The sequence below is a fragment of the Borreliella japonica genome, assembly GCF_900099615.1.
Classification (GTDB): domain Bacteria; phylum Spirochaetota; class Spirochaetia; order Borreliales; family Borreliaceae; genus Borreliella; species Borreliella japonica.
This window is the reverse complement of sequence record NZ_FMTE01000002.1, coordinates 116,401-231,743: the sequence shown is the minus strand read 5'-3', so window position 1 is coordinate 231,743 and position 115,343 is coordinate 116,401. Positions and strand designations below refer to the sequence as shown.

Annotated in this window: 106 protein-coding genes, 3 tRNA genes, 1 other RNA gene and 1 pseudogene (2 of these 111 only partly in view); 78 read left to right on the top strand and 33 right to left on the bottom strand. The window is 28.7% G+C overall.

What is annotated here, in order from left to right; translation table 11 throughout:
* Both BLO14_RS01075 and BLO14_RS01070 read right to left on the bottom strand, forming a co-directional pair.
* A protein-coding gene (locus BLO14_RS01075; protein ID WP_091971891.1) for an exodeoxyribonuclease V subunit gamma crosses the window boundary here: on the bottom strand, positions 1–190 show its 5' portion. The gene continues 3,050 nt to the left of window position 1, outside the view; the window shows 190 of its 3,240 coding nt (coding positions 1–190); its start codon is at positions 188–190; the stop codon falls past the left edge of the window.
* A gap of 5 nt (positions 191–195) precedes the next feature.
* On the bottom strand, positions 196–1,641 hold the full coding sequence (locus BLO14_RS01070) for a nicotinate phosphoribosyltransferase (RefSeq protein ID WP_091971889.1): 1,446 nt from the start codon (positions 1,639–1,641) through the stop codon (positions 196–198).
* Between the two features lie 131 nt (positions 1,642–1,772).
* Between BLO14_RS01070 and zwf the strand changes: the two genes are divergently transcribed.
* The 3 genes from zwf (at position 1,773) to BLO14_RS01055 (ending at position 6,292) form a co-directional block, all read left to right on the top strand.
* A complete protein-coding gene (gene zwf, locus BLO14_RS01065) occupies positions 1,773–3,209 on the top strand; it encodes a glucose-6-phosphate dehydrogenase (protein WP_091971887.1) in 1,437 nt (478 codons plus the stop codon).
* Positions 3,210–3,500: 291 nt separating this feature from the next.
* Positions 3,501–4,844, top strand: coding sequence for a Na+/H+ antiporter NhaC family protein (locus BLO14_RS01060; protein ID WP_091971885.1), 1,344 nt, complete (start codon positions 3,501–3,503; stop codon positions 4,842–4,844).
* Positions 4,845–4,942: 98 nt separating this feature from the next.
* Complete coding sequence (locus BLO14_RS01055; RefSeq protein WP_091971884.1) at positions 4,943–6,292, top strand: Na+/H+ antiporter NhaC family protein; 1,350 nt, start codon at positions 4,943–4,945, stop codon at positions 6,290–6,292.
* Here BLO14_RS01055 and BLO14_RS01050 read toward each other — a convergent pair.
* From BLO14_RS01050 to ylqF, 5 genes are all read right to left on the bottom strand, one after another.
* Positions 6,264–7,310 carry an ABC transporter substrate-binding protein gene (locus BLO14_RS01050; protein ID WP_091971882.1) on the bottom strand — a complete coding sequence of 349 codons (1,047 nt, stop codon included), beginning with the start codon at positions 7,308–7,310 and terminating at the stop codon, positions 6,264–6,266. The genes BLO14_RS01055 and BLO14_RS01050 overlap by 29 nt on opposite strands.
* Before the next feature lie 19 nt (positions 7,311–7,329).
* On the bottom strand, positions 7,330–8,121 hold the full coding sequence (locus BLO14_RS01045; RefSeq protein ID WP_091971880.1) for an ABC transporter permease: 792 nt from the start codon (positions 8,119–8,121) through the stop codon (positions 7,330–7,332).
* Between the two features lie 3 nt (positions 8,122–8,124).
* Positions 8,125–8,928, bottom strand: a complete 804-nt coding sequence (locus tag BLO14_RS01040; RefSeq protein WP_091972284.1) for an ABC transporter permease — start codon at positions 8,926–8,928, stop codon at positions 8,125–8,127.
* A 5-nt stretch (positions 8,929–8,933) separates the two neighbouring features.
* Positions 8,934–9,977: an ABC transporter ATP-binding protein gene (locus BLO14_RS01035; protein WP_091971878.1), complete on the bottom strand. Its 1,044-nt coding sequence runs from the start codon at positions 9,975–9,977 to the stop codon at positions 8,934–8,936.
* 79 nt (positions 9,978–10,056) lie between these two features.
* Complete coding sequence (gene ylqF / locus BLO14_RS01030; RefSeq protein ID WP_091971876.1) at positions 10,057–10,896, bottom strand: ribosome biogenesis GTPase YlqF; 840 nt, start codon at positions 10,894–10,896, stop codon at positions 10,057–10,059.
* Between the two features lie 169 nt (positions 10,897–11,065).
* On the opposite strand from ylqF, the gene BLO14_RS01025 reads away from it, so the two are divergent.
* Positions 11,066–11,770 (top strand): N-acetylmannosamine-6-phosphate 2-epimerase, encoded by a 705-nt coding sequence (locus tag BLO14_RS01025; protein WP_091971874.1) that lies wholly within the window; start codon positions 11,066–11,068, stop codon positions 11,768–11,770.
* Positions 11,771–11,814: 44 nt separating this feature from the next.
* Positions 11,815–13,359: a maltose/glucose-specific PTS transporter subunit IIC gene (locus tag BLO14_RS01020; protein WP_091971872.1), complete on the top strand. Its 1,545-nt coding sequence runs from the start codon at positions 11,815–11,817 to the stop codon at positions 13,357–13,359.
* 30 nt (positions 13,360–13,389) lie between these two features.
* Here BLO14_RS01020 and BLO14_RS01015 read toward each other — a convergent pair whose 3' ends face one another.
* The 3 genes from BLO14_RS01015 to BLO14_RS01005 all read right to left on the bottom strand — a co-directional run bounded on the left by BLO14_RS01015 (position 13,390) and on the right by BLO14_RS01005 (position 16,716).
* Complete coding sequence (locus tag BLO14_RS01015; protein WP_091971870.1) at positions 13,390–14,370, bottom strand: alpha/beta hydrolase; 981 nt, start codon at positions 14,368–14,370, stop codon at positions 13,390–13,392.
* Positions 14,367–14,894 carry an oxidative stress transcriptional regulator BosR gene (gene bosR / locus BLO14_RS01010; RefSeq protein WP_091971868.1) on the bottom strand — a complete coding sequence of 176 codons (528 nt, stop codon included), beginning with the start codon at positions 14,892–14,894 and terminating at the stop codon, positions 14,367–14,369. Before bosR ends, BLO14_RS01015 begins: the two co-directional genes overlap by 4 nt.
* Before the next feature lie 136 nt (positions 14,895–15,030).
* A complete protein-coding gene (locus BLO14_RS01005) occupies positions 15,031–16,716 on the bottom strand; it encodes a histidine kinase (RefSeq protein WP_091971866.1) in 1,686 nt (561 codons plus the stop codon).
* Positions 16,717–16,906: 190 nt separating this feature from the next.
* On the opposite strand from BLO14_RS01005, the gene groL reads away from it, so the two are divergent.
* From groL to BLO14_RS00975, 6 genes are all read left to right on the top strand, one after another.
* Entirely contained in the window at positions 16,907–18,544 is a 1,638-nt protein-coding gene (gene groL, locus BLO14_RS01000; protein ID WP_091971864.1) for a chaperonin GroEL, read from the top strand.
* Between the two features lie 66 nt (positions 18,545–18,610).
* Entirely contained in the window at positions 18,611–18,907 is a 297-nt protein-coding gene (locus tag BLO14_RS00995; protein WP_091971862.1) for a hypothetical protein, read from the top strand.
* Complete coding sequence (gene yajC, locus BLO14_RS00990; RefSeq protein WP_091971860.1) at positions 18,900–19,235, top strand: preprotein translocase subunit YajC; 336 nt, start codon at positions 18,900–18,902, stop codon at positions 19,233–19,235. The genes BLO14_RS00995 and yajC overlap by 8 nt, the downstream gene beginning before the upstream one ends.
* A 65-nt stretch (positions 19,236–19,300) precedes the next feature.
* Positions 19,301–21,061, top strand: coding sequence for a protein translocase subunit SecD (gene secD / locus BLO14_RS00985; protein WP_091971858.1), 1,761 nt, complete (start codon positions 19,301–19,303; stop codon positions 21,059–21,061).
* The gene (secF, locus tag BLO14_RS00980) at positions 21,045–21,944 is read left to right on the top strand and encodes a protein translocase subunit SecF (RefSeq protein WP_091971856.1); all 900 of its coding nucleotides are present in this window, start codon (positions 21,045–21,047) and stop codon (positions 21,942–21,944) included. Before secD ends, secF begins: the two co-directional genes overlap by 17 nt.
* A 27-nt stretch (positions 21,945–21,971) precedes the next feature.
* Positions 21,972–23,114, top strand: a complete 1,143-nt coding sequence (locus BLO14_RS00975; RefSeq protein WP_091971854.1) for a hypothetical protein — start codon at positions 21,972–21,974, stop codon at positions 23,112–23,114.
* On the opposite strand, the gene BLO14_RS00970 is transcribed toward BLO14_RS00975, so the two are convergent.
* Positions 23,111–23,941, bottom strand: coding sequence for a DnaJ domain-containing protein (locus BLO14_RS00970; protein ID WP_091971852.1), 831 nt, complete (start codon positions 23,939–23,941; stop codon positions 23,111–23,113). The two genes, BLO14_RS00975 and BLO14_RS00970, sit on opposite strands and share 4 nt — an antisense overlap.
* A gap of 107 nt (positions 23,942–24,048) precedes the next feature.
* Here BLO14_RS00970 and psgB point away from each other — a divergent pair, with 107 nt between their 5' ends.
* The gene (gene psgB / locus BLO14_RS00965) at positions 24,049–25,182 is read left to right on the top strand and encodes a HemN-related non-iron pseudo-SAM protein PsgB (protein WP_091971850.1); all 1,134 of its coding nucleotides are present in this window, start codon (positions 24,049–24,051) and stop codon (positions 25,180–25,182) included.
* On the opposite strand, the gene rpiA is transcribed toward psgB, so the two are convergent.
* Positions 25,169–25,855: a ribose 5-phosphate isomerase A gene (gene rpiA / locus BLO14_RS00960; RefSeq protein ID WP_091972282.1), complete on the bottom strand. Its 687-nt coding sequence runs from the start codon at positions 25,853–25,855 to the stop codon at positions 25,169–25,171. The two genes, psgB and rpiA, sit on opposite strands and share 14 nt — an antisense overlap.
* Before the next feature lie 146 nt (positions 25,856–26,001).
* Here rpiA and gpmA point away from each other — a divergent pair, with 146 nt between their 5' ends.
* Positions 26,002–26,748 (top strand): 2,3-diphosphoglycerate-dependent phosphoglycerate mutase, encoded by a 747-nt coding sequence (gene gpmA, locus BLO14_RS00955; RefSeq protein WP_091971848.1) that lies wholly within the window; start codon positions 26,002–26,004, stop codon positions 26,746–26,748.
* Between the two features lie 58 nt (positions 26,749–26,806).
* Here the strand turns inward: gpmA and lysS are convergent, their stop codons facing one another.
* Positions 26,807–28,384, bottom strand: coding sequence for a lysine--tRNA ligase (gene lysS / locus BLO14_RS00950; protein ID WP_091971846.1), 1,578 nt, complete (start codon positions 28,382–28,384; stop codon positions 26,807–26,809).
* A 71-nt stretch (positions 28,385–28,455) separates the two neighbouring features.
* Positions 28,456–29,328, bottom strand: a complete 873-nt coding sequence (gene era, locus BLO14_RS00945) for a GTPase Era (RefSeq protein WP_091971844.1) — start codon at positions 29,326–29,328, stop codon at positions 28,456–28,458.
* A 104-nt stretch (positions 29,329–29,432) separates the two neighbouring features.
* Between era and BLO14_RS00940 the strand changes: the two genes are divergently transcribed.
* Genes BLO14_RS00940 through BLO14_RS00930 form a run of 3 tightly spaced genes read left to right on the top strand, consistent with a single transcriptional unit; the run spans position 29,433 to position 30,678 of the window.
* Entirely contained in the window at positions 29,433–29,789 is a 357-nt protein-coding gene (locus tag BLO14_RS00940) for a hypothetical protein (RefSeq protein WP_091971842.1), read from the top strand.
* Positions 29,790–29,798: 9 nt separating this feature from the next.
* Positions 29,799–30,209 (top strand): hypothetical protein, encoded by a 411-nt coding sequence (locus tag BLO14_RS00935; protein ID WP_091971840.1) that lies wholly within the window; start codon positions 29,799–29,801, stop codon positions 30,207–30,209.
* 19 nt (positions 30,210–30,228) lie between these two features.
* Positions 30,229–30,678, top strand: a complete 450-nt coding sequence (locus tag BLO14_RS00930; RefSeq protein WP_091971838.1) for a DUF192 domain-containing protein — start codon at positions 30,229–30,231, stop codon at positions 30,676–30,678.
* Between the two features lie 11 nt (positions 30,679–30,689).
* Here BLO14_RS00930 and BLO14_RS00925 read toward each other — a convergent pair whose 3' ends face one another.
* Complete coding sequence (locus tag BLO14_RS00925) at positions 30,690–31,361, bottom strand: hypothetical protein (RefSeq protein WP_091971836.1); 672 nt, start codon at positions 31,359–31,361, stop codon at positions 30,690–30,692.
* 57 nt (positions 31,362–31,418) lie between these two features.
* On the opposite strand from BLO14_RS00925, the gene BLO14_RS00920 reads away from it, so the two are divergent.
* The 8 genes from BLO14_RS00920 to BLO14_RS00885 all read left to right on the top strand — a co-directional run bounded on the left by BLO14_RS00920 (position 31,419) and on the right by BLO14_RS00885 (position 40,054).
* Complete coding sequence (locus BLO14_RS00920; RefSeq protein ID WP_091971834.1) at positions 31,419–32,378, top strand: glycosyltransferase family protein; 960 nt, start codon at positions 31,419–31,421, stop codon at positions 32,376–32,378.
* Positions 32,371–33,369: an N-acetylmuramoyl-L-alanine amidase gene (locus tag BLO14_RS00915; protein ID WP_091972280.1), complete on the top strand. Its 999-nt coding sequence runs from the start codon at positions 32,371–32,373 to the stop codon at positions 33,367–33,369. Before BLO14_RS00920 ends, BLO14_RS00915 begins: the two co-directional genes overlap by 8 nt.
* Positions 33,359–33,910 carry a flagellar filament outsheath protein gene (locus tag BLO14_RS00910; RefSeq protein ID WP_091971833.1) on the top strand — a complete coding sequence of 184 codons (552 nt, stop codon included), beginning with the start codon at positions 33,359–33,361 and terminating at the stop codon, positions 33,908–33,910. Before BLO14_RS00915 ends, BLO14_RS00910 begins: the two co-directional genes overlap by 11 nt.
* A 78-nt stretch (positions 33,911–33,988) precedes the next feature.
* Entirely contained in the window at positions 33,989–35,014 is a 1,026-nt protein-coding gene (gene flaA, locus BLO14_RS00905) for a flagellar filament outer layer protein FlaA (RefSeq protein WP_091971831.1), read from the top strand.
* A 72-nt stretch (positions 35,015–35,086) separates the two neighbouring features.
* Positions 35,087–37,681: a chemotaxis protein CheA gene (locus BLO14_RS00900; protein WP_091971829.1), complete on the top strand. Its 2,595-nt coding sequence runs from the start codon at positions 35,087–35,089 to the stop codon at positions 37,679–37,681.
* Between the two features lie 7 nt (positions 37,682–37,688).
* Positions 37,689–39,077, top strand: coding sequence for a CheR family methyltransferase (locus BLO14_RS00895; RefSeq protein WP_091971827.1), 1,389 nt, complete (start codon positions 37,689–37,691; stop codon positions 39,075–39,077).
* Positions 39,078–39,088: 11 nt separating this feature from the next.
* The gene (locus BLO14_RS00890; RefSeq protein ID WP_002557258.1) at positions 39,089–39,574 is read left to right on the top strand and encodes a chemotaxis protein CheX; all 486 of its coding nucleotides are present in this window, start codon (positions 39,089–39,091) and stop codon (positions 39,572–39,574) included.
* 39 nt (positions 39,575–39,613) lie between these two features.
* On the top strand, positions 39,614–40,054 hold the full coding sequence (locus tag BLO14_RS00885; protein ID WP_002557259.1) for a response regulator: 441 nt from the start codon (positions 39,614–39,616) through the stop codon (positions 40,052–40,054).
* 39 nt (positions 40,055–40,093) lie between these two features.
* Here BLO14_RS00885 and BLO14_RS00880 read toward each other — a convergent pair whose 3' ends face one another.
* From BLO14_RS00880 to BLO14_RS00865, 4 genes are read right to left on the bottom strand one after another with little or no spacing between them, the layout of a single operon-like run.
* Positions 40,094–40,609: a hypothetical protein gene (locus BLO14_RS00880; RefSeq protein ID WP_091971825.1), complete on the bottom strand. Its 516-nt coding sequence runs from the start codon at positions 40,607–40,609 to the stop codon at positions 40,094–40,096.
* On the bottom strand, positions 40,606–41,652 hold the full coding sequence (locus BLO14_RS00875) for a hypothetical protein (protein ID WP_091971823.1): 1,047 nt from the start codon (positions 41,650–41,652) through the stop codon (positions 40,606–40,608). The genes BLO14_RS00880 and BLO14_RS00875 overlap by 4 nt, the downstream gene beginning before the upstream one ends.
* Positions 41,646–42,509 carry a hypothetical protein gene (locus BLO14_RS00870; RefSeq protein WP_091971821.1) on the bottom strand — a complete coding sequence of 288 codons (864 nt, stop codon included), beginning with the start codon at positions 42,507–42,509 and terminating at the stop codon, positions 41,646–41,648. The genes BLO14_RS00875 and BLO14_RS00870 overlap by 7 nt, the downstream gene beginning before the upstream one ends.
* Positions 42,506–43,168 (bottom strand): HAD family hydrolase, encoded by a 663-nt coding sequence (locus BLO14_RS00865; protein ID WP_091971819.1) that lies wholly within the window; start codon positions 43,166–43,168, stop codon positions 42,506–42,508. Before BLO14_RS00865 ends, BLO14_RS00870 begins: the two co-directional genes overlap by 4 nt.
* Before the next feature lie 243 nt (positions 43,169–43,411).
* Between BLO14_RS00865 and BLO14_RS00860 the strand changes: the two genes are divergently transcribed.
* From BLO14_RS00860 to BLO14_RS00840, 5 genes are all read left to right on the top strand, one after another.
* Positions 43,412–45,022: an ABC transporter ATP-binding protein gene (locus BLO14_RS00860; RefSeq protein WP_091971817.1), complete on the top strand. Its 1,611-nt coding sequence runs from the start codon at positions 43,412–43,414 to the stop codon at positions 45,020–45,022.
* Positions 45,023–46,174, top strand: coding sequence for an ABC transporter permease (locus BLO14_RS00855; protein WP_091971814.1), 1,152 nt, complete (start codon positions 45,023–45,025; stop codon positions 46,172–46,174). It abuts the gene before it with no gap.
* The gene (locus BLO14_RS00850; protein ID WP_091971812.1) at positions 46,146–47,072 is read left to right on the top strand and encodes an ABC transporter permease; all 927 of its coding nucleotides are present in this window, start codon (positions 46,146–46,148) and stop codon (positions 47,070–47,072) included. Before BLO14_RS00855 ends, BLO14_RS00850 begins: the two co-directional genes overlap by 29 nt.
* A gap of 155 nt (positions 47,073–47,227) precedes the next feature.
* A complete protein-coding gene (locus BLO14_RS00845) occupies positions 47,228–49,483 on the top strand; it encodes a methyl-accepting chemotaxis protein (protein ID WP_091971810.1) in 2,256 nt (751 codons plus the stop codon).
* A 31-nt stretch (positions 49,484–49,514) separates the two neighbouring features.
* Complete coding sequence (locus BLO14_RS00840; RefSeq protein ID WP_091971808.1) at positions 49,515–51,416, top strand: methyl-accepting chemotaxis protein; 1,902 nt, start codon at positions 49,515–49,517, stop codon at positions 51,414–51,416.
* Positions 51,417–51,458: 42 nt separating this feature from the next.
* Here BLO14_RS00840 and mnmA read toward each other — a convergent pair whose 3' ends face one another.
* A complete protein-coding gene (mnmA, locus tag BLO14_RS00835) occupies positions 51,459–52,526 on the bottom strand; it encodes a tRNA 2-thiouridine(34) synthase MnmA (RefSeq protein WP_091971806.1) in 1,068 nt (355 codons plus the stop codon).
* Between the two features lie 91 nt (positions 52,527–52,617).
* Here mnmA and BLO14_RS00830 point away from each other — a divergent pair, with 91 nt between their 5' ends.
* From BLO14_RS00830 to mvk, 6 genes are read left to right on the top strand one after another with little or no spacing between them, the layout of a single operon-like run.
* Positions 52,618–53,841 carry a hydroxymethylglutaryl-CoA synthase gene (locus BLO14_RS00830; RefSeq protein WP_091971804.1) on the top strand — a complete coding sequence of 408 codons (1,224 nt, stop codon included), beginning with the start codon at positions 52,618–52,620 and terminating at the stop codon, positions 53,839–53,841.
* Positions 53,825–54,889 (top strand): type 2 isopentenyl-diphosphate Delta-isomerase, encoded by a 1,065-nt coding sequence (gene fni / locus BLO14_RS00825; protein ID WP_091971802.1) that lies wholly within the window; start codon positions 53,825–53,827, stop codon positions 54,887–54,889. Before BLO14_RS00830 ends, fni begins: the two co-directional genes overlap by 17 nt.
* Complete coding sequence (locus tag BLO14_RS00820; protein ID WP_236736385.1) at positions 54,879–56,153, top strand: hydroxymethylglutaryl-CoA reductase, degradative; 1,275 nt, start codon at positions 54,879–54,881, stop codon at positions 56,151–56,153. Before fni ends, BLO14_RS00820 begins: the two co-directional genes overlap by 11 nt.
* Positions 56,131–57,069: a diphosphomevalonate decarboxylase gene (gene mvaD / locus BLO14_RS00815; RefSeq protein WP_091971800.1), complete on the top strand. Its 939-nt coding sequence runs from the start codon at positions 56,131–56,133 to the stop codon at positions 57,067–57,069. Before BLO14_RS00820 ends, mvaD begins: the two co-directional genes overlap by 23 nt.
* Entirely contained in the window at positions 57,060–58,013 is a 954-nt protein-coding gene (locus tag BLO14_RS00810) for a GHMP family kinase ATP-binding protein (protein WP_091971798.1), read from the top strand. Before mvaD ends, BLO14_RS00810 begins: the two co-directional genes overlap by 10 nt.
* A complete protein-coding gene (gene mvk, locus BLO14_RS00805; protein WP_091971796.1) occupies positions 58,007–58,900 on the top strand; it encodes a mevalonate kinase in 894 nt (297 codons plus the stop codon). Before BLO14_RS00810 ends, mvk begins: the two co-directional genes overlap by 7 nt.
* 8 nt (positions 58,901–58,908) lie before the next feature.
* Here the strand turns inward: mvk and BLO14_RS00800 are convergent.
* Positions 58,909–58,982 (bottom strand) — tRNA-Val (locus BLO14_RS00800).
* Between the two features lie 41 nt (positions 58,983–59,023).
* On the bottom strand, positions 59,024–59,491 hold the full coding sequence (locus tag BLO14_RS00795; protein ID WP_091971794.1) for a BB0689 family surface lipoprotein: 468 nt from the start codon (positions 59,489–59,491) through the stop codon (positions 59,024–59,026).
* Positions 59,492–59,581: 90 nt separating this feature from the next.
* Between BLO14_RS00795 and BLO14_RS00790 the strand changes: the two genes are divergently transcribed.
* From BLO14_RS00790 to rnc, 14 genes are all read left to right on the top strand, one after another.
* Entirely contained in the window at positions 59,582–60,112 is a 531-nt protein-coding gene (locus BLO14_RS00790) for a Dps family protein (protein ID WP_091971792.1), read from the top strand.
* A 78-nt stretch (positions 60,113–60,190) separates the two neighbouring features.
* Positions 60,191–62,200: an elongation factor G gene (fusA, locus tag BLO14_RS00785; RefSeq protein ID WP_091971790.1), complete on the top strand. Its 2,010-nt coding sequence runs from the start codon at positions 60,191–60,193 to the stop codon at positions 62,198–62,200.
* A gap of 274 nt (positions 62,201–62,474) precedes the next feature.
* A complete protein-coding gene (gene badR / locus BLO14_RS00780; protein ID WP_091971788.1) occupies positions 62,475–63,683 on the top strand; it encodes a host adaptation transcriptional regulator BadR in 1,209 nt (402 codons plus the stop codon).
* Between the two features lie 62 nt (positions 63,684–63,745).
* Positions 63,746–65,080, top strand: a complete 1,335-nt coding sequence (gene ffh / locus BLO14_RS00775) for a signal recognition particle protein (protein ID WP_091971786.1) — start codon at positions 63,746–63,748, stop codon at positions 65,078–65,080.
* Positions 65,081–65,092: 12 nt separating this feature from the next.
* On the top strand, positions 65,093–65,353 hold the full coding sequence (gene rpsP / locus BLO14_RS00770; protein WP_091971784.1) for a 30S ribosomal protein S16: 261 nt from the start codon (positions 65,093–65,095) through the stop codon (positions 65,351–65,353).
* Positions 65,354–65,602, top strand: a complete 249-nt coding sequence (locus BLO14_RS00765) for a KH domain-containing protein (protein ID WP_004791279.1) — start codon at positions 65,354–65,356, stop codon at positions 65,600–65,602.
* A 3-nt stretch (positions 65,603–65,605) separates the two neighbouring features.
* Complete coding sequence (rimM, locus tag BLO14_RS00760) at positions 65,606–66,106, top strand: ribosome maturation factor RimM (protein ID WP_091971782.1); 501 nt, start codon at positions 65,606–65,608, stop codon at positions 66,104–66,106.
* Positions 66,103–66,822 (top strand): tRNA (guanosine(37)-N1)-methyltransferase TrmD, encoded by a 720-nt coding sequence (gene trmD / locus BLO14_RS00755; RefSeq protein ID WP_091971780.1) that lies wholly within the window; start codon positions 66,103–66,105, stop codon positions 66,820–66,822. The genes rimM and trmD overlap by 4 nt, the downstream gene beginning before the upstream one ends.
* Complete coding sequence (rplS, locus tag BLO14_RS00750; RefSeq protein ID WP_091971778.1) at positions 66,800–67,165, top strand: 50S ribosomal protein L19; 366 nt, start codon at positions 66,800–66,802, stop codon at positions 67,163–67,165. Before trmD ends, rplS begins: the two co-directional genes overlap by 23 nt.
* A 259-nt stretch (positions 67,166–67,424) precedes the next feature.
* Positions 67,425–67,967, top strand: coding sequence for a hypothetical protein (locus BLO14_RS00745; protein WP_091971775.1), 543 nt, complete (start codon positions 67,425–67,427; stop codon positions 67,965–67,967).
* Position 67,968: 1 nt separating this feature from the next.
* Positions 67,969–68,460, top strand: coding sequence for a pantetheine-phosphate adenylyltransferase (gene coaD, locus BLO14_RS00740; RefSeq protein WP_091971773.1), 492 nt, complete (start codon positions 67,969–67,971; stop codon positions 68,458–68,460).
* A gap of 62 nt (positions 68,461–68,522) precedes the next feature.
* On the top strand, positions 68,523–68,705 hold the full coding sequence (gene rpmF, locus BLO14_RS00735) for a 50S ribosomal protein L32 (RefSeq protein WP_002557290.1): 183 nt from the start codon (positions 68,523–68,525) through the stop codon (positions 68,703–68,705).
* A 23-nt stretch (positions 68,706–68,728) separates the two neighbouring features.
* On the top strand, positions 68,729–68,971 hold the full coding sequence (gene acpP, locus BLO14_RS00730) for an acyl carrier protein (protein ID WP_091971771.1): 243 nt from the start codon (positions 68,729–68,731) through the stop codon (positions 68,969–68,971).
* On the top strand, positions 68,971–69,708 hold the full coding sequence (gene rnc, locus BLO14_RS00725) for a ribonuclease III (RefSeq protein WP_091971769.1): 738 nt from the start codon (positions 68,971–68,973) through the stop codon (positions 69,706–69,708). Before acpP ends, rnc begins: the two co-directional genes overlap by 1 nt.
* Here the strand turns inward: rnc and BLO14_RS00720 are convergent.
* Complete coding sequence (locus BLO14_RS00720) at positions 69,679–70,911, bottom strand: CCA tRNA nucleotidyltransferase (RefSeq protein ID WP_091971767.1); 1,233 nt, start codon at positions 70,909–70,911, stop codon at positions 69,679–69,681. The genes rnc and BLO14_RS00720 overlap by 30 nt on opposite strands.
* A gap of 115 nt (positions 70,912–71,026) precedes the next feature.
* On the opposite strand from BLO14_RS00720, the gene BLO14_RS00715 reads away from it, so the two are divergent.
* The 18 genes from BLO14_RS00715 (at position 71,027) to BLO14_RS00630 (ending at position 89,903) form a co-directional block, all read left to right on the top strand.
* Positions 71,027–72,799, top strand: coding sequence for a hypothetical protein (locus BLO14_RS00715; protein WP_091971765.1), 1,773 nt, complete (start codon positions 71,027–71,029; stop codon positions 72,797–72,799).
* A gap of 5 nt (positions 72,800–72,804) precedes the next feature.
* A complete protein-coding gene (locus BLO14_RS00710) occupies positions 72,805–73,128 on the top strand; it encodes a hypothetical protein (RefSeq protein WP_091971763.1) in 324 nt (107 codons plus the stop codon).
* Between the two features lie 88 nt (positions 73,129–73,216).
* A tRNA-Thr gene (locus BLO14_RS00705) sits at positions 73,217–73,290 on the top strand.
* A gap of 5 nt (positions 73,291–73,295) precedes the next feature.
* Positions 73,296–73,377, top strand: a tRNA-Tyr gene (locus BLO14_RS00700).
* A gap of 163 nt (positions 73,378–73,540) precedes the next feature.
* Positions 73,541–74,572: an endolytic transglycosylase MltG gene (mltG, locus tag BLO14_RS00695; protein ID WP_091971761.1), complete on the top strand. Its 1,032-nt coding sequence runs from the start codon at positions 73,541–73,543 to the stop codon at positions 74,570–74,572.
* Positions 74,573–74,575: 3 nt separating this feature from the next.
* A complete protein-coding gene (gene dnaG / locus BLO14_RS00690; protein WP_091971759.1) occupies positions 74,576–76,357 on the top strand; it encodes a DNA primase in 1,782 nt (593 codons plus the stop codon).
* Between the two features lie 3 nt (positions 76,358–76,360).
* Positions 76,361–78,256, top strand: coding sequence for an RNA polymerase sigma factor RpoD (gene rpoD / locus BLO14_RS00685; protein ID WP_091971757.1), 1,896 nt, complete (start codon positions 76,361–76,363; stop codon positions 78,254–78,256).
* 13 nt (positions 78,257–78,269) lie between these two features.
* On the top strand, positions 78,270–79,028 hold the full coding sequence (locus BLO14_RS00680; RefSeq protein WP_091971755.1) for a zinc ribbon domain-containing protein: 759 nt from the start codon (positions 78,270–78,272) through the stop codon (positions 79,026–79,028).
* 26 nt (positions 79,029–79,054) lie between these two features.
* Positions 79,055–79,409, top strand: an RNA gene (gene rnpB, locus BLO14_RS00675) — RNase P RNA component class A.
* 24 nt (positions 79,410–79,433) lie between these two features.
* On the top strand, positions 79,434–80,402 hold the full coding sequence (locus BLO14_RS00670) for a tetratricopeptide repeat protein (RefSeq protein ID WP_091971753.1): 969 nt from the start codon (positions 79,434–79,436) through the stop codon (positions 80,400–80,402).
* Between the two features lie 10 nt (positions 80,403–80,412).
* A complete protein-coding gene (locus tag BLO14_RS00665) occupies positions 80,413–81,462 on the top strand; it encodes a rod shape-determining protein (RefSeq protein WP_091972276.1) in 1,050 nt (349 codons plus the stop codon).
* Positions 81,463–81,465: 3 nt separating this feature from the next.
* The gene (mreC, locus tag BLO14_RS00660; protein WP_091971751.1) at positions 81,466–82,311 is read left to right on the top strand and encodes a rod shape-determining protein MreC; all 846 of its coding nucleotides are present in this window, start codon (positions 81,466–81,468) and stop codon (positions 82,309–82,311) included.
* Complete coding sequence (mreD, locus tag BLO14_RS00655; RefSeq protein ID WP_091971749.1) at positions 82,311–82,793, top strand: rod shape-determining protein MreD; 483 nt, start codon at positions 82,311–82,313, stop codon at positions 82,791–82,793. Before mreC ends, mreD begins: the two co-directional genes overlap by 1 nt.
* The gene (gene mrdA, locus BLO14_RS00650; RefSeq protein WP_091971747.1) at positions 82,793–84,592 is read left to right on the top strand and encodes a penicillin-binding protein 2; all 1,800 of its coding nucleotides are present in this window, start codon (positions 82,793–82,795) and stop codon (positions 84,590–84,592) included. Before mreD ends, mrdA begins: the two co-directional genes overlap by 1 nt.
* Before the next feature lie 4 nt (positions 84,593–84,596).
* Positions 84,597–85,913 carry a rod shape-determining protein RodA gene (gene rodA / locus BLO14_RS00645; RefSeq protein ID WP_091971745.1) on the top strand — a complete coding sequence of 439 codons (1,317 nt, stop codon included), beginning with the start codon at positions 84,597–84,599 and terminating at the stop codon, positions 85,911–85,913.
* Between the two features lie 178 nt (positions 85,914–86,091).
* Entirely contained in the window at positions 86,092–87,837 is a 1,746-nt protein-coding gene (gene thrS, locus BLO14_RS00640; RefSeq protein WP_091971743.1) for a threonine--tRNA ligase, read from the top strand.
* Positions 87,838–87,841: 4 nt separating this feature from the next.
* A complete protein-coding gene (gene pgsA / locus BLO14_RS00635; RefSeq protein ID WP_091971741.1) occupies positions 87,842–88,471 on the top strand; it encodes a CDP-diacylglycerol--glycerol-3-phosphate 3-phosphatidyltransferase in 630 nt (209 codons plus the stop codon).
* Positions 88,458–89,903, top strand: a complete 1,446-nt coding sequence (locus BLO14_RS00630; RefSeq protein WP_236736384.1) for a hypothetical protein — start codon at positions 88,458–88,460, stop codon at positions 89,901–89,903. The genes pgsA and BLO14_RS00630 overlap by 14 nt, the downstream gene beginning before the upstream one ends.
* Here the strand turns inward: BLO14_RS00630 and cyaB are convergent.
* Positions 89,877–90,410, bottom strand: a complete 534-nt coding sequence (gene cyaB / locus BLO14_RS00625) for a class IV adenylate cyclase (protein WP_091971739.1) — start codon at positions 90,408–90,410, stop codon at positions 89,877–89,879. The two genes, BLO14_RS00630 and cyaB, sit on opposite strands and share 27 nt — an antisense overlap.
* Positions 90,411–90,506: 96 nt before the next feature.
* Between cyaB and BLO14_RS00620 the strand changes: the two genes are divergently transcribed.
* From BLO14_RS00620 to BLO14_RS00605, 4 genes are read left to right on the top strand one after another with little or no spacing between them, the layout of a single operon-like run.
* Complete coding sequence (locus BLO14_RS00620) at positions 90,507–91,832, top strand: TrkH family potassium uptake protein (protein WP_091971735.1); 1,326 nt, start codon at positions 90,507–90,509, stop codon at positions 91,830–91,832.
* A gap of 5 nt (positions 91,833–91,837) precedes the next feature.
* A complete protein-coding gene (locus tag BLO14_RS00615; RefSeq protein ID WP_091972272.1) occupies positions 91,838–92,620 on the top strand; it encodes a potassium channel family protein in 783 nt (260 codons plus the stop codon).
* Between the two features lie 9 nt (positions 92,621–92,629).
* Complete coding sequence (locus BLO14_RS00610) at positions 92,630–93,601, top strand: MinD/ParA family protein (RefSeq protein WP_091971733.1); 972 nt, start codon at positions 92,630–92,632, stop codon at positions 93,599–93,601.
* 30 nt (positions 93,602–93,631) lie between these two features.
* Positions 93,632–94,975: an ATP-dependent 6-phosphofructokinase gene (locus BLO14_RS00605; protein ID WP_091971731.1), complete on the top strand. Its 1,344-nt coding sequence runs from the start codon at positions 93,632–93,634 to the stop codon at positions 94,973–94,975.
* Between the two features lie 26 nt (positions 94,976–95,001).
* On the opposite strand, the gene BLO14_RS00600 is transcribed toward BLO14_RS00605, so the two are convergent.
* The 5 genes from BLO14_RS00600 to BLO14_RS00580 form a co-directional block, all read right to left on the bottom strand.
* Positions 95,002–96,333, bottom strand: a complete 1,332-nt coding sequence (locus BLO14_RS00600; RefSeq protein WP_091971729.1) for a CoA-disulfide reductase — start codon at positions 96,331–96,333, stop codon at positions 95,002–95,004.
* Positions 96,334–96,347: 14 nt separating this feature from the next.
* Positions 96,348–97,739 carry a cation:dicarboxylate symporter family transporter gene (locus BLO14_RS00595; RefSeq protein WP_091971727.1) on the bottom strand — a complete coding sequence of 464 codons (1,392 nt, stop codon included), beginning with the start codon at positions 97,737–97,739 and terminating at the stop codon, positions 96,348–96,350.
* A 72-nt stretch (positions 97,740–97,811) separates the two neighbouring features.
* Positions 97,812–99,404: a glucose-6-phosphate isomerase gene (locus BLO14_RS00590; protein WP_091971725.1), complete on the bottom strand. Its 1,593-nt coding sequence runs from the start codon at positions 99,402–99,404 to the stop codon at positions 97,812–97,814.
* A 22-nt stretch (positions 99,405–99,426) separates the two neighbouring features.
* Entirely contained in the window at positions 99,427–99,828 is a 402-nt protein-coding gene (locus tag BLO14_RS00585) for a ParB N-terminal domain-containing protein (RefSeq protein ID WP_091971723.1), read from the bottom strand.
* A 6-nt stretch (positions 99,829–99,834) separates the two neighbouring features.
* Entirely contained in the window at positions 99,835–102,633 is a 2,799-nt protein-coding gene (locus tag BLO14_RS00580) for a penicillin-binding protein 1A (protein ID WP_091971721.1), read from the bottom strand.
* A gap of 295 nt (positions 102,634–102,928) precedes the next feature.
* Between BLO14_RS00580 and plzA the strand changes: the two genes are divergently transcribed.
* Positions 102,929–103,714: a c-di-GMP-binding receptor PlzA gene (gene plzA / locus BLO14_RS00575; RefSeq protein WP_091971719.1), complete on the top strand. Its 786-nt coding sequence runs from the start codon at positions 102,929–102,931 to the stop codon at positions 103,712–103,714.
* A gap of 236 nt (positions 103,715–103,950) precedes the next feature.
* On the opposite strand, the gene BLO14_RS00570 is transcribed toward plzA, so the two are convergent.
* Positions 103,951–104,958: an L-threonylcarbamoyladenylate synthase gene (locus BLO14_RS00570; RefSeq protein WP_091971717.1), complete on the bottom strand. Its 1,008-nt coding sequence runs from the start codon at positions 104,956–104,958 to the stop codon at positions 103,951–103,953.
* A gap of 106 nt (positions 104,959–105,064) precedes the next feature.
* Between BLO14_RS00570 and BLO14_RS00565 the strand changes: the two genes are divergently transcribed.
* The 3 genes and pseudogenes from BLO14_RS00565 to valS all read left to right on the top strand — a co-directional run bounded on the left by BLO14_RS00565 (position 105,065) and on the right by valS (position 109,625).
* Positions 105,065–105,853 carry a septal ring lytic transglycosylase RlpA family protein gene (locus tag BLO14_RS00565; protein ID WP_091972270.1) on the top strand — a complete coding sequence of 263 codons (789 nt, stop codon included), beginning with the start codon at positions 105,065–105,067 and terminating at the stop codon, positions 105,851–105,853.
* 151 nt (positions 105,854–106,004) lie between these two features.
* Positions 106,005–106,993 (top strand): annotated as a pseudogene (locus tag BLO14_RS00560) (tRNA dihydrouridine synthase).
* Positions 106,994–106,997: 4 nt separating this feature from the next.
* On the top strand, positions 106,998–109,625 hold the full coding sequence (gene valS, locus BLO14_RS00555) for a valine--tRNA ligase (protein ID WP_091971715.1): 2,628 nt from the start codon (positions 106,998–107,000) through the stop codon (positions 109,623–109,625).
* Positions 109,626–109,716: 91 nt separating this feature from the next.
* On the opposite strand, the gene BLO14_RS00550 is transcribed toward valS, so the two are convergent.
* From BLO14_RS00550 to groES, 3 genes are all read right to left on the bottom strand, one after another.
* On the bottom strand, positions 109,717–110,313 hold the full coding sequence (locus BLO14_RS00550) for a hypothetical protein (RefSeq protein ID WP_091971713.1): 597 nt from the start codon (positions 110,311–110,313) through the stop codon (positions 109,717–109,719).
* An 84-nt stretch (positions 110,314–110,397) separates the two neighbouring features.
* The gene (gene mnmC2 / locus BLO14_RS00545) at positions 110,398–111,075 is read right to left on the bottom strand and encodes a tRNA (5-methylaminomethyl-2-thiouridine)(34)-methyltransferase MnmC2 (RefSeq protein WP_091971711.1); all 678 of its coding nucleotides are present in this window, start codon (positions 111,073–111,075) and stop codon (positions 110,398–110,400) included.
* 320 nt (positions 111,076–111,395) lie between these two features.
* Positions 111,396–111,668 carry a co-chaperone GroES gene (groES, locus tag BLO14_RS00540; RefSeq protein ID WP_004789371.1) on the bottom strand — a complete coding sequence of 91 codons (273 nt, stop codon included), beginning with the start codon at positions 111,666–111,668 and terminating at the stop codon, positions 111,396–111,398.
* A 143-nt stretch (positions 111,669–111,811) separates the two neighbouring features.
* On the opposite strand from groES, the gene BLO14_RS00535 reads away from it, so the two are divergent.
* The 3 genes from BLO14_RS00535 to BLO14_RS00525 form a co-directional block, all read left to right on the top strand.
* On the top strand, positions 111,812–113,443 hold the full coding sequence (locus BLO14_RS00535; protein WP_091971709.1) for an ABC-F family ATP-binding cassette domain-containing protein: 1,632 nt from the start codon (positions 111,812–111,814) through the stop codon (positions 113,441–113,443).
* Between the two features lie 35 nt (positions 113,444–113,478).
* Positions 113,479–115,158, top strand: a complete 1,680-nt coding sequence (locus tag BLO14_RS00530) for a PQQ-binding-like beta-propeller repeat protein (RefSeq protein ID WP_091971707.1) — start codon at positions 113,479–113,481, stop codon at positions 115,156–115,158.
* 105 nt (positions 115,159–115,263) lie between these two features.
* On the top strand, positions 115,264–115,343 hold the 5' end (the start) of the coding sequence (locus BLO14_RS00525) for a P83/100 family protein (RefSeq protein WP_091971705.1). Its footprint extends 2,005 nt past the window's final position; 80 of the gene's 2,085 nt are visible here — the first part of the coding sequence; the start codon lies at positions 115,264–115,266; its stop codon lies beyond the right edge, outside the window.

Genomic DNA, 115,343 nt, shown 5'->3' with positions numbered 1-115,343 from the left:
CAGCATTCTTTTTAATGTTTAGATTATAAGAAATCCCATTAAGTTTTGCCATAGTTTTTTTAATTTCTTCTATTAAAAGATCGTTTTTTACTATGATGAGTGTTTCTTTTTTAAAGATACTGTCGTTTTGAGTTAATTCTTTAATTTTATTATAAATTTTATTTACTTTGTTAGTTTTATATATATTCACAGATATTAATTGCTTTTATTATCTTCTATGAGCTTGTTTTTCAACTTTCTTAAGTTTTTACTGATACTCACTTTGTATATGTGGGGATTAATTATTCTTCTGTAAGTATGTTCAAGCTTGCTTAAGTCAAGTTTGGCTTTATTTCTAATATTGCTTAAACTAGATTCATAGCCTTTGCTAAGTTTTCCATTTTCTAAGACAGTGTGAATCAAAAATTCAAAATTATCATATTGTTTGATGATTTTGAAAACGTTGTCTTGTATTGGATGAAAAATGGCAAGTTCCTTTCTTGAATCTAGATGATCTTTGATTTGATCTTTTTCTTCTTTTAAAAATATAAAATCAAAAATCATTTGGCCATTTAAATAGATTCTTGCAACTTCTTTTTGGGCGGGTAATGTTGATTTTTCTGTGTTATTTGATATTTTTATTTTTGGCATAAATTTTCCATTTTTTTCTATAGAGATCATTTTATATACTCCTGAAAGGTTTGGATCTCCTTTTGCTGTAACTAAATTTGTTCCAACACCCCAAATATCAATTGGAGCATTTATTGAATTTAAGTACATAATAATATTTTCGTCAAGCTCATTAGACGCAATAATTTTTACGTGATTTAATCCATTTTGGTTTAATTCTTTTCTTGCTGCTTTGCTTAGATATTCAAGATCCCCACTGTCAATTCGTATTGAAAAATTATTTTTTTCGTCTCGTTTTAGTTCCTTAAATATTTTAATGGCATTTTTTAATCCACTTTTAAGTGTGTCATAAGTGTCAATTAGTAAACTTACTTTGCTTGGGTATGTTTTGGCATATTCTCTGAATGCTTGTTCTTCATTTTCAAAACTCATTACCCAGCTATGAGCCATTGTTCCTGTGACTGGTATGTTGTATTTATATCCAGCAAGCATATTGCTTGTAAAGTCTGCTCCTCCTATGTAGGCAGCTTTGCTGGCAGAGAGTGCTCCATTTATTCCTTGCGCTCTTCTTAGTCCAAGTTCTGCTAAAATTTTTGCACCAGATTCTTTTATCCTTGCGGTTTTTGTTGCTATTAAACTCTCAAAGTTTAATATATTTAAAACCAGCCCTTCTATTAATAGTAATTCTATTAGATGTCCTTCAATCACAGCTACCGGTGTGTAGGGAAAAACTAGACGACCTTCTTCTATTGCGCTTATTTTTATGTTTAGTTTGAATTCTTTGAGAAAGTTTAAAAATTTTTCATCCAATATATTCAAGCTTTTTAAATATTTAAGTTCATTTTTATTGAAATGAATATTTTTTAATTCATTAATTAATGTATGCATTCCGGCTAAAACAATATAGCCATTTTTAAACGGTGTTTTTCTAAAAAATACTTCAAACTTTGCTTTAGGATTAATACCTTTTGTAAAATAAGCATTCATCATTGAAATTTCATAAAAATCTGTGAATAGTGATAGATTTTTCATTCTCCTTATTATATACTAGTTTTGTTTATAAAAAAATAATATTTAATTTTAGCCTAATTTTTATTTGTTAATATTCATGAATATATATATTTTGTAATATATAATAAATTGGCCAGATTGGACTAAATTCTATGAAAGAAAAAAGTGTTTCTAATTTTGATATTGTAATTTTTGGGGTTACTGGGAATTTGTCTAGAAAAAAACTTATTCCTTCGCTTTTTAATTTATTTAAAAATAAATGTATTAGCAATTTTAGAGTTATTGGCTTTTCTCGTAAAATTTTTACAGATAAAGAATTTAGATTGTATATTAAAGATTCTTTATGGCAGGAAGAGACTGATTCTTTGATCGAAATTTTTTTAAATTTTTTTATTTATGTATTTGGTGATTTTAATGAAAAGGAGCCTTATCTAAAATTATTTAAATTTTTAGATAAAAGCCGAGAAACAATATATTACCTTTCAACGTCTCCTATATTTTATGGATCAATAATTAATCATTTGAAAAAGTATTTTTTAAGCGAAAGATTGACTTTGTCAAAAATAGTTCTTGAGAAGCCTTTTGGTTCTAGCCTTGAAACGGCAAAAAAATTAAATTGTTTGCTTTATTCTGCTTTTAGAGAAGATCAAATTTATAGAATAGATCACTATTTGGGTAAAGAGACAGTTCAAAATATTTTTACATTTAGATTTGGTAATTCTATTTTTGAAAATATTTGGAATAATCGTTATGTAGATTTTGTTCAGATTACGGTGGCTGAAGAATTGGGTCTTGACGGAAGAGCGGAGTATTACGATTCTGTCGGAGCTTTGAAGGATATGGTTCAAAATCATATTTTACAATTGTTAAGTCTTGTTGCAATGGAATCTCCTATTAAATTTGATTCTGAGTTTATTCATGATGAGAAGGTTAAAGTTATAAAAAGTTTGAGAAAAATTAGCAAAGAGGATATTAAAAATTGTATTATTAAGGGACAATATGTAGGTTCACAAGTTCAAGGAGTTTTTAAAAAGGGCTATAAAGATGAAGCAGAATCATTGGGAAATTCAAATACCGAGACTTATTTAGCTATGAAGGTGTTTATTAATAATTGGCGTTGGTCCGGTGTTCCTTTTTATCTGAGAACTGGCAAAGGTCTTGCTAGGAAATTTTCAGAAATATACATTCAATTTAAAAAACCAAGCTTTACTCTTTTTGACAATAGTTCTGTTGATTTTTCCAATGCTTTAATATTTAGGATTCAGCCAAGAGATGGAATTGAAATTAAATTCAATACCAAGAAACCCGGATATAATTATGAAATCCAGACTGCCAATATGGAATTTTCATATCACGGTACATTTAAAAGATTGTTTGATGAGGCTTATGAGCGTTTGTTGTTAGACGCTTTTTTAGGGGATGGCACTTTATATGCTACAAGTGATGAGATTGAAAGTTCTTGGGAATTTGTTTCAGATGTTGCAAATAAATGGGCAGATATTGAAATTTGTAATTATTTTTATGGGTCTGAGGGTCCAAAAGAGATTGATTCTATTTTAGAAAAAGATCATTTTTGGCGAAAAATTTGATTTTCCAGTTTTTTAAAAAGACAAATGAGATAAAAATTTTTTTATAATTTATTCCTATTTATTTTTAACGCTTACTTTATTGCAATTTAACACCATCGGGTTTTTATTTCTTGTAACTTAGTAGTAAAATTTTTGATAAATTTTATTTTTCTTTTTTAATATTTCAAGAAAATTGGAAATTTTTACTCTTGAGCCTATTGTAAATTTATGTAGCGATTAATAATTTGAGTTATTATTAAAAAAGTATAGTAATCTTTTTTAATAATAGGTGCTTATATTTAAAGGATGTATATGGAAAATACTGAAGTAAGAGTTCAACCAAATTTTTTTGGGCTTGTTCCTTTTTTTGTCTTTATTGTTATTTATTTAGGTACTGGAATTTATTTAGGAGTTCTTGGTGTAGAAATGGCCTTTTATCAATTGTCGGCCAGCGTTGCAATGTTTTTTGCTTCTATTGTTTGTTTTTTAATATTTAAAGGAAAATTTTCCGACAAAATTCATATATTTATTAAAGGGGCCGCTCAGTACGACATTATACTAATGTGTCTTATTTTTATGCTTTCAGGAGCTTTCTCTTCTCTTTGCAGAGAAATGGGTTGTGTTGAAACTGTAGCAAATTTGGGGATTAAATATATTAATCCCAATTGGATTGTTTCTGGTATATTTTTTATAACTTGCTTTCTCTCTTTTTCTGCAGGAACTTCTGTTGGGTCTATTGTTGCAATTGCTCCTATTGCTTTTAATATTGCTGTTAAAAGCAATATTAATCCTAATTTAATAGCAGCATCTGTAATGTGTGGAGCTATGTTTGGAGATAATCTTTCTTTAATATCAGATACAACCATTGTTTCTAGTCGAACTCAAGGTAGTAGTATCTTAGATGTTTTTATTAGTAGCAGTTTTTATGCTTTTCCATCTGCTATACTGACTTTTTTTTCTTTTTTCTTTCTTTCTGGAAATTTGCTTAATACTACAAACTTTTTACATGAAAGTTCAATAGATTTGGTGAAAACCGTGCCTTATTTAATAATTATCTTTTTTTCTTTGGCCGGAATGAATGTTTTTTTAGTCCTTTTTTGGGGCATTTTTTCTATATGTCTTATTAGTGTTTTGTATGGTAATTTATACTTTCTAGATGTAATGAAAAATATTAATAAAGGATTTTTAAATATGGCAGATTTAATTTTTCTCTCAATTTTAACAGGGGGAGTTTCTTTCACGGTGATTCATAATGGAGGCTTTAAATGGTTACTTGTTAAATTGAAATCTTTGATTAAAGGAAAAATTTCAGCTGAATTTTCTATTGGGACTTTCGTTTCAATAGTCGATGTTTTTCTTGCTAATAACACGATTGCCATACTTATTTGCGGCAAAGTAGCAAAAAAAATAGCTTTTGAAAATAACATCAGTTTTCAAAGAAGTGCTTCTATTTTAGATATGTTCTCTTGTATTTTTCAAGGTATTATTCCTTATGGTGCTCAAATGATTATTTTAGTAGGCTTTTCAAATGGACTTGTGTCGCCTATTAGTGTTTTGCCATTTTTAGTTTATTTTGGATTTTTATTGTTTTTTGTTATTTTATCTATTTTAGGAATTGATATCAAAAAGCTTTTTTTATATTTTTTAAAAAAATAAAAATTTTGAAAATTTTAAGATATGCATTGTTAAATTTTTATTAATTTTATTTAGAATAAATTGTTTTTAATTGTATTATAGATTTAGGAGGTTTGAAATTGGAAAGAGAAACTAATATAGTTCCAAATTTTTGGGGACTTGCGCCCTTTTTTCTTTTTATAGGGATTTATATTGGCACTGGACTTGTTCTTTATTTTAATGGTGTAGAAAGGGCATTTTATCAAATGCCTCCCGTATTTGCTATGTTTGTTGCTATTGTTTTGACATTTATTGTTTTTAGAGGATCTTTTTTAGCAAAAATGAATAAATTTATTGAAGGTTGCGCCCAACAAGATGTTATTTTTATATCTTTAATATTTATGTTGTCTGGTGCTTTTTCCGCTGTTTGCAAAGAAATAGGAAGCGTTGATGCTGTAGTGAATATTGGTCTTAAATATGTTCCATTGAATTTGCTAGTATGTGGCATTTTTTTAATTACTCTTTTTTTGTCTTTTTCTACTGGAAGTTTTATGGGAACTGTTGTTGCTGTTGCTCCTATTGCTTTAGAACTTGCAGATAAGGTAAACATTCCTCTTCCATTGGTTGCTGGTGCCATTCTTAGTGCTGGTGCATTTGGGGACAATATGTCTTTAATATCAGATACTCCTATTATTTCAAGTCATACTCAAAAGGTTAATATTGTTGATGTTTTCAAAAACGGAGCTTTTTATACTTTCCCATCAGCAATTTTAGCAAGCATTGTTTTTGCATTTTTAGGTCCTTATTATAGTAAGGCTAATAGTTTTATTATTGAATCTGGTGATATAAATTTTTTTAAAATTATTCCATATATTTTTGTTATGGCCGTTGCAATTTCAGGCTTTAATGTATTTTTAGCCTTGTTTTTAGGTATTGTTGTTGCTGGTATTATTGGGATTTATTACTCAGATATTACTTTTTTATTGCTGGCTAAAAAAATCAATGAAGGATTTTTAGGCTTAGGGGAAATGTTTATTCTTGTTGTTTTTACAGGCGGAATTTCTTATATGGCAATTAAGTATGGAGGGTTTGATTGGTTACTGTTAAAGTTGCAAAAAATGTCAAAGTCTAAGAGGACTTCAGAATTTGTGATTGTGTTTTTAGTTGGCATTTTAACTGTGTTTCTTGCAAATAATGGACTTGCTATTTTAATGAGTGGTTCTGTTGTAAGATCAATAACTAAGGAGAACAATTTAAGTTCAAATCGTATTGCAGCTTTACTTTGTATGTCTTCGTGCTTTTTTTTAAGTATTTTGCCTCATAGTATGCATGTTATAGCTCTTATAGATTTTACAAAAGGAAGGCTTTCTCCTTTTGAGATTTTCCCATTTTTAATTTATCAGGGATTTTTAGTGTTATTGATTGCTTTGTCTATAATTGGACTTGATATAAGATTAGTATTTAAGAAGATAGATTCAAATATATTTTGAGCATTTCCTCTTTTATTTTTTTAGGTATTTTTCTAAAGATTTCAAATTTGGAAAAATCTTTTGGTAGAAATTTTTCTTCTAAATACAATTTCATTTCAGGATTGTTTTTTGCTTCTTCTTCTATTCTTTTTATTACATTTTTATTTGGAGAGTTATATCTGGTTTCTTTGAAATTTTTATAAGATGGTTCATTGTTGTATAGAAAGTTTATAAACTTGTAAGCCAAGTTTTTATTTGGAGCATCAATAGGAATTACAAATGCGTCTATCCATAGATTGGTGTTTTCTGGTGCATAAAAATCCAAGTTTCTATCTTTTAGCATAGCGCTTTGTGCTTCACCACTCCATGTAAGTTGAATAGATGCTTCTTCATTTAGCATTAATGATTTTGCAGGCACATCTGAGAAATATCCGATTAATAGTGGATTTTGGATTTTTAAAAGTTCACCAGCTTCTTTGATTTTGTCTATATCATGTTCATTTATTGAGTATCCAAGCTTTTTTAAAGCGACTCCAATATTGTCTTTAGGAGAATCCAACATTGTAATCTCCTTTTTATATTTTTTATTAAATAGTATGTCAAAACCTTGCATGTCATTTAAATCTATTTTGGTTTTATTGTAAAGTATTCCCATTAATCCCCAGTAAGCTGGTACTGAATAAAGATTGCCAGGATCATGTTCTAGGTTTGTTAGATTTTGAGAAATATTTTTTGTTACGTTTGGCAATTTTGAGTAATCTAATTTTTCAATTTTGCCTTCATCGATTAATTCTTGGATTAAATATTCTGATGGAACTATTATATCGTAGTAGTTTTTTGTGGTGTTAAATTTAGCTATCATTTCTTCATTGTTATGAAAGATTTCATAATTAATTTTTATATTATTTTCCTTTTCAAATTGATCTAATAAGCTCTCGTCAATATATTCTGCCCAATTAAATACGTTTAAAGTTACTATATCTTTTTTAGCGCAAGTAAAAGTTGTAAGGATTGTTATTAATATAAAAATTTTTTTCATAAGTACCCCTTTTTTTGTTTTAAAGCTCAGCATCTGTTGTTAATTTTTTAATTCCTATAAATTTATTAATAATAAACAAAAGGCTTAATATTGTAAAAAACAATATAGCAGAAATAGCATTTATTACGGGTTTAATGCCCCTTTTTGTTAGCGAGTTTATTAGAATAGCTAAATTATTAAATCCTTGTCCAGTAGTGAAAAATGATATCAAAAAATCATCTATTGATAACGTAAAGGCAATAAGAGCTCCAGTTGCTATATTCCCGACGATTTCTGGATAAATTATATTGAAGAATATCTGAATTTCTGAGGCTCCAAGATCCTTGGCGGCATCAATAATATTATTGGGAAGAGAATATAGTTTGGGCAAAATTATTATTACTACGTACGGTGTTGAAAAAATTATATGTGATATTAGCATTGTAGAAAATCCCAATTGCATTTTTATTGCGGAATAAAATGTCATTAAGCTTATTCCCGTTACGATGTCTGGATTAATTATTGTTATTTTATTTGCTGACAATAGTATTGTTTTTAATTTTTTGTTTTCTGATTTGTAGATTGCGTAAGCACCAATAATTCCAATAACAACAGATGTTAAAGATGAGATTGTAGCTATTAAAATGGTATTAAATATTGCTGATTTGATTTGCCTTGAGGAAAAAATTTCTTTATACCATTTTAGACTAAATCCTTGCCATATAAATCCACTATCACCAGAGTTAAAGGAATAAATTATTAAGATTATTATTGGGAGGTAAATAAAGCTGAGTATTAGAAATAAGAAAATGTTTTTAAAAGTCCTAAACATACTTTACTCCCCATTATTTTTTTGCATTAATTTTATTATTATTAAATTAAAAATTAATATTACTAACATTAAAATAAATGAAATCGCAGCTCCAGTATTCCAGTCTTCTACGAAAAGAAATTGTTTGCTTATTAGGTTTCCTATCAAAATTTGTTTAGAGCCTCCTAGCAAATCTGAAATGACAAATACTGTGATTGAAGGAATAAATACCATAATTATTCCTGTTGCCAGGTAAGAGAGTGTTAAGGGTATTTTTATATAAATTAGTGTTTGCCATATTCTTGCTCCAAGATCTTGTGCTGCTTCAATATATTCTGATTTGATTTTTAAAAATCCTGTATATATTGGCAAGATCATGAAAGGCAAAAAATTATATACCATGCCTATTGTAACAGCTTGTTCATTGTAAAGAAGATCTAAATTTCCAATTCCAATTTTTTCAAATAAGTTGTTGATAAGTCCGTTTTTTCCAAGTATTCTCATCCACGCGTAAGTTCTAAGCAATGTATTTATCCACATGGGAAGTATTATCATTATTATTAATTTGTTTTGAGCACTTTTTTTTGATAATGAAATTAGCCAGGCAGCGGGATAGCCTATTAAAATGCAAAAAATTGTTGCTATTGTTGCTAGTTTCAGGCTTCTTGAAAAGATACTAAGATAACTTGGGTTTAAAAGTCTAATAAAATTATGAATTGTAAATTCATGTTTTTCATTTAAAAATCCCAGCAATATGATTATTAGTAAAGGAAGTATGCTAAATGTTAATAAGAATATAGAGTACATAATTAATATCAATTTTTTCACAATCATTATTCCTTATGCATAACATGAATATCATCAGGTTCTAAAAATATGTCAACCTCTTCTCCAACTTTTGTAAGTCTTGTGCTTTGAACTATCCAATTTGTTTTTTGAATTTCTAGAGTCATTTCATAATGAACCCCTTGAAAAATTGCAGATATTATAGTTCCGCTTAGATGTCCTTTTCCTTTTGGGAGTAGTTTTATATCTTCTGGGCGTATTACAAGGTCAACTGATTCTTCAGCTTCAAATCCTTTGTCAAGGCATTCAAATTCATGGCCGAGCAAACTTACAACCAGCTCTTTTTTGTATGTTCCATCAAAAATATTACTTTCTCCAATAAAATCGGCTACGAATTTTGTTTTAGGTTCATTGTAAATTTCTTCAGGTGTTCCTACTTGTAGAATTATTCCCTCATTCATTACAACAATTCTGTCGCTCATTGTCAATGCTTCCTCTTGGTCATGAGTGACGTATATGAATGTGATTCCAAGTTGGCGCTGTATTTTTTTTAATTCTTTTTGCATCTCTTGTCGCATCTTTAAATCAAGAGCAGAAAGTGGTTCATCTAGTAATAAAAGCTTAGGTTCCATTACCATTGCTCTTGCTATTGCAACTCTTTGTTTTTGTCCCCCCGATAGTTCGTTAATATTTCTGTATGCATATTTTGGCATTCCTATTAACGAAAGAGATGTTTTTACTTTTTCTTTTATTATATCTTTTGGTGTTTTTTTCATTCTAAGCCCAAATGAAATATTGTCAAAAACATTCATATGTGGGAAAAGTGCATAATTTTGAAATACAGTATTAATTTCTCTTTCATTCGGACTAATTTTAGATATTTCTTTAGAAAAGAAATAAATTTCTCCATTTTTTTGATTTAAAAAACCACCCAATATTTTTATTAATGTTGTTTTTCCACATCCAGATGGGCCTAATAATGTAATAAACTCATTTTTTTTAATTTTTAAATTTATGTTATCTAAAGTTTTGTTTCCATTGTTATCATAATAATGACTTAAATTTTTAATCTCTAGGATACAATTATCCAACTAATTCCAACCTCCTTATGGCTGTATTTAATACAAATCAAGATTATACTTAATATTATTGTTTATGTAAATGCCTTTTTTAAAAGGCATTATAATTCTTGTCAAGAATTATTTTCCCAAATTTGCCTTCTCTGAATTCTTTAATTAGTATTTTTGATGCTTTCTCAAGGTTGAGTTCATTTTTTTTATGGATTAATTTTCTTGCTTTTGCAAAATTTTGTAGAATATCAAGTGAATTTTTATGATATATTTCGTATTTTTTTAGTAAAATATTTTTATTATTTTGGTCCATTATTTCAAGTAAATATAATGCAAGATCTATATTGTCTACTATTTCATTTTTGATTATATCCAATATTGCAAGTTTTTTTGCAATTGATTGGTCTGCTAGGTTATGCCATAAAATTCCCGGCATATCAAAAAGATTGATTTCTTCAGTTATTTTTACTATTTGTATATTTTTAGTATATCCAGGTTTGTTAGCAACTTTTGCGCTTTTTTTACCAGATAATAGATTTATTATTGAAGATTTTCCAACATTCGGGACCCCAATAATTAAAACCTTTATTTTTTCTTTATAATTTTTTATCTTTTTAACAATGACCAATTTTTTAATACTATCTAATATTTGCTTACGCATTCCTTTTTTGTAAATATTGCTTATTATTACAGTATTGCCAAGATTTTCAAAATATATTTTCCATTTTATAATTTCAGTTACTTGAGCAATATCAGATTTGTGCAAAAGAATTATTTTGGTTTGATTTTTAATAATTTTTTCAGTTAATGGATTTTTACTACTAAATGGAGCTCTAGCATCAAGTATTTCTAGCACAATATTGGTTTTTTTTAAATTATGCTTTATCAGATCTAAGGCTCTTTTCATGTGGCCAGGAAACCAGTTTATTTTATTTATCATGCTTAAATTATAGCTTAGTGTGTATTGAATAATAAATTATTTTTGTTTTTATGTTGTTAATTTGTGTTATATGTTAATTTTCTTTAAAAGAATTGTTTTTTTTAAAGAAAAAATATAATCTGTATTTAAGTTTTTGTATTTGTTTAAAAAAATAAATTTTATAGGAGGTTTGATTATTGTTGCAAAAATTAAAAGAGGGTTAATAGTATCTTGTCAGGCTCTTGAGAGCGAGCCTTTACACAGTAGTTTTATTATGTCTAAGATGGCTTTATCGGCTAAAATAGGTGGAGCTGTTGGAATAAGAGCCAACGGAGTTAATGATATTGCTCAGATTAAGTTGGAAGTTGATTTACCAATAATAGGTATTATTAAAAAAAAATATAATAATTGTGATGTGTTTATTACTCCCACCATGAAAGAGATCGATGAGCTTTGTGATGAAGGAGTAGATGTAATTGCCCTTGATGCCACTTTTAGGAATAGACCTAATGGCGCATTACTTGATGATTTTTTTGAAAATATTAAAAAGAAATATCCAAAACAGTGTTTGATGGCAGATATTTCTTCTTTAGATGAAGCTATTAATGCCGATAAATTGGGATTTGATTTTATTGGAACAACTTTGTATGGCTATACAAAAAGTACTAATGGTATGGATATTGCAGATAATGATTTTAATTTTTTAAAAACCTTGATTAATGCTAATTTGAAAGCTACTTTAATAGTGGAAGGAAAAATAGATACCCCTTTAAAGGCTCAAAAGTGTTTCGAAATGGGAGTTGATTTAGTAGTTGTGGGAGGAGCTATTACAAGACCTGTTGAGATTACTAAAAAATTTGTAGAGAAAATAAATCGGGTTAAAAGAGAATTTTAAACATTATAAGGTTAATTTATTGTTTATTTTAGGAGGTTTTTATTATGTTAAAGGCTTTTGAACGAGCTCAAAAATTTGGACGTTCTTTAATGCTTCCCATTTCTATTTTACCAGCAGCGGGATTGCTTTTGGGGATTGGTGGCTCTCTTTCTAATCCAGAAACTGTTAAGTCGTATGCTTTTTTGGATATTTTTTTCTTGCAATCAGTTTTCAAGATAATGAGTGTATCCGGTTCTATTATTTTTTCGAATTTAGCTCCAATATTTGCTATTGGGGTTGCTGTTGGACTTGCCAAGTCTGATAAAGGTACATCTGGAATTGCAGCATTTATTGGTTATCTTGTTATGAATGCTACTATTGGGGTTTTAATTGATGTATCAGGGAAATCAGAGTCTTTCTCTAGTGGTTCTGTGGGATTGATTCTTGGAATTAAGACTTTAGAAACCGGGGTTTTTGGCGGAATTATAGTTGGTATTCTGACCTATTATCTTCATTCTAGGTTTAACAAAGTAAATTTGCCCAAGGTTCTTGGATTTTTTTCGGGATCTAGATTTGTGCCGATTATTGTTTCTTTTTCTAGTATTTTTCTTGCTGTAATTATGTTTATTTTTTGGCCATTTGTACAAAATGGAATTAATAAGGTAGGAGGTCTGGTAGATTCAACAGGTTATATCGGAACGCTTATTTATGGAATTTTTTTAAGGATGCTTGGCCCTTTTGGTCTTCATCATATGTTTTATTTGCCATTTTGGACAACAGGCCTTGGGGGATCTGTTATTGTTGATGGAAAGTTGATTGAAGGGACTCAGAATATTTTTTTTGCAGAACTTGCTACTCAAGGTACGGATAAATTTTTTATTGGAACTAGTCGTTTTATGAGTGGGCGATTTATTACCATGATGTTTGGTTTGCCTGGAGTTGCGCTTGCGCTATATTACACAGCAAAGCATGACGAGAGGGTAAAAGTTTTTGGTCTTTTGATATCTTCGGCCTTAACATCATTTTTAACAGGCATAACAGAGCCCCTTGAATTTTCTTTTCTTTTTGTAGCTCCCATTCTTTATGTTGTTCATGCTATATTTGATGGATTTGCTTTCATGCTAGCGCACATTTTTCAAATTACAATAGGTCAAACGTTTTCTGGAGGGTTTATTGATTTTATTCTTTTTGGCATTTTGCAGGGAAATTCAAGAACTAATTGGATTTTGGTGCCAGTTATAGGTATTGTTTGGTTTTTTATTTATTACTTTACTTTTGTATTTTTAATAAATAAGTTTGATTTTAAAACCCCTGGTAGAGCACAAGATTTAAATTCTGGAGATTCTTCAAATTTTAAGAGTAGTGAATTTGAAGAAAATTATGCTTCTAAGGTTATTGTTGGACTTGGAGGTGCTTCAAATATTGTTGAGCTTGATTGTTGTGCGACTAGGCTAAGAATTACAGTAAAAGATGCTCTTAAAGTTTCTGAAAAAATTTTAAAAAAAACGGGTTCTAAAGGAATAATTATTAAAGGTAATGGGGTCCAAGTAGTTTATGGATCAGGTGTTAGTGTTCTTAAGAACGAAATAGAAGAATTGCTAAATGATTGATTTTTTTAATAAGTAATAGCCTCAAGGCTATTACTTATTTGTCTTGTTTATGAAGTCAACTGCATACTTCGTGAAGTATGATGTGTTTTGTGCGCTTTTGTAGCTTTGGTTTCCAATAGGTACGTGTGCATGTGAATTTTCAAGAAGGATAATGGGAATATCTTTTTTTTCACCCCCATAATTTTTTATGAATTCGTTTATTTTTATTGGGTCTACTGTATGATCATTAGGTGTGTGGGTTATTATTAAAGGTGTTTTGATTTCATCGAAATTATATGAATTTAATAATTTGACAAGGCCCATCATTGCAATAATTGCGTCTACATGTTGTACTTTTGAAGAGTAGCTTTTGATAGTCATGTGCTCTTTTCTTTTATTTTCTTTTGTTTCGAATTTATTGTAACCGCCCGTTATAAGATACGCAATTTGTCGTCCCCAGGGATAGTAAACAATATTTGTTCTCTTGTCGTAAGGAAATACATTAGGAGAAATCAATGCTACTGAGTTTATTTCATCTGGATAGTTTGCTAAAGCCCAGATGCAGGCAGCACCCCCATTAGAGGTGCCAATTAATATTAATTTGTCACCTATTAGTTTGCCAATTTTAATAGCTTCATCAATGTCTCTTAGCCAATCTTGGGTAGTTATCCCTCGAAATGCATTTTTATTGTCAATTCCGTGTCCTTTTAATCTTGTAAAAAAAAGATTTGCATTGAGTGCTTTTGCAATATTATTTGGAACCGGATAAATTTCATTTTTTGATGCTCCAAATCCATGAATGTATACTACAGAATATTTTGTTTTTTGTGCCTCTTTATACCAAATTACTTCTTTTTTTGTATTTCCTTCTAAACTGAATTGTAATTCTTCTTTTAATAAGTAATTGTCAATTTCTTTAATGTTTTTGGGAATTGCTTTTTTTGAAAATTCATTTTTAAATTTTATCCTTGGACTAACTAGTATTAAGAGTAATAAGAATATAATTATAAAAATGATATTCTTTATATTCATACAGTAATTCCCTTGCTATCTAGGGCATCGTTGTTATTATGAGCATCTTTTTTGTAACAATTATTGCAATGTCCTGAGTAGATTATTTCAATAGATTTTGTTTCCCAGTTTTCTCCAAGCTTGTCTTTCAAAATATCTTTAATGTCGTCAAGTTGGATAGGATGAACTTGATTGCATTTATTGCATTTAAAGTGAGCTATTGTGGAAGCTAAGCTTAGATAAAACTTTGTTTCTTTTTGATCAGTAGTTTTTATGTCTTTTAGTATGTTTCTTTCTTTTAGAATGTTTAATGTATTATATACTGTTGCCTTTGATAGGCTTGGAATTTCTTTTATAAGTTTGTTATAAACTTCTTTTGCTGTAAAGTATTCTTTTGGGTTTGACGCTATGTAGAGTATTATTCTGTTTCTTGAATGAGATGCTTTCATTCCTAATTCTGATGTTAAGTTTTTCAGCAATACAGGATCATTTGTAATGCCAACTTTTTCCAATGCGGAGTGGACGTCTATTATGTTATCATTCATATTATTATACCTTTTTTGTTTAAATTAAAGATTAAATACTTTTTATGTTCTTCTTAGGATAATTTTATACCCAGTTATTAATATTTTACTACTTATTATTTATTTATTTTCATATTTTTTTATATTTCATATTTTTTTATATTTCATATTTTTTTATATTAGTATAAAAAATTAAATTTTTTATTTTTGAATTTAGTTTTATTTTGTTATCAAAATTATTATTTAATGGCAGTATCATTAAATTTAGTGTTTGAGAGTAATTTGTTACGTCTTGGATTTTGACTGTGTTGTAAGAGCCCCCTATGTTTAAAATTAACCATTTTTTAGAATTTATTTTTTCAATTTTATAATTAATTGTATGTATGATTTGTTTTTCAACATTTAAAAAGCTTATAAAAAAATTACTGTTTTTGTCGTTTCCTTTAGATATCAAAAATTCTGTACCGTTAATGTAACCTTTGGGATTGTTTTTAGTTATTATTATTTTTTCATAAGTATCAAGATCGCTGTATTTTGCTGTTATTTTTAAATTAGTGCCTTTTGCAATTTCAAAAATAGGTATTTCAAGGGCTGAATATTCAAGAAGATAATCAGGATTGCATTTTTTTAATGTTTTTTTATCTAGATTGATTTTAGAAGGCCATTGTATTTTAATGGATACAAAGAAGCTAGAGATAGTCTCATCTACAAAAAAATCAATTGTTGATTTTTTTGTAGAGTTAAAAGCTAAATATTGTTTTATTCCTAAAATTTTTTCATTTGAGAAAGAAAATGAGCTTTCAATAGATGCTTCTCTTATTAATTCTTTTTTCGACAAAACTTTGAGATAGGTTCTAGATGTGTTTAGAAATTCTACTTTTTTGTCTTTAAATTTTATTTTATTTAATTTTCCATTTTCGAATTTGATATTGTATTGATCGTGAGATAGTGTGAAATTTCCTTCCATATTGTATTCCAAGTTTTTAGCTGCAATTGATTCTGAATTTTTGACAATTTCTTCTTGGTGTTTGTTTATTAAAAATTCTCTTAAGCTTTTTTCATTGATTTGATAATCTTTAAGCCTTTTATTTTGAAAATTTATTATTGGCTCCTGCTCTTTAAGGGAGTTGAATTTTGGAATTTCTAGTAGTTCGGTAGTAAGTTTTGATCCTTCTAGATTTTGTATCTTGATGCTGTGTAAGTTATTTTCCAAGGCTTTTAAATAAAGTAAAAAATTTTTTAATTCTTGATTATCATAAGTTTCTTTGATTTCATAAAAATAAATAAGAGTTTCTACGTTGCTTTTTGGAGAATCTATTTTTTGGACTTCATATAAATATTGACAGTTATTTTTATAAAAAATTAAGTAAGTTTTTTTATTTTTGCTCTGCCTTATTCCCTCTGTGTAATTGAAATTAAGTTTTCTGTAAAGTTCAGTCACTTTTTTTCTAAACTTTTCTATGTTGTATATATAAAGCATAATAGGTGTATTTTGAAATATGTCTTTGTATCCACTTTTGAATGGATTTTTTAATGCCCAATATAAATCTAAATGTATTTCATCGTGTAGCATATATTCATGAGGGCTTCCGCTGTAAGTTCCAGGCATATATATATCTTTATTGGTTTTAAATCTTTCAAATAGCCATTTATTTAATTCTTCATGTTCTCTTAAAATTTCAAAAAAGTATATTGGAAATGTCCAATGTATTTTGTAAGCTATCCGTTTGTGTTCAATCAAATATTTTATATTTGATATTATTGATAACAGGTTATCTTCTGAAAATTTAGTTATTGAAATTATAATAATGTAAGTTTTTGATTTTTTTAGTTTTCTAAACATAAATTCTTTGTCTTTATGATATAAAGATTAGCCAATATTTACATTATATAATAAAAATTTGTGTTAGTTTCGTATATTTTGTATTTTTTGATATATGAAAGCAATACGCTATAGCGAATGTATTAAGTTTATGTTAATCTTATAGTGTTAAATATAAATTATTTTATGTATAAAAAGGGGTAAAATTTTTATGGCTAAAGACATATATTTTAATGAAGATGCTAGAAAAAGCTTACTTAGTGGCGTTGAAAAATTATCCAATGCTGTAAAAGTAACTCTTGGGCCAAAAGGGAGAAATGTTCTTATTGATAAAAAGTTCGGTTCTCCAACGGTTACAAAGGATGGGGTTAGCGTTGCTCGCGAGATTGAGCTTGAAAATTCGTTTGAAAACATGGGAGCGCAGCTTTTAAAGGAAGTTGCTATTAAAACAAATGATGTTGCCGGCGATGGAACAACAACTGCCACTGTTCTTGCTTATGCTATTGCAAGAGAAGGCCTTAAGAATGTGTCTTCAGGAATTAATCCTATTGGAATAAAAAAAGGAATAGATCATGCTGTAAATTTGGCTGCTGAGAAAATTCGTCAGTCTGCAAAGAAAATTACAACAAAAGAAGAGATTGCGCAAGTAGCTTCAATTTCTGCTAATAATGACAGTTATATAGGCGAAAAAATTGCCGAAGCAATGGATAAAGTTGGAAAAGATGGGGTTATAACAGTTGAAGAGTCAAAAACTTTTGATACTACAATTTCTTATGTTGAGGGCATGCAATTTGACAGAGGATATCTTTCTCCTTATTTTTCCACCAATAAAGAGAATATGAGTGTTAGTTTTGATGATGCTTTCATATTAATATATGAAAAGAAGATTAGTTCTATTAAAGAGCTTTTACCAGTTCTTGAGAAAGTTTTAGGGACAAATAAGCCTTTATTGATTATTGCTGAGGATATTGAAGGGGATGCTCTTGCTGCTCTTGTTTTAAATAGTGTTAGAGGAGCTTTAAAGGTTTGTGCAATTAAATCTCCTGGTTTTGGTGATAGACGAAAGGCCATGCTTGAAGATATTGCAGTGCTTACTGGCGGGGTTTTAATTAGTGAGGAACTAGGTCTTACTCTTGAGACAGTTGAGATTGAACAACTTGGACAAGCTAAAACCATTAAGGTTGATAAAGACAATACTACTATTATTAATACCGGTAATAAAGAGCAAATAAAGGAACGCTCAGAGCTTATTAAAAAACAAATTGAAGATTCAACATCTGAATATGATAAAGAAAAGCTTCAAGAGCGTCTTGCAAAGCTTGTTGGTGGAGTTGCTGTTATTAATGTGGGAGCTGTTACTGAAGTAGAGCTTAAGGAGAAAAAGCATAGAGTTGAAGATGCTCTTTCTGCAACTCGAGCTGCTGTTGAAGAAGGTGTTGTGCCTGGTGGTGGATCAACCCTTATTGAAGTTGCTATGTATTTGGATACAATAGATACAAGCAAATTAAGTTATGAGGAAAAGCAAGGTTTTGAAATTGTAAAAAGAAGTCTTGAAGAACCAATGAGACAGATTATTTCAAATGCTGGTTTTGAAGGATCTATTTATATCCATCAAATTAAAACTGAAAAAAAAGGACTCGGTTTTGATGCTTCCAGTTTTAAGTGGGTAAATATGATTGAGAGTGGAATAATTGATCCTGCTAAGGTTACAAGAAGTGCGCTTCAAAATGCTGCTTCAATTGCTGGACTTTTATTAACAACAGAATGTGCAATCACTGATATTAAAGAAGATAAAAATGCTTCTGGCGGTGGTGGTTATCCTATGGACCCAGGAATGGGAATGATGTAAATTAAGGTTTCACCGGTGAACTTATGTTTTTACCGGTGAAATATTTTATTATTCAAAGGAATTATTTTGAGTGAGGATGAATTTGTTTTTTGTATAGGTTATGATGGTTCAAAAGCAATAGTAGATAGGCAGCTTTTAAGAGAAAACAAAGGTAAAAGCGTTAAGGAGCTTTTTGAACTTGGACTTTATAGAAGTGCCTTTAGTAAAGCTCTTTATAGAAATGACGATTCTCTTATTAATTATTTAATTGAAGAGTATAATAAAATAAGTAATTCTAATTATACCAAAAAAGACGACTTTAAGCTTTTGTTTGGAGTTGTTTATCCCAGCGATATTAATAAGATAAAAGTGACATATATATAGTAAAGGAGGTTTTGTGTTTTTATTGCAAGAATTTAACGGCAGTAGTAGCTTTTTTCGAAGTTTGTTAGTTTTTGTGCCTGTTATTGCTATATTTTGGTTTTTAGTGATATCTCCTCAGCGTAAGGAAGAAAAGAATAAAAAAGAAATGATAAAAAATCTAAAAAAAGGCGATAAGGTATTAACAATAGGTGGAATTTTTGGAGTTGTGAAAAAACTAGGTGATACGGATGTTATTTTAGAATTAAGTCCAAATATCGAAGCAGTATTTGTAAAAAATTCTATTGATAAAGTTGTGTCTGAAAAAAGTGAAGTTAAAAAGGTATTATAATTTAAGGTAAAATTAGAACTGGTAGCTAATAATGATATTTGTTAAAAATTTTAAGGATTTGTATAATGAAAAAAGGATCTAAGCTTGTATTGATATTGTTGGTGACGTTTTTTGCGTGTCTTTTGATATTTCCGACTTTAAAATGGTATTTTTTAATGAGTGTTGAGGATAAAAAAATAAGCTCATATTCACAAGAGGCTTTAAGGGATTATTCAAAGAAAAAAGCTTTGGATGATTTTGTTAAGCTTAAGGAGTTGTATCATAAAGATCCTAATAGTAGTATTCCGCCTAGTCTTTCTTATTTAATTCCAATAGCAAAAAATAATTATAAGTCTTCAATGAGAGTTCCGCCGAATCTTTTTACTGCTAAGTCTTTGCGTGAAGGATTTTTGACTGATTCGGATATGGGAGAAGTAAGTTTAGAAATTTATAGACATTATGAGAACATAAAGAATAGTAAAAGCAGAATAATACATCTTGGACTTGATTTGTCTGGGGGGATGAGCGTTACTATTTCTCTTGATTATTCAAGTATTGAAAAAAAATTAGGTCGTTCTTTGACCTTTGCTGAGAAAGAAGATGCTATTTATCGTATAATGCAAATTCTTAAAGATAGAGTAGATAAGTTTGGTCTTACAGAACCCAAAATTGCAAGAGAGGCTGGGGGAAATAAAATTTTCTTAGATATTCCTGGAGAAAAAGATGAGAGTAGGGTAAATACTCTTTTGAGTGGGAAAGGTAATTTGACTTTTTATGTAGTTGATGACGAATCTACATCTCTTTTGCATAAAAAGATATTAGAAGCGGGCTCTCTTTTTTCTATTTCCGAAATTCAGACAAGTATGAACCTACCAGATAGTAAGCAAATTTTTCCTTGGTATGTTAAAGATTCTTATGGGGTAGATGATGAGTCATCGGTTCGTTATTATGTAGTTGATGCAAGTCCTGAAAATTCATTTGATGGTGCTCACATTAAAGATGCTGGAGTCTCTAATGATCCTAGAACAGGTCGAGATATTGTTGCTTTTAACCTTGATGTTGATGGAAGTGAAAAATTTTTTAAATTTACTCAAAAAAATGTTGGAAAGTCTTTGGCCGTTGTTATGGAAGGTAAAATTAAGTCTGTGGCAGGAATTGGATATGCTATTACTGGTGGCAATGTTTCAATTCAAGGCGATTCTTTTGATAAAAAAGAAGCCTTAGATCTTGCTTTAGTGTTTAAAACCGCAGCTTTTCCAGTTGATATTAAAATAGATGATTTGAGAATAATAGGCCCTACTCTTGGTGCTAGGACTATTGAGCTTGGTATTAAAGCTTCTGTGCTTGCTCTTTGTTTAGTTTTTTTGTTTATGTGCGTTTATTATGGTTTGAGCGGTTTTGTAGCCGGATTTTCACTTGTTATTTATAATGTATTTTTAATTTTAGCAATATTGTCGGCTTTTAATTTTACTTTAACTTTAACGAGTATTGCAGGTCTTATTTTGACAATGGGCATGGCTGTGGACATAAATATAGTTATTTATGAGAGAATTAAAGAAGAAATCAGAGAAGGCAGAAAGTTTGAAAATGCTTTTGAAGATGGTTTTAAAAAAGCATTTTTATCTATTATGGATGCAAATATAACGACATTTATTGCGGTACTTTTTTTAACTCTTCTTGGGACGGGAGTTATTCAAGGTTTTGCATGGTCTCTTTCTGTTGGAATTGTGTCATCTCTTTTTAGTAGTTTGATTTTTTCAAGATTTATTTTGGAATTTATCATGTCTGTTAGAAAAAACAAATTTGTAAGTATATCTTGGAGTTCAAAATATGCAAAAAGTAATTAATTTTTCAAAATATGGAAGCAATGTTTTAATTGTTAGTGTTGTTTTGATTTTGATTGGACTTATTTATACTTTTTTTTATCACGGTGGATACAATTGGGGAATAGATTTTTCTTCTAGAGTTAATATTAATCTTTCAATAGAAAAATCAGATATTAAAGAAAATGAAATTAAAAGGATGTTCTCTCCGATTTATAAAGCTTTAGATGTTAAAAACATTTTCTCACCTAATGAGAATAAAAGCGAATTTTCTATTGTAGTAAAGTCAGATATTATTGATTATGCTTTTAAAACAGAAGTTCAAAAAACAATAATAGATGAACTTAAAAAAACATTTGATGCTAATGTTGAAGTTTTGGATTCTTATTTTATTGATTCAAGTTTTTCTTCTACTTTGAGAATTAAGTCAATATTTTTGGTATTAGGAACATTTACCCTGATTTTGATTTATATAACTTTAAGATTTAAATTAAGTTATGCTATTGCTTCCATACTTTCAACATTTCATGATATATTTTTTATAGTTGCTTTTTTAGGGGCATTTAGAATAGAGATTAATAGTTATATTATTGTGGCAATATTAACCATTATTGGATATTCTTTAAACGACACAATAATTATTTTTGATAGGATCAGAGATAATGTTAAACGATTAACTGATAATACATTTTTAAATATATTGAATATAAGCATTAGTCAAACTTTATCAAGAACTGTTTTGACGTCAGTTACTACATTTGTTGCAGTATTTTCTATTTTTGTGTTTACCGAAGGACCTATAAAGGATTTTTCTTTGGTATTTATGGTAGGAGTAATTGTTGGAACTTATTCTTCTATCTTTATAGCGTCTCCAATACTTTTAAATCTGTATAAAAAGATAAAGTAGATCTTTTGAATAAGATGATATTATGGCATGAAGTTTTTTGATTTTGGTTCATTAGGATTTTATAGATTTTTTGATTTTCAAAAATATCTTAATTTTAGTATTTTTAGGTATAGTTTAATAAATTATTATTCTTATCGAGAGCAGTCAAGCCTTATTAACGATGCTAATTTGCTCAAAGATAAACTTGTGTTTTTAGATAAGCTTTATAAGGATTTTAATCCCAACATCAGTAAATCTTGGGATGCCAATAAAGCTATTTTTTTAGATACTTTGCTTATTATTAAAAATTTGATAAGGAAATATCATCCCAATTCAGAATTTTTAGACATTCAAGAAGATGAATTATTAGAAGATATTTCCTATTTTAATAGATTTTTAGATAAACTTAAATATTTAAATTTTAGAGTAGATCTTAAACAAAAAATTGAAAATTTTGAAAAAAAGAGTAAAGCTCCATTTTCTTGCATAAGAATTGCTACATTTTTTATTCAAGAAGAATTTTTAGTTCGACTTAGTAATTCGTTGGATTTTTTCTCCAATGAGGCTAATAGTAATAATTTAGATGTAATTAATAAAGAAATTAATGATTATTATGAAAAAGTAGAGCAAATTAAAAAAAGCAATAATATTAAAGAAACTCATAAAAAATTTATTATAGATCATACAAAAGATAGAATTGATAAAATAATGAAAGATCATAGTCTTGACATTTCTAAACTGCTTATAAAAATTGCTTTGCTTGAGATTACAATTCAATGTTTTGATAGCTATTATTTGAATTTATTGGAAATTTTACAAATTCTTTTATCTATTAATAATATAATTGAGATCGGTTTAAACGAATTGCCCGATGCTATTTTTAATGAGTGGAATGAGCTTATTTATTTGCGAAGAAAAGATTTTCAAAAATTTGTTTTAATCTCCGATTATGTTTTCCAAAAAAGGATAGTATCTACTATAAATTCTGGAAATTGGAAATTTGCCTTTTTCACTCTTGCTCCCCGACAAGGGGATGTTTTTCAATTTTCAGTGGATATTGTTAAGAATTTTGATAATATTGAAGATGGAATCAAAGAATATGAGTCTAAAATAAATAAATTTAATGAATATAAATCGGGTTGGGAGGCTAATTTGAAAAACTTTGGACATTTATTTTCAGAAACACTTTAACTATATATCTCTTTTAATCTTTCGTAAATAGTTTTTACTTCGTTATTTATTATTTTGGGAATTTTTACCATCAAGGTGACTTTAAGAGCCCCTTTTGAACCGCTTCCAATTACGGGCATTCCTAGTCCTTTTAAGTTTAGGATTTCTCCATTTTTTGCATCCGAAGGAATTTTAAGTTTGATTTTTTTCCCCTCAATTGTTTCAAATAGTTTTTCGCAACCTAGAGCCATTTCCCATGGATAAACTTCTATTGTTGTTTCTAAGGTTTTTCCATTTAATTTAAAATTTTTATAGCTTGATATATTAAATTTGACTATTAAGCTTTCTTTTATTTTAGAAATTGGATTAATAGGACCTTTGTCGTTTATTTTTATTTTAGTTGTTTCTAATGTTCCTTTTGGAATTATTATCTCGATTTTTTTGTTGTTTATAAGTATTATTTTTTTACTTCCCATATAAGCATCATAAAGTGAAATATTTACAGTTATTTCTTTGTCTGCTGGTTTTCTTGAAGATCCACTAAAGATTCTGGAAAAAAAATCTAGATCTTCAAAATTACTAAATCTTGAGCTGTTAAATTCTCTTTCAAAATGGTCTTTGTTGACATTAAAATTGGTGCTACCCAAAGCATCGTAATTTCTTTTTTTATCAGGAGAAGATAAAATTTCATAAGCTTCATTTATTTCTTTAAACTTTTCTTCAGCTATTTTGTTTCCTTTGTTTTTGTCCGGGTGATATTTTATTGCCAATTTTTTGTAAGCTTTTTTAATTTCTTCATTGTTAGCATTTTTTTGTATTCCGAGTATATTATAGTAGTCTTTGGTCATTAAAAAATCTCCTTCAAATCTCCCTTATTTATTATATTTTTTAATAAGTTTTAATATTTGTACTTTATATATGTTATAATTAAATTTAAATTTTGAAAAGACCAATTATGAGAGTAGATCTTTTACCTCTTGTTGAGTTAAGTCTTTATATTAATATTTCATTTTGTTGTAAAGATTTTAGCATTTTTAGTAGAGTTTTAGAGGAATTGAAATATCACTTAACTTTGTTAGGTAATCCAATCATAAAAACACTTTACATTAAGCATGTAGATTTTTGTTTATGTAGGCAGGATAATTTAAAATTTATTTTTACTTCTTTGTCCAAATATATTAATTGGGCTTTATTAGAAGAATTTACTTTGGAAATTATTCCTGGTTATATTGACTTTGAAAAATTAAAACTTTTGGATGAATTTTGTATTACTCGAATTAATCTTAGTGTTCAAAGTTTTTTTTTAAAATTTAGAAAGGTTATGGGGATATCCGAAATTTATTATGAAAAAATGAATATTCTAATTAACAATATTAGAAAGTTTCCTTTTGATTTAAATATTGATATGACTATCAATATGCCTTTTCAAAAAAAATCTGATCTCAAGCGAGACTTGAAAGAATTGCTTTCATATATGCCTGAGCATATTTGTTTTAATGATTTTATATGTGAAGAGGAAGGATTTAGCTTGAGAGATTTTGATAACAACATTGATTCAGAAAAGCTTTGGTTTTGTGCTCTAGAGTGTTTAGAATCTAATGGATACATTAATTATGAAATTACCAATTTTGTGTTAAAGGGTCATGAGAGTAAGCATAATAAGCTAAATTGGGAGTTAAAGCCATATTTAGGATTGGGATTGGGTGCTGTAAGCTTGCTTTTCTGTAATGACAAGAATAATAATGTAAAAGCTTTGATTATAAAAGATATTGGTTTTGTTAAGGCAAATAATCACTTGGCAACGTTTGAATTGCTAGAGGATTTAGAGTTTTTTATTTATCATTTTATTCAAGGACTCGGGACTATTCAAGGTGTTAACTTACGATCTCTTAGGCTTAGATTTGAGTATAATGAAAAACAATTTTTTCAGTTTATTAACTATTGCTCAACTTTAAGTAAAAAGTTTGTTTTTGATAATAATACTATGTTATTAAAAGGGCGTGAAAGGTTTAAGTTGGATTTTTATTTAGTAAAAATTATAAATTATTTTAATGATAACCTTTTTAAGGTGAAGTTTAGGCTTCCTTGATTTGTTTGTTTTGGTAATAAACTATTTTTGTGTTTTTGTGATTGAATATTCCAATCTCAAGTATGCCTGGAAATAGTTTGAAGTATTTTTCTGTTCCTTCGGGATTTTCTACGTTCATTTTTACATCCAAAATATAATTATTGTTATCAGTTACAATGGGGCCTTTTTTTTCGTTACAAATTCTCAAGGTTGCATCTAAATTCATTTCTTCAAGTCTAGTCATAATGAATCCAACAGCATTTTGAGCAACTTCTATGGGAATAGGCATTTTTGTTCCCAATTTTTTTACAATTTTTGTTTCATCTGCTATTATTAGCAATGTTTCTGAGTTGTAAGCTATTACTTTCTCCATTAGATGTGCTCCTCCCATTCCTTTTATCAAGCTTTTTTTTTCTAATAGAATTTCATCAGCGCCATCAATTGCAATGTCTATATTTTTGTTAAGTTTTGAAAAATTTGATTCATAAGGAATTTGTTCTTTTGAGAGTAAATATTTTGTATCGCTACTTGTTGCATATAATTTTAAATTTTTTAAGTTGCCTGATTTTAGCTTTTCACTCAAATGTTTTATTGCATAATAAATAGTTGTACCCGTTCCGATTCCAAGGTTCATATTGCTTTTGATGTAGCGATCAATTGCATATTTTGCTACCAAATTTTTTTGATTTTCCATAATTTTTGTTCCTTGCTTGAATGAATTAAAAGCTTGATGCATTTTAAAGTATATCATTATTTAATTAAGATTGAAATCTTGACTAGATTTTATGCTAATTTATAATTATTAATATTAGTAAATAAAATAATATGCTAGGAGATTTTATGTATAAATTAGTTTTAGTAAGACATGGAGAGAGTGAGTGGAACAGAGAAAATCTTTTTACTGGCTGGACTGATGTTAAACTTTCTGATAAGGGTATTGATGAGGCTGTAGAAGCAGGTTTGCTTCTTAAGCAAGAAGGTTATTCTTTTGATATTGCTTTTAGTTCTTTATTGTCAAGGGCTAATGATACTTTAAATATTATTTTGCGAGAACTAGGGCAATCTTATATTAGTGTAAAAAAAACCTGGAGATTAAATGAGAGGCACTATGGGGCTTTACAAGGTTTAAATAAATCAGAAACAGCTGCAAAATACGGGGAAGATAAAGTTTTAATTTGGAGACGCAGTTATGATGTGCCCCCAATGTCTTTAGAAGAATCTGATGATCGTCATCCGATAAAAGATTCAAGATATAAATATATCCCTAAAAGAGAACTTCCTTCAACAGAGTGTCTTAAAGATACTGTTGCAAGAGTTATTCCTTATTGGACTGATGAGATTGCAAAAGAAGTTCTTGAAGGTAGAAAAGTTATTGTTGCTGCTCATGGCAATTCTTTAAGAGCTCTTGTTAAATATCTTGATAATTTAAGTGAAGAAGATGTTTTAAAGCTTAACATTCCTACAGGTATTCCTTTAGTTTACGAATTAGATAAAGATTTGAATCCTATTAAACATTACTATTTAGGCGATGAAAGTAAGATTAAAAAGGCAATGGAATCTGTTGCCAGTCAAGGAAAGTTAAAGTAATAGTCTATTGTTATTAAAGTGTTGTTAATAAGTCATATAATTATGGCTTATTTTTTTATCATTTTAAGGTTTGAATATATTTACTTACAATCTTTTCAAATCGATCAATACCAATTATTTTGATAAATCCGGCTAATTTGGGCCCTTTTTCTTTGTCGATTAAAATTTTATAAATTTGCTTGAAAAACAAAGCGGGCTCTATATTGTTTTCTCTTGAAATTTTATATATTTCGTTTTGAATGTCTTGCTCCGTAGCAACTTCAAAATTTTTATTTAAAAAATCCAAAAGTTCATTAATTGCTTTTTTGCTATTTTCTTTTAGTATTTCTGCGTTATCAAATTTAGATCTTAATGAAAATTTGAAATCTTCGGGTGCAAAATCTCTAATCCAGTTAATTGCACATTTGATTTTATTGATTAGTTTGTCTTTTTGGTCATCTTGAACGTTTTTTAAATAATTTAGAATTTTATTTATATTATTTTCAAATATTTGACAGATTACGCTTAAATGTCTAAATCCAATTTGATAAGGGATTCTTTTGCTTGGCATGTATGGTTGAGATAGCTCATAAATTCTTTTAAATGATCGTTTTTTTTCTTCTTTTATATCTTCTACTCCATAGTAGATTCTCTCAAACTTGTCGTAATCTTCGTATATTTTAATTACGTCAAGGTCAAATGAGATCGAAAATTCAGTATTTGGCTTTGTAGCGGCAAATAAAAATCTTGTGACCTCAGGTGTGTAAACTTCAAGAACATCTTTGAGTGATATGACATCTCCTGATGAGGAAGATATTTTTCCACCACGTCCTTTTATTGAAATAAAGTCATATTGAAATGTTATAGGGGGACTGCCTTGAAAAATTTTTACAATGTTTTTAGACGTATCAAAACTACCACCACTGCTGTGATGATCTTTTCCCGCAGGTTCAAAGTCGACCTTTTCATATTTCCATCTCATAGGCCAATCTATTCTCCAAGGAAGCTTAATAGCCCATGTGGTCCTTATGTCTAGAGATTCTTGATTTCCACATTCACATGAGTACTCAACAGAGTAATGATTGTCATAATTACTTACAGTTGTTGTATCTTTATTGCATTTTGTACAAAATATGCTGATCGGATACCAATTTTCGTCAAGCTTTGAAGTTCTATATTCGTTTAATGCTTCAGACAGTTCTTTTTTGTGATCAAGTGCAAATTTTATTTGGCTTGCATAAACGCTGTTGGTATATTGTTTACTTTGGTCAATGAATTCAGGATTGATTCCCACTATAGGCAGATATTTTTCAAATTCAATTTCATTAGCTCTTGCGTAACTTGTTTTGTGACTTCTTGTGTCAGGGACTCTTGTTATTGCTTGCCTTAAATAAGTTGTAAGAAGTTCTTGTTCTGGCATATTTTTAGGAACTTTTCGAAATACATCGTAATTATCCCAAGAATAAATAAATCTTACCTTTGATCCCGAGTCTTTCAAGGCTTTTGCCACAAGGTCTACGGAGATAACTTCTCTAAAATTACCAATGTGCACAGTTCCAGATGGTGTAATTCCCGATGCTACTGTGTATAGATTTTTTGGCCCCTTTTCTTTTTTTATTTTTTCTGCGTAAAAATCTGCCCAATGCGCCGTTTTCACATTCTATTCCTGATCTAATTTTAGCATTTTATTTTTCAAGTTTCAAGAATTGAGAAAATTGTAGTTAAATATTAATTTATAAGTTTTTTTATTATTTTATCTTCTTTGTTCCAATTTTTTTTTAGTTTTACTTGGAGAAATAGGTTGCATTTTGTCTCAAAAATTTTTGCAATCGTTTTTCTTGCCCTTTCTCCTATTGATTTTATTTCTTTTCCGCTTTTTCCTACTATTATTCCTTTTTGACTTTCATTGGTTACAAAAATATTTGCTTTAATAAAAAGGCCCTTTTTTTTATTTTCTAAAGTATCAATATCCACATACAAAGAATAGGGAAGTTCTTCTTTTAGGTTTTCAATAGCTTTTTCTCTTATTATTTCACTAATCCTGAAATTTATTTTTTGATCTGTGTAATATTCTTGTGGATAATAAAGTGGACCTTCTGAAAAATTTTCATAAATTTTATTTTTTAATTCTTCGGTGTTGATATTTTTTTCAGCAGATATTTTAATTATATTATTAGCCTCTATTTTTTTTTCTTTTAGAAATTCTGTTATTTCTTTTATTTTTGTATTTTTAAGATCAACTTTATTAAGCAGTACTAAAAATTTAATTTTGGAGTTTTTAATTATTTCTAACATTTTATTTTCTTCTTCTCCAGGTTTGTCTTGAATGTCTATTATATATAGAATAAGTTCAACTTCTCCTATTGAAGAGTGTATGTTTTTCATCATTGCAATATTAATTTTTTTTTTACTTAGATGAAATCCCGGTGTGTCTATGAAAATAATTTGTCCTCTGTCGTCTGTAAAGATTCCTTTTATTTTATTTCTAGTTGTTTGCGGAATAGGGGATATGATTGATATTTTATGTCCGCATATTGAATTTAAAAGGGTAGATTTTCCAGTTGATGGTCTACCAAGTATTGCTGCAAATCCTGATTTCATGTTTTAACATTCCTTAAATATGTAATATTCATACATTTTTTATTATAATTAATTATATAGTATTTGGATACTATATAATTAATTATAATTTGAGGGGTTTTCGTTTGGCAAAGGTAACTTTTGAAGTTTTTTGCGAGCAATGTGGTGAAAAAGTTGGGCTTAATAGGTCTGTTTGTCCCAATTGTGCTGCTAAGCTTGGTGATATTGAATGCCCAAATTGTCGTCATATAGGCCCAGTTTCCGCTTTTGGAGAGGGTTGTCCTAATTGTCATTACAGTCCTTTTCAGGAGCTTAAAGAAAAACCCTTTAAAAGAAAAGAAAGAACAAGAATAGTGAGTGATAGAGTAATTTCTAAAGTTTTTGTAAGACTTTTTCATTTTGGGATTAATGTTAATGTTTTGCTGTATTTATTTTCAAGTTTTTTGTTTATCATTCTTTTCCTTTATATTGTTTATGGCTAAAGGCTTTGTATGAGTATTACAGTTTTTTATTTATTTTCTATTTTCACATCTTTTGTTATGGGTTCTAGCATGGAATCTGTTAAAGACAATATTCTCAAGAGTACTATTTTTTATTATGATGTTGAAGAAGTTGAATTTCCTTATGCCAAGAAACAGACTTTACAATTTATTGCTAAAACCCATTTAAAATATGCTGTTTTTAATTTTGACAAAAATAAAATGTTTTCGTACACTTTTGTTTTTGATAAAAAATTAATATCTCAATATTCAATTTTTATTGAGATAAAGAAAAAATTTGGCGAGGCTACACTGGTAGCGCCTTTGAATTATTTGTGGGATCTTGATGAGTGTATTGTTGTTTTAAATAAAAATATTTTAAGAATGACTTTAAAATCTTATATTGCAAATTATAATAAATGATTTTTAATAAGGTTGATAATTGGAAAAAATTTTAAAACGGTTTTTGTGTTTAGTCTTGTTTATGCCTTTTTTATCTTTTGCTGATCATTTTTATGATAAAGAAATTGTTATAAATAGGGTTAAGTTTTTTGTGAAAATAGCATCTAATGAATTTGATAGGGCAAAAGGTTATATGGGTACTGAAAAAGTTGAATATGGTAATGGAATGCTTTTTATTTTTAAAAAAGAACAAAATTTATCTTTTTGGATGGAAAATACACCTTTGCTGCTTGAAATAGCTTATATTGATTCAAATGGAATCATTAAAGAGATTTATAATTTAGAACCATATTCTAGGGCAAATGTTAATTCTTTTTATAAAGCAAGATATGCTCTTGAACTTCCAAGAGGCTCATTTTCTAAATTTCAAATAAAAATAGGTGATAGGGTGCATTTTTGCTTTGATATTAATTCTTTATCAGTAGAATAATGATTTTAAGATTATTGAGCTTTAATTTCTTGAAGCTCTTCTTCTATTTGATCTTCTCCTGGTTCATTTTTATTAGATTTTTTTGTTGAATTTGTTTTTTCTTGTTTTAATGCGTGCTCATTTGATTCTTTATTTGCATTGTCATTTGCTTTATTATTATCAATGTTTTCGTTGTTGTTTGTTATTATTTTTTTGAAAATAGTTATTGTTGAGGCGATCTCGTCAATTGCATCAAGTAAAAATGCTTCACTTGCAAATTCTTCCGCTTTTACAATATATACTAAAGAGTTGATTCCTCTTTCTGCATTGTGAATAATTTCCCACGATCCTAGTACTCTGTTATTGTAGCTGTCGTTCATAAGAGAGCCAGCTATTTCTTTAATTTTTTGTGTATTTACATCAAATACTTTGACAATTCCAAATATTTCTCTTATTTTTGAATTTTTGTATGAGTTTAGCCTTGATCTAATGATTACTTCTTCTCTTTCGCTATTGTTTATGTTTTTAAATGCTACAAAGTCGTTTTCTGAGTCTATTTTATATTCAATTTTGTTTTTATCTAAAAATTTTTTAATTCTCTTGTCATACTGTATATTCTTATGGTTGCAAGAAATGAGTGTAAAAATGACAATAATCATGCTATGAAGTATTGCATTAATATTTATTATTCTTGGAATTAACATTGTATTATTTGACATATGATTATTATAATTTAATTGTGAGGATTTTAAAAGTAATTTATGCGTCTTCAAAGTAGCGGCTATTCATACACTGTTATTCAATCTAAAAATAATTATTCACAAAAATCTTCTTTTGGAATTTCTTTTGTAATACTAAGCAGAGGAACAAAAATTTTTAGAGAAGATTTGTTTGAGTTTTTATCAAATTTTGACTTTATAAGAGAAATAATTTCAATTGAAAAACAGAGCAATAGAAGTTCTTTACAGTTTATATCGGAAAGTTATGGCAAGTTGAAATTTATTTTACTTTCTGATGATTTGAATTCTGGAGAAAAAGTTAATTTAGCAATGAAAGAATCCAGCTGTGATTTTGTTTTTGTTTTGCAAAGTGATATGTATTTGTTAAATCCTTTTTGGATTCCAAATATATTCGATGAAATAATCAAAAAAAATGTTCTTCTTGTTGGGGGTGAATTTTTCGACAAAGAAGAGGAAATAATCCCTTCAATTTTTCTTCCCAGTATAGATAAACAGCAAAAGTTTAAGGTAATTTTAGTAAATTCTGAAAAAGACTATGAAAAAACTTTGATTACCATGGATTATTGTGGACTTTATTCTAAAGAGAAGTTTTTACAGCTTGGAGGTTTTGATGGAAGAATTCAAAATGAGTATTTTCAAAGAATAGATTTTGGACTAAGAGCTGTTTATTTTGGAGAACATGTTTATATTTATAGAAAGCTGAGAATCCAGTATACTGCATTAAATTCTCCAGAAAATTTAACCAAAAATAAAAGTTTTTTGATTTTTTTGCTTAAAAATTATGTCCCAATTTTTGTTGGAAATGGCGTTGTTTTTTCTTTTTTGAGGTTTTGTAAAATTTGTTTAAAATACAAAATTAATCCTTTTCTCTTTCAAAAAGAGTTTAAGGAAATAAAAAGCGAGATTGCTAAAAATAGCTTAAGATTCAAAGGAGACTTAAAGAGTGCTATTGAGCTTTGGGAAAATGATATTATTGATTGATTTAGTTTTGTTTCCATATTTAAGCTTATATTCTAAGCCCCTTGATTACACTAATGTTCTTGATTTTTTTGATACTAATGTTTTTAAGTTTGATTTTAACATTGAAAATGATGTTTTTACAATTGAAAATGATAAGGGATATTTAAAGTTTAGAGTAGGTTTTGAGTATGCACTGACGTCTTCTGGTTATTATATGTTTGTAGACCCAATTATTGACATTCGTGGGGAAATTTTAATAAGTCAAAAAGTATTAAAGCAAATTGAAAATTATTTCAATTCTCTTACGAATTACAATAAGCCCAGAATTACTTCGATAATCATTGATCCTGGACATGGTGGACATGATGCTGGTGCGGTTGTGACTTTAAAGATAAATGGTTATGATGTTGTTCTTCAAGAAAAAGATTTTGCATTAACCTATTCTATATATTTGTCTAAAATTTTAAGTAATTATTTTGTAAATAAAAATATTTTGTTAACCCGTGTAAATGATGTTTTTTTAACTTTAAAAGAGCGGTCGGAATTTGCAAATGCAATAAAGCCAAATTTTCCAAATAATGTTATATTTTTGTCCATACATGCTAATGATGCTCCAAATAGTGAAGCTAGAGGAGTTGAGTTTTGGTATCTTCCCAAGGATTCAAAAAGAGAGGTTATTAAAGATTTTAAGGGGTATGATATTAAAGGTAATAGATACTTAAGCGAGCTTAATGATATACTAGATATTAAATATAAATATGAATCGAAAAGATTGGCTGAAATTTTATATAAGGTATTTAAAAATGAGTTAAGCGAAACTAATATTAGACCAATCAGGGAAGAGCAATGGTTTGTAATAAAAAATAGCAGTATGCCTGCAGTATTGATTGAAATGGGGTTTTTGTCCAATATTTTAGATGCTAAATTGATTTTGGATTATAATTACATGAGTAAGTTTAATATATTAATACTTAAATCTTTGATGGAATTTATAAGTTTTTATGAAAAATAATATTTCGGATGTATTTTTAAAATGTAATACAGTGATTTATAAATTTTTAAATTCTAAAAAAGAGCATACGGTTAGAGTGCTTTTAGGGGCTTTGTTAGCAAGTTTTTTGTTTTCTATTTATATGGTTTTTTTAAATTATGATAATCTTTTTTCAAAAAAGGTTTTTTATTTCTACTCCAGTAAGGGGTTTGTTGCTAATTTAAAGTATTTAAGAGATGAAAAAAATTTGCAAGACAATTTAGATCTTTTAGTAAAAAATTTCCTTTTAGGAAGTAATGAAGGGTTTTCTTTTGGATTTTTATTAAGTGATGCGAGATTTTTGTATTCTTTTTTACAAAATGGAATTTATTATATAAATCTTTCAAGGGAATTTTATGATTCTTTTAATAACGAGGATTATAATGAATCTTATGAGTCTTTTGATGATAAGATTAGTTTGTTTGCCATGTCTTTAATAAAAACAATACGCTTTAACTATCCCGGTAAGGCAAAAAAGCTTGTTATTCTTGTTGAAGGGTGTATGTTAAAGGAGCAAAGTTAATAAACTTTAATTTTACTAACAATGACAATTAAAAAACGAAAATTTTATAAAAGATGTATATATAAGGAGTTGGTTTACATGAAGAGGAAAGCGAAAAGTATTTTATTTTTTTTATTATCCACTGCTCTTTTTGCTCAAGAGGCTGATGGATTGATAGAAGGCTCAAAAAGGTCAGAGCCTGGAGAATTGGTTTTAGATTTTGCTGAACTTGCAAGAGATCCAAGTTCAACTAAACTTGATCTTACAAATTATGTTGATTATGTATATTCGGGCGCTTCTGGTGTTGTTAAGCCTGAAGATATGGTTGTAGATCTTGGAATAAACAATTGGAGTGTTTTGCTTACTCCTTCTGCTAGGTTGCAGGCTTATGTTAAAAATTCGATTGTTGCGCCTGCTGTTGTTAGGAGCGAATCAAAAAGGTATGCAGGTGATACTATTTTAGGAGTAAGAGTTTTATTTCCAAGCTATTCTCAATCATCTGCTATGATAATGCCGCCATTTAAAATTCCTTTTTATTCAGGGGAAAGTGGCAATCAATTTCTAGGCAAAGGTCTTATTGATAACATTAAAACTATGAAAGAGATCAAAGTGTCAGTTTATAGTTTAGGGTATGAGATAGATCTTGAAGTTTTATTTGAAGATATGAATGGTATGGAGTACGCTTACTCTTTGGGGACTTTAAAGTTTAAAGGATGGGCTGATTTAATTTGGTCAAATCCCAACTATATTCCTGATATATCATCTAGAATAATTAAAGATGATGTTCCAAATTATCCCCTTGCTTCAAGTAAAATGAGATTTAAAGCTTTTAGAGTTTTAAAATCTCATAGTTCAAAAGAGCAAAATTTTATTTTTTATGTTAAAGACTTGAGAGTTCTTTATGACAAGTTGAGTGTTTCATTAGATTCTGATATTGATAGTGAGTCTGTATTTAAAGTTTATGAGACTAGTGGAACTGAATCTCTTCGTAAATTGAAGGCTCATGAAACTTTTAAAAGAGTTTTAAAGCTTCGAGAAAAAATTTCTATGCCTGAAGGTTCTTTCCAAAACTTTATAGAAAAAGTTGAGAGTGAAAAACCTGAAGAATCATCTTTAAAAAAATAGGTTTAAATTAATATATAAAGCTAATCTAAAAGGTTAGCTTTATATATATAAAATGTCTTAATAGGAAATGGTATGGAAATATTAGATTTGGAAAATGAAGAGCTTTTAGGAGTTTTTTTTGAAGAAGCTCAAAATCTTGTAGATATCCTTGAAGAGAATATTATGTCATTAGAGGATGATCCTAATAATTCTGATACTATTGATGAAATATTCAGGGCAGCTCATACTTTAAAAGGAAGTTCTGCTTCTCTTGATATGATGGAATTATCTGATTTTACTCATATTGTTGAAGATGTTTTTGATGCTATTAGAGATGGTAGGATAAATATAAACAATGATCTTGTTGATTTGCTTTTAAATTCATTAGATATTATCAAAGAAATGCTTGCGCTTCGACTTGATGGCAAGGTTTATTTGGATGATATAAGTGATCTTAAAAGCAAATTAAATCAATTCTTAGTAATTGATGATCAAATTTGTATTAAGATATTTGACGAAAATTCAACTAAGAACAATTTTTGTCTTTCAAAATTAGATCTTGAGGAGATAAAAGAAGGGTTAGGAATCGGACAAAAGGTTTTAAGGATCAGCGTTATTTTTAATGCAAATAATGATTCTGAAGTTGAAAATGGTGGATTGAAAATATTTAATATTTTAAAAAATTTAGGTTCCGTGTTACACACAATTCCTAAATATGAGCGAATTATCGAAGATAAATTTTTAACAAGAGTAGATTATTATTTGATATATTCAGATATAGAGGGTGTTAAAAAGAGTTTAGACTCTTCAAATTTAATTGCAAGCTATTTGGTTGATGAATTTAATGTAAAAGAAGAATTAGAAAAGCTTGTAGACAGAAAAATTAAAGATATTGATTTATATACCAATTCTATTTTAAATGATAGTTTTGATTTTGCAGAGAGTGAGATTTCTGATTTATTGCTTGAGATTGGGAATCAAAAGTTATTTAAAGTTAGATTGGATTTTATAAAAGACAATCCTATGGCTACGATTAGTGGGTTTCAAATGCTTCAGGCATTAAAAAGTCTTGGAAAAATTTTCAAGTCTCTCCCAGATTCTAGTGAGTTATTGTCAGATAAGTTTTTCGATTTTGTTACATATTACTTAATATCAGATGTCAGTTCAGACAGTATTGCTAAAAAGATTAATTTATCAGATGTTGTTAGTCATTTTGAAATTGAAAAGATTGATTTAGAATCTTTAAAGAGTATAAGTCTGAAAGAAAATGATGAAATGTCTTTTAAGGTAAATAAAGGTATTAAGAAAAACAATCCAATTAATATTAATTTAATTAGAATAGATAGTAAAAAAATAGACTACATATTAAATCTTGTCAGTGAGGCTGTAATAAGCAAATCATCTTATAATCAAATAAATTCAGAGATGATTACGTTATTTTACAATTTTAATTATTTTTATGATTATCAGGAAAGTTTCCAGAGAAACTTTCTAATTGATTTAAAGATAATTTTTAAAGATGCAGGTTTGACATTAGAAGATGAGATCGAAGCACATATTAATTCTTTTATGAATTTTAAAATGGAAAAGTCCCTTAATGATATGTCTGAATTAAGAAATTCTTTTTTCAGGCTTCTTCAAAATTTTAAAATGACCTCTGGTAGACTGTCCAGAATAATTACAGATTTGCATGAGAGTGTTTTAAAGACTAGAATGTTGCCAATATCTAATATATTTTCAAGGTTTACAAGAGTTGTCAGGGATCTTTCAAAGAAATTGAATAAGATTGTAAATCTTAAAATGGAAGGAGAAGAGACTGAGCTTGATAAGTCTGTTATAGATGACCTTGTAGATCCTTTGATGCATTGTGTTAGAAATTCAATGGATCATGGACTTGAAACAGTTGAAGAGAGAGTTAAAAAGGGAAAGAGCAAAGCGGGTACTATAATTTTACGTGCTAGGAATGAGGGCAATGTAATATCAATTGAGATTGAAGATGATGGAATTGGTATAGATCCAAAGATTATTAAGCGCAAATTAATTGAAAAGGGGATAATAAAGGAAGATGCAATTTATTCTGATTCCGAACTTATTAATTTAATTTTTGCTCCTGGGTTTTCAACGGCAGTTCAAGTGACAGACCTTTCAGGCAGAGGGGTTGGTCTTGATGTTGTTAAAAAAAGTATTGAAAAACTTAATGGAACTATTTTAGTAGAATCAGAAATTGGTCTTGGAACAATTTTTAAAATTAAACTACCATTGACATTAGTGATTATACAAGGCCTTTTGGTAAAGTCAGGGCCTGAGACCTATGTTATTCCTTTGAACAATGTTCTTGAAACTCATAGAATAACCGAGCATGATATAAAATTGCTTGAAAATTATCATGAAGTTTATAATTTAAGAGACGAAATCATCTCTGTTCTCAGACTTGATAAACTTTTTAATATAACAGGAGATGATTCATTGATAGAAAAATTTTTAATAGTTGTTAATACTAACAACATAAAGACCGCAATTGTTGTAGATTCTATTCTTGGTGAGGAAGATTTTGTAGTAAAGCCTATTAAGGATAAATTTTCATCAAGTGCAGGTGTAGTTGGAGCTACTACGCTTGGTAACGGTAAGGTTGTGCTAATAATTGATGTTTTTAAACTTTTTGATTTAAAAAAGGATACTAAGGAGTGAATCTCTTGTGCAGATAAAAGAAATTTATTTTGGGTCCAAAATTTTAGATGATAAAAATTGTAATTCCAAATTGACCAATTTTGATTTTAAGGTTGTTTCTTTTGAGCTTGGATCTGATCATTATTTGGTAGACATTATGCAAGTTAAAGAAATTAGAAAATCTAGTAATTTTACGTATGTTCCAAATGCCAAAAAATATGTAGCTGGACTTGATAATTTGCGAGGTGAAATAATTCCTATTATAGATCTTAGAATAATGTTTAATTTGGAATTTAATAAAAAAGATCTTGAAGATATTATGGTTTTAAAGAATGAAGACCTTCTTATAGGGGTTATTGTTGATAAAATTAATAATGTTTTTTCAATAGATTCTAGTCTTATTCAAGATCCACATCCAGTTTTATCTCAGGATTCTTTAATAAACTATATAAAAGGTGTTGTAGATTATAACGAGAAACTTTATATACTCCTTGATGTTTTTAAAATTTTTAATTATGGTGAAAAAGAAAGGGGACTAAAACCTGATCAAAATTTTGTTGAAAAAGTCGATTTTGTAAGCAATTGTGATGATTTAGATATACTAGAGGATTGTAAAAATAGTTTTTCTAATAATGGTTTTTCAAAAAATGGAAATTCAACTTTAAACGATATTGCAGCTTTTAGTTTGGAGAATATTAAAAAAAATCTTTTGAAATACTCTTTTAATATCTCTTTAGTAAATGATGTGTTTTTAGAAAAAGTTGGAGTAAAATTTAATATGGTTGATATTGATTGCTTGCCTTACGATAGTTTTTTAAATGAATTTTATTCAAAATCATCGGGGAATCTGTGGGGAGCTGATTGTTTGGAAGAATTTCAAAATGAAATTGTTAGGAATCGATTAAATTTTATGGATAATTTGAATTTCGCTTTAAATGTACTGGAAATTGGTTGTGGTAGTGGAAGGGAGACTGTGGCTTTAGCTAATGCTTTGTCTGAATATTATTTAAAACCGTTTAAGTTGACAGCTATTGATAATGATTTGTCAAAAGTGGTTGAAACTTCTAGGTTGATTTTTTCAGATTCAGAAATTGGTATTAGTGAAATTTATCGTAGAAACTCTTTTGAACAAAGTCCTGGGATTTATAAATTTAAGTCAGAAATTCTCAATAATGTTTTGTTTGAGTATTCTGATGCTCTTTTTTCAGATTTGCCTGATAATTTGGGAATGGTTTTTTTAAAAGATGTTTTATGCTTCTTGGATAGTAAAGATCAGATTTTAATTTTAAATATCATTGCTTCTAAAACTATTAAAGGGGCTCTTTTGGTTCTAGGAGATAACGAAGAGCTTAAAAATAATGATGTTTTTATAAAAGAGAAATCCACAAAATATTTTAACTTATACAGGAAAGTCTAAAGGAGAAATTAATGAGAATAGATTATATAGAGCCATTTTTGGACGCTGCTTCTTCGGTTTTAAGAGATATGTTGCTTGTTGAAAATATAGAAATGGGTAAGCCAGGGCTTAAATCAATAAATCAAAAGATAAAGGGTGTTTCTGTAATAGTAGGGCTTGCTGGTTCTGTTGAAGGTAGTATAATTATTGATATGGATATAGAAACAGCTCTTTTTGTTGCTTCTAAGTTAAATTTTGAAGAGTATGATGATTTTGATGATGAGGAAACAAAAGAGATGGTTGCCGCAACTCTCACTGAGGTTGGGAATATTATTGCTGGAAATTTTGTTACTACTTTACATGCCAAAGGTTTTGTATTTGATATAACCCCGCCAGCTTTTATTTATGGAGAAAATATGAAAATAAGCAATAAAGGTTCTGAGGCTTTAATTGTTCCTTTTTCTTTGCCTGATGGTAAAATTATAGAAGTTAATATTGCAATAAGAGAGAGGGTTTGATATGAAAAAAATTCTTTTTATTAGAAAAGAGAGGTTAATATGATCCAAAAGACAACAATTGCTGCAGATTCTTCATCTAAGCCTAGAGGAATAAATTATGATACAGGCATTCCTTTTAATGTTTTAATTGTTGACGACTCTGTTTTTACTGTAAAACAGCTTACACAAATTTTTACATCAGAGGGTTTTAATATTATTGATACGGCAGCTGATGGAGAGGAGGCCGTGATAAAATACAAAAATCATTATCCTAATATTGATATTGTCACTCTTGATATTACCATGCCCAAGATGGATGGAATAACTTGTCTTTCTAATATTATGGAATTTGATAAAAACGCTAGAGTTATAATGATATCTGCTTTAGGTAAAGAGCAGTTAGTTAAAGATTGTTTAATAAAAGGAGCAAAAACATTTATTGTTAAACCTTTAGATAGGGCAAAGGTTCTTCAAAGAGTAATGTCTGTATTTGTTAAATAAATTGTTTATAAAGATAACCCAAGCTTTAATTATATATTTTTATTCTTTTGGAGAAAAAATCATTTCATTGCTTATTTCATCTGAATTGTTTAAAAAATAAGTTATGTTCAGGTTAAATATTTTTATAGGTTCTGTATTATTTTCTATGTAAAGTTCTAGTTTGTAGAATCCTTTTTCTGTGTATATTAGCGAATAGCTTTTAAAAATTCCATTTATATTTTTAATTTTAAATATTTTATATTTTAAAAATTTGTTATTAATAAGCTCGCTTTGAATTAGATATTTATTTGCTTCTTTGTAGTTTGGATTTAATAAACCATAGTCAGTTTTATTAAGTATTATGCTTTTTACAAAATGTTCGGTTAGTTTGTAAATATTTTTTTCTATTTCGCTTGTTGGAAAATCGGTATAGTATTCTTTTCCTAAGATTAAATTGTAAGATGAATATTTTTTTATTTCTTCGGTTGCTCTTTTTTCAATTGTGATGTCCAAAAGTCTAGCATTGAGTGGAAAATTTAATAATATAAATAGTATTTTAGCTATTTGAATTTTCATTTTAATTCCTGATTTTTATTAATTATTTTTTTTACTTTTTCAATTTCCAAAGGTATTTTGCTTTTTCTTTTTGAATTTAGTTTTTCTTTTAGCAAAAGATTGTTAAATGATTTTGCAAGTTCATATACTTTTTCTTCGCTTAAAGTAAAAGGAATTTGAATTTTTCGATATTCTAATGGGTCTTGTAAGATTTTTGTCATTAAAATAATAGGATTTAAAAAACTTGCTTTAAAAAATTTATAAAAGTTCATTAAAAAAATAGTAAATGATGCAAACAATGCAAATAGAAAAATTCCAAGAATAGAATCGCTTTTTCTTTGCAAATATTTATCTATATAAAATTTTGTCTTCTCTATTTCTATTACTTTGTATTCACTAGGACTGTAGTAAACAAATATTTCGTCTGATTTTGAATATATTATGTCCTCTTTTTCCTTGATTATTAAAATGAAGGGATATTTTTCTTTAATATAAGCTTTTTCATTTATTATTGATATATTTTTAATAATATTAAATTCTTGTTTTTCTGGTATTGAATTTACAATTTTAGAGCTTGATATTATTATAAAAAATGTAAATGGTATTAATAAGCTCATTGAAAATGTTCTAGCAAATGCTATTAGTATTAGATTTTTTTCTTTAGAATTGTAATAGATTTCTATTATAAGATCGTTAAATCTAAGAAGTCTTAAAAATCTTAGCTTGAAGAGTGATAGCATTATTGGATTTAATATGGTTTCGTGGGCGACAATTATGTTTTTAAGTTGATATGAACTGTAAAATACTAAAGGGATAAGACAGTGAATTATATCGAAGAATAAATTGTTTCTGACGTAGATTCCTAATCTTTGGGAAAGGTGAGCCTTGGTTATTTTGTATAAAAAAATGAAAATAAAAATTGTGTCAAATAGAAAACCAAGAAATATTAGTGCAAATCGTATTTTATATGGCAAAAAAAGAATTATTGAGAGTTCTTCTATTAAAAGTTCAAATATTGAAAAAATTATTATTGCTTTCAAGAAAATCGAAAATTTTTTTACCATTTATTTCCCTTAGCTATTTCTAATAATTCTTTGATTATTCTTGAATCGTATTCTTTAGAGCCCGATTGTTTTATTGAAAACCAACTTTCATCATACCCAATAAAACCTTTGACCGGATTGTTTTTGTATTTTGGAATTCTTGCTCTGGCTGAAAAAATAGCAATTAGTGTTGAAATTGGAGACATTTTTTGTAAAATCTCATATTTGAAAAAGCTTTCAATTATAAGTTTGGCTGTTTTTTCGTCTAGAAAATCGGTATCATTGCTTATTGATTTTGCAGTTGATTCAATATTTTTAATAGTTAATTCTATTCCTTTTTCAAAGCAGTATTTAATTACCAATACTTTTAAGAGAAGTAATATCTTTATGTAATTTTTTATGATTTCTGATGAATAAAGGGCTTTATTTTCTTTTTGTATTAAATATATCGTGTAAGAGTTTTTTTCTTCAAATAGTTTGTTTATGTAAAAAGTAATGTATCCATTGCTTATAGTATTAAAATTATAAAAGAATTCTTTTCTTAAAGACGAGTTGACTTTAACGAAGTTAAATATCAAATTTAAGTCATTTTTTGTTAATTCTTTGGTAAAAAGAGGCTTTACAATGTTAAAATCAATGGATTCAATACCAGATAAAACGAATGGAGTAATCATTGTATCTGTTTTATCTTTGATGTATTGAATTAGATCTTTTATTTCTGATTCAAAATCATTTTTGATGAATGTAGCAATAGTTTTTTTGTTTTCTTTTAAATAGTTGAGCATTTCAATTTCTTTTTCTATGGCAGATAAACTTTTTATGCTTTCATGATTGAATAAGTAATGATATAGATAAGGAAAATATGATTTTGCATTCATTTGATTATGTCCAATAGTTCAAGCGGCTTGTGGATTATATGTTTTGCTCCATTTTGTTTTAATTCTTGAACACTTCTAAATCCCCAGGAAACTCCTATTGGTATAAATCCAGCGTTTATTGCGGTTAGCATGTCTACATCGCTGTCTCCAATATATGCAATTTCTTCTTTCTGGACATTTAATTCTAGTATCATATCAAGAGCATTTTCAGGATTTGGCTTAGGCGGAAATTTTTTTGAATAACCTCTGATTTCAAAAAAAAATATATTTCCAAAAATATTTTTTACCAAATTTATTAATTCTTCATGATTTTTATTGCTTAAAATTCCAATTGGAATTTTAAGTTTATTCATATTCTCTAAAAGAGTTTTTATGTTTTCGTATGGTTGTGTTTGAGATGAAAGATTTTTGTTATATTCTTTTACGAATTCTTTGTAAAGTTTATCTTGTAAATTGAGATTATTGTATTCAAGAGATAATAGTTTTAGGGTATCTATTATAAATTGTGTAAATCCTCTGCCAACAATAGCATTGAATTTATTTGGTTCGATTTCGTTATATCCCAAGTTTAAAAGAGCAGAATTCATTGAAAACGCAATATCCATGATGCTATTTACTAGGGTTCCATCCATATCAAAAATGCAGGCTTTGATTTTCATATTAGTACTCTCTTTATAGTAGTTTAGTCATTCTCTTATTTTAACATTAATTTGCTCTCTTTATTAAGGTTTTTATATTTTAAGCATTTTTATTTACTAGTAATTAATTTTTATGAATAATTTATTTTGTTTATCAAAGTGAAAAGATGTTATTGAAAATATAAATTTTAAGCTTTATAATATTCCATTAAAATGGAGCATTGTAAGTAATTTGTGTTTGATATTTATTAGGGTTAAAGTTTAATGAAAAAAGATATATTGGTGTTAAAAAATATTACAAAAAAGTACGGCAATTTTATTGCCAATGATGATGTTTCTATTAAATTTAAGGCAGGCGAAGTTCATGCCATTCTTGGAGAAAATGGTGCTGGAAAAACTACTTTGATGAAGATTATTTATGGGATTCATCAAGTAAATAGTGGTCGAATTATTTTAAAAGGTCAAGAAGTAAGCTTTAAGGATTCAAGCGAGGCTATTAGAAATGGAATTGGAATGGTTTTTCAGCATTTTATGTTAATCCCACAGTTTACAGCTGTTCAAAATATTATTTTAGGTTATGAAAATTCAAAATTTGGCTTTGTTGATTACAAACAAGCTAGAAAAAAAATAAATTATCTTTCAGAAAAGTATGGTTTAAAGATAGATTTAGAAAAAAAGGTTGAAGACTTGAGCGTTGGCATGGAACAAAAAATAGAGATATTGAAAGTTCTATATCGAAATGCAGATATTATTATTTTTGATGAACCTACTGCGGTACTTGCTCCAAGTGAAGTTGATGATTTTATGAACATTTTAAAAGCACTAACTCAAGAGGGTCATACTGTAATACTTATTACTCATAAAATAAAAGAAATTAGGTCTATTGCAAAGCAATGTACAATTATGCGCCTTGGGAAAGTTGTGAAAACTGTTAATATTGCTGAGATTGATGACAAAGATCTTACAAAATTAATGATAGGCAAAGAGATTACACTTCGTTCATCTAAAATTCAATTTGAAAATCATTTTAATGTTCTTGAAATAAAGAATTTAAGTGTTAAAGATGGGAGGGGGGTTTTAAAAGTTAAAGATGTTAATCTTAATCTGAGAAATGGTGAAATTCTTGGGATATCAGGTATTGAGGGAAGTGGTCAAGAGGATTTAGTAGATGCAATTTTGGGTTTGAAAAGCATATTTAAGGGCGATGTTTTTAAAAAAAATTCTTCAGGGATCTTGGAATCTTTAAAAGGTTTAACGATTAAGCAAATAATAGATAAAAAAATTGGCAATATTCCTTCAGACAGGCAAAGGCATGGTCTTATTTTAGAATTCAATGTTATGCAGAATATTGGGCTTAAGAGCTTTGATAATCCCGATTATTTGAGATTAAAAAAAAATCATTCAAAGAGTAATCTTGATTTAAAATTTAATTTTTTCAACTTTATTAAAAGACAATTCAATAAAGTTAAAAGACAATTCGTAGGGTTTGATTTTAATATTTTAAAAAAATTGAGCAATCAACTTGTAAATTATTTTGATATTAGACCAAGAGATATTTTTAATAAGGTAAAGCATTTATCTGGAGGTAATCAGCAAAAAGTTATTATTGCTCGTGAGATTAGTTTAGAGCCGGATATTCTTTTAGCTATTCAGCCTACAAGAGGTCTTGATGTTGGAGCTATTGAGAATATTTATAAAAGAATAATAGAGCAAAGAGATGCGGGTAGATCTGTTTTGTTAGTTTCTCTTGAACTTGATGAGCTTGTTAATATTTGTGACAGGATAGCTGTAATGCATGATGGAAAGATAGTGGGTATTTTAGAGGGCAATTTTGATATTGATGTTATTGGTAAAATGATGATAGGTTTAAGCTAAATGATAATTAGTAAAGAAGTATGCAGTAAATTTATATTGAAATTTTTTAATTCTTCAGCATTTATTAGTATTTTTGCTCTATTTGTTGGATTTTTAATTGTTGGTTTAGTAGTGATGGTGTTTGGCTATTCTCCTTTTAGGATGTATTTTATAATACTAGAGATTATATTTTCGTCTCCCAAACATTTAGGTTATATATCAAGTTATGCAGCCCCTTTGATTTTTACAGGCCTTTCTATTGGTATTTCTTTAAAAACAGGCCTTTTTAATATTGGGGCTGAAGGTCAGTTTATATTAGGATCTATTGTTGCTTTAATAGCATCGGTTTTGCTTGATTTGCCTCCAATTTTACATGTAATTACTATTTTTGTTATTACTTTTTTAGCTTCAGGTAGTTTAGGAATTTTAATTGGATATTTAAAAACTAAATTCAATATTAGCGAAGTGATTTCAGGAATAATGTTTAATTGGATATTATTTCATTTGAATAATATAATTTTGGATTTTAGTTTTATTAAAAGAGATAATAGTGATTTTTCAAAGTCCATTAAAGAAAGTGCATTTATTGATTTTTTAGGTTCTTGGAAACTTTCACCAGAAGGTCTTGCTTATAGGTCTTCTCATCCTTTTGTCAATGAGCTTTTAAAAGCACCTTTTCATTTTGGAATAATTTTGGGTATAATTTTTGCCATTTTAATATGGTTTTTGCTTAATAAAACTATTATTGGATTTAAAATAAATGCCATAGGAAGTAATATTGAAGCTTCAAGATGTATGGGTATTAATGTAAAAGCTGTGCTAATCTTTTCAATTTTTCTCTCAGCAGCTGTTGCAGGTCTTGCTGGTGCTATTCAAGTTATGGGTGTTAATAAAGCTATATTTAAGCTTTCTTATATGGAAGGAATTGGTTTTAATGGGATAGCTGTTTCTTTGATGGGAAACAATTCGCCGATTGGCATAATATTTTCTAGTATTCTTTTTTCTATATTGCTTTATGGAAGCAGCAGGGTTCAAAGTTTAATGGGACTTCCATCTTCAATTGTATCTTTAATGATGGGAATAATAGTTCTTGTAATTTCTGCTAGTTATTTTTTAAATAAAATTTTTTTAAAAGGTGTTAAGAGTGTCAAATACAGTAATATTCTTGATTAGTGAAACTTTAATAAATTCTCAAACATTAATTTTAGCTGGTCTTGGGGGTCTTATAAGTGAAAAAAGTGGAATTATTAATATTGGACTTGAAGGAATAATGACAATAGGAGCTTTTTCAGGAGCCACAGTTGCATATTTTACAAATGACCCATTGTTTTCAATTTTTACTGGCGGATTAGCGGGGCTTGCGCTTGCTATTTTGCATGCTGTTTTTACAATTTTTTTAAAATCAGATCAAGTTATAACCGGAATGGCACTTAATTTTTTAGGACCCGCTATTGCTGTTTTTATAAGTACTTTAATTTTTTCTTCTATTTCAACTCCGCCTATAGATATAAAGTTGCCGATACTTTTTGATGGAATTTTAAGCAAAACGTCTCTTATATTTCAAATTTTTGGTAAAAGATACTCTGTATGCATTGCAATGTTAGGTGTGGTTTTATTTCATATTATTTTCAAATACACTAAAATTGGGCTTAGAATTAATGCTAGCGGTGAAAATCCAGAGGTATTAGAGTCTGTTGGAGTTAGTGTTAATAAAATTAGATTTTTTTGTGTTCTTTTGAGTGGGTTTTTAGCGGGGGTTTCGGGTGCTGTTCTTACAACAGTGATTGCATCAAGCTATGTGCAAGGGATTACAGGTGGACAAGGTTTTATTGCTATTGTAATGTTAATTTTTGGAAAATGGACACCTTTGGGGGTTTTAATGGGCAGTTTTTTGTTTTCATTTGTGAAAACTTTGGCAATTATCTTGGCTCAATCGTCTTTTTTATCTTCAATAATGCCTCTTAAAATATTGGTTATTGCCCCATATTTAATTATTATTTTAAGTCTTATCTTTTTTTCAAAAAGAAATTATGCTCCTAAGTTCTTAGGAGTGCCCTATAAAAAGCATTAGCAATTAATAACAGCTTATAATTTATTTTTCATATTGTGAAAATTCTTTTAATTTTCTAAGAGTTTTTAATTTTTTGCTGTAGAATTTTTTTTGATACCCTTTTGGTCTTGAGTTTGTTTAATTAAATAAGTAGATGATTTGTGAGGTAGTTTATTATGCTGTTGAAGCTTAAATACAGGTTTGTTGGATTTTTATTATTGTTTTTGATTTTTATACTTTTGCTTTTTTCCATGATTTTTAATTTTGTTTTATGCGGTTATTTAGAAGATTATTATAAGCAACTTACAAGGGCTCAAGTAAGAAGAGCAGCTTTTTCTACACAATCTCTTTTGGATACTTTGTATGTCATAATCAATGGCGCAGCTTCTAATTTGGCACTTGAAACTATATCAGAATTTGCAATGTCTGAGAATAGAGGGAAAGATTTCTCTGAGTCTGAATTGGTAGATTTAAGAAAAAATTCAAAATTTGTTATTGATTCTGTAAAGGTGAATAAAAAATATCGACAATATTTATACAATTTCATGTCCAGTCTTAAAAATGATACCTTTTTTGAAGAATTAGCGTTTTTTGATTTTGAAGGGAGAATAATTGTTAGCACAAGGCATGAAAATAATATGGATTTTGGGCATTCTGAGGCTAATACTAATTATTTTAAAAAAGCGGTTGAGGATTATAGGCAAAACCACTTAAAATTTGTAGGCTGGTATTCAAATCTTTCTGAAGGAATATCCGCAGAGGTTGCTATTAGGTCTAGGCAAAGCGAAAAAAAGGCTTTTGCAATAATTGTGCCTGTATACTCCCCAGAAGATAAGCTTGTTTGTGGATATTTGGCTGGATATTTGCTTAATGATGTTTTAGCAAATAGTTTTGATAGATTTAGATTTGGTTTTTACAAAAGAGGCAATTTTATTTATGTGGATCCTAATAATATAGCAGTTAATCCTTTTGAAGAATACAATGAAACTAGTAGAGTTAGTTCTAAATTTTTAAATATTCTTAAAGATGTTTTTTCTAAACCACCTGTTTTATCAAATACTCCTACTGAAGTATCGGTTTATACTATTGATAGAATATTATTATCCGATATGGGGGAAGAGTGTTATTATGCACTGTTGCCCATAAGTAGTAAATTGGGAGAGAAAAGCGGAGTACTTATTGCTAGACTTCCTTATAAGGATATTTACGGAGTAATATCTAGTCTAAAATTGAAGTATGTCTTATATTCTGTCTTAGGCATTATTGTATTAGGTATTATTCTTTTGATGAGAATAGATAAGATTATTAGTTTTCGTTTAAACACAATTAGAGTTTTAGTTCAAGATATGGTTAATGGAGATTTAGATAAAGATTATGCTCTTGATGATGAGGATTTTTTTGATGAGCTTGGCATGTTAAGTCTTCAGGTTGTGAAAATGAAAAAGGCTATTTCTTTGGCAATTGCGAGTGTTTTGAGAAATATTAGCTATGTGAATAAGGCAAGTTTAGAAGTTGCCAGCTCAAGTCAAAATTTAAGCTCTAGTGCGTTACAGCAGGCATCTGCTCTTGAAGAAATGTCAGCTAATGTTGAACAAATAGCGTCGGGTGTTAATATGAGCGCGAATAATTCTTATGAAACAGAACAGATAGCCTTAAAGACAAATGAAAGTTCTCAGATAGGTGGCAAGGCTGTTGAAGAATCTGTTATTGCTATGCAAGATATTGTAGAGAAAGTTAGCGTTATTGAAGAAATAGCTAGAAAGACTAATTTACTTGCTTTGAATGCAGCTATTGAAGCTGCAAGAGCAGGTGATGAAGGAAAGGGATTTGCCGTTGTAGCTAGTGAGATTAGAAAGTTAGCTGATCTTAGTAAAATTTCGGCTCTTGAGATTGGAGAGTTAGTTGAAGATAATTCTAAGGTAGCAACTGAAGCAGGAGTGATCTTTAAAGAAATGTTACCCGAAATAGAAGAAACAGCTAATCTTGTTAAGAAGATTTCAGAGGGCAGTTCTAAGCAGAGTGATCAGATTGCTCAATTTAAAATGGCTTTAGACCAGGTTGGAGAAGTTGTTCAGTCTTCAGCTGCAAGTAGTGAGCAACTTTCTAGTATGTCCGATAAAATGCTAGAAAAGTCTAAAGAACTCAGAAAATCTGTATTATTTTTCAAAATTAAAGATTCTAGAATTGAAAATCTCGAAGATGGTGATTATGATTTCAGGCTAATGGATTGTCCTGAAAATTCTCTTAAAGATGAAAATCAAAATTTGAAAAGTAATGGAATTTTAACTTCAAATGGTAGTAGACATAACAATCATTCTTTAACTATTGAGGGTGAGCCTACTAGAGCTATTAATAAGCGAGTTGATCCTAAAAAAGCTATCGATGTTGCTGATAAGGATTTGAATTTTGATGATGATTTTTCAGAGTTTTAGAATTTATTTTTTTTAAAAAGAGGTGGTTAGTATGAAGCTGAAAGCTAGGATGTTGCTACTTGTTCTTATTCTGATAGCATTCTTTATATCAATTTTGTTTTTTGTGTTTGGAATGTTGATTAATAGTAAATTAGTAGATCAGCAGTTTGATCTTATGATAAATCTTATTGGAAACATTAAAAGTTCTTTTAACCTTTATATTTCTTCAATGGAAGAGAAAGTTAGGGTTAGTTCCATGTATTTTAATTCTGCTGAAAAATTTAATGGAGATAGTAAAATTAGATCCAAAAGGTTGGGCTTTATTTCAGATCAATCTGAAATTCTTGTTCAAACTGGTAGTAATATGATGGTTACAAACAAGGAAGGCGAAATAGTTTTTACTACGGCTGTTAAGGATAATAGTGATTTTGGCAAGTCTATTGGTGATAAAGAATATTTTACAAAACTTAAAGAGTCTCAAAGTATTGTTTACAATTCTTATGTCATGTTGGCAGATCCTGGGTCTATTGAGGAGTCTTTAGTTAAAAATATTTCCAAGATAAAAAATAAAAAAGGTCAGATTCCTTATATATTAATAGGTATACCATTAAGGGATTTTGGAACGGGTGATATTTTTGGTTATTTTATGTTCTTTTATTCAATAGATTATATACATAGGTCTTTTAGAGGAATTAATTTTGGAATACTCTCTAGCGGTCGTGCATTAGCTTATGATATCACAGGTAGATTTTTAGTTCATCATACAGTATTTCCAGGTGATCTTATGACTGATATTAGTGTCTCTTATTCCAATATTCTTAAAAAAACATCTGAAGATTTATTGCAAAAAAATAAAGAAATTTCAACCGTTTATTATTATGATCCTGTTAGCAGTAAAAAATATGTGGGAATTAGTCAAAAGGTGCTTTTAAGTTTGTCTAATAGTAGATTTATTCTTTTGATGAGGACTTCAGAGGATGATTTTTATTACATGTCACGAGTTACATCTTTAATCTTGGCCATTAGTTTTGCATTTACATTGTTTATTCTTGCTATTGCAACTCTTTATCTTGTGAAAAAGTTGAGCTCTTCTTTGAATAAGATATTAGAATATTCTGAGCGACTTGCTTCTGGTAATTTTACTGCTGATGTTAATTTTGATAAATGGGATACTGTGGAGTTATATAGCTTATACGAAGGTCTTGAACAATTGAGAACTAATTTTTCTTCAGTTGCGAAAGGGGTCATTGAGAACCTTGATTACCTTTATGAAAATGCGATTCAAATAGCAAATGCAAGTCAGAATTTAAGTTCTGGTGCTGTTGAGCAGGCTTCTACTTTAGAGCAAATGACAGCAAATATTGAGCAAATATCACAAGGTGTTTCTGAGAATACCGAAAATGCATCTACTACTGAAAAAATTGCTGTTAATACCAATGAGAGGACTAAAGAAGGACATAAATCTGTTGTTAAAGCTATTGAGGCAATGACTGTAATTACTGAAAAAATTGGAATTATTGATGAGATAACAAGGCAAACTAATTTGCTCGCTTTAAATGCTTCGATTGAGGCCGCACGAGTGGGGGAAAAAGGCAAGGGGTTTGAAGTGGTAGCTGCTGAGGTTAGAAAGCTTGCGGATCAAAGCAAGGAATCAGCAAGAGAGATTATTGATATTGCAAACAGAAGTTTGACTGTTGCAAGTCGTGCTGGAGAAAATTTTGAGCAAATAGTCCCTGGTATGGAGCAAACGGCTAGACTTGTGAAAAATATTTCTGATGAAAGCTCTAAACAAAGTGTTCAAATAGAGCAATTTAAAAACGCAATAGAACAAGTTAGTCAGTTAGTTCAGACCACAGCTTCAAGTAGTGAAGAACTTTCTGCAATGTCTGAAAAAATGCTAGAGAGTGTAAAAGATTTAAAAGAATCTGTTGATTACTTTAAGATCGAAAAGTAAGGAGAAGGTTTTTTAAATCTTCTCTAGCTTTTTGGCGGACTATTATTCTATGATTTTAAAAATTTTAGCACCTCCTAGACATTCTGTATTTTTATAAAAGATTGCAAATTGCCCTGGGGAGATTCCTTGATCTTTTTTATTTAAAGAAATTTCAATTAAGTTATTTGTGATAAATTTTAATTTGCACGAGTATTTCTTTTCACCATGTCTTATTTTAATTTTTAAATTTTCAAAATCTGAAGGTACACCATTTATCCAATGTATTTCGTGAACTGAAAATTTGCGTTTTGCTTGTTTTAAATAATTCTCGTTATGGGAGATATATATAATATTTTTTTTTAAATCTTTTTCTATGACGAACCACGGTCCGTTGCTAAGCTTAATTCCTCTTCTTTGTCCAACTGTAAAAAACCAATATCCGTTATGAACCCCTATTATTTTTCCCGTTTCTTTTTCAATTATATTGCCTTTTTTCTCGCCAAGGTGATATTTAATAAATTCGTTATATTTAATTTTCCCTAAAAAGCAAATACCTTGACTATCTTTTCTATCTTTGTTGGGCAAATTTATATTTTTAGCTATTTGTCTTACTTCGCTTTTAAGTAATGTTCCTAATGGGAAGTATAGTTTTGAAATTTGTTTTTGAGAGAGGTGAGATAAAAAGTAGCTTTGGTCTTTAATTTTATCTTTTGCCTGTTTTAAAAAAAATCTTTTTTCTTTTATTTGTATTTTAGCGTAATGTCCTGTGACAACCAAATCATATTGTTCGTTGATTTTCTCAAAAAATGCCCCAAACTTTATTCTTTGATTGCAAAAAATATCTGGACTTGGGGTATTTCCATTTTTTAGTTCTTCAATAGTATAGCTTACCACTTTGTTATAATATTCTTTTTGAAAGTTTATTATTTCAAACGGAACATTAAATTTGTTGCATACAGCTTCAACGTAATTTAAATCTTCTTGCCAAGGGCAGTTTCCAATATAAGATAGTTCATCTTCAAGCCAAATTTTTAGATAGTAACATTTTATATTTGCATATCCTTTGTTTATAATTCTATAAAGGGCAACAGAACTATCAACTCCTCCAGATAAAAGTACAGCTATTTTCATAAACTTCCTTTTTAGGTTTCATTATATAAGATTTTGATAATTTTTGCATATTATAATATAATATTAGGTTCATTAGTGCAGTGAGGAGTGTATGAAAATAGGTATTAGTGATATTAGGATTTTTTTACCTTTAAATTATTTAGACTTTTCTGTTCTTTTAAAAAATTCTTTATATCATTCTAATGAAGTTTTTTTTAAAAAAATCAATAGAGCAATAGATGCAACCTTGCAAAAGGGTTTTAGGTTTACAAGTCCTAATGAGGACAGTGTAACTATGGCAAGTTCGGCTGTTAAGCTTATTTTTGACAACAATAACCTTGATTTAAGCAAAATTAGAATGCTTTTGGGAGGAACTGAGACAGGTGTTGATCATTCAAAGTCAATTTCTTCTTATGTTTTTGGAGCTTTAAAGCAGTCGGGTATTTGTCTGAGAAATAATTTTTTAACTTTCCAAGTTCAACATGCGTGCGCTGGTGCTGCTATGTCTTTACATAGTGTAGCAAGTGTTTTAAGTCATTCTAATAATTCTGAATATGGCATAGTTTTTTCTTCAGATATTGCGCATTATAGCAATCTTACTACGGCTGAGATTACCCAAGGAGCTGGTGCAACTGCAATTCTGGTTGAAAAAAATCCAAAGCTACTCTCGATCAATTTATCTGAATTTGGAGTTTATACCGATGATGTTGATGATTTTTTTAGGCCTTTTGGAAGCGTTGAAGCTAAGGTGAGAGGCCAATATTCGGTTGAATGTTACAATAATGCAAATGAAAATGCTTTAAGAGATTTTGCTTTCAAAAAGCAGCTTAACATGAAAGATTTATTTTCTAATTATAGATTTATTTTACATGTTCCTTTTGCTAAGATGCCAATAGATTCAATGCATTATATTTTAAAAAAATATTATAGTGATGACGAATCTGTTAGAAATGCTTATTTAGAATCAATAGATTTTTACGATGGAGTTGAAGCTGCCATGGAAGTGGGGAATTTGTATACGGGTTCAATTTTTCTATCTTTAGCATTTTATTTAAAAAGAGTATTTTCCAAGAAAGATATTTCAGGGGAAAAGATATTGTTTTGTTCTTATGGATCTGGTAATATCATGGTTATTTATGAATTTACTATTGAGAAAGGTGCTTTTGATGTTGTTAAATTATGGGATCTTGATGGACTTTTGAAAAATAGAAATAATGCGAATTTTGAAGAATATAAAGATTTCTTTCAAAATAAAATAATTCCTGGTGAATCTAGAGGATTTTATTTAAAAGAACTAAGAAATGATGGATACCGAGTTTATGGGTATCGAGCCTAATATATTAGAAAATAAAAAAAGGCATATTGAGATTTGTTTGAATGAAAACGATGTTAAAAGCGGATGCAATTTTTTAAAGTTTATTAAGCTAAAGCATAATGCTCTTAGTGATTTTAATTTTTCTGAGATAAGCATAAAAGAAGAAATATTCGGATACAATATTAGCATGCCTGTTTTTATTTCTTCCATGACAGGGGGCAGTAAAGAAGGGAATGATTTTAACAAATCTTTAGTTAAAATTGCAAATTATTTAAAAATTCCCATTGGTTTAGGCTCTTTTAAACTTTTGTTTAAGTATCCTGAGTACATAAAAGACTTTACCCTTAAAAAATATGCCCATAATATTCCTTTGTTTGCCAATGTTGGTGCTGTTCAGATTGTTGAATTTGGTATTTCCAGAGTAGCTGAAATGATCAAGAGATTGGAAGTTGATGCAATTATTGTTCATCTCAATTCAGGTCAGGAATTGATGAATGTTAATGGAGACAGAAATTTTAAAGGAATAAAAGAGTCAATAGCTAAATTGTCTGACTTTCTAAGTGTTCCATTGATTGTAAAAGAGACAGGTTTTGGAATTTCACCAAATGATGTTAAGGAATTATTTAAGCTTGGTGTTTCTTATATTGATCTTGCTGGAAGTGGTGGAACTAATTGGGTTTTAGTAGAAGGCATAAAGGGCAATAATCTAAATATTGCATCTTGTTTTTCTGATTGGGGTATTCCTTCGATTTTTACTTTGCTTAGCATTGATGATTCTCTAAAGGCTAATATTTTTGCATCTGGTGGATATGAGACGGGCATGGATATTGCCAAAGGTATTGCTCTTGGAGCTAAGCTCATAGGTGTTGCGGCAGTTGTTCTTAGGGCTTTTTACGATTCAGGAGAAGATTCTGTATTTAATCTTTTTTCTGATTATGAGCATGTTTTAAAAATGTCTATGTTTTTAAGTGGAAGTAAAAATTTGTCAGAACTTAGAAATAATAAGTATTTTTTAAGTAGCTACTTGCTTGCTGAGCTTGGAGTTTTTAAGCATTTTTATGGAGCTTAGCAAAAATTTTAGACATAAAAGTGTTTTAGAAAAAAGGCAAGAGATAAAAAGTTTTTTAGGATTATCTTTTGAAGATTTTTTTTATAATAATGCTGATGAAGATTTTCTTTTTAATATGATAGAAAATTATATTGGATATTTGTCTTTTCCTATTGGAATTGTAAAAAATTTGAAAATAAATGGCAAATACTATTCATTGCCTATTGCAACAGAAGAATCTTCTGTTGTTGCTGCCTTGAATTTTGCAGCAAAAATTCTTGAAAATGCTAATTTGAAGTATTCTTTAGGTGAAGTGTTGGGAATTTCTCAGATTTATATAAAATCAGAGAAAGATTTAAGTAAAATTTTTATTGATCTTGATGATAAAATCAAAACTTGGATTGAACCTCTTTTGTTTAATATGAATCAAAGAGGAGGTGGATTTAGAAGATTGTCAACTAAGTATATTAAAGAGCTTGGTATTCAAAAATTGAATCTTTATTTAGACACCTGTGATGCTATGGGTGCTAATTTGCTAAACTCAATTGCAGAGCGTATAGCAGAACGTATTTTTTTAGAATTTGGATATGAATGTGTTTTAAAAGTTTTAAGCAATGATATTAGTGAATTTACAGTCAAGGCTTGTTTTGTTTTAGATTATAAACATTTGCTATTAAATAAAGAGAATTCTTTTAATTTAGCTAAAAAAATTGAACTTATTTCTAATATAGGTTTCTATGAAGAGGAGCGAGCTGTTACTAATAATAAAGGTATTATGAATGGGATTACAGGAGTGTGCCTTGCTACTTTTAATGATACAAGAGCGCTTGAGGCTTCTGTGCATAGGTTTGCTTCAAAAAGCGGAAAATATCTTCCCCTTAGTAAATTTTATACTATTGATAATGCTTTGGTTGGAGAAATTGAAATTCCTTTGCAAGTTGGAACTAAAGGCGGGGTTATATCTTTTAGTGAAGCTTCAATTTTAAGTTTTAAAATTATGAATGTAAATAGTAAGAGTGAATTCATTGGCATTCTTGCTTGTGTTGGGCTTGCTAGTAATTTTGCCGCATTAAGGGCTCTTGCATTTGATGGAATTCAAAAAGGTCACATGAGATTGCATGTTAATAAAATACTTTACCTGTTAAAGACAAAATATGATATTTCTGATTTTGAGAAAAACAAATTATTATTAGAAATGGAAAGAATGGATATTTATTCTTTTGATTTTGCTTTTAAAATTTTAAAGAAAATAAGGTTAGAGAATGAAGGTAAAGTGCAAAGTTAATGCAAGCTTGGCTTTAATTAAATATTGGGGCAAGAAGGATGTTTGTTTAAATATTCCAGCAACCTCTAGTCTTGCTGTTAGTGTTGATAAGTTTTATTCAATAAGTGAGCTTGAGCTTTCAGATCGAGATGAAATAATTTTAAATTCAAGGCCAATTATATTGCAAAATAGAGAAAAGGTGTTTTTTGATTATGCAAGAAAAATTCTTAATGAACCAAATGTTAGATTTAGAATTAAAAGTGAAAACAATTTTCCAACAGCAGCAGGCCTTGCAAGTTCGAGTTCAGGTTTTGCTTCAATTGCTGCTTGTATTTTGAAATATTTTAATAAATATTCTTTTAATAGTGCATCTAATCTTGCAAGAGTAGGATCAGCTTCTGCATCAAGGGCTATTTATGGGGGATTTACTATTTTAAAAGAAGGTTCAAAAGAATCTTTTCAATTAAGAGATCAATCTTATTTTAATGATTTGCGCATAATATTTGCCATAATTGATACTAATGAAAAAGAGTTGTCTTCAAGAGCTGCAATGAATATTTGTAAACACCATGAATTTTATTATGATGCTTGGATTGCCTCTAGTAAAAAGATTTTTAAAGATGCTTTATATTTTTTTTTAAAAAAAGACTTTGTACATTTTGGAGCAAATATTGTAAAAAGTTATCAAAATATGTTTGCTTTAATGTTTGCATCTTCTATTTTTTATTTTAAAAGTAGTACAATAGATTTAATTAAATATGCTGCTAATTTGAGAAATGAAGGAATTTTTGTATTTGAGACAATGGATGCAGGCCCCCAAGTGAAGCTTATTTGTTTGGAAAAAAATTTAAATACTATTTTAAAAGGACTTAAGCAAAATTTTACTAGCATTAATTTTATTGTTTCAAAGGTTGGGTGTGATTTAGAATGGATTTAATTAGTTTTTCTGTGCCTGGGAATTTGCTTTTAATGGGGGAATATACTATTTTAGAGGAAAAGGGATTGGGATTGGCAATTGCTATCGACAAGAGAGCATTTTTTTCTTTTAAAAAGAGTGATTCTTGGCGTTTCTTTAGCAAAAAGAAAAAGATAGACGATTTTTCTTTAATAGAAAGTAGAAATGATTTTGTTTTTAAAATGTTTGAGTATTTGAATCAAAATTATTTTTTTAATCTAGAGAGCATCGCATATGATGTGTATATTGATACAAGCAATTTTTTCTTTAATGACGGAACTAAAAAGGGATTTGGCTCAAGCGCTGTTGTTGCTATTGGCATAGTTTGTGGACTTTTTTTAATTTATAATGTTACTAATGTTGTTGATAAAGGTGAAATTTTTAAATATTGTTTGGAAGCTTATAGACACTCTCAAGGAGGAATAGGTAGTGGATATGATATTGCCACTAGTATTTTTGGAGGTGCTATTGAGTTTGAAGGTGGTTTTACTCCTAAATGCAGGCAGCTAGGTGTTGTAGAGTTTGATGATTTTTATTTGATGCAGGGTTTGCAAGCAGTTAAAACTACCGATTCTATTTATGAGTACAATAAACATAGAGATTCTATTTTAGATTTTATATTGAAATGTAATTTGGAGATGAAAAAACTTGTTTCAAGTGTTGGTAGTTCTAAGTCCGCATTAATTTCTAGTTTAAGAAGAGCTAAAGAATTAGGATTGGCAATTGGAGAGGCAATAGGGGTTTCAGCAACTTTGCCTCCAAGTTTTGAACACCTTCGATATCAATGTGATTTGATTAAAGCTTTGGGGGCTGGAAATGAAACTTTTTTAGTTTACAGGCCTAATATTAAAGCTTTTGATTTGTCAAAAATTATTCCGATTGTTTTAGAGCGTGAAAGTATTAAGTTCGAAAGCGATAAATGCTAAGAATAAGGAAACCTGCTAAAATATTATTCTTAGGCGAACATAGCGCTGTTTACGGATTTCCAGTTATTGGAGCCACGGTTCCGATTTATATGGATCTGGTTTACAGAGTGTCTAAAAATTGGAAATATTTAGGAGAGCCCAGTACAAGATTAAATGGCTTAATAAGCTTTATTGTTTCAAATTACAGCAAAGTTAATCCGATTGAGTTTACCATTTTTTCTGAAATTCCTATTGGAGTTGGCCTTGGTTCTTCTGCTAGTCTTAGTTTGTGTTTTGCAGAATATATTACAAGTCATTTTGAATACAGGGATTGTAATAAAATTTTGTTAGCAAATCAAATTGAAAACATTTTTCATGGAAAATCTTCTGGAATGGATATTGGACTGATTGATCTTGGTGGAACTTTTTATTTGGAGAAAAAAGAAGATGTTTTAAATTCAATAAAATTAAAAGATTCTGGTTTTTATTTTTTAATAGGAGCGATAAAAAGAGATTTTACGACTAAAGAAATTGTTGTTGATTTAAAAAAACAGTTATTATCTAATTCCGATTTATTTGTTTTTATTGAAAAACTTGGTCTTGCTGTAAACAATGCTTTTGTTTCTTTTCTGAATAAGGATGTATATTCTTTAGCTAGCGAAATGAATATTGCACACCGATGTTTAAAGCGCTTAGGGTTGTCTAATGATACTCTTAATTGGTTGATAAATAGGGGACTTGAGCTAGGTGCTCTTTCTGGTAAGTTGAGTGGTTCTGGTAAAGGAGGAGCGTTTATTTTTCTTTTTGAAAATCTAGAAAAAGCCAATGCAGTTCAAAAAAAATTAAACAATATACTTGAAAATTCTAAAATAAACTTGGTCTTAGAATTAAAAGTAATTGAAGTTTAGGTTATTTTTGGGCCCAGAGAGATTCGAACTCCCGACATCCTGCTTGTAAGGCAGGCGCTCTGACCAACTGAGCTATGAGCCCTTTTTGCTAATAGATAGTATACAGTATAAGTTTTAATAGTGTCAATTCTTCTCTTTTCTTTTTCCAAAAAGAACCACAAATATATTAACATTGTTAGCTGTTTTCAATCTATAGCCACCTATTTTATTTGTATCTGTATTAACAAGAGCTTCTTTGTGGCTCGGGCTATTAAGCCATGCATTAACTACGCTGTCAAGTTCGACTCCTGATGCTAGTATCTCTCTTGTTAAATTAAAGGTGTTATCATATTTGTGTATTCTTCGCATTGGGGTTGTGCCAAAAAGGGTATGAGTTAGTGTTTTATTTTCGCCTAGTTTGATAGCATATTCTTTTGCAACTTTTTCAAGAGTATCATCTATTTCTAGATGGTTTAGATTTAAATTTTTTCTCAATTCAGCAATTTCTGAATATAGGATTTTCATATCTTCTTTTGTATCTAATGGATGTATTGTATTTAAATTGCATGCTTGAGACAAAAATAGTGCAAAAATCAAAATCAATTTTTTCATCAAAGATCCTTTTTCTTTTTATTTATTATAATATTAAAATCATAATTATATCTCATTATGCATTATAATAATTGTATTAGGGAGATAGTTATGGAAAAGTATTTAATTTATATAAAAAAGGATGATTTAGAAGCAATACAGTTAAAATTACAAGAACTGTTGGCAAGTTTGCATATTTTTTATTCTAATTTAAGAGGTATTCATTGGAATATAAAAGATACTAATTTCTTTGTTATTCACAAAAAAACCCAAGATCTTTATGAATATGTTGAAAAGATTATTGATATTGTTGCAGAACGTTCAAGAATGCTTGGATATGATTCTGAATTTAGATATTCTGAGTTTATGAAAAAATCCTTTATTAAGGAACTTGATATTGAATCAACTTCTAATTTTTTACTTTCAATGCAAAGCATTGTTTGTAGTCTTTCTGAGATTTTGAAAAATATTTTTGAAATGAGAAGATTAATTGATGCTGCTTGTGATTATGGTACTGCTAATATTATAGATGACATCATGAGTGATCTTGAGAAATATTTATGGATGCATAAGGCATTGCTTGAAAATTGTAATTGTTTTTGTCACGATAAGCACAAATGTTGCGAGCGCAATATAAAATAACAATTTTATTAAAAGGGTTGACTTGCGATAATGATTATTTTATCTGTATTAAGGCTTTAAGTTGTTGTTGGGGATTTTATGGGTATTAGAAATATTGGAATTATGGCTCATATTGATGCTGGCAAAACTACTACCACGGAAAGAATTATTTATTATACTGGCAAAAGTCATAAAATGGGAGATGTTGATTCTGGAAACACCGTTACTGATTGGATGCCTCAAGAGCAAGAAAGAGGAATTACTATTAGTTCGGCTGCTATTACTTGCCATTGGAAGGGTTGCCAAATAAACATTATTGACACTCCAGGGCATGTTGATTTTACTGCAGAAGTTGAAAGATCTCTTCGAGTTCTTGATGGGGGCGTTGTTATTTTTAGCGCTGTTGATGGAATTCAAGCTCAAACAGAAACTGTTTGGAAACAAGCAGAAAAATATGAAATTCCACGACTTGCTTATGTTAATAAGATGGATAGAATAGGTGCTGATTTTTTTAAAGTTGTAGGAGATATTGAAAATAAGTTTAAAACTATTCCTTTAGTTTTGCAAATTCCAATTGGAAATGAAAGCAATTTTGAAGGAGTAGTTGATATTCTTTTAAATAAAGAACTTCATTTTGTAATGGAAAAGGGAGTTCCAAAATTAACTTATAGCCAAGTTAGAGAAGAATTTATTGGAAAAGTAGTTCTTTTTAAGAAAAAATTAATAGACATTCTTAGCCAATTTAGTGAAGAAATTACTCAATTATTTCTTGAAGACAAAGAGATTGGTTTAGATATTATTAAGAGCGAGATTAGAAGAGGCACTATTTCTAGATTTATTATTCCTGTTTTAATGGGAACTAGTTTAAAAAATATTGGAATAGAGTCTTTAATTGATTCGATTGTAGATTATTTACCAAGTCCTTTTGAAAAAAATTTTGGTGCTTTCTCTTTAGATACAAATAAAAAAATTTTAGTTGATCCTAATGAAAATAAAAAATTGTCAGCTCTTGTTTTTAAAGTTCAGTATTCAAGTGTAATTGCTTCTCATCTTTATTTTGTTAGGGTTTATTCTGGTGAGATTAATGCTAATAAAAAAATTGTCAATGCTTCAAATGGTAAGCGTGAAAAGTTTACAAAAATTTTTAGAGTTTTTTCAAATAAAAATGAACAAATAGATTTCGTGAAAACAGGTGACATTGGTGCTGTTTTAGGATTAAAGTTTTCCGTTACAGGGGATACTCTTATTGAGAAAGACAATAATATTTTGCTTGAATCTGTTATGTTTCCAGAGCCAGTTGTTTTAATGTCTGTTGAGCCTGAAAGATCATCAGATGAGGTTAGGCTAAAGCAAATTTTTGAAATAATATCTAAAGAAGATCCTACTTTTAGTTATTCTGAGAGCAAAGAAACAGGGCAATTGATTATATCTGGGATGGGCGAATTGCATCTTGAGATTATTTTGACTAGAGTTAAAGATGAATTTAATCTTAATGTTCATACAGGAAAACCTCAAGTAAGCTACAGAGAGAGTGCGGGTAAAATTGTAAAAGAAATTTTTAGGTTTAATAATATCTTTGCTGGCAAAAATATTGATTTTAAAATTGGAATGATCATTAAACCTTTGTCGCGGGGCGAAGGAAATAAAATTGATTTCGAATGTGGTATTGATTCTGCAATTAAATCTGCAATATTGAGGGGAATTACAGCCGCATTTGTAAGTGGAATTTTTGGATATCCTATTATTGATATTAATGTTATCATTTTTTCTATTGTCTGTGAGACTAGTAAGATTAGTGAGAGTGTTTTTGAATCAATTTCAGGATTTGCTTTTCATAATATTTTTCAAAAAACATGCCCTATTAGACTTGAACCAATAATGTTATTGGAAATTAGAACACCTATTGAGCATACAGGAGAAATTATTTCTTCATTAAGTATTATAGAGGGTATTATTCATTCCGTTAGCAATGTTGGAGAGTATGATTTGATAAAATCAGAGGCGGCTTTCGAGAAGCTTTTTGGGTATGCTTCTATTTTAAGAAGTTCTACTAAAGGGAGAGGCAGTTTTACTATGGAATTTTCTTATTTTAAGGAAAAACTAAGTTAAAGTTTTAGTTTTTGGGCAAATAGCTTTTCTTGTGTTTATTATTTTATAAATCTAATTAATTTTTATTAATGAGTTTTTATAAAAATGATTTTATTCATTTTTTTGTTAAGCTGTAAATTTTTAATAGTTTATGAATCTGTTATTATGATGTAAAATATTTTTAACCTTATAAAGGTATGTTTGTCTTTGGGGAGTAGATAGAATATTATATTGGGTTTTTTTGATATGATATTCTATAATATTTTTTTATTTTAAAAAATAAAGGAGGTGTATTATGCAAGGTGAAAATATGGTTTCAATTAGGGGTGGAAATAGAAAAAAAATTCTTCTTAGTTTGAAAAATATGCAATATTCAAGAACAGACTTAGCTCGTAAGTTAACCTTAACAAATGCTGCGGTTACTATTTTGACTAATCAAATGATAAAAGAAAATCTTTTAATCGAAGTTGGCTCTAGAGTATCTGATATTAAAAAACATGGACGAAAAGAAATACTTCTTGATATTAATAAAGATTATGCGTATTCAATGGGAGTTATTATTTCTAGTAATTATTTTCAAATAGGTATTGCTAATCTTAAATGTGAGGTTTTAATAAGCGAGACTCATTCTTTTGAGCCCCCAGTTAGTGCTTATGATATTTTAGAAAAAATAAAAGATCATATGATAGAAATTATTTGGAAGCATAATTTCTCAAGAGATAAGTTTATTGGCTTAGGTTTTAGTATTATAGGTTTAATAAAAGATAAAGAATCAGGCATTGTTAATGACAGTTATGGAGCGTGGATTGAAAAAGATGTTCCTGTTAAGAGAATACTTGAGGAATATTTTTCACTTACAGTTTATCTTGAAAGCTATGTTAAAAATTTATCTCTTGCTGAATTTATGGGTAAAAATATAGATAATATTATGTTTTTTGACTATACGGATACTGCTGAACTTTCTATTTGGTCAGGTGGCAATGTTTATCCCGGTTTTAATAATAAGTCAGGTATGGTTAGCCACATGATAATTGATTATGAAGGAGAGAAAAATTGCCCAACTTGTGGTAATAAAGGTTGTGTTAATATGCTAATATCTAATTTTGCTTTGCAGAGATTAATCTCGAAAGAATTTATGAATGGTGAGATTCCTGAGCTTTATGAAAAGTATGAAGGTAGATTGAAAAAGGTTACAATATATGATATTTTTTCTCTTTATGAAAAATATGATTTTATAAATAAAATTATGGAAGATACGGTTAAATATTTGGCAATAATTATTATTAATATTCAAAGAATGCTCGATTTTAATTATTTGGTGCTCTATGGTCAAAGTTTTAAATTAAAAGCTTTTTTTGATTTGTTAAAAGAAGAGATTAAAAAGCGCAATAAAGAAAATGTAGTATTAAAGCTTAGTTCATTAGATACCGAAATTTCTGTTGTTGGGCCCGCTTCTAGTGTTATTTTTAATAAATTTTATTTGACAGGAGGAGATATTGATTAATATTGCCTTTTTTTGTATCTTATATTTGATAAGATTATTTTTGAGAATAAGGGTTATTTTTAATGCTTGAAAGTTTGGGGTCAAATTTTAAAAATTTTGTAAATTATCTTTCTGGGAAATCTACAATAAATGACAAAAATATTGCAGAGGCTATTGAGATTATCAAAAATTCATTAATTGACGCTGATGTTAACTTAAGAGTTGTAAGACGTTTTTTAAATTCTATAATTGAAGAATCCAAGGGAGTGAAAGTTTTAAGAGGTATTGATCCTAAATCTCAGTTTATTAAAATTGTCAATGATAATCTTGTTAAATTTTTGGGAGGCAAAAGTTGTGAGCTTAGCTTATATCCTGTTAATAAACAATCTTATGTTCTTATGCTTGGACTTCAAGGTTCTGGCAAGACTACAACATGTGTTAAGCTTTCTTTAAGGCTTAAAAAAGAAAATAGAAAAGTGCTTCTTGTAGCTGCCGATACATTTAGAGCAGCGGCTATAGAGCAGTTAAAAATATTGGGCAATCAAATAGATGTTCCGGTATTTTCACTTGAAGGAGAAAAAGATCCTATTAAGATTGTTAAAGCTGCTATGAGGTTTGCCGAGTCTGAGTTTTTTGATTCTGTAATAGTTGACACTAGAGGACGACTTGAGGTTGAATCTTCATTAGTTGAAGAGATAAAAAAAATTAAGGAGATTTTGCATCCAGCAGAAACCATTTTGGTGCTAGACTCTATGATGGGGCAAGTTGCAGCAAATATTGCTAAGGAATTTAATGAGAATGTTGGGCTTACTGGTGCAATATTTTCTAAGTTTGATTCAGATACCAGAGGAGGCGCTGTACTGTCGTTTAAAAGTATTTGTGCAGTTCCTATTAAATTTATTGGGGTTGGAGAAAAAATTGAAGATCTTGATTTCTTTTACCCAGAAAGAATTGCTTCTAGAATTCTTGGCATGGGGGATGTTGTTAGTCTTGTAGAGAAGGTTCAAAGTATTGTTGACAAAGAAGAGATTATTAAACTTGAAGAAAAAATTAATAAAGCTAGTTTTAATTTTGAAGACTATTTAAGCCAATTTAGACGCATGAGACAAATGGGAGGGTTTTCTAATTTTGTAAGTTTTTTACCAGGTGCTTCAAAAACAATGTTGAATATGGGTGATTTGAATGAAGAAAGTTTTAATAGAGAAGAAGCTATTATTCTTTCCATGACTAAAAAAGAAAGAGTAAACCCAGTTATTTTGAACAATCCTTCAAGAAAAAAAAGAATAGCTTTAGGAAGTGGAACGACTATTTTTGATGTTAATAAGCTCATAAAAAAGTTTAGTCAAACATCTTTGATTATGAAAAAAATGAAAAATAAAGATTTTCAAAATAAGATTGCATCCCTTTTGGGAAAATAAGGAGGAATAAATTTGAGCGTTAAGATAAGATTGAAGAGAATGGGGGCTAAGAAAAGACCTTATTATAGGATTGTGGTTATGGATTCTGCTTCTCCTAGAGATGGCAGGGCAATTGAAGAGCTTGGTTATTATCATCCTGTTGAAAAGCAAAATCAAATAAAAATTAAGGAAGATAGAATTAAAGATTGGATAAGCAAGGGAGCAATTTTAAGTGATACAGTGAAAATGCTTTTAAATAAAAACAACTTGAATACTAAAAGTCAGGAGGTTTAGATGAAAGAGTATGGAAATGAGATTGAACTTATAGAGTTTATAGTAAAGTCTCTTGTAGACAAACAAGATGAAGTAAAGCTAAATGTAATTGAAGGGGAAAAATCAACTATTTTAGAATTAAGAGTTTCTCAAAGTGATGTAGGTAAGATAATTGGGAGACGAGGTCGTATTGCACGAGCTATTAGGACTTTGCTTGGAGCTTGTGCTGCTAAAACCAATAGGCGAGTGCAATTGGAAATTTTAGATTGATTTATGTTTATTAAAGGCGTGATATTGTCGTCTTATGGAGTTAATGGATATGCTAAGGTCAAAAGCATATCCAATAATTTTTATGATTTTATTAACCTAAAAAATAATAAAGTTCTTTTGAAAAAAAGCAATGGTTTTGCCATTGAAGTTAAAATTGTAGATGTTAATATAAAGAGCAATTCCTTATTTTTGAAGTTTGAAGGAATTGATACCCCCGAGTCAGTTAAGCCTTTGATTGGTTTTGAATTGTGGGTTGATGATGTGCTTGCATCGAGTTTGAAAGAAGGCGAATATTATTTGGGAAAATTGATTGGCTATGCTATTGTTAATGACAATAGGAAGTTAGGAGAAGTTGTAGCTTTCTTTGAATATTTAAATAGTGTATTTCTTGAGGTTAAAGTGGGTATTAAGTTTTTTTTTATCCCTTTTTTAGGCATTTATATTGGAGATATAGATACTAGTAAGAAAACAATTGAGCTTAAGGTTTTAGATCTTTTAAGATGAAATTTACAGTTATATCCCTTTTCCCAGTAATAATTAAACCATTTTTTGAAAATTCAATAATGAAAAAAGCTATTGACAAAGGAATAGTAAGTTTTGAGCTTATTGATGTTAGAGAGTTTTCAAAAGATAAATATAAAAGATGTGATGATGTGCCTTATGGAGGAGGTGCTGGGATGGTATTAAAGGCTGAACCCATGTCTTTTGCTCTTGAGTATGTAGAAGCTACTAAGAAAACAACAATATTTTTAAGTCCCTCTGGTATAAAGTATACCCAAGAGTTGGCTTATTCCTTGTCAAAAAAAGAAGAAATTGTTATAATTTGTGGAAGATACGAAGGGATTGATCAACGTATTATAGATTTGTATGTTGATTTTGAGATTTCCATTGGAGATTATGTTTTATCTTCAGGAGAGATTGCAGCTCTTGTGTTAATAGATAGTTTATATAGACTGCTAGATGGAGTAATAAATCCTAATTCTTTATTAGAAGAATCATTTGGTGTGAAAAATGGGTTACTTGAATATCCTCATTATACTAGGCCTTATAATTTCATGGGGATAAAGGTTCCAGAAGTTCTTGTTTCAGGGCATCATGAAAATATAAAGAATTGGAGGCTTTTTAAAGCTATAGAAAAAACTAAGAAAAATAGATATGATTTATACCTTAAATATTTAGAGATAATAGGAGAAGATGATGGATTTGATAAGAAAAATTGAAGCTCAGAATAAGAAAAATGAGACTTTTGTCTTTAATGTGGGAGATACTGTAAAGGTTGTTTATAAAATTATTGAAGGTAGTAATGAAAGGTTGCAGAGTTTTGAAGGGATTATTATTGCTTTTCAAAATAAAGGAATTGGCAAAACGTTTTTAGTTAGGAAAATTTCTTCAGGAATAGGCGTTGAAAAAATTTTTCCAGTATACTCTCCTATTATAGAAAAAGTTGAAGTTTTAAGAAAAGGAAAGGTTAGAAGAGCAAAGCTTTATTATATGAGAAATAGAATTGGTAAAGCTGCTATGAAGATAAAGGAGCGTCTTAATACTAAAAAGATTAGACATTAATTTTTAAGTTATTTTAAATATTTTAGTAAATTAGGTCATGAGATGAAGCAAATTAGATTATGATTAAAAATCATTTTTGAATGATTTTTTGTTGTGTGAGTTTTTATTCAGAGATTTAGGATTTTTGATGTTTTAAAAAATAATTTTAGCAAGCTTGGTCATGCATTTGCTGCGATTAAGGACACTAGTTAACTATTCTTACTAATTTTTTATTTTTGTAGGACAAATATTTATTTGTTGTCGTTAAGGAGAGTTGATTTTGAAATATACTCAGAGTAAGTTTAAGGGTAGTAGTAATTTTCAGAAATACAATAAGCGTTTTTATGGTTTTAAAAATAAAAAGTTAAATTCTGAGAGTAAAAGTCAAAATGTTTTCCCGTTAAACAATTCTAATAGTAAATCTACTGTTTTAAATCCAGATAAACAAAATGTTTTTAAAGGTAAATTTAGAAGAAGAAGTATAAAATTTAAAACAAGAATAAATTTTGACATTACTTGTGCTATTTGTGAAAAAAAAATAAATGATCTTGTTTTTAGTATGTCTTTAAAGGTTAAAAATGAAGATAAGCCCGTTCATTTTGATTGTGCTATTAACAAATTAACGGTTGAGAATAATCTTTCAAATAGTGAAAAATTGGTTTATAGAGGTGTTGGTAAATTTTTTATTGTGGATACATCTTCTAGAGGAGAATATTTATATTTCAAAATTATCAAAGAAATTGAATTTGAAAATTTAAAAGAACAACCAATATGGCGTAAAAAAATTCTTAAAGATATCAATAGGGGATTTAGGCTTTGTTGATATGAAGGTGGCAGTTTTTCCTGGATCTTTTGATCCAATTACCTGGGGTCATATTGATTTAATTAAAAGATCTTTGGCCATTTTTGACAAAGTTGTTGTTTTAGTCGCTAAAAATAAATCAAAAAAATATTTATTAACTGATATTGAGAGATTTAGTCTTACAAAAGATGTTATTTTGTCTTTAAATTTTTCAAATGTATTTGTAGATAGGTATAGCGGATTTATTGTTGATTATGCATTAATTAATTCTATTAAATTTATTGTTAGGGGAATTAGAGCTTTTAATGATTTTGATATAGAGTTTGAGAGGTATCTTGTTAATAATAAATTAAATTTTAAAATCGATACTATATTTTTGCCAAGTAGTGCGGAGCATTTATATGTAAGATCGGATTTTGTAAAGGAATTGATGAGAAAAAAGGATGTTGATCTTTCTGATTTTGTTCCAGAATTGGTGTTTAATAGATTGAAATCTAAGTTTATTGACAAATGACTTGGTTAATATATATATTATTAAGATAATTTAATGTAGTTTAAAAGTAGTAGGAGAAAGTAATGGCTGTTCCAAAATTTAAGCCTTCAAAATCTAGGAGTAGAACAAGGCGTAGTATCAATATGAGAAAGAAAATTCCACAATTTCAAGAATGTTCTAATTGTGGCAATCTTGGAGTGAGGCACAGAATTTGTTTAAAATGTGGATATTATAGGAATAACCAATATCTAGAAATAGGTTTGTAGTTTGTAGCAAGGAAGGTGTATTCATGGATAATGATGAAATTTTTAGTAAGGTTCGGTCTATTATATCTGAGCAGCTTGATAAAAAAGAAGATGAAATCACCATAGACTCTAGATTTGTTGAGGATCTTAGTGCCGATAGTCTTGATATTTATGAGCTTTTATATTTACTTGAAGAGGCTTTTGATGATAAGATTCCGGAAAACGAGGCCAATGAATTTGAGACAGTAGGTGATGTTGTTAATTTTATTAAAAAGAGAAAAGGTTGATGAAAAAAAAATCTTCCGATTTTTGTTTTGGTAGCGAAAGAAAAACTCAATTAAGTGAATTTTTGGAAAATTTGAGCATTAATTTTAATGATTTTGATTTATTAAATACAGCATTAAGCCATTCGTCGTATTCTAATGAGTTGGATCAAAAATCTGGTAACAATGAGAGATTAGAATTTTTGGGAGATTCTGTGCTTAATTTGATCATCACAGATCATCTTTATAAAACTTATCCAAATAAAAGTGAAGGAGAACTTAGTAAGGCAAGATCTTATATTGTTAGCGAAGATTCCCTATCTAGTATTGCTAGAGAAATTGATCTTGGTTCTTATATTTTACTTGGCAGAGGGGAGGAGAGTAATGATGGTCGCAACAAAAAAGGCATTCTTGCGGATGCTATTGAAGCCCTTGTAGGAGCTATTTATCTTGATAGTGGGTTTTTAATGGCAACAGAATTTGTGGTTGGACTTTTTGATATGTATATAAGATTGATGTTTAATAGGGGCGATTTTAAAGATTATAAGAGTTTGTTGCAAGAATATGTTCAAAAGAAATATAAAATCTCGCCAAGTTATAAGCTAGACAAGGAAATAGGTCCAGATCACGATAAAGTTTTTTGCGTTGAACTTTATGTTGGAGAAAAGTTTATATCAAATGGAAAGGGCAAGTCTAAAAAAGAAGCCGAAATGAGAGCAGCTGAAGTAGCTTTAAAGGCCATGGAAGATATTAATCTTTAAGGTTTTTATTTTTTTTATAAGATAATTTTTAGTATTAAGTTTGGGATTTTCAATTACATAGCTTAGCAGAATGTTTAAAATTATACCTATATTTTTGTTTTCTATTTGTTTTAAATTTTGAATATCTTTTCCGTTTATTTTCAAATCTTTTAAAGAGAGAGGATTTTTTAGTAATTTTTTTCTTTTTATGTTTTTTGTTATAAATAAATATTTTTTCTTTTTTCCTTTGAGTGCTTTATATATATCAATTATTTCTTTATAATGTTCCCTTGTGCTTTTGCTAAGCAAGTATCTAATATCACTTAATTTTTTGATGTTAAAAATATTGTTATTATCGATTATGCTTCTATAAAATAAAATTAACTTAATTTCTTTGTTTGAGAATTTAAGCAAAGTTAATTTTTCTTTTAATTCTTTTATAGGTTTTTCAATCGTTAATATAGTAATTGCCTTTAGATAAAATTTGTCTTTGTTAAGCAGTGCAGTTTTTTTGATTAATTTTGTTTTTATTTCTAGATTGAAAAAATTTTTAAAAAAATCAACTTTTTTAAGATAATAAATTCCTTTTTGTATATTTGTGCCTTCTAACAATTTGTAAAATTCGTTTTTTATTCTTTCCTTTGAAATCAGTAAAATATTTTCTTTTTTGTATTTCATCGAAATTAAAGTATTTTTTTCAATGTTAAAATTAAGTGTAGATGAGAATCTTGCTGCTCTAAGTATTCTAAGGGCGTCTTCTTCAAGTCTTTTATTGGGATTCCCTATGCATCTTATTATTTTTTTATTAAGATCTTTTTTCCCATCATAGCAATCTATTATGTTAAAACTGAAAATATCCATTGCAATTGCATTGATTGTAAAATCTCTTCTTTTAAGATCTTTAATTAAATTTTTAGTATACTCTACTTGTTTAGGGGCTCTGTTTTTTTCATATTCTTTTTCTATTCTGTATGTGGTGATTTCAAAGATTTTTTTATTAAAGATAATACCAATTGTTCCATGTTTTATTCCTGTTTTGATGTTATTTGGAAATAATTTTATTATTTCTTCAGGAGTTGCATTTGTTGCAAAATCAAAATCGCAAGGCTGTTTATTAAGTAGCAAGTCTCTTAAAGCGCCTCCAACTAAATAAAATTCGTAGTTGTTTTTTTTAAATATTTTACCAATTTTAATTATATTTTGATTATTATTGCCTAGATTCATATAAAATTATATTATAGTGTAAATAATTTTTTTCTAAAATTGATTTACAATTTTAATTTATTTGAAGTATGTTGTAAGTAGTGCTTGTATTTTTAAATGGTTTTATTGGGGTTTTATGAGTGGTAATAACAATAGTGTATACAACGCTATAGGTCAGCTTTCAAAAGAGACCAAAAATAGATTGATGAATGATATAAGAAAAAGCTTAGGTTTGAATTCTTCCGAGTTTGTTTTGCCCAATTGTAGTAATGAGCCTTGTGTTGATTCTCAGCTTGAAAAATTTCTTTCAGGGCGTTTAATGGAAGAGTCATTTCTTATGAAAATGTGGTTAACTATTTTAAATTTTTTTCAGAAGGATAAAAGTAAAGAAGATATTTATAAAGCTTATGTTATAAAAAATCTAGAAAATCAAATTAATGAAATGTGTAAAAATCCAGTAATAGATTTTAAGAGAGAATGTTTGTATGTTGGTTTTGTAGAAATGTTTTTTAGTGTTTGTCGATATTCAATGGAATTGAAAGAATTTTTTAAAAAATTAGAAAAAGGTGGTATTGTTGTTGAACAAACTATTTTAGAAATTATTCAAAATAAAGTTATTCATTCTAAGAAAAATTTAGAAGATTTTTTAGATGAAGGCGAATATGAGCTTTTTTTGAAAAAAGAAAAAACTCAAAACGATTTAGAAGAATCTCTTAAGATTAAAATAAATGAGTATATTAATTCTATTCCGACTAATATTTATAAAACCGTCTCTGATATGTTTGAGTTTTATTATGTTTTTAATAGTTTGGCGTTTTTTCCGTACAAATCTTTTTTTTCATTTTTCAATGTAGATCTTTTGGATAATGTTGAGAATATTAGTATCGTTGACCTTGAGGTTGGATTTGGAATTAGCTTTTCAAGTGTTAGTAAGTATTTGAATTATTTTTTTGATATTTTATATACATTAAAAGATATTGAGATAGATGAGAGCATTGTTAAAAGTATTATATCAAATTATTTTTTAATATCTGATGATATTAATAATTCAGAAATAATTTCAAGAGAAGATCATTTGTCCCGAGTAGAATATGTATTAAAAAACGTTTTATCGATTGTATCTAAGATTGTTGTCTTGTCTAGAACTTTGCCTTATTTAGATGTTTTTAGGGTGTATTGCAAAAACCCGGTAGCGTCTCCCAAAAAATATGTACCCTTTTTTGATGTGAAAAATTTTTATGAGAACATTTTATTTTTAAATGTTATGGGGCAGGCCATTGAAAGGCGCGATAGTTCTTTAAAAGTTCTTGTGACCAAGGAAGTAAAAAACCTTGTTAGAGATCCTGGTGTAATTTTTAATTTAAAAGGTGAGATTTTTAACGAATTAAATCTTGGTAATTATAGTTTTAAAAAGTTATATTTTCTTAATGATTTTTTTAAAAATATATATGATGTTAGAATGATGGAAGTTTTAAGGACTATAAATAATGTTGTATTAATTAATAATCATGACTTGAGAAATATATATGTTGACATTGAAAATAATATTACTGGCTTGAAAAAAGAAATTTATAATATTTACTTTGAGATTGATTATAAAAATGAAGAGTTTGAAAGGTATAAAAGAGAAAGTAAAATCGATGACCCTTATAAGGAAAGGATTTTGAAGTGGTGTTTAAATGAGTCGATTACTATTGATAAAGCTTCAAATAGATTTGTAGATTATTTTATTGAGCTTAAAAAGAGATGTTTGGCTCTTTTAGAAAATCATAATGTTTTTATTCGAAAATCTTTAACAGTTTCTTATAAGTCAATGGCAAATGAAAATAAAAAAATTACATTAGCTGATGTTATTGGCAATCTTTTAGAAATTATCAATCAAGCACTTTTCATAATAAAAAATTTATAAATTTGATGAGAGCTTTTAAAGTAAAAAATCTAAGATATTTTTCAAATTTTATTAGAATCTTGGTTATTGTGTTGTTTTTAAATTCTTTATTGAGTTTATTCGTTTTTTTAGCCGGTTCTTACAATATTTTTGTTTACAATTTTCAGAAATTTTATCTTGATCTTACTATTATTTTAAGCTCTGTTTCTTTTGGGCTTGAATCTACTAGGCTGATATTTTTTTATTTATTGAGAAATAAAAAAATTAATTATTATTTAATTTTAATTTTTAGTTTTATGATTTTTTTTTGTGCTCTTGTTTTTAAAATTTTTCTTTCTGGCAACAAATAGATTGATAAGAAGATAGCATTAATTGTTTGTTATTATTCTATTGACTAATAATTTTTATTTTTATAAACTAACTATTAGTTTGTTATTTGCCGACTTAGCTCAGCTGGCCAGAGCAGCGGTCTTGTAAACCGCAGGTCGTCGGTTCGACTCCGACAGTCGGCTTTTAAGGGGCGGTACCGAAGTGGTTAACCGGGGCAGACTGTAAATCTGTTGGCTTTGCCTACGTGGGTTCGAATCCCACCCTCCCCAATTTAGCAAAAATAAGTGAATGTCTTTTTCTATTTTTTTGATTGCGATCTTTTAAATGTGCTATACCATTTCGTTATGATGCTTGTATTTTTATCTATTTGGTAAAGTTTTTATTGATAACTAGGAGTAATTAGAAATACTTTTGTTTGGCTAGGAGATTCTTGTGCTTATTAAAGTTGGGAAAGTATTTATTTTTTTGTTCTTTTTAGGATCTGTTTTGTCAATTTTTATATATTTTTTAAATCTATCTTCTTTAGCAAATGGCTTAGTGTATGAATTTGATGTTGAGAAAGGTTGGGGAGTTAAAAGAATAGCCAAAGAATTGAAAAAACAAAGATTAATTAAATCCGAATTATTTCTTGTTTTTATTTCGTATATTTTTGGTAGTGACAAACAATTTAAAGAAGGAAGATATTTAATCAATAGTAATCTTTCCACATTTGAAATGTATAAAGAATTTTTAAGGGGATCTTCTAGCGTAAATATTGATGTTACAATACCTGAAGGGTATACTAGCAGAAGAATTGCTTTTAAGCTTAAAGAACTTGCTATCATCGATGATGTTCAAGATTTTATTGGTTTAGTCAACAAAAAATCGTTTATTTATGAGCTTGGGTTTGATTATGACTCTCTTGAAGGATTTTTATTTCCAGATACTTATAAATTTTATAAGGGCATAGAAATAAAGAATGTTGTTCGTATGTTTGTTGTTAATTTTTTGAATAAGCTTAAATCTATAGGTGTTGTTTTTAGCGATTATTCAAGTAAGGAGCTTTACAATAAAGTAATAATAGCATCTATTGTTGAGCGTGAGTATAGGGTTAAAAGTGAAGCCCCAATAATGTCTTCGGTTTTTTATAACAGAATAAAATCTGGCATGGCATTACAATCTTGTGCTACTATTGAATATGTTATTACAGAAGAGTTAGGACGAAGTCATCCTAAAAGGATTTATTTTTCAGATTTAGAGATAGATTCTCCTTACAATACATATGTTAATAAAGGATATCCCCCTACTCCAATTTCAAATGCTGGTATTATTTCGCTGCAAGCAGCTTTTTTCCCCAAAAATACACAATATTTATTTTTTGTGGTAAAAGACCCCAAGTTGGGTACACATAAATTTTCATCAGATTATTCTTCACATCTTTTAGGAGCAAAAGATTATATTAAAAATTTTATTACTAAGGATTAAAGTATGGAGCATCTACAAACTGCAGCTTCAATTAAAGCTAAATTTGATATTGTAGCTATTGTGGAACAGTATATTAAGCTTGTTAAATCGGGCTCTAATTATAAAGGGCTTTGTCCTTTTCATGCTGAGAAAACCCCCTCTTTTTTTGTAAATCCTTTGCAAGGATATTTTTATTGTTTTGGATGTAAAAAGGGTGGAGATGTTATTGGATTTTTAATGGATATGGAAAAAATCAATTACAATGATGCTATTAAGATTTTGTGTGAAAAATCTGGTATTTATTATAATGATTTAAAAATAAGTTCAGAAAGTGAAAAAAAAAATGAAAATAAAGACATAGTTTTAAAAATTTACTCTTTGAATTCTAGATTAATCAATACTATTAAATTTTTTTTGAATAAAAACAAAAAAGCCTTAGATTATGTTTTAAAGAGTAGATCAATATCTAAGGAAGTTGTTGATTTATTTGAACTTGGTTATTTGCCATCTAATGTTAAAGATGGTTTGGAGCTTTATGATTTTTTACTCTCAAAAGGATACTCTTCTGAAATACTGAAAAAAAGTGGTTTATTTTCAAAAACAAATCCCAAAGCTTCCATTTTATCTCAAAGATTAATTTTTCCAATTAAAGATTTTAAAGGAAATGTTGTTGGTTTTGGGGGTCGAGATTTAGATGGAAAAGGTTCTAAGTATATTAATTTAAGTGAGACTGAAGTTTTTAAAAAAAAGGAACTTCTTTATGGATTTTATGAAGGGTTTGATGAGATTAAGTCTACAAAGTCAGTTATATTAGTAGAAGGATATATAGATGTTCTTGCTTTTTTTACATCTGGGATCAAGAGAGCCGTATCTACTCTTGGTACTTCTTTTTCAAAAGAACATCTGGCTTTGATTCAAAGATATGCTGATGAGATAATATTTTCTTTTGATGGCGATGATGCTGGACTTTCTGCAACTTTAAAGGCTTATCAAATTTGTTTGCCATTTAATATCAATGTTGGTGTTGTTAAAATGGATTTTGGTCGTGATCCTGCAGATATTATCAAAGACGAAGGTGTAGGTTCTTTGCAGAAAATTTTAAATAATAGGTGCGATGTTTTTGACTATCTTTTAGATGTTTATTCTAATAAATATGATTTAAATAAAACTGTAGATTTAAATGCTATGATTAATTTATTTTTAGGTTTGATAAATTTATCAAAAGTGGATACTCAGAAAAAAATTTTTTTAGATAAGCTAAGCAATAAATTTGGTATTGGTGTGTCAACTTTATTAAAAGATTATTATAGGATAAAAGAAAGATTTGTAGTTGACAATAATAAAAGAAATTTGTATGCTCATAATGATGATTCTTATGAGAGGTATTTAATAGCAGCTTTGTTGAAAAATTTTAGTTATTTTGGCATAATAAGGCGCAATATTATTGATAGTGATTTAATCGATATCAATGCCAGAAAAATTTTTATTTGCTTTGAGAACTTATTTGAAAATAATGAAGACTTTTCAGTAATGGATTTAAAAAAAAAATTAAAGGATAGCTATAAAGTTAGTGAATTTTTTTTTGAAGAAATTTTAAATTCTGAATTTGAAGTAGATGATGAGACGCTCATTCATACTTTACTTGCAATCAAGAGAAGAAAATTAGATTTTCGTGTTTTACTTTGCAAAAAAAGATGTGATGGGGATTCTTTGGTAAATGCTAGGATTCAAATAAATGAGTTAATGTTTTTAAATATGCAGAGAAAAAATTTAAAAATTTACACGGATAATGTTCCAGGGAGTTAGGTTTTGTCGGATTTGGAAAAGAAATATTCGAAGCTGATAGATGGTATTATTACTCATTTGGGAAATAGAAAATCTCTTAGTTTTAGTGAATTATCAAGTTTACTTCCCGATGACATATTAGAGCCAGAGATTCTTGATTATATTTGCTCAATACTTGATGATAGAGGAATAAGGTTGGTTAATAAAATTTCAGAATTAGATCTGGTCGATCCTGAAGATGGAAATGATGAAGAAGAGGTGGAGATTGAATCTGATAGAAATTTTATGATCTTAGATGATGGTTTTCAAAATGGTGCAGGAGGGGATATTGATATTGATGTTAAGCTTGATGATTGTGACGAAGAAGATATTTCTGTTAAGGATTATTTAGGCTCAGGGTATATTAAAAGCAATGTCTTGAAAGATAATCACTCAGAAGATCCAATAAAGCTTTATTTAAAAGAAATAGGAAAAGAGTTTTTATTAACAGGAAATCAAGAAGTTGAACTTGCAAAGCAAATGGATTCTGGAGAGAGCATAATTGAGAATATTCTTAAGAATGAAGGACTTGTTATAGAAAACTATTATAATCTTGTTAATACCATTTATTCAAGAATGGAAAGGGAAGAGTTTTTTAAAAGAGAAAAAGATAAGGATAAAGAGAGTAACCCAGATTATTATAATAAAAAAAAAAGAATTGCCTCTTTTTACAAAATTCCTTTAAAACCAATTCAAGATCGTTTAATAAGTTATGTAGATAATAAGCATAGGGTGTATGAGCTTGGGGGTGATATTTTTGAAAAGAATTTAAAAAGAGAGAGATTGGCCTTAAAAGAGCTTTTACAAGACATTCCTTTATATCAAGATGAACTAAGGATTTTTTCAGATGATTATATTGACTCTGCTAACAAAATAAAGGATTTGCAAAGACAGCAAAGAATAATTCTAAACAGGTTGAAAATTGAGAAAATAAGAGACTTAAGGGTGCTTGGAAGAGATTTGACTATTGCTGAGAAAAGAATAGAGATAGAAAAATCTCTTAAACTTAAAGAAGATGCTATTAAAGAGCAAATTACAGAGGCTCAACTTGCTCAAAAAGAACTTGAGAGAATTGAAATGTATTATGAATATCCGATGGATAAAATAATAAGCATGTCAGAAGAGATTGCTAAAGGAAAACAAATGATGCAGCATGCTAAAGATCAGTTGATTAAGGCTAATTTAAGGCTTGTTGTAAGCATTGCTAAGAAATATGCAAATAGAGGTCTTCATTTTTTTGATCTTGTTCAAGAAGGTAATATTGGATTAATTAAAGCTGTTGAAAAGTTTGAGTACAAAAGAGGTTTTAAGTTTTCAACTTATGCTACCTGGTGGATTAGACAAGCCATAACAAGATCTATTTCTGATCAAGCTCGCACAATTAGAGTTCCTGTACATATGATTGAACAAATAAATAGGCTTAATAGAGAAACTAGATATTTAATTCAAGTTTTAGGAAAAGATCCCACGGATGAAGAGCTCTCAGACAGACTTGGATGGGAACTTAAAAAGGTTAAAACTGTGAAAAGTGTTTCAAGAGAGCCCGTTTCTCTTGAAACACCAATTGGAGAAGAGGAAGATTCTGTTCTTAGTGATTTTATTGAGGACAAAGCAATAAAAAATCCCGCAAATCACACATCCTTTGTAGTTTTGCAAGATCAAATAAGAGCAATTCTTGGAACTCTTCCTGAAAGAGAGCAAGAAGTTGTAAAAATGAGATTTGGACTTGAAGATGGTTATTCTTTAACTCTTGAAGAGGTTGGGCTTCATTTTAATGTTACAAGAGAAAGAATTAGGCAAATTGAATCTAAGGCATTAAGGCGACTTAAAAATCCCAAAAAAACTCAAAAATTAAAAGATTATCTTGAGGATTTAAATTGAACATGGAGGATTAATGGAGAACAATATTGATACATTAAAAAAACTTGAGGTTATATATAAATCTAAGTTTGAGCTTGAAGAAAGGCGAAAGAGTATTCCCAAGTATTTGGAGATGAAAAAAATTCAAATTGAAGAATTATCGAAAGTTCTTATTGATTTGCAACAGAAGTTTAAAGAATATCAAAAAGAAGATTCTGCTTTAAAGTTAGATATTCAAGATATTAATTCAAGAAAGAGTAAGGCCGAAGAAAAAATTGATAGCATTAAAACTCAAAGAGAATATGAAGCTCTTGAAAAAGAACTTCAGATTATTATTGACGATGAAGTTACAATTAGAAAAAAGATGACACATATTAATGGACTTAAAGCCAAAATAGAAAAGGAAATATTAGATGTTAACGAGAGGCATAGCAAAGAAGAAGAATGTTTTAGATCTGAAAGCAATATTTTAGAGCTGGAGCTTTTAGAAATTAAAGAGAAACTTTTAGAAATAGAGAGTGAAGAGATAAATTGTGCTTCTAAAATGAATGAGGATTTTTTATTTAAATTTCAAAGAATAATAAGAAATAAATCAAACGGAGTTGTGCCTTTGATTAACAATGTTTGCAAAGGTTGTCATATGATACTTCCTGTTGAATTCGCAAATAAAGTAAGACGCGAGCCCAATGATATTAAATTTTGTCCTTATTGCAGTAGAATACTCTATTATCAGGATAAAATTCAAATGAGTGATGAAATAATTCCTGGTAGCTTAGCGGATCTTGTTGAATAAAATTTATTAATTTGATACTTTTTATTTAAGCTGACAGTCAGCCATCGCTTGGTTTTATAATAATTAAAGCTTAAGAGGAAAGTCCGAGCTCCAATAAGAACATAATGCTAGGTAATGCCTAGGGGTTTTAAACCTAAGAAAGTGTCGCAGAAAATTACCGCCAATAAAAGGTAAGGGTGAAAAGGTGAGGTAAGAGCTTACCGCTTATTTAGTAATAAATACAGGCAAGATAAACCTCATTAGGAGCAAGATCAAGTATGTAAGTTTCCTTTGTTCTTGAGGATATGCTTACGGGTAGATCGCATGATTTTTTTAGCGATAAAAAAACAAGAGAGATGATGGCATAGTACAGAACTCGGCTTATGGGTGTCAGCTTAATTTTATAAGTCTAAAAGAGAGTTTTAAATGGAAATAAGATATTTAAGATATATTTTTTATTCATTTATGATTTTCATTTTTATTTTTCTAATCTATTACATTTTATCATATTTTAAATCTTTTCCCAATTCTTATTTAAAAGCAGGGCCAACAGAGGTTGATTTGCTTTTGTTGTGGGATAAAAAAGAATATAAAGAAATAATAGATTATGCTGAAAATGATATTAAAAATCGTAGATTTGATTTTAATTTAAATTTGCTTTTGGGATTTTCATACTTTTATTATTCTTTAATAGTAAATGAAGGGTATTTAAAAGGAGAATTTTTAGATAAATCCATAGAAAGGTTAAGATTTTTAATTTCTATAAATGATGGGGTCTCTATAGGTCCTTTGTATTATGTATTAGGAAAGGCATATTCTCATAAAGGGGAGTTTTATAGTGAACTTGCTGTAAAATTTTTAAAGAAGGCCTTAAGTATTGGTAATTTTGATTTCATGAACATCAAAGAGGATATTTTTGAATATTTGGGGTATTCTTATCAGCTTTTAAGAGATTACAAGTCTAGTTTAAAGTTTTTTGAAAAAGCTTATAATGAAAATAAATCTGATTTAGTGCTTTGGAGTTTAGCTTATGTTAATTATAAGTTGAACGATATAAACAAAAGCATTGAGTATATAGAAAAAATAATAGAAGAAGAAAAAGTAAAATTGTCAAAGGGTGAAAAAACAGATGAAAATTTAATTCAAAAAGTATATTTGCTTTATGGAGACATTCTATTAGATAAGGGTGATTATGACAATGCTTTTAATTACTATAATAAAGTTCTAGAAATTAATAGTTCAAATTCTAGCGTTTATGTTAAAATAGGAGATATATATAGGAGGAAAGATAAAGATTATCCTAAAGCTAGAAAATACTGGAGAGAAGCTCTTAATCTTAATCCTTATTTAGAAGCAGCAAGAGAGAGGCTTGGAATTACTTTGGAAGACTTTTAGGGAGGTTGATTTGAATTTGTTTAAGTCTTTTTTAATAGATATTGGCATTGATCTTGGAACATGTAATACGTTGGTTTATATTAAGGATTATGGTGTGGTTATGAGTGAGCCTTCTGTTGTTGCAATAGATATTGCTAAGGGTAATAAAGTTGTTGCGGTTGGCCGAAATGCTAAAAAAATGCTTTGGAAAACCCCGGAAAATATTAAAGCTGTGCGTCCACTTAGAGATGGAGTTATTGCTGATATTGAGAATACAGAGAAGATGATTAAATATTTTATTAATCAAATTTTTTCTCGTAAAAAATTGTTTTTTAAGCCAAGAATGGTAATAGGTGTTCCAACTTGCATTACAGAGGTTGAAAGAAGAGCTGTAAAAGAGAGTGCAATGAATGCTGGGGCAAGAGAGGTTAAGGTAATAGAAGAATCTCTAGCAGCTGCTATTGGGTCTGACATTCCTATTTTTGAACCTACAGGCCACATGGTATGCGACATTGGAGGCGGAACTACAGAAATATCGGTTATTTCTCTTGGCGGTATGGTTGTAAGTAGAGCGATTAGGACTGGTGGGGATGAGTTTGATGAGAGCATAATAAAATATATGAGAAATTCTCACAATATTATAATTGGTCAACAGACAGCAGAAAAATTGAAAATTAAAATAGGAAATGTATACCCTGATATTCAAAATTTAAGGGTAGAAAAAATAGATATTAAGGGTACAGATGCTGTAACTGGCCTTCCTAGAAAGCAACTTGTTGATTCTATGGAAGTAAGAGAGTCTTTACAAGAGCCTATTAATGTTGTTGTAGATGAAGTTAAGCGCACTCTTGGCGCAACGCCTCCGGAGCTTGCTACAGATATTGTTGAGCGTGGCATCATTTTAACGGGGGGGGGAGCTCTTCTTAAAGGTTTGAATAGGCTTCTTTCAAAAGAGACTGGAGTTCCTGTTTATGTTGCAGACAATCCGCTTCTCTCTGTAGCTGTTGGTGCTGGATTGTTTTATGATTATGCTAATAGAATAGATATTAGTAAGAATATTTATAGTTTTATCAATGAATAATTTATGAATTTTCTTGTCAAATTCAAGAATTTTATCAAAGTGTTTTTAGTATTGATAGTTTCTCTTGTTTTTATGATTTATGATTCAAGCAGTATTCAAAGGAGAAGACCTGATAGTTTTTTGTTTTTTACTCTTAATTCTTATATTCAAAGTAGAATGCACGGGATTTTTAGTTTTATTTCCAATGTTTTTAAAACTGTAAATGAATACAAGAATTATAAGGATAAGATAGAATTTTATAAAAAAAGGATACAACAGCTTGAAATAGTAACTCAGAATATACAGTCGTTAAGGCAAGAGAATGTTCGCCTTAAAGAGCAATTAAATTTTTATTTGTCAAGTTCTAGTGATTTTATTTCGGCAGAGGTTATATATCTAAATTATTCAAATATATCAACATTAATGGCTATTAATAAAGGATTTAATGATGGGATAGAAAAGGATATGATAGCGGTTGCATATCAAGATGGATTTAGTGGCCTTGTAGGCAAAGTTGTAAAGGTTTATTCTAATACCGCTAAAATTTTGCCTTTGACTAATTATGAAAATTTTGTGTCGGCAAGAATTCAAAGTAGTAGGTTTATAGGTCTTATAGAAGGCAATGGTTATGGTAAAAAACTTGAAATGAATTACGTTAATAAACTTGCTGAAAAAGATTTAAAGATAGGCGATTCTATTGTTACTGCTGGGTTTAGTGAATATCCAATTGGCATTTATATTGGAAAGATTACAAATTTTCATATTCTTGATTACAATTCTCTTTTAAAAATAGAAGTAGAGCCGGCGATAGTTTTAGATAAGCTTGAATATGTTTTTCTTATTAAAAACAACAAAGAGATTAGTGAATAATGACAGCATTTTTTACATATTTTATTTCTAGTGCATTTTTAGGTAAAATTTTTCAATACTATTTTGCAACTTATTTTTATTTTTCAATAGATATTTTTTTGATTTTTCTAGTTTTTAATTCTTTAAATTTTATTTTTAATGTGGGGTTATTATCTAGTATTTTATATGGTCTTCTTATGGATTATTTTACAGGATTGCCACTTGGATTTTTTGTTTTTGGGTATACGCTAATATTTTATTTTAACAATAAAATAAAGCTATTAATGCCTAAAAATATGCTCAGCATGACAATATTTTTTATTCTTTCAAAGATTATATTGTGGTTTTTGGCTATTGTATTTTATGATTTTATAGATTTAAAATCTTTTAATTATTCGATTTTTAATCTTGATCTCGTTGTAAATATAATGTTTATTAACTTTTTATATCCAATCCAAAGTTATTTTACTAGAAATTTTTATTCTTTTAAAGAGGATTATTAGTGGGTGTTATAAAAAATTTTAGATACAAGTTTGGCATATTATTTTTAATAATAATTATAGTGCTTTATTTAGCAATTTTATTTCAAATGCAAATTGGTAAGCATTTATTTTATGATAGAGAAGCTAATGTTTTTTTGTCAAGATTGGAAAAAATCAATGCATCAAGGGGTGAAATCTTAGATTCTAATTCCAATATTTTGGCAAATAATTTAACTATGTTTATTTTAAAGATAAGTTTGCAACAGTATTATAATATGCCTGTTGCTACTAGAATTGAGATGATAGATTTTTTGTCAAGTACTCTAGATATTGATAAATCGGTTATTTTGTCTAAGCTTCAAGAGCCTGGTGGGTATCTCAAAGATGTTGAAATAATTGAACTTACTCCAAAAATGTTGTTTAAAATTTCTGAAAAAAAGTTTTATTATCCCGCTCTTTTATGGACCTATTCTTTTAAGCGCAACTATTTAGTTGATGATTCATATTCGCATTCAATCGGTTATGTTGGGCAAATAAATCAAAGAGAACTTAGAACTTTTTATAATGTTAGTGGGTACGATAATACTTCTACGATTGGAAAGTTGGGCATTGAGCAGGTTTATGATAATTATATTAGAGGGCAAGAGGGATTAATTAAATACAAAGTGGATTCTAAAGAGAGAAGAATAGACGACGGTTCTATTATAAGGAATATGGTCCCAGGTAATGATGTTGTACTTAATATTAACAAAGATATTCAAGATCTTGCTAAGAATGCTTTGGGTAAAAGGTATGGTGCTATTGTTGTATTAAAACCATCAACAGGTGCTGTTCTTGCTCTTCATAATTATCCTTATTATTCTATGACAGATGTTTACAATAAATATAATAAGGAAGATTACTCTTTTTTGAATAAAGCGATTCAATCTGTTTATCCGCCAGCTTCTATTTTTAAATTAGTTGTTGCTGCTGCTATTCTTGAGGAGAGAGTTATAGATAAAGATCGTAAAATTTATTGTCCTGGATATTTTAAAGTTGGAAATAGAATTTTTCATTGTTGGAAGCCCGGTGGTCATGGATACGTCAATTTAGAAGAGGCGATTGCACATTCTTCTAATGTTTATTTTTATACACTCGGACTTAAGTATCTTGGGGTTGATAGAATTAAAAAATATGCAAAAGAATTTGGTTTTGGAGAAAAAACGGGAATTGATTTGCCAAATGAAGTGTCTGGTCTTCTTCCTAGTCCTGAGTGGAAAGAAAAAACTTTTAATCAGTCTTGGGTAGGAGGAGATACTGTAAATTTTTCAATAGGTCAAGGGTTTTTGAATGCTACTCCCATGCAGATTGTTAATATGGTTGCTATGATTGCAAACGAAGGTGTTGTGTATAAGCCTAGAATTGTAAATAAAATTTTAAAGGGCGGTACGAATGAAATTCTTCTTGAGAATAAGCCAGAAATATTAAGAAAGACAAATCTTATTAGCAAGAATACATTTAAGCTTCTAAAAAAATATATGAGAAGTGTTGTAACTTATGGTACAGCAAAATATGCAGTTATTACTAAAGCTGTTAAGGTTGGGGGTAAAACAGGTACTGGTCAAACTGGCATAGATGGTTTTGAAAATAGTTCTTTTATAGGGCTTGCTCCTTATAATGGTTCATCTGATGATCAAATTATTGTTTTTAGTTTGGTTGAGGCAAAGAGCAATGTGGATTGGTGGCCTGCAAAATCTACGGATTTAATAATGCAAGGTATTTTCGCAAATCAAAGTTATGAAGATATTCTTAAAGGTTATAAGCCATGGTATATTAGGTAGGTTAATGGCTTTCAGGAAAAATTATGATTATTCAGCTTTGATAAGCTTACTTATAGTTTCTTTTGTTGGTATATTGTTGATTTATTCTAGCGATTATAATATTAATGGGTCTTTAACCAAGAATGAATATATAAAACAAACCTTTTGGGTAATTATTGGATTTTTTCTAATTTTTATGGTAGGTAAATATGATTTAAAATTTATTTATAGCATGGTATATCCTTTGTATTTTTTATTAATATTGGCTTTAATTTTTACGGCATTTTTTGGAATGACCGTAAATGGAGCAAAATCTTGGATTGGTATATGGCAACTTGGAGGACAGCCTTCTGAATTTGGTAAAGTTGTTATTATTTTAACCCTTTCAAAGTTCTATACTGAAAAAAAAGGTTATAATGAATTTTTTATCTTTATTGCTGCATTTTTGTTGATTTTTCCATCGGTAATTCTTATATTGTTGCAGCCTGATTTTGGTACAGCGATAGTATATTTAACCATTTTTATATTTATTTCTTTTTTTGCAGGAATAGATTTACATTATGTTTTAGCGTTTGCGTTGATAGGGTTTTTTTCTTTTGTTTTTGCCATTTTACCAGTTTGGTATGAATATAAAGTGAATATGGGTAATGTATTTTATCTTATTTTATCAAATCCTTTCTATTTTAAAGTAATGATAGGTGTGTTGCTTTTAATACTTTTGATTTCTGTTTTAGGATTTTTTATTGCTAAATATGGTTTGAGTATTAAAATAATTTATTTTTATGTATTTTTTGCAAGTTCTATTTTATTGGTTTCAATAGTGTTTTCAAAAGTTCTTTCAAAGTTAATGAAGACTTATCAGATTAAGCGGTTTTTAGTATTCTTAGATCCGGCTATTGATGCTAAGGGTGCTGGTTGGAATTTAAATCAAGTTAAAATAGCAATTGGTTCTGGTGGTCTTTTGGGTAAAGGATTTTTAAAGGGGCCTTATACTCATGCTAATTATGTGCCATCTCAGAGTACAGATTTTATATTTTCCATTCTTGCTGAAGAATTTGGATTTTTAGGTGTTAGTACGATTTTAATATTATTTTTTTTCCTTTTTTTTAAATTTTTGATAATAATGAATAAAAGTCAAGATAGATATATGGCTTTAGTAATATCTGGAATTTTGGGGCTTTTGTTTTTTCATACTTCTTTTAATGTTGGAATGTCTTTAGGTGTTCTTCCTATTACTGGGATTCCTTTCCCTTTTCTCTCTTACGGAGGTTCTTCTACTATTACATTTTTTTTAGCAATGTCTTTTTATTTCAATATTGAATCAATAGTTGCTATGGATTGATAATTTATTTTTAATTTTTTTGTTTTATTATCTCTATTTTTTTAGAAAATTTTTTTGTATATTTTAATTTAGTAATTATAAATATTTGAGGTGCGTATTTTTTCGTAAAAATGATGAATGTAAATTTTAATTTTTTAATAAAATTTTTAATGAAAATAGAAAGATTAAAGGTACTTTTGTGAGTAAAGATTTAGATAAAGAAGATATTCTTTACAAAAAAAGACATTCAATAGCCCATGTTATGGCGGAAGCTGTGCGCGATTTATTTCCAAATACTAAAATCGCAATAGGTCCCCCTATTAAAGATGGTTTTTATTATGATTTTGAATTTGAAAAGCAAATTACAGAAGATTCTCTTTTAGATATAGAAAATAGGATGAAGGAGATTTTAAAGACTGGGAGTTTTTTTGAAAAAGAGATAATAAGCGTAGAACAGGCTCTTGAAATTTTTAAAGATGAACCTTATAAGATTGATTTGATTAAAAATTTTGATTTACAAAATGAAATTTCTATTTATAAGAGTCATAATTTTATCGATCTTTGTAGGGGACCTCATGTTGAGAGTATGAATAAAATTGATCCAAAAGCATTTAAGCTTACTAGTATTGCTGGGGCTTATTGGCGAGGTAATGAAAAAAATAAAATGCTGACTAGAATTTATGGAACTTTATGGAATAATGAAAAAGAGTTAAAATCTTATCTTAATTTGAGAGAGGAAATAAAAAAAAGAGACCATAGAAAGCTTGGAAAAGAGCTAGATTTATTTTCTATTCATGAGGAGATTGGCCCAGGACTTATTTTTTTTCATCCCAATGGGGCCAAAATAAGAGCTTTAATAGAGGATTTTTGGAGAGAAGAGCACTCTAAAAATGGGTATGATATTCTTTTTACTCCTCATATTGGTAAATCTTGGCTTTGGCAAACTTCTGGGCATTTAGATTTTTATAAGGATAGCATGTTTGAAAAAATAGAAATGGATAAAAGTGATTATTATCTTAAGCCCATGAATTGTCCTTTTCATATTGCAATTTACAATACAGGTAAGTATTCCTATAGAGATTTACCATTTAGATGGGCGGAACTTGGTACTGTATATCGTTATGAAAAGATAGGTGCTTTGCACGGTATGATGAGGGCTAGAGGTTTTACCCAAGATGATGCTCATATTATATGTACTAATTCTCAAGTTGTAGATGAGATTAAAGAAGTTCTTAGATTTGCTATTTATATATGGAATAAATTTGGATTTAGCAATTTAAAGGCATATCTTTCTACAAAGCCTGAAAAGTCTGTTGGGAATGATGCTGACTGGGAAATGTCTTTAAAGGTTCTTGAAGAGACTTTAAGTGATTTTAAAGTTCCTTATGAAATTGATAAAGGGGGAGGCGCTTTTTATGGGCCTAAGATTGATCTTAAGATAGTTGATTCGCTTGAGAGAGAGTGGCAGATGAGTACAATTCAATTTGATTTTAATCTCCCTGAGAGATTTAATATGACTTATACTGCTGAGGATGGCAAAGAAAAAAGACCATTTATGATTCATAGAGCTTTGTTGGGATCTATTGAGAGATTTTTTGGAATTCTTGTAGAGCATTATGGTGGAGCATTTCCTTTATGGTTGTCTCCTGTTCAAGTGGTAATCATTCCTGTTAATAATGTTGTGGGAGATTATGCTATTAAGGTTTTTAATAAATTTAAAAATGAGGGAATTAGAATAAAGCTTGATAATAGTTCTTCAAGAATGAATGCTAAAATTAGGGAATATCAGACTAAAAAAATACCTTATATGTTTATAATTGGCGAGAGAGAAGCAACAGAAGAAAGAATATCTATTAGAACAAGAACAAATGAACAAATAAATGGAATTAAACTTGATGAAGCTCTTAAATTTATTTTATTAAAAATAAGAGATAAGGAGATTTGATAAATTGAATAATTTAATCAAGATTATTACTCCTAATAAAATAACATTAGTCAGGATTATACTTTCCTTTATTATATTAATTTTATTTTTTTTGGAAAATATATTTTTTCCATATTTGTTTTTTGGAATTATTTGGGTTTTAATCATTTTTAATGAATTTACTGACTTTATTGATGGGTATCTTGCAAGAAAGTGCGGTCTTGTTAGCAATGTGGGTAAAATTTTAGATCCTTATGCAGATGTTTTGCAGCATTTAACGTATTTTGTTTTTTTCTTTTACAAAGGCATAACCCCTTATTATTTTTTTGTAATATTTATTTATCGTGAAATTTCTATTGGTTTTGTTAGAAATTTGATTATTCAGTTTAATATAGTTCAACAAGCTAATTTTTTGGGAAAATTAAAATCAATTCTTTATGCTTTTTGTACTTTTGCAAGTCTTTTGTTTTATACTTTAAATCAGCTCAACTTTACAGAATCGACTCAAAATTTTATTAGCTATATTTTAAATTTTGAATTTAAATTTTTATTTATTGTTCAAACAATGTATATTTGTGCTGCTTTTTTTGCAATTTTATCATTTTTAGACTATGTGTTAGTATTCTTGAATGTAAAAAAATATGAAAAAAAATAAGGCATTAATTTTGCTATTTTTATTTACAAAACTTTCTTCCATTCAGGCTCAAGTAAGTCAAATATTAACGGAAATTAGTCCTTTGAGCATTTTAAGCAAAAATGGAAAAGAAAGCGTTTATTTAAAAGTCAGCAAATCTTCTGATTATATTTTAACTTTAGATAAGAGTTCAAATTCCGATTTTGTTTTTAAAATTTATGATATTTCTAATAAAAAGTACATAACTGATAAAGTAAAAAGAAGAGATTTTAAAATAAGATTAGATAAAAATTCTCTTTATGCAATAATATACGTTGGTACTAAAAACGAAAATATAAAGTTTTCGCTTACAGATTTAGATTTTTCAATTTTAAATAGTGATTCCCTGAAAGCTAAAACATCTAAGATTGAAAAAGAAGATTTATTTTTCACCTTAAAAGATTTGCCTGTTTTAAATTTGACCACCAAGCTTAAAAAGTATGTATTAAGAATTTATAAAAGCAATATTTATATTGCTTATCAGTTAGAAAATAGCGATGACATTAAAGTTGCTGAATTTATTGAGGGTGTTGGTTGGTTTAATCTTGATTCATCTGTTAATGGAAATATTATCAATATAGTTAATTTTGATTTTTCAATTAATTCAAAAGGAAATTTATATATTGCTTTTGTTACAAAATCTGGGGTTGATTTTGCTAGTGAGCTTGTAGTTAAAAAATTTAATAGTAGAAAATGGATTGATATTAGTCCTGGATACATAGAAAATTTTGGGTATTTATTAAATATTAGTATTGATTTAAAGGATAGGTTGTATTTGGCCTATTTAAGGGAAATTGGAGGTGAATATAAAATCAATTTAATCTCAAATATGGGCTATGGAAGCATTTGGACCGATGTAATACATTCTTATTTAAGCAAAGGTGATTCTAATGTTAATTCATCAAACATTGGACTAATATCTGAGCCTTTTTTAGGTATTTTTTATAATTATAAGTCAAATAATGAGATTAAATCTGAATTTATTGTAAACAATGAGAATGCTTGGGTGAATGCGAATATTCCTTCTGTTTATATGGCTAATTTTATTAAAGGTTTTTTTGATTCTAATTTTAATCAAATAATTATGAGTTTTGTTTCTGAAAATAGACCTATTGTAAATATTTGTCCTTTTAAAAGCAATAGATGGATTAATATAAGTCCGAATGTTGAAATGGAAGGTTTAAGTATTGATATTGGGCTTTATAAGAATAATTTGTTTTTAGCTTTTGAAGACAATAATAATGTGAGATTAATTTATTTTAAGAATAAAAATTGGTACTTTTTAAATAAGTCGGAGCATTTTAAGAGTAATGTTATTCATCCTCAGATTGGAATTTATGGCAATAAAGGACTTGTAGTATCTACTTTAAGTTCTAGTTCTAATGAATTATTTTTTACCTTGGTTTGCCAATGAAAGTAATTCAAAGTAAGGTCTAGTTTCAAGGTTTTCTTTTAATCCAAATTGATTGATTATACTGTCAATTTCTTTTTTTGCCAAATCTGTATCATTTTGATTGTTGGTTATTTTTTCTATTTCTAAAAAAAATCCAAGATTTTTTATTTCGTTTATCTCTACATTTAAATTATTAGTTTGGTAAATTAAACTTTTTTTTATCTTTTTGTATAGCTTTTTAAATTTAAGCTCCTTCATAAGGATTAAAAAATTGTTAACATTATCTATTTTGAATTCTACTTCTTTATTAATTTCTATAGTATTGCTGTTGTCTAATATTTTTTTTTTAAATGTGACAATTTTTTCTAGAGTATTTAATTTTCTTATTCTTATGATTTTTTTGTGGTTTGAGTAATAAATGTCAGTTTTTATTTCTTCTTTAATAAACTTGAATTTTTCGTTTGCTAGCTTAATAATTCTTTTTAATTCTTTTGGGGGAATAAATGATTTTGATTCTATCTCGAACATATATTAAAAATAATGTAATTATGATAATATTTCAATGTTAAAATATTATGCCATATAAGATGGATTTTTAATAATTTAAACAACTTTTTGTATGATATGTTGAAATTTGAATTTAGCGACAGATTTTTACTTTTTAGTTATTTTGTTTTAATTATGCTTATAGGCTCTCTTTTGTTAATGCTGCCTATTTCTTGGGAAGGTGATGACAAATTAGCATACATTGATGCTCTTTTTACTGCTGTTTCTGCTGTAAGTATTACAGGTCTTTTAACGGTTAAAATAGAAAGTTTTTCTACTTTTGGATTTATTTTAATAATGTTGCTAGTCCAGCTTGGGGGACTAGGATTTATAAGTATTACTACTTTTTATTTGCTTATACCTAAAAAGAAAATGAATTTAACAGATGCAAGAATAATAAAGCAGTATTCTCTTTCAAATATAGAATATAATCCTATTAGAATTTTAAAAAGTATCTTGTTTATAACTTTTTCAATTGAAATGATAGGATTAATATTAATACTTGTTTGTTTTAAACTTAGGGGAGTTAATATTTCATTCTTAGAGGCTTTGTTTACGACAATTTCTGCTTTTTGCAATGCGGGTTTTTCCATGCATTCTGAGAGTATTTATGCATGGCGAGATGTTCCTGAAGCTATAGTTGTGGTTTCTATTTTAATAATTTGTGGTGGACTTGGGTTTATGGTCTATAGAGATGTAAATAATACTATTAAGAACAAAAAAAAACTATCACTTCATGCTAAAATAGTTTTTTCTTTAAGTTTTGTTTTAATTGTAAGTGGTGCAATTTTATTCTTTTTTACAGAGATGCATAAGTTAAAAGATGGTTATTCAATAGGTACTCTAATATTTAATTCAATTTTTTATTCGATTAGTACGAGAACAGCTGGTTTTAATTATCTTGATAATTCTTTGATAAGCGGAAGAACTCAAATAGTTTCTCTGCCATTCATGTTTATTGGTGGAGCACCCGGATCAACTGCAGGGGGAATCAAGATTACAACATTTTTTTTAATTGTATTGGCCGTTTTTAAAAATCAAAACGGCAATGGATATATTATTGGGTCTTACAAAGTTTCAATAGATAGTATAAGATTTGCACTTTTATTTTTTGCAAGAGCTATTTTTATTTTAAGTTTTTCTTTTTTTATGCTTCTTTTTTTTGAGGGAGGGGGATCTGGCAATTGGAAGGTTATTGATTTGGGTTATGAAGTATTTTCTGCTTTTGGAACAGTTGGTCTTTCGGTTGGAGTAACTCAGGATTTGTCATTTTGGGGCAAAGTCATTATAATTTTTACTATGTTTGCAGGAAGAATAGGGCTTTTTTCAATGGCTGTTTTTGTTTCAAAAAAGTCACGTTTTGAAGAATTTACAAGACCAAGGCAGGATATTTTGGTTGGTTGAATCATATGAAAACATTTGTTATTATTGGACTTAGTAATTTAGGAATTCACTTGCTTGAAGATTTAAGCAGGCTTGATTGTCAAATTATTATCATAGATACATCTAAGGAGCTTATTGAAGAATATGATGTGATATCGACAGAAAGCTTTGTTGTTGAACAATTCACTAAAAATGCTTTGAAAAGGATAATTCCTGTAGATACAGATGCTGTTGTGATTGATTTTGATGATGATCTTGGCAAAAGTGCTCTTGTAACTCACTATTGTAATCTTTTGGGTTTAAAGGAAATATGCGTTAAGACAGAAAATAGAGATGACGCTGAAATATTAAAAACTCTTGGTGCAACAAAAATTATATTTCCAAGTAAAGATGCTGCAAGAAGATTAACCCCATTATTGGTGTCTCCTAATCTTTCAACTTATAATATTATTGGCTATGATATTATTGTTGCTGAAACTGTTATTCCTAAAGAATATGTCGGGAAAACTCTTTTTGAGGCTGATCTTAGAAGAGAATGTGGGATTACAGTTATTGCTGTTAGGAATTTAAGTAATTCCAGATATGAATTTGTTGATGGCGATTATTTTTTTTTAAAAGATGATAAAATTGTGATTTGTGGGAAACCAGATAGTATTGAAAATTTTACAAACAATAAAGATTTAATTAAAGATTTAATTTCGGTTTCCAAAGAGGATGAAAATTTAAATAAAGATTCTGAAAAGAAATCCAGATTTGTAGGAATTTTTAATTTTATGAAGATTTTTCAAAAAGATCGTAAGGATAATTAGGATTTAAGAATGACTAAAATTATTCCTGTGGCAAGTGGTAAAGGTGGTGTTGGAAAAACATCTTTTGTTGCAAATGTTGGTTATAAGCTTTCTAGTTTAGGTAAAACTGTAATACTTGTTGACCTTGATCTTGGGGGTTCTAATTTACATACGTGTTTGGGTGTTAAAAATAAGGGTGTGGGCATTGGTTCTTTTATTAATAAGAAGGATAGAAGTTTTTCAGATTTAGTATGCAAAACGTCTTATGATAGACTTTACCTTATTCCAGGCGATGCTCTTTATACAGGTACAGCCAATCTTCCTTTTTCTGTTAAGAAAAAGATTATAGAATCTATTCAAAAAGATCTTATTGCTGATTTTATTTTTTTAGATTTAGGATCTGGAACTTCTTATAATACAATAGATTTTTATTTAGCATCTTATAGTGGTATAATTGTTACAATACCAGAAACACCTTCTATACTTAATGCTTATTCTTTTTTAAAGAATGCTCTTTATCGTCTTTTATATTTGGGTTTTCCTCAAAAAAGTCCTGAGCGCGATTATATTGGTAATTTTTTTAAAGATAAGATTGAAGGGACAAAATTTGGGTTTAAAGATTTGGTTGTTGGGATTGAACTTATTTCTTTGAGTTCTTCTTTGAAAGTTAAGAAGATGATGAATAATTTTTATCCTAGAGTGGTGTTGAATAGAATAGAAACTAGTGAAGAGATTGCTATGTGTGAAAATTTGATTAATGTTGTTAAGAATAATATTAATATACCAATAGAGTTTATAGGTTTTGTGCCTTTTGCAAAAAGTTTTAGAGAGGCTATTAATAATAGAGTGCCATTTGTTGATTTTGATAAGAATTCAAAGTTGAATAAATATTTTGAATTTATAGCTGGCAATTTAATTAAATCTTCTGTTGAAGGGTCGCCTTATATTTATGATGACATATACGATATGATTAAAGATCAAAGTCAATTTATTAGAAAGTAATTGGACTATAATGCTATAAAGGAGTATTTGGTGTATAGAATTAAAAATGAAAATTTAGATTTTAAAATAGATAGTTTGGGAGAATGCAAGCAAAATAATCCTTTGATTGATTTTTATGCTAGCGAGGGTTCTTCGCATTTTGTTGATGAAAAAAATAAAATTAAGTTTAGTGTATATAGAAATGAAGATAAGGGAGATAGGTATGAAGATGTCCTTTTAGAAAAAGCTGGACCTAGGGAAAAAATTTATTTTGTGCCCAGACATGTTAAAGCTGCTATTACTACTTGTGGTGGACTTTGTCCTGGCTTTAACGACGTTATTCGTTCTATTGTGCGAACTTTATGGAAAATTTATGGGGTTAGAAATATTTATGGGGTAAAGTTTGGATATCAAGGGCTTCTTCCTGAGTCAAATTCACCTTTTATTAATCTTAATCCAGATGTTGTCGATGATATTAATAAATTTGGAGGCACTATTCTCGGCTCTTCAAGGGGTGGTATTAAGCCTGTAGAAATAGTTGATACTTTGGAGAGAATGAACATTAATATGATTTTTAATATTGGTGGAGATGGAACTCAAAAGGGGTCTCTTCTTATTGCTGAGGAAATAGAAAAAAGAAATTTAAAAATATCAGTTGTTGGTATTCCTAAAACTGTAGATAATGACTTTATGTTTGTTCAAAAATCTTTTGGATTTGAGACTGCTGTAGAACAAGCGGTTGCAGCTGTTGCTGGCGCTCATTTTGAAGCTAATAGTGCTTATAATGGCATTGGACTTGTTAAAGTTATGGGACGGGATTCTGGCTTTATTGCTGCTCATACTGCGCTTTCTTCTAATGATGTTAATTTTTGTTTAATTCCAGAGCTTGATTTTGATATAGAAGGTCCTAATGGATTTCTTGTTCATCTTGAAAGACGGCTTTTAGAGAAAGAAAGCTTAGAAGAAATTCCTCATGCAGTGATATTGATAGCAGAAGGAGCAGGGCAAAAATATTTTAATCATGTTCCTCGCAAGAAAGACGATTCTGGAAACTTGCTTTATGAGGATATTGGACTTTATATTAAAGATAAAATTACAGAATATTTTAAAGCAAAAAATATACAATTTACTCTTAAATACATAGATCCTAGCTATATTATTAGAAGTTCGCCTGCTAATGCTAGTGATTCGCTTTATTGTGCTAGACTTGGGTCGAATGCTGTGCATGCTGCAATGTCTGGTAAGACAAAAATGTTGATTAGTTTGTGGAGTACGAAATTTGTGCATATACCAATTAAGATGGCAGTAATTGACAGAAATAAGGTTAATCCAAATGGTTCTTTTTGGAGAGATGTTCTTTCAAGCACAGGACAACCGATTAGCATGAAGAACTAAATCAATTTTAATTGATTTAGTTCTTTTTATTTGGCAGCATTACCAGCAATATTTAATATATCCCAGGTTCTTGAGAATGGTGGAGAATATGAGAAGTCCATCATTCCCAATTCTTTTGTTGTAAGTTTTGAATAGATTGCAATTGATAAAGCATGGATTCTTATTGCGGCTCCATCTTTTCCTATTGATTGTGCTCCAAGTATTGTTTTGGTATTCTCCTCATAAATTAATTTAATATAAAGATCTTCTTGACCCGGATAATAATTTGTATGATTTTTATCCTTTACAAAAATCGTTTTATATTTTATTTGAAGCTTTTTTGCATCTTTTTCTGTAAGCCCTGTTCTTGCAGCTTCTAAAGATAGTATCTTGATTGAAGCTGAGCCCAATGTACCTTCAAATGGAACATGATTCCCAGCTAAATTTTCACCGACTATTCTTCCAAGTTTGTTGGCTGTTGTTGCTAGAGGTATGTATTCATTTTTTTTACTTACTATGTTATAAATAGTTGCACAATCTCCTGCAGAAAAAATGTTTTTTATGCTGGTTTCACCATATGCATTTACAATTATTGCTCCATTTGGAGTAGTTTTAAGCTGATTTTCTAAAAATTCAGTAGCAGGTTTTATCCCAGTAGCAAGTATAACAACATCAGCTTGATAAGTATTTTTGTTTGTTACGACTCCTTCTACCTTTTTTTCTCCTATTAAACTTTTTACAAATTCACTTGTATGAAGATTAATCCCCTTTTTTATTAATTCTTCTTCCATTATTTTAATTATTTCTTCGTCAAAGGAATCTGTGAGGATGTGTTTATCTAGTTGAATTAATCTTACATTTTTTCTTTTATTTTTTGCTGCTTCTATCATTTCAATTCCAATATATCCAGCACCAATTATCACTATATTTTTAATCTCTTCTTTATCCATTAATTTTTTTATTTTTTGACCGTCTTCTAAATTTCTTAATGTATAAAAATTTTTTAGATTAATATTATTGATTGCAGGAATAATGGGTTTTGCACCAGTTGCTATCATGAGTTTGTCGTAGGTATTATTAAAAATGCTTCCCGTTTTTTGATTTTTTATTATAATTGTATTGCTTTTTGTATCTACTTTGATGACTTCATGGTTAGTTTTAACAGAGATTCCAGTTTTTTCAAATTCTTCTTGTGTTCTTGAGATCATTGTATTTGGATTGTCAAAAAATCCCCCTATAAAATAAGGCAGGCCACAAGCCCCAAAGGATACAATATTTGTTTTTTCATAGATAGTAATGTCTAGTTTTTTGTTTAAGCGTTTTGCTTTAGCTGCAGCACTAGTTCCTGCTGATGTGCCTCCAATAATTATTATTTTCATGATCGTTTTTCCATTTATTTGTTTATGAACTCTTTTTTGTTGTAGATATCGAGGTTGAATTGTTTAAGTTTTTTAGCAGATATAATACCGGCAAGCATTGAATCGCTTACATTAACTGCTGTTCTTCCCATGTCAATTAAAGGTTCAACAGATATTACAAGTCCAACCAATCCTACTGGAAAGTTCATTGCGGAGAGTACCATTAGTGAAGCTGTTGTTGCGCCTCCGCCAGCGCCAGCAGCTCCAAATGAAGTTATTATTATTAATCCAAGAAGTGTGAGTATAAATGAAGCATCTGTAGGGTTTATTCCTTGAGTTGGCGCTATCATTACTGCGAGCATAGCGGGATGCAGTGCTGCACAACCATTTTGCCCAATTGATGTTCCAAAGGAACTTGATAAATTTGCTATTCCTTCACTTACCCCCAGGTTTTTAGTTTGAATTTCTATATTAATAGGTATGGTTGCAGCACTAGATCTAGATATAAATGCAAATGTTAGTGCTGGGGATATTTTTTTTATAAAAGTAATTGGGTTTAATCTATTTATTGCAATTAATGCCATGTGCATAAGAAATGTAAGTCCTATGGCAATGTAGGAAGCGATTACAAATTCTCCAAGCTTTATTATGCTTTTGATTTCGCTGGTTGCTGTAATTTTTGTCATTAAAGCCAATATAGCAAAAGGCGTTAATTTTAAAATTAAAGTTACTATTCCTAATATTGTGTCTTGAAGCGTTAATATTATTTTTTTAAAAAACTCTATTGATTCTGGCTTTTTGATAGATGTTTTAAGGGCGGCTATTCCTACGATAGCTGAGAATATTACGACTCCAATTGTTGAGCTTTTTCTAAGTCCTGCCAAATCTTCAAATATATTTTGCGGAATAAGTTCTGCGATTTTTTTTGTGATTGTTGTTTGATTTAATATTTCAAGTCCTTTTTGTAATTTTTCGCCTTGTAAAATTTCGCTGGCTTCTGCTTGCAGTCCTTCAGCTGTTAATCCTAACATTAAAGCAGTGAAAATGCCAATTACAGCAGCAATACCTGCTGTAAATACCAGTGTTAATATTACAAGTAGGCTCATTTTTCCAACATCTTTACTGTTAGTTAATTTTATTATTGCAGAGATTATTGATGTTATTATTAAGGGGATTATAACCATTTTAAGAAGTCTTACGTATCCATCACCCAAAATACTTATCCAACTGATAGTTTCATTTGTTATAGATGAATTTGTTCCATAAAAATATTGGATAGTCATTCCAAATATTATTCCTATTCCTAATGATATAAACACTCTTTTTGTAAAAGAAACATTTTTTCTTTTACAAAAATAAATTATGCTTATTAGAATAAGCATAATTATAATATTGATTAATGTATATAATATACTTATATTATCCATTCTTACCTCTTGTATAAGCTTAGTGCATTCTTTTTTAAAATTAAGGTTGTATATTCAAGATTAATTAATTAGCTAATCTTGAATTAATATTTTTTTAGAATAAGATTCTATTGCCTCATCTTCAAAAGTGTCATTTTTTAAAATTTGATTTGCAATAATTTTTCCCAGCTGAACCCCTTCTTGGTCGAATGAGTTTATATTTAATAAAAATCCCTCAAACATTACTTTATTCTCATAATGGGAGAGTATTGATCCTATTGCATAAGGTGTTAATTCTTTTGAGTATATTAGCGCAGAAGGCCTTTCGCCTTTAAAATTTTTATTTTTGTTATTATTTTCTTTGCCTTTTGAAAATGCTATTATTTGGGCTATTAAATTTGCTTTTAATTTATCATTGCTTGAGCTATTATCAGATATTACATCTTCTTTAAGCTGTGTTTCATTAAAACCTATGAAATCCATTGGAACTATATCTGTTCCTTGATGAAGCATTTGAAAGAATGAGTGTTGAACATCCGTTCCAATGCCCCCCCAAATTATTCTTACAGTTTTATAGTTTATTTCTTCGTTAAATCTGTTTACGCTTTTTCCATTGCTTTCCATTTCAAGTTGTTGTAGGTGAAGATAAAAATTTTCCATTGCCTTGGAATAAGCAATGATGCAGTTGCTACTGTAGTTAAGAACATTTCTCTCGTATATGCTAATTAGTGCTGCTAAAAGAGGTGCATTGTCTTTTACATTTTTATTTAATGATTTTTTGTCAGCCTTATTGGCTCCTTTTATAATTTCTTTTACAATTTTTTCTGTAAAGCAAAGAGTAAGTAGTGTAAGCCCAACTGCTGATGTTGGAGAAAATCTTCCACCTATTGAATCATGCATGAAGAAATATTCAAGATATCCTTTTTCTTCTGATGCCAACATGCTATCTTTTAATGTTATAATAGCTATTTGTTTTTTATATTCTTTTATGCCATTTAATTTTAATTTGTTTATTAAAAATTGCATATTAGCTTTGGTTTCTAATGTATTTCCACTTTTTGAGACAATAATAAAAAGCGTTTCATCAACATTAATGCTATTTAACATCTCTTCTGATTCGTCTGGATCAATATTTGAAATAAAATAGCCATTCATTAAGGCTAGATTGTGTTTTTTTGCATAATTTTTTATTGAGTTGTAAAGAGCTTTTGGTCCCAGACTTGATCCACCAATTCCTATTTGAACTACATTTTTAAACTTTTTACCATTTGCACTTTTAATATTTCCAGAATGGACTTGTTTTGCAAAATTATATATTTTTTCAAGTTCTGATTGGAAAAACTCTCTCATATTTTCTTTATTATCTTCTATTACGTCCTTACCAATTTGTCCTCTTGTTAGGTGATGTAGAACTTTTCTATTTTCACTAATATTAATCTTTTCACCATCCAGTAGTTCTTTATATTTTTCTATTAAATTTGCTTCATCGCTTAAATTTTGAAAGATTTTAAGGTGATTTTCATTAATTTGCTTTGAAGCATAATTATAATGCACACTATCCCCTTCTATTGTAATGTCGTATTCTTTTATTCTTTTTCCAGTTAATGCAGTTTTGAGCGCTTCTGGGGCAATTTCTTCAAGAATTTTAAAATTTTCAAGTTCATTAAGATTTTTGTAATTTATCATAAACACACTCCTTTGCTATGGTTTAAATTTTTCTATTTTTTCTTTTCCATATGTTTTTAATTTTTAAGATAATAAATTTAAGAAACCTCATTATTATATTGCTTTCAGAATAAATTTTTAAGTAAGCTTCACCCTCGTTTGCTTCACTTTTTGTAAATGATTTTCTAACATTATTCTCATCAAGTTCAATTTCAAGTAAAGTTTTCTTGTTTTCAATTGAGATTACCTTTACTTCAGCTTCTTTATAGCCGATTTCTTTTAAGGCTTGATATCTTCTAAATCCCGCTATTAAATTTTTATTTTTATCTATTATTATTGGATAAATTAACCCATGTTTTATAATGCTGTTTTTTAGAGTTTCAATGTCACCTACATTTTTTCTAATTCTTTTTTTTATTTTTATTTGATCGATATCTATTAACATATTGTTTTAATCCAATTGTATATCTTCTCCGTTCACATCTTTATTGTTAATTTTTTCATTTTCATTGTTGTTTGACTTTAATTCTTTTGTGCTTTTTGTATTTGTGTTTGTTTCATTAACAATGACTTCGTCTTTAATTTCTTTATCGCTATTTTTAATAATCATTTCTTCGTTATTGTTGTCGTTGTTTATTAGATCTTGTTGCGAATTTTCATTCAAGAGTTCTTGAACCTTGATTTCTATCTCATCATCTTCATTTTTATTATTGTTAATGCTTTCAATATTATTGTTATTAAGACCGTCAATATTAGTATTAGTATTATTGTTTAGACTACCATCATTATTATTGTTTAAGCCTTCAAGCTCATTGTCAAGATATTCAAATTCAGGAGTGTCAAAATTTATTTCATTGTTATCATTAATCTCATCAATTCCATATATGTTAAATTCCATTGTATTTTTAAATTCCATTTTATTTTCATAGTATTTTGATTTTTCAATTGGCTGAGTGCCAGAAATAAATAGTTCATTTATTATTTTTTCCTCAGCAATTTCTTCTGGCAGTAGTCCTGTTTCTGCTTGTACGGGAATGCTAATTATTCCTTCAGGTTTTGCAAAAACTTTTTTAGGTAAGTTTTTGTGATATTCTGCCATGAATTCTCCCCAACTAGGCCCCGCCAATCCTGTTCCTGTTCCGGATGTTCCTAGTGAATATCCTTTTTTGTCAAATCCAACCCAAAATGCTGTTGTTATATAAGGAGAGTATCCTATTGCCCATCCGTCTGCCCAATTTTGGGTTGTTCCCGACTTTCCAGCAATGTCAGATTTAAAATTTTTTAGATTTGTGTATCTTTGATTTGCTAAGGTTCCGTATTGAATTGTTGATTTCATCATATCCGTGATGATATAAGCAGCTTGAGGAGACACTATTTGACTTTGAGGTTCTTTATTTTTTATTTTAGCCAATATGCTTGCTTCTTCATTTGCTATTATTCTTCCAGTTCTGTCTTCGATGTATCTTATTCCATAAGGCTCGATTTCGTTACCACTGTTTCCCAAAATTGCAAAGGCTTTTGCCATTTGCATTGGAGAAACCGATATTACACCAAGTGCTAGTGGATAAACTTTTGGAAATGTTTTTTCTATTTCTTTTGGATCTGTTATTCCTAACAGTTTTGAGGAGTAGCTAATTGCAGAGTCAAAACCTAGCTTGTCTAATATTCTTAATGCCGGAATGTTTAAAGACAAAGCTAATGCTTGGCGTGTTAAAACGTTGCCCCGCCATTTACCACCGTAATTTTCTGGAGCATAAATTTCTCCGTTTTTATTTAAAAATGCTACCGGAGAGTCTGAAAACATTGTGGCGGCTGTTATTTTTTTTAGATCAATTGCGGCTGCAAAATATAATGTTTTAAATGCACTTCCAGGTTGAACTTTTGCTTGTGTGGCGCGATTAAATTCATTGTCTTTGGCATGCCCGCTTCCTCCAACCATGGCTCTTATTGCTCCGTTTGTTGTGTCTATTGCTATCATTGCTCCTTCAGGCTGTGCAATGAGTTTTGGTGTTAATTTATTTTTAATAATATATTCTTTTGTTGCTTTATCTATTTTATCAATTCCAAGAATAGCTCCAAAGCTTGCAATTAGATCAATATTGTCTTCGTAAAATTTTCTTTTTCTTAATTTTTTATATTGCTTTCCATTTATTCTTAAATTTTTAATTCCTAATAAATCTGATATTGCATCTACTACGGGAACAATTTCTGAATTAATAATTATTGTTTCAGATGATCTGTTTAAATTGTGCATGGTTCTTGCTTTATTGATCATGTCGTTTGTAACTTTATCTGCATATTTTTGTGCTTTAAGGTCAAGCGTTGAATATATCGAATATCCATCTTTATATATGTTTGCATCATCTGGTAAATATTTTAGTATTTTTTGTCTTATATATTCAGAGAAATAAGGAGCCTGGTCTTTTTTGCTTGAAATTGCAGATGTATCAGCCATTCTAGTCCAATCATAATTTTGCCAATAGTCATTAAATTCTTTTTCAGCAATTTCGGCTTTTACTATTCCATTAGATACAACTTGGTTTAAAACTGCTCGTTGTATTTTTTTTGAAAATTCTGGATTGTAAAGAGGTGAATAAAGTTTCGCATTTGGAAGTTGGATTATCATCATTACGGATTCTGCTGTATTGATTTTATTTACGCTTTTTCCGAAAAAGAATTTTGATGCGGCAACTATTCCATAGTTGCCGTTTCCAAAATAAACTTTATTAAGATATTTCTCTAGTATTTCGTATTTTGAGAGTTTTTTTTCAAGTTGGATTGCCCACCATATTTCATGCAATTTCCTTAAAATAGATCTTCTTGCTTGATTTGTATAGAGAAGCTTTGCAAGTTGTTGGGTTAATGTGCTGCCACCTGAGAAATATCTACCAAGAATAATATTAAATGCGGCTCTAAATATTCCCATTAAGGAAAAACCTCGATGAGAAAAAAAACCAATATCTTCTCGTATTAAAAGTGTATTAATTAGATTGTCAGGCATTTTTCTCAGAGGCATTAATTCTCTATTCTCATCAGATATAAATTGAGTTATTTGTTTTCCATTGATATCTAAAAGTCTTGAGGGAATTGCTGGGTTTATATATCCAAAATTTTTATCTTTTTGTATGTTTATAGTCTTAGATATTGCTAATGACAGTCCAATAATAGAAAAACTAACTGTGAAACATGTTAAATAAATAAGTAGCTTATGCTTATTTATTTTTTTTGAATTAAGGCTATTTAATTTCATACTTTTTACTAAAGTATACTATAAGTGTATAAGAATTAATAATGCTATGAGTTGATTGTTATAGTGTAAAATTATTGTTATAATTTTACACTATACAAACAGTATTTTTAAGTTTTGTGAATTAAATAGATCTTGTGATGTTTAGGTGATGGTGTGTCTTTAATTTTAAGAGTAGATTTATTAATTGTTGATTAGTTTTGTTTATAATTTTATGGGTTTAAAACTGTTTAAAGCAGCTTTAAACGTTGCTTAGTGTTTTTATTTTTTATATCAAAAAAGGAGTAAGGAGAGGTTTATGCTTTTATCTAGAAAAATAAGAGATTATGGAACTAAATATAGAGGTAAAGAAATTAAAATGAGTACAGAGATAAATAGTTTTTTAAATCTTCGCAATACTATTGAGATGAAGATAGGCGCTTATTCTGTGTTTGGAGTAATTTATTCTATCTCTATGGATTCTCTTAAGCTTATTTTTCAAGAAGATACAGTATTGCCTGCTTTGGCTAAAAATAAAAATTTAGGTTCTATTCAACTTAAGAAAAATTCAGATTATAAGCATGGTGCAGCTTTTTTTCCCTTTTTGTCTGTGAAACTGTTAAGTGCTTCTGCTTATTCTTCTCAAGATAAAGAATACAATTTATTAACATTGGAATTTTTATCTCCTGCGCCAGAAGAGATTGCTATTAAAGTTGGAAAGCTTCTTGATTTAAAACTTGGGCAAAATCAGAGAATTCATGAGAGGATTATTGTTGATAAAGATTCTATTAGAAAGCTAAAGATTGATTCTGATAAAGCTTTTATTAAGTTTAATGGGTCAAAACATAAATGCTTAATAAAAGATTTATCTTATGGGGGTGCTTTAGTAATTTCTTCTTTTGATTGTGGGGATCTAAAGGAAGATGTAACTGATTTGATTTTTAGTTTTGAATTTATGGATAAAGAGATTTTTATTGAGGGTAAATCAAAAAGTTTAAGCGTTATTCAGACACCCAATGGAAAGGTTTTTGCGCTTGGTATTGCTTTTGATGAGGATAAAATACCGCTTGAGTATACTATGTTAATTCATGATTATTTCAATTAATCAAAAGATTAAAAATTTTTATCTTCTTGTATGAAAATTTGCTAGTAATGCTTGCGGGGAGGGGAAGTTTTTTTGAATGTATTTACTGGCTTTCTTGAAGTTAGGAGTAGTAAGTCTGTTGCATTACAGGTTTAGATTTTACTTTTAGATTTAGCATTGTTTTGCTAATGGATGGTTATGTTTATGCTTTTTAAATTTTTTAAATATCGATTAATAATCGAGTATTATTTAAATTTTTAATTAATGAATCTATTTGAACTGGCTTTTTTGATTCTATTGTTTATTGAGTATCCAAGTTCTTCATCTTTTACGAATTCACTAAGTATTTGTTTATAGCTGTTCTCAGAATTGACTAACTCTTTGTAAAGATTTTGTGCATACTCTTCAAGAGTATTAAATACTGTAATATTTTTTTTATCCCACAAAAAATTAAATAGATAGGATTTTAGAGTAGGTTTTGTGATAAGTATTTTTGTATCTTTGTCTAAATATCTTCTTATGTTATCTTGACTTTTGAATAAATAGACAGGAATTTTTGGTTTGTAATGCTCTATTATATTACCGGGTGATTTTTCTAACTCTATTTTTGTTTCTGCGTAATTTACTGTATATCTTCCTTGAAGTTCTTTTTCTATCATTTTTTTTGTTATTGCGCCCGGTCTTAATATTAGTACGTTATCTTTTATGTCAAATCCAATCACAGTTGATTCGATTCCAATATTAAAGTCTTTTTTCCCTTCTGTTTTTATTATTCCTTTTACAAGTCCATTCAATTCTTTTAAGGCCATTTCGAAGTTTGTTGAGCTTGGTCTTTTTGATATATTTGCAGATGGTGCCACTATGGGGACTTTAGATGCTTTGATTAAGTTTAAAGCTATTTTGTTTGCAGGAATTCTTATTGCCACTGTGTCTAAATTTCCACTTACAAATTTGGATATTTTTATTGATTTTTTAAGAACATAGGTTAAAGGGCCCGGACTAAACCGTTTTATTAGCATTAGAGCACTTTTAGGAATATATTCTGACAGTTCTTTTATTTTTTTCACTGTGTCAACGTGTACTATTAAAGGATTTTTAATAGGTCTTTTTTTTACTAAAAAAATCATTTTTACGGCATCTTCATCGTAAGCATTTGCACCAATTCCGTAAACCGTTTCTGTTGGAAATACAACAAGTTCTCCCATTTTGATAAGTTTTGCCGCTTTTTGTATTTGGTTACTGCGGATTATTTCTGTTGACATCATTTTTTAGACTTTTTTTCTCTTTATAATTAAATCAAAAAAAATGCAAATAAGCAATTTGTGAGCCCGATTGTTTATTGAAATATGTTTTTATATTATAATAAATATTATGAGAAATTTAATTGATACCATCGTAAGAGATAATAGAAGCTTTGTTTTTCTCTTTGTATTTTTTTTTATTGCTTCTCATGTAAATTCCGCTACAGTAGGTCTTGCCTCATGGTATGGCGAAGCTTTTCATGGTAAAATTACTGCTAATGGTGAAAAATTTGATATGATGGCTCTTACTGCTGCTCACAAAGAATTGCCTTTTAATACTGCTGTAAGAGTTACAAATCTTTTAAATAATAGATCAGTTGTTGTAAGAATTAATGATAGGGGTCCTTTTAGGAAGGATAGAATAATCGATTTGTCAAAACATGCTGCTGAGAAGCTTGATTTTTTGGGAATAGGAGTTGCTCCTGTAAAAATTGAAGTAATTGAAAGCGTAAATGAAAAAAAATCTTCTGTCTCAAAATCTAGTGACTTTAAAAAAGCATTTAATACTGCTGAGGTTGAAGAAGAAAAGAAAACCAAGAAATCAGATGAGAATGTTTCTATTGAAAATAAATCTTCAAGTTTATTAGCAGATTATTCAATTTCTGATGACAAAGAAACAGATTTTTACATACAAGTCGGATCTTATAGGAAAAAAGATTATGCTGATAGGGCTTATCGAATATTAAAAAAAGCGGGTCTTTTTGTTGTAGTAAATTCCCATGGGCCGTTTTATACTGTTTTTATTCCTACTAATGCTGATGATGTTCAAAAAAATATAGACCTGATTAAATCTGCTGGATATAAAGATACTTTAGTAAGAAAGACCAAGGTTCCAGGAGAAAGTCTTGTTATGGATTGATTTTTTTAAATTATTTTTTTTATCAAGATTGTTTATTGATTTTTTAAAATCTTATGATTATGTCATTTATTACCACTCTTTTTAGAATACAAATTTTTTAAGTAAGGCAAAATAGTTACTTAAAAAATTTGTATTATTATATAGTTATTTTATGAAGTTTTTATTTAATATTCCTCTTCCAATTATGATTTTAGCCCCAATGGAGGACGTTACTGATACTGTTTTTAGAAATTTAATTCATTTAATAGGATCTGAAGAAGGGGAGCCCCATATCTATTTTACCGAATTTATTTCTACAAAGGGAATTTTAAATAGATCAAAACAATCTATGCAGCATGTTTTTTTAAAACCCAATGAACTTGATAGGCCTTTAATTGCTCAAATTTGGGGCAATGTTCCTGAACAATTTTATAAAGCAATAGAAATATTAGGGGGCATGGGGTTTTGGGGGATTGATATTAATATGGGCTGTCCTAAGAGTAAAATAATTAAAAAAGGGGTTTGTTCAGCTTTAATTAATAATAAATCTTTGGCTAAAGAAATAATTATTGCAAGTAAAGAAGCTTGCGCGAGATTTAATTTACCTCTTAGCGTTAAAACTAGACATGGATTTTCATATCCAGAAGTTGATGATTGGTTGGGGTTTTTGTTGAGCTTTGGAATTGATATGTTAACGGTTTATCCAAGACTTGCTGTTAATCAGAGCAAAGGCCCTGTTAATTTTGATATTTTTTATGAACTTGTTAAGTTGCGAAATAATCTTAGTCCTTCTACGCTGATTATTGGTAATGGAGATGTTTTGAGCCTTGAGGATGCTAGATATTATGTTGATAAATATTTAATTGATGGGATTATGTTTGGTCGTGGAATTTTTAAGAATTTAAATTTATTTAAATTATCTTCAAAACACTTTTTGGATAGTAATTTGAATTTTAGGTTAAATATATTAAAATTCCATATAAAGGATTTTCATGCTACTTGGGGACTTGGAAAAGATTTTAATAAACTTAAAAAATATTTTAAGATATATTTTACTGAGAAGGAAAGGCAGAGTAAATATTTCTCAAATCTTATAAATTCGAAAACTTATGAAGATCTTTTTGAAAATTTAAATGTTATGGTATGGTAGGAGATTTTTAAAACGATGAATTTTAGACCTTTTGAAAAATATGATCCTAAGGCATTTGAAGATGAAATTTACAACAAGTGGCTTAAAAATAATGTTTTTTTACCAAATAATTCTTTATTTGAAAAATTTAGTATTGTTGCTCCCCCCCCTAATGTTACTGGTGTGTTACACATGGGGCATGCTCTTAATTTTGTTTTGCAAGATATCTTTGTAAGGTATAAAAGAATGAAAAAGTACAATACTTTGTGGCTTTTCGGGACAGATCATGCAGGAATAGCAACACAGGCTGTTTTTGAAAGACATCTTAAAAATATTGGCAAAAGTAAGAATGACTTTAAAAGAGAAGAGCTTGTTCAAGAAATTTTTAAATTAAAAGATAAGCACAGGGGCATAATTGTCAATCAGATAAAAAAACTTGGGGCGTCTTATGATCACTCAAGAGAAAGGTTTACTCTTGATGAGAGTCTTTGCAAGGCTGTTAATAAGGTTTTTAAGGATTTATATTCTAAAGGGTTGATTTATAGGGGCGAGTATCTTGTTAATCTTGATCCTGGATCTGGAAGTGTTGTTAGTGATGAAGAGATTGAATATAAAGAAGTTGATGGTAAGCTTTATTTTGTTAAGTATTTTATTAATGATTCTTCTTTTATTGAGATTGCAACAACTCGGCCTGAGACTATGTTTGGGGATACTGCTATTGCTGTTAATCCCAATGATGAGAGATATAAGTCTTTAATTGGCAAAGAGGTCACAATCCCTTTGACAAGTAAAAAGATAAAAATTATTGCAGATTTTTATGTTGACAGTTCTTTTGGTACTGGGGCTTTAAAAGTTACTCCTGCACATGATCCTAATGATTTTGAAATTTCAAAAAGGCATAATATTCCTAAGGTCAATATTTTAACTCAAGATGGGAAACTGAATGAAAATGTTCCTTTGCAATATCAAGGATTAAGGATAAAGGATGCAAGATTTAAAATAGAGATAGAATTAATGGAAAAAGGGTTTTTGCAAGGCGTTAAAAAACATAGGCAACAGGTTGGACATTGTTATCGATCGGGTGAGGTTGTTGAACCTTATTTGTCTACTCAGTGGTTTGTGAGAATGAAGCCTTTGGCAGACAAAGCTTTAAAGGCTTTAGAGAATGGTGAATTGAGATTTTACCCCAAAAAGTGGGAAAATACATATAAATATTGGTTATCAAATATTAGAGATTGGTGCATATCAAGACAGCTTGTTTGGGGACATAGAATACCGGCTTGGTACAATATTGATACATCCGAGTTTGTTGTTAGTGATACTGATCCTTCTTTAGATAAAAAAAATAAGGGCAAAAGGTTTGTTCAAGATCAAGATGTTCTTGATACTTGGTTTTCTTCTTGGCTATGGCCTTTTTCTTCGCTTGGATGGCCTAATGTTACTGTTGATTTTAAAAATTATTATCCAACAAATACCTTAATAACAGCTTACGATATAATATTTTTTTGGGTTGCAAGAATGGTGATGGCGGGACTAGAATTTACAGGCCAAGTTCCTTTCAAAGATGTTTATATTACACCTCTTTTGCGCGATAAACAAGGTAAAAAAATGTCAAAGTCCTTGGGCAATGGAATAGATCCTCTTGACATTATTCATGAGTATGGAAGTGATTCTTTGCGGTTTACTTTGTCTTTTTTGTCTGTTCAAGGTCAAGATTTAAATATTGATGCTAAAGATTTTATGCTTGGAGCTAAGTTTGCAAACAAGGTTTTTAATGCTTCCAAATTTATTCTTTTAAATTTAAAAAATAGAGAAATATTAAAGGATTTGAAATTTAATGACATTGACAAATGGTTGTTTACAAGTTTAAATTCAACCATTCTTGGCGTGGAATCTTCTTTTGAAAATTATAAATACAATGAAGCTTCAAAATTCGTTTATGAGTTTTTTTGGAATGATTTTTGTGATTGGTATATTGAGATTAGTAAAATTGATCTGAATAGTGAAAATATTGATATTCAAAATATGGCTATTTCCAAGTTGCTATTTTTTCTTAAAAAAGCATTATTAATTTTACACCCGTTTATTCCTTTTGTTACAGAAAAAATTTATTCTGAATTTTCAGAAAAAGGAGATATTTTAGCCTTAAATGAATATCCGAGTTTTGATATCACCAATAATTTTCAAGAAGAATTTGAAAGTTTTAAAGTATTTAAAACTTTCATTGTAGCCATTAGAACATTTAAGAGTGAATTCAATATATCTTCTAGCATTGAAATTGATGTTGCTTTAAAGTTTGATGCTGACTTTAAATATGAAAGATACTTTAAGGACAATGAGAGCATTGCAAAAAGAATGATTAATTTTAAGAATATATTTTACAATGAAAATTGTGATGGCATGTTGGGTGTAGCTGTAGTTGGTTTTGAAATTTATGCAGACGTTAAGTTATTGATAGATAAAACCAAGGAGTTAATAAGGCTTGAAAAGCAGCTTGAAAAGTATAAGATGCTTAAGATTTCTGTTTCAAAGAAGCTTGAAAATGAAGATTTTTTAATGAATGCTCCTAAGGAAATTATTGAATCCGAGAAATTAAAATTTGTAGAATTTTCTTCTTTAATCAAGAAGATAAATAGTTATATTTTTAATTTAAAAAATCTGTAAAAAATTTAAAAAATTATTATGCAATTGAATTTGTTATGGTTATTTTTTCAGCAAAAGTCATGCTTTTTGTTAAAAATAGCATTTTACGCTCTTAATTGTTATTTAATGTTTGAGGAGATAAGAATTTTGAATCTTGTAGTTTCATGAAGCTATTTATTATTATTGGTACATCTTCTTCTTTGATGTAAATTGATGGAAACGTTTTTCTTTGATCAAAGAGAAACTCAAAATCAAGAATTAAATAAATTTGATTACTTTTGCTAGTTACGCTTAGTTTTAATTCAAAATCATCATCGTCTTGATACTGTTTATTGGGATTTTCTTTAATCATTTTTGTGCCTAATAATACGATTTCGTTTTCTTTAATGCTTTTTGGTCTACCATTAAATAAGCTTAGACTTTTGATTATATTGCTAGTATTTAAAAGATTGAAAAAGCTGAAATTTCTTCTATATCCGTTTTCTTTCAGGATAAGCTTAACTTCTGAATCGTGATCTTTGATGTATGATCCATTATGCTCAATTTCAATAATGCCTTCAAGGCTTGCATTATTTAGAACTTCAGAATATTTTTCTTTTTTTATTAATATATCTTGTATAAAGAACAAATCTTTGATTGTGTCTTTTCCAAAAATATAACTATTGGATATTAAAAAGATTAAGGCTACAATAAATATTTTTCTTGTCATTAAAATTCTCCTTTTTCTCCATTTGACAGTATATCATATTTTGTTAGAATTATTTTTTTAACAGTTTATATCATAAGTAATTTTTTAATTTTTTTGAGCTTTTATCATATGTCTTTTGTTTCCAAATCCTTTTTCTATGTGAATGTGTTTAAAATTAGCAAGTTTTAAGCCATCTTTTACAATCCTTGCAGAGGAAAACGTTGAAAGCTTGCATTCTGAACTGCTTTTCTCAGAAATTAAATTGAATATTTCATTGTTCCACATTTCAGGATTTTTTTTAGGATTAAATCCATCTAAAAACCAGTATTCTACATTTTTTGGAATTTCTTTAATTTTTATTTTAGCGTTTCCAATTAAAATTTTTAAATTAACATTTTCTGTTATTTTCAGTTTTAAATTTTTTTTTGGAATTTTGGGATAATGCTTTAACATCAATTTGAAATAGTCGGTTTCTTTAATGAAGAATTTTGAAATTTGCATTATTGTGTTTTTTTTGAGTGGAAATTTTTCTATGGAATAATAATTAATCTTTGACGTTATGTTATTTTCTTTTATGAATTTTAAAAGACATATAAAGTTTAATCCTGTTCCAAATCCCAATTCTGCTATTAAAAGATTTTCTTTTGTTTTTAATTCTAAATCTAGATTGCAGCCTTTAATAAAGGTATAAAAACTCTCTTCGATCCCATACCTTGGATTGTAATAAATGTCATCGAATTTGCTTGAATATATGGTGCTTTCTTTAAAAATTGTTTTTTTCATTTAAGTTCATTTTTTCAAGCTTACAAAACCCTGTAAGCTTGAAATTTTTAATTTGATTGATCAGAATAATAAGTTTTTATGACAAACTTGTAATTTTCATTGAAGACTGCAAGTTTTAATAAAAAAATTTTTATTTCTAAATATTTAGAAATTTTAGTAGTTCCTTCTTTAAAAGAACAAAACCTTCTATCATTTCTGCTTTCTCTTTTAAGGCATGATCACTTTTTTTATTCATACTAAAACCAGAACCTTATTTTTTTTAATAGTCTTTATAAAATATTTCTCGTAAAGACTAAAGCTAAGTTTAGCTACTTAGCTTTTTACTCTTCTATTATTGCAACTATTTCTTTTGCTTTTAGTATTAAATGTTCTTTATTCTCGATTTTCACAGCAGCTCCTGCATACTTTTCATAAAGTACAGTGTCGCCAACTTTTACAGTGATCTCTTCTTTGTTAGAACCAATGGCTATGACTGTCCCAATATTTGTTTTTTCTTTTGCATTTTCTGGTATGTAAAGTCCCGAGATTGTTTTACTCTCAGCTTCTTTAATTTTTATTAAAACTCTATCAGCTAAAGGCTTAATATTTTTCATTTCAAACATCTCCTTATGTTAATAATATTAAATATACGAAAAAATTGAGAGTTGAGTCAATATATTTATATAGTGCTTGAAAATTAAATTAATTTTCAAGATAATTTTCTTATTAGAATATCAATTTTAGGCAGGGTAATGGTTTGATAACTGTAAATAATTTGGAAGTTGCATTTGGGGGGAGAGTTTTATTCAAAGATGTAAACATTAAATTTTCTCCTGGAAATTGTTATGGAATAATTGGTGCTAATGGGGCAGGAAAAAGTACTTTTTTGAAAGTGCTAGGAGGAATGATTGAATCTACTAAGGGTGAAATATTTATTCCTAAAAATCAAAGAGTAGCGGCTCTTGAGCAAGATCAATTTGCTTATGATGCATGTAAGGTTATCGATACTGTTATTATGGGGCACAAAAGACTTTATTCTGTTCAAAAAGAAAAAGATGAAATTTATAATAAACTTGATTTTAGTGATGAAGATGGGATTAGAGTCGGGGAGCTTGAAGCAGAATTTTCAGAGCTTGGAGGATACGAGGCCGAATCCGATGCAGCAGTTCTTCTTAAGGGTCTTGGAATAGATGAGTCAATTCATAATAATTTAATGTGTGATATTGAAGGGGCTTTAAAGGTCAGAGTTCTTTTAGCGCAAGCGCTTTTTGGTGAGCCCGATATATTACTTCTTGATGAGCCTACTAACAACCTTGATTTACAATCTATTAAATGGCTAGAAGAGTTTTTAATTAACTTTGAAAATACAGTCATTGTTGTATCTCACGATAGACATTTTTTAAATCAAGTTTGTACCCATATTGTTGACATTGATTATGGGAAGATTCAATTGTATCTTGGAAATTATGATTTTTGGTATGAAACAAGCCAGATTTTAAACAAGCAGCTAAAAGATGCTAAAAAGCGATCTGAAGATAAAATTGCTGAACTTAAGACATTCATTCAAAGATTTTCTAGTAATGCATCTAAGTCTAGGCAAGCAACATCAAGGAAAAAGCTGATTGAAAAAATAAAGGTTGAAGATTTAAAGCCTTCTTCAAGGAAGTTTCCTTATGTTAATTTTAAAATCGAAAGAGAACTTGGTAAGAATGTTCTTACAATTAAAAATTTGATAAAAGAATTTGAAGGAAATTTAATTTTAAATAAATTTAGCAGTATTATTGAACCCCAGCAAAAGATTGTTTTTTTGGGAAATCCTATGTTTGCAACTTTTTTGTTTGATATTATTACAAATGAAGATAGAAATTATAAAGGTCATTATGAATGGGGAGCTACTGTTAATTTTTCATATTTTAATAAGGATAATGGAAAATATTTTGATTTAGATTTGAATTTAGTTGATTGGTTGCGTCAGTATTCAAAAGAGCAAGATGAAACTTATATTAGAGGATTTTTAGGTAGAATGCTTTTCAGTCAAGATGAAGCTTTAAAGAAGGTAAATGTTCTCTCAGGAGGAGAAAAAGTAAGATGTATGCTTGCTAAGGCTATGCTTAGCGGAGCAAATGTTTTGATACTGGACCAGCCCACAAACCATTTAGACCTTGAAGCAATTACCTCTTTAAATGCTGGGCTTAAAGAGTTTAAAGGAGTTGTTCTTTTTACATCGCATGATCATCAATTTATAGATACTGTTGCCAATAGAATTATTGAGTTTACTCCTAACGGAATAATTGATCGATATATGACTTTTTCTGAGTATGTTGATGATACTAAGATTAGAGATTTGAGAAACAACCTTTATGGTGATAATGCTGTTTTTAGGCTTTAATAGCGGTTTTTTTAAAACCCAAAAGGTTTTTTGTTTTGAGATGTGTACTTTTTATATTTGTGTTTTCAGTTTCTTTTTTAAGGCTTTATTCTAGTATTAATTTATATTTTCAAAAAGCATTAACCGGTAAAGTTGTAGGCAATCCAATTATTGATGAAAAACGTGATACTATTACGGTTTTAACAAAAGATAGATGGCTTACTACTTATACAATGTCATTTGAGAAGAAATATTCTTATAGATTGGATAGAATCCCATATTCTTTTCTTTTGAAAGATTTTGATAATGGGTATTATGTTATTACAGTTAGAAATGAAGTTGAAAAGATCAAAAGAGGAAAACTTATTTGGAAGTATAAGCTTGATTTTTCACCTTTAGGTGTTCCTGCCATAGGTAATGTTAGCATTTTAATTCCCCTTGCTGACGAGAGGGTTGTTTCTATTGATTTAGAGAGTGGAAAAAAAATGTTTGAGGTTAAGATAGATGGTAGACCTGCTACTTCTCCTGTAGTTTTTGATAATGGTGATTTTTGCATTGCAAGTGAAAATGATAAAATATTTTTGTTTGATTCTTTAGGTGATAAGAAATGGTTTTCCAGACTAATTGCTTTTCCTTTTTTGTTAATGATAAATACAAAAAAAGAGGTAGTTGTTGGGCATAAGTCAGGTCATATTGTTGCTTATGGGAGAGATTTTGGGGAAGTTGTTGGCTCTATTAAGTTAGACTTTCCTGTTAATTTTTTATTTGAAAAGTTTAATGGAGAATATGTCGCAATTTCAAGTGTTGGTATGTTTTTTGATTTAAATAGAAATTTTAAGCTTAAATTCAAAAAAAAAATGAACTTTGAGATTGAGAAAGCCGTTCTTTATAATAATAGAAATCTTTTAATTTCTACGAAATCAAATGGAATTTTGTCTTTTGAAGAAAATTTTGATATATCTTTTGTGGATGCTAAGCTTAAGGGTTTGTCAGGACTTAGTGCTAATTCAGGCATTATTGTCTTAGGGGGGGGCGATTGGGTTCTTAGTACTTATTATTACAAATACGATAAAGAACTTGATGTTAGCGTATGGAATCATTTTGGAGGCAATAAGTACAATCAAGGTAGGATAGATTTAAAAGAGAAAAGTTTTGTAGATTATGATGAAAATTATTTACTTCTTGATGAGATTCTTAGTTCTAGTTACAGTAACGCTGCGTATGATAAATTTTTAGGGATTTTGGATTTTCTTGCAACTAAACATGGAAATTTTCCCAAAAAATATTTAAATTTATATAAAAAAGCTTTTAATGTTTGGCTTTTGCCAGAAAAAGGACTTGATAGAATTGCTTCAAGGGGTAAGCTTTATAGGTATTTTGTATATGTTAATGATGAATTTTCAATTAAGAGTCTTATTAATTTGGCAATTAGAGAAAGAGATATTAACAATATAATTACCATAGTTCAAACTATTACCAAATTTGAAAGTTATTATGGACAAGATTGTATTATATATAATTACATTCAAAATATAGTGTTAAATTATCAAGGCAATTTGGAAATAGCTTATTCTGTGATTTTAAATTTGAGAAATATAATTTTAAATTCAACAGACAAACTTCTTAAACTTTGTAAGCATAAGTATATAAATTTATTAATGTTTATGAGACGACAAAATTTTTCTGAAAATATTAACAAATACATTAATGAAATTATTTCAAGCATTCAAGATTGAATTAACTGTTTTGTATATAAATCTGATTATGTTAAAATTAGGTTTAAATTAGTGAATTTAGTTGATAAGGTAGGTTATAATTAAATTTATAGGAGAATTTCTTTTATGAAAAAAATGTTACTAATCTTTAGTTTTTTTCTTATTTTTTTAAATGGATTTCCCCTTAATGCAAGGGAAGTTGATAA

Excerpts from the sequence above, each read along its gene's own strand:
- mreC (WP_091971751.1), top strand. The coding sequence starts at position 81,466 with ATGAATTTTCTTGTCAAATTCAAGAATTTTATCAAAGTGTTTTTAGTA.
- cyaB (WP_091971739.1), bottom strand. The coding sequence starts at position 90,410 with ATGTTCGAGATAGAATCAAAATCATTTATTCCCCCAAAAGAATTAAAA.
- fusA (WP_091971790.1), top strand. The coding sequence starts at position 60,191 with ATGGGTATTAGAAATATTGGAATTATGGCTCATATTGATGCTGGCAAA.
- badR (WP_091971788.1), top strand. The coding sequence starts at position 62,475 with ATGCAAGGTGAAAATATGGTTTCAATTAGGGGTGGAAATAGAAAAAAA.
- BLO14_RS00865 (WP_091971819.1), bottom strand. The coding sequence starts at position 43,168 with ATGAAAATCAAAGCCTGCATTTTTGATATGGATGGAACCCTAGTAAAT.
- BLO14_RS01050 (WP_091971882.1), bottom strand. The coding sequence starts at position 7,310 with ATGAAAAAAATTTTTATATTAATAACAATCCTTACAACTTTTACTTGC.
- plzA (WP_091971719.1), top strand. The coding sequence starts at position 102,929 with ATGCTTTTATCTAGAAAAATAAGAGATTATGGAACTAAATATAGAGGT.
- BLO14_RS00890 (WP_002557258.1), top strand. The coding sequence starts at position 39,089 with ATGAGAATAGATTATATAGAGCCATTTTTGGACGCTGCTTCTTCGGTT.
- BLO14_RS01005 (WP_091971866.1), bottom strand. The coding sequence starts at position 16,716 with ATGTTTAGAAAACTAAAAAAATCAAAAACTTACATTATTATAATTTCA.
- BLO14_RS00810 (WP_091971798.1), top strand. The coding sequence starts at position 57,060 with ATGGATTTAATTAGTTTTTCTGTGCCTGGGAATTTGCTTTTAATGGGG.
- BLO14_RS01020 (WP_091971872.1), top strand. The coding sequence starts at position 11,815 with ATGTTAAAGGCTTTTGAACGAGCTCAAAAATTTGGACGTTCTTTAATG.
- trmD (WP_091971780.1), top strand. The coding sequence starts at position 66,103 with ATGAAATTTACAGTTATATCCCTTTTCCCAGTAATAATTAAACCATTT.
- BLO14_RS00715 (WP_091971765.1), top strand. The coding sequence starts at position 71,027 with ATGAGTGGTAATAACAATAGTGTATACAACGCTATAGGTCAGCTTTCA.
- era (WP_091971844.1), bottom strand. The coding sequence starts at position 29,328 with ATGAAATCAGGATTTGCAGCAATACTTGGTAGACCATCAACTGGAAAA.
- rplS (WP_091971778.1), top strand. The coding sequence starts at position 66,800 with ATGGATTTGATAAGAAAAATTGAAGCTCAGAATAAGAAAAATGAGACT.
- BLO14_RS00710 (WP_091971763.1), top strand. The coding sequence starts at position 72,805 with ATGAGAGCTTTTAAAGTAAAAAATCTAAGATATTTTTCAAATTTTATT.
- BLO14_RS00615 (WP_091972272.1), top strand. The coding sequence starts at position 91,838 with ATGAAAACATTTGTTATTATTGGACTTAGTAATTTAGGAATTCACTTG.
- BLO14_RS01015 (WP_091971870.1), bottom strand. The coding sequence starts at position 14,370 with ATGAATATAAAGAATATCATTTTTATAATTATATTCTTATTACTCTTA.
- BLO14_RS00920 (WP_091971834.1), top strand. The coding sequence starts at position 31,419 with ATGCGTCTTCAAAGTAGCGGCTATTCATACACTGTTATTCAATCTAAA.
- BLO14_RS00765 (WP_004791279.1), top strand. The coding sequence starts at position 65,354 with ATGAAAGAGTATGGAAATGAGATTGAACTTATAGAGTTTATAGTAAAG.
- groL (WP_091971864.1), top strand. The coding sequence starts at position 16,907 with ATGGCTAAAGACATATATTTTAATGAAGATGCTAGAAAAAGCTTACTT.
- zwf (WP_091971887.1), top strand. The coding sequence starts at position 1,773 with ATGAAAGAAAAAAGTGTTTCTAATTTTGATATTGTAATTTTTGGGGTT.
- BLO14_RS00975 (WP_091971854.1), top strand. The coding sequence starts at position 21,972 with ATGAAGTTTTTTGATTTTGGTTCATTAGGATTTTATAGATTTTTTGAT.
- mnmC2 (WP_091971711.1), bottom strand. The coding sequence starts at position 111,075 with ATGAAAAAAACAATTTTTAAAGAAAGCACCATATATTCAAGCAAATTC.
- BLO14_RS00595 (WP_091971727.1), bottom strand. The coding sequence starts at position 97,739 with ATGGATAATATAAGTATATTATATACATTAATCAATATTATAATTATG.
- ffh (WP_091971786.1), top strand. The coding sequence starts at position 63,746 with ATGCTTGAAAGTTTGGGGTCAAATTTTAAAAATTTTGTAAATTATCTT.
- BLO14_RS00590 (WP_091971725.1), bottom strand. The coding sequence starts at position 99,404 with ATGATAAATTACAAAAATCTTAATGAACTTGAAAATTTTAAAATTCTT.
- BLO14_RS00830 (WP_091971804.1), top strand. The coding sequence starts at position 52,618 with ATGAAAATAGGTATTAGTGATATTAGGATTTTTTTACCTTTAAATTAT.
- BLO14_RS00860 (WP_091971817.1), top strand. The coding sequence starts at position 43,412 with ATGAAAAAAGATATATTGGTGTTAAAAAATATTACAAAAAAGTACGGC.
- coaD (WP_091971773.1), top strand. The coding sequence starts at position 67,969 with ATGAAGGTGGCAGTTTTTCCTGGATCTTTTGATCCAATTACCTGGGGT.
- BLO14_RS00925 (WP_091971836.1), bottom strand. The coding sequence starts at position 31,361 with ATGTTAATTCCAAGAATAATAAATATTAATGCAATACTTCATAGCATG.
- psgB (WP_091971850.1), top strand. The coding sequence starts at position 24,049 with ATGAGAGTAGATCTTTTACCTCTTGTTGAGTTAAGTCTTTATATTAAT.
- BLO14_RS00670 (WP_091971753.1), top strand. The coding sequence starts at position 79,434 with ATGGAAATAAGATATTTAAGATATATTTTTTATTCATTTATGATTTTC.
- BLO14_RS00570 (WP_091971717.1), bottom strand. The coding sequence starts at position 104,958 with ATGATGTCAACAGAAATAATCCGCAGTAACCAAATACAAAAAGCGGCA.
- mnmA (WP_091971806.1), bottom strand. The coding sequence starts at position 52,526 with ATGAAAATAGCTGTACTTTTATCTGGAGGAGTTGATAGTTCTGTTGCC.
- secD (WP_091971858.1), top strand. The coding sequence starts at position 19,301 with ATGAAAAAAGGATCTAAGCTTGTATTGATATTGTTGGTGACGTTTTTT.
- BLO14_RS01060 (WP_091971885.1), top strand. The coding sequence starts at position 3,501 with ATGGAAAATACTGAAGTAAGAGTTCAACCAAATTTTTTTGGGCTTGTT.
- gpmA (WP_091971848.1), top strand. The coding sequence starts at position 26,002 with ATGTATAAATTAGTTTTAGTAAGACATGGAGAGAGTGAGTGGAACAGA.
- valS (WP_091971715.1), top strand. The coding sequence starts at position 106,998 with ATGAATTTTAGACCTTTTGAAAAATATGATCCTAAGGCATTTGAAGAT.
- rimM (WP_091971782.1), top strand. The coding sequence starts at position 65,606 with ATGTTTATTAAAGGCGTGATATTGTCGTCTTATGGAGTTAATGGATAT.
- BLO14_RS00840 (WP_091971808.1), top strand. The coding sequence starts at position 49,515 with ATGAAGCTGAAAGCTAGGATGTTGCTACTTGTTCTTATTCTGATAGCA.
- rodA (WP_091971745.1), top strand. The coding sequence starts at position 84,597 with ATGGCTTTCAGGAAAAATTATGATTATTCAGCTTTGATAAGCTTACTT.
- BLO14_RS00820 (WP_236736385.1), top strand. The coding sequence starts at position 54,879 with ATGGAGCTTAGCAAAAATTTTAGACATAAAAGTGTTTTAGAAAAAAGG.
- BLO14_RS00880 (WP_091971825.1), bottom strand. The coding sequence starts at position 40,609 with ATGAAAATTCAAATAGCTAAAATACTATTTATATTATTAAATTTTCCA.
- BLO14_RS00600 (WP_091971729.1), bottom strand. The coding sequence starts at position 96,333 with ATGAAAATAATAATTATTGGAGGCACATCAGCAGGAACTAGTGCTGCA.
- BLO14_RS00870 (WP_091971821.1), bottom strand. The coding sequence starts at position 42,509 with ATGAATGCAAAATCATATTTTCCTTATCTATATCATTACTTATTCAAT.
- BLO14_RS00970 (WP_091971852.1), bottom strand. The coding sequence starts at position 23,941 with ATGACCAAAGACTACTATAATATACTCGGAATACAAAAAAATGCTAAC.
- BLO14_RS00935 (WP_091971840.1), top strand. The coding sequence starts at position 29,799 with ATGAGTATTACAGTTTTTTATTTATTTTCTATTTTCACATCTTTTGTT.
- BLO14_RS00875 (WP_091971823.1), bottom strand. The coding sequence starts at position 41,652 with ATGGTAAAAAAATTTTCGATTTTCTTGAAAGCAATAATAATTTTTTCA.
- BLO14_RS00885 (WP_002557259.1), top strand. The coding sequence starts at position 39,614 with ATGATCCAAAAGACAACAATTGCTGCAGATTCTTCATCTAAGCCTAGA.
- BLO14_RS00910 (WP_091971833.1), top strand. The coding sequence starts at position 33,359 with ATGAAAAATAATATTTCGGATGTATTTTTAAAATGTAATACAGTGATT.
- rpiA (WP_091972282.1), bottom strand. The coding sequence starts at position 25,855 with ATGGAAAATCAAAAAAATTTGGTAGCAAAATATGCAATTGATCGCTAC.
- BLO14_RS00565 (WP_091972270.1), top strand. The coding sequence starts at position 105,065 with ATGAGAAATTTAATTGATACCATCGTAAGAGATAATAGAAGCTTTGTT.
- BLO14_RS00845 (WP_091971810.1), top strand. The coding sequence starts at position 47,228 with ATGCTGTTGAAGCTTAAATACAGGTTTGTTGGATTTTTATTATTGTTT.
- BLO14_RS00680 (WP_091971755.1), top strand. The coding sequence starts at position 78,270 with ATGGAGAACAATATTGATACATTAAAAAAACTTGAGGTTATATATAAA.
- flaA (WP_091971831.1), top strand. The coding sequence starts at position 33,989 with ATGAAGAGGAAAGCGAAAAGTATTTTATTTTTTTTATTATCCACTGCT.
- mvaD (WP_091971800.1), top strand. The coding sequence starts at position 56,131 with ATGAAGGTAAAGTGCAAAGTTAATGCAAGCTTGGCTTTAATTAAATAT.
- secF (WP_091971856.1), top strand. The coding sequence starts at position 21,045 with ATGCAAAAAGTAATTAATTTTTCAAAATATGGAAGCAATGTTTTAATT.
- mreD (WP_091971749.1), top strand. The coding sequence starts at position 82,311 with ATGACAGCATTTTTTACATATTTTATTTCTAGTGCATTTTTAGGTAAA.
- dnaG (WP_091971759.1), top strand. The coding sequence starts at position 74,576 with ATGGAGCATCTACAAACTGCAGCTTCAATTAAAGCTAAATTTGATATT.
- BLO14_RS00790 (WP_091971792.1), top strand. The coding sequence starts at position 59,582 with ATGGAAAAGTATTTAATTTATATAAAAAAGGATGATTTAGAAGCAATA.
- rnc (WP_091971769.1), top strand. The coding sequence starts at position 68,971 with ATGAAAAAAAAATCTTCCGATTTTTGTTTTGGTAGCGAAAGAAAAACT.
- BLO14_RS00795 (WP_091971794.1), bottom strand. The coding sequence starts at position 59,491 with ATGAAAAAATTGATTTTGATTTTTGCACTATTTTTGTCTCAAGCATGC.
- ylqF (WP_091971876.1), bottom strand. The coding sequence starts at position 10,896 with ATGATAAATAAAATAAACTGGTTTCCTGGCCACATGAAAAGAGCCTTA.
- BLO14_RS00900 (WP_091971829.1), top strand. The coding sequence starts at position 35,087 with ATGGAAATATTAGATTTGGAAAATGAAGAGCTTTTAGGAGTTTTTTTT.
- mvk (WP_091971796.1), top strand. The coding sequence starts at position 58,007 with ATGCTAAGAATAAGGAAACCTGCTAAAATATTATTCTTAGGCGAACAT.
- BLO14_RS00580 (WP_091971721.1), bottom strand. The coding sequence starts at position 102,633 with ATGAAATTAAATAGCCTTAATTCAAAAAAAATAAATAAGCATAAGCTA.
- groES (WP_004789371.1), bottom strand. The coding sequence starts at position 111,668 with ATGAAAAATATTAAGCCTTTAGCTGATAGAGTTTTAATAAAAATTAAA.
- BLO14_RS01045 (WP_091971880.1), bottom strand. The coding sequence starts at position 8,121 with ATGTTTAGGACTTTTAAAAACATTTTCTTATTTCTAATACTCAGCTTT.
- BLO14_RS00720 (WP_091971767.1), bottom strand. The coding sequence starts at position 70,911 with ATGAATCTAGGCAATAATAATCAAAATATAATTAAAATTGGTAAAATA.
- fni (WP_091971802.1), top strand. The coding sequence starts at position 53,825 with ATGGGTATCGAGCCTAATATATTAGAAAATAAAAAAAGGCATATTGAG.
- BLO14_RS00620 (WP_091971735.1), top strand. The coding sequence starts at position 90,507 with ATGTTGAAATTTGAATTTAGCGACAGATTTTTACTTTTTAGTTATTTT.
- BLO14_RS00610 (WP_091971733.1), top strand. The coding sequence starts at position 92,630 with ATGACTAAAATTATTCCTGTGGCAAGTGGTAAAGGTGGTGTTGGAAAA.
- BLO14_RS00550 (WP_091971713.1), bottom strand. The coding sequence starts at position 110,313 with ATGACAAGAAAAATATTTATTGTAGCCTTAATCTTTTTAATATCCAAT.
- rpmF (WP_002557290.1), top strand. The coding sequence starts at position 68,523 with ATGGCTGTTCCAAAATTTAAGCCTTCAAAATCTAGGAGTAGAACAAGG.
- acpP (WP_091971771.1), top strand. The coding sequence starts at position 68,729 with ATGGATAATGATGAAATTTTTAGTAAGGTTCGGTCTATTATATCTGAG.
- BLO14_RS01070 (WP_091971889.1), bottom strand. The coding sequence starts at position 1,641 with ATGAAAAATCTATCACTATTCACAGATTTTTATGAAATTTCAATGATG.
- bosR (WP_091971868.1), bottom strand. The coding sequence starts at position 14,894 with ATGAATGATAACATAATAGACGTCCACTCCGCATTGGAAAAAGTTGGC.
- BLO14_RS00630 (WP_236736384.1), top strand. The coding sequence starts at position 88,458 with ATGAAAAAAAATAAGGCATTAATTTTGCTATTTTTATTTACAAAACTT.
- BLO14_RS00585 (WP_091971723.1), bottom strand. The coding sequence starts at position 99,828 with ATGTTAATAGATATCGATCAAATAAAAATAAAAAAAAGAATTAGAAAA.
- BLO14_RS00855 (WP_091971814.1), top strand. The coding sequence starts at position 45,023 with ATGATAATTAGTAAAGAAGTATGCAGTAAATTTATATTGAAATTTTTT.